The following is a 112,945-nucleotide window of genomic DNA, read 5'->3' on the forward strand; positions in this document are numbered from 1 at the left end:
CAGAAAGGGGATGTCTGCACGATGAAAGGAAAAAAAGGAATAGTGCTATTACTAACTTCATTTCTCGTTCTTTCGCTGGCTGCATGCAGCAGCGGTAATAACGGAGGCACTGCACCTGAAGAAAGCGCGACTGACAGCAACACGCCCAAGGACACCGCTTCATTAACGCCCTTGGGAAAATACGAACCTCCGATTGAAGTAACGGCCGTTCGGGGAATAACCGAGGGCACCAAGTACAGCGAAGGAGAATCCATCGACAACAACGTGTGGTCGAAGGCGTACGAGAGCGAGCTTGGCGTGAAGGTGAAGTATTTATGGACAACGCCGACCGCCCAATACGATCAGAAGCTTAATATCGCCATCGCTTCCGATGATCTGCCTGATATTACGCCTGTCAGCGCTTCCCAGCTGAAACGGCTGGTAGAGGATGGCGCTCTTGAGGATCTCACCTCTCTCTACGAGCAGTATGGGTCGGAGCTGACCAAAGGCATTATGTCGCAAGACGGCGGCAATGCCATTAAATCCGCGACCTTCGACGGCAAGCTGTACGGTCTGCCGAATATGACCTCAGGCCTTGGACAAACTCACGTCCTATGGGTACGTACGGACTGGCTCCAAAAGCTCGGGCTGCCTGAGCCCAAAACGATGGATGACGTGATTAAAACCGCTGAAGCTTTCGTGAAGCAGGACCCGGACGGCAACAATAAAGCCGACACTTACGGCCTTGGCATCAATAAGGATATTTTCGGCTTCTACGCCGGCATGCAAGGCTTCTTTAACGGGTTTCATGCTTATCCGAACACATGGGTAAAGGATGCCTCAGGAAAACTGGGCTACGGCAGTGTACAGCCGGAAACCAAAGCAGCATTGCTTAAGCTGCAGGAGCTCTATAAGCAAGGTCTGCTTGACAAGGAGTTCGGGACCAAAGATGCGTCAAAGGTAAGTGAAGCTGCCAACGGTGGCAAGCTAGGCTTGTTCTATGGTTTCTTTTGGAATGCAGGCTGGCTGCAGGACGGAAAAAATGCGGACCCTACGATGGAGTGGAAACCGATCTCGATCGTCTCCAACGACGATCAGCCAGCTAAAGCCCAAGTGCCTTTTGCAATCAACACGTATTATGTGGTCAAAAAAGGAGCGAAAAACCCGGAAGCAGCCGTTAAGGTGCTGAACTTCGATTTTGAGAAGCTTTGGGGCGAAACAGCCCAGCCGGATATTTACAGCGTAAACAACAACACCGCCATTTTCGAATACGCACTCCTCTATGGTGAAGCACCGCGCAAAAATCTCGACGCCCATCTCAATGTGGTCAAGGCATTGGAAGCGAATGACCCCTCCAGCCTGAACACTGAGGAAAAAGGCTACTATGACAATATCTTGGCCTTCCGTGCGGGAGACCTTAAGCTGTGGGGCAATGAACAGATGTACGGGCCTGCCGGCTCCTTATCGGTCATTGACAGCTATTCCAAAAACGCGCAGCTAGTCGATGACGCCTACTTCGGCGCACCTACGCAAGGGATGACCGACAATAACGCTACGCTTCAAAAGCTGCAGCTAGAGGTGTTTACGCGCATTATCATGGGCGGCTCAATTGACGAATTCGACCAATTCGTTACCCAGTGGAATGATCTTGGCGGCAATACGATTACCGGAGAAGTGAACGATTGGCAGGCTTCCCAGTAAGGGACACCACTCCGGGAAGAAAGAGGCGAATAACCAATGAAACGTAAGACCATCCGAGAGTTGCCCTTTCACCTGATGATTCTGCCGGGCTTTCTCCTGGTCTTCATCTACAGCTACGTGCCGATGGCTGGCATCATCATGGCGTTCGAGAGACTGGTTCCGTCCAAGGGGATGTTTCGGTCCCCGTGGGTTGGATGGAAAAACTTTGAGTATATGCTGCAACTGCCCGGGACGCTTAGCGTCCTCGGCAACACCTTCTTCATCGCAGGAATGAAGATGGCCGCCGGCATTGTTGTCCCCGTCCTGTTCGCGCTGCTGCTCAATGAAGCGCGCAACCGACTGTTCAAGCGCAGCATCCAGACGATTATTTATTTCCCGCATTTTTTGTCCTGGATCATACTAAGCGGCATTCTTATCGATATTCTCTCTCCGTCAACGGGTCTTGTGAATGGCTTGCTCGGCTCGCTAGGCATTCCGTCTATTTACTTTCTCGGCGATCCTGATTGGTTTCCCCTCACGCTTGTATGGACGGATACTTGGAAAGAATTCGGCTATGGAACGATCGTGTATCTTGCTGCTTTAACCAGCATCAATCCCGCTTTATACGAGGCGGCGTCCATGGACGGGGCAGGCAGAATGAGGCAGACGCTCAATGTCACGCTGCCCGCCTTGCTGCCCATGATCGTCTTGATGTCGGTACTAAGCCTTGGCAACGTGCTCAACGCCGGCTTCGAGCAGGTGTTTAACCTGTATAGCCCTCAGGTGTACAAGACCGGAGACATTATCGATACGCTGGTATTCCGCATCGGGCTTGAAAATGCCAATTATGGCGTCGCTACTGCCGTCGGTTTGTTTAAATCAGTCGTTTCCTTCGTCATGATCGGCGTTTCCTATATGCTCGCTTACCGGCTGACAAACTATCGGATTTTTTAGGAAAAGTGGGTTGACCATGAATAAACACGCTTCGATAAGCAGACGGACGTTTCTCGCGTTCAACTATTTGTTCTTAACCGCCGTAGCCATTGCCTGCCTCTTCCCCTTGCTAAATGTGCTGGCGATCTCGTTCAGCTCCAGCGCTGCCGTAAGCGCGGGGAAAGTAAGCCTTTGGCCCGTCGACTTCAATCTTAAATCCTATTCCTTCGTGCTCAGCAAGCCTGAGTTCGGGCAAGCCTTCCTGATTTCCTTAGGCAGGGTGGCCGTCGGTGTTCCGCTTAATATGCTGCTGACCATCTTGATTGCCTACCCGTTGTCCAAGCGAAGCCATGAATTCAGCTTCCGCAACGCTTACGCCTGGTATTTCGTCGTGACGATGCTGTTCAGCGGAGGCCTGATTCCCTGGTACATGACCATTAAGATGACCGGCATTATCGACACATTCTGGGCAATGATTTTGCCTGGCGCTGTACCAATCTTCAACGTCATTCTGCTGCTCAACTTCTTCAAATCGCTGCCCGATGAAATTGATCAGGCCGCCCAGATCGACGGAGCCGGCCGGTGGCAGGCTTTGTGGCAGATTGCCGTGCCCCTTTCCGCTCCAGCAGTCGCTACGCTGACATTGTTCTGCATTGTGACACACTGGAATTCGTGGTTCGATGGGTTGATTCTAATGAACAGGCCTGACAACTACCCGCTGCAAAGCTATCTTCAGACCGTGATCGTCAATCGGGATTTGTCGCTTATGGCCGCCCAGGACATATTGAAGTGGGCAGAGGTATCCGATCGTACGTCCAAAGCGGCTCAAGTGTTTGTAGCCGTGCTCCCCGTCCTGTTCGTCTATCCATTTCTGCAAAAATATTTTGCGGAAGGCATCGTAATGGGCAGCGTCAAAGGTTAACCGCGAGCTTCATCCATTTCATCCACCAACAGAGGAGTAAAGAGAAACTATGGCAAAAATCGCATTTATCGGTGCAGGTAGCACCATTTTCGTCAAAAACGTACTCGGCGATTGCATACTGACGCCAGCGCTTGCCGATGCGCACATCGCTTTGCATGATATTGATTTGGAGCGCTTGAAGGAATCGGAGAAGATGCTGGTCAACTTAAATCACAATCTTGGCGGCAAAGCAACTATCAAGGCTTATGCTGACCGCCGGGAAGCGCTTAAGGGCGCAGACTACGTCATCAATGCGATCTCCGTCGGAGCCTTCGAACCCGTCATCCGCAGCGATCATGAAATGCCGCGCAAGTACGGGTTGAAACAAACCTATGCCGATACGCTGGGCATGGGCGGCTTGTTCCGGGGTCTTCGGACGATCGACGTCATGCTGGAGTTTGCACGGGATATGGAGGAGCTTTGCCCCAATGCTTGGTTCCTGAACTATACCAACCCGATGGCTATCCTGACGGGCGCGATTTTGCGAGAAACCGGCGTCAAAGCGGTAGGCTTGTGCCACAGCGTGCAGGTTTGCGCGAAGGAGCTGTTGGAGGGCCTTGGCATGAGCGCGGAGGATGTCCGCTGGCGCATTGCCGGTATTAACCACCAAGCGTGGCTGCTTGACATTACGCGCGGCGGCGAGGATCTGTATCCGGAGATCAAACGCCGGGCAGCAGCGCGCAAAGGACCTCATGAAGATATGGTCCGGTACGAGATTATGAACACCTTTGGTTATTATGTAACCGAATCCAGCATGCACGGAGCCGAATACGTTCCTTATTTCATCAAGAACGCCTACCCGGAGCTGCTGGAGAAGTACAATATTCCGACTGAAAATTACAAGGGCTGGGGAGACAGCAATAAGCTTTATTGGGAACAGGCGATGAACGGACTCGTCAACAATGCTTCCGTGACTCACACGCGCACGCATGAATACGCCTCTTTTATTATGGAAGCCATGGAGACGAACATTCCATTCAAAATCGCAGGCAATGTGCTCAATACCGGCGGGCTTATATCGAATCTGCCGGATGAAGCTTGCGTAGAGGTATCCTGCATCGTAGACAGCGAAGGCGTTACACCTACCCGCTTCGGCGCGCTTCCGCCGCAGCTCGCGGCGCTTAACCGGACAAACATTAACATGCAGCTGCTCACGATTGAAGCGGCGGTTACACGCAAGCGCGAGCATATTTACCACGCGGCGCTGCTAGACCCGCATACAGGAGCAGAACTGCCTATCGACAATATCAAAGCGCTGGTCGACGAAATGCTAGATGCCAATCAATATTTGCTGCCGAATTACCGGTAATTTTCAGCTTTTCTAAGCAAGCGGATGTCGTGCATGTCACGATAACTGCTTGCTTATTTATATGGGGTGGTGTTCTCCATGCTCCCTGCTCTTCGCAATTCAATCAAATGCTAATATACAAGTTGAAAAAGCGAAAACGGGATGGATCAGGTGTCTTTTCTGCTCCAACCCGTTTCTATTTTAGTTCATCGCTGCTTTCTTCAGTATATTGTAGGCAAGCGAAAGCCGTCCGACCACTAAGCTCACTATTGCCAAGCCACTAAACAGGAAACGCATTAATCCCGGTTATTCTTCAGCTAAATAAAGTTCCCCCTTGACAATCAAGGGGGAACATCGTTAGATTGCTGCTACCCGAAAATTCGGGAGGCGACGAACGCCAAGTCCTCGATATCTACAATGCCGTCCTTATTAATGTCAACAGTTCGGGCAATTGCCCAATCCGGGCTTACCGTGTCTTTCCCGTAATGTGCGGCCACCAGGACGAAATCCCCTATCGTAATTCGCGGGTCGCTGTTCATATTGCCTGTTGTTGCTGTAATACGGTGGGCCTCGAATTCCGCGAGCGCTGAAGCCAGAAGATCTATCGCATCCTGAACTTGCCCCGGAGTTGCATCCGTCTGTGCCGCAGCCGTTTGTGCGGCTTGGTTCGCTGCTGAGAGCTCTTCCTTCAACCCAGACAGCACGCTGCTAAAGAATGTGCCGATCACCGTCCCTGCAACTGCCTGGTCATGAGCCGCTGTCGCCTGCGCGATGAGCGCGTTCAACGCAGCTTTATTTAGAACGTTCACCTGAACGGCAAATCCGCCAATCGCGTAATCAGTGCCTGATTGATCCGACGCCGTAACCGCCGATGCCTCGAAGTTCGTTTCCCCCGAAGGCACATTTGCCTTAACCTGAAACTTCAGCGCCAGGATTGATGCATCTGAAGATAACCTTCCGGGCCCCGTACGAGCGGCCAGCACGCGCAGCTTGCCGGTTGTATCGTCGTTCGAAACGTTGACTGCCAGCTGGGCATCATTTTTGGTATAGCCGATGTAATTGAAGCGAGCCGAATCGTACGACAGCGTAAGATCGACGCCGGCCGCAGTCGTGTCATTCTCAAGTGACACTTGCAGTTCAAACTCCTGACTCGGAATTACGCTGTCTTCGTTTGGAGTAAGCCTGATGGACGGCTCCGTGACCGTTTCTGTTTTGTTCAGGCCAACCCAGTCAACATTCGACGATCCGGTAACGTTCCACATCTTCAGTTGAACAGGTCCCGCCGGTAAGAACGTCCCGGTGTGGACCGTCACTGCTCTCCATTCCTCAGGAACAGTCCCCCATTTCAGCGTGCTCGGAATATCTGCCGAATAAAGCTCCGAGCCCAGTTGAATCAAGCGCTTCGTATCAGCACCACCCAACTCCCAGCCGCTGACGTATTTCATTGCGACATCATAGAATCCGGCTTCAGGGACATTCAACTGCCAGGTTATCATTTGACCGGGATTGTTCCAGCCGGTGACACCGACACCGCCCGAGAGAAACGCGCGCGTGCTATAGGTGGATATCCCGCTGTCCGCGCTGCCGAAGCTTTCCGCTTCCGCAAAGACGTTCAAACCTCCCTTAACGGTATCATAGTCAACCGATTGATCGACCGGAGTTGCTGCACCCGAACCCGCACTCCGCAACTTCAGCGGCGATGCGGGGCCATCCAGAATCAGCTTCGCATTCGCGCCCAGGAACATCACTGGCGTGACGCCGCCTAGCTTCTCGAATTTGAGACCTTCCGGCGCTTCCAACACCTCATACAGTCCAACCGAATTCGTTAAATCTCCCCAAGAGGAGACGCCTCCGCGTCCGTCCCCGTAAGCGGAAAGCGTGACTGTCGAAGGGATTTCGTCAATCTCGACTACCAGCGATACCGGGTCTGCAGGAGCAGGCGCCGGAATGCTGCTTAAGAGAAGCTGATGCTGGCCCGCCTCGACATTCAACGTCAGCATATTAACGGAAGCGTTCCAATGGACGCCGCGCTTATAGACGGATTCCGTTACAGTGCCACCCATCGGAATGCTGCGATACTCTTCATCGAGAACCGTCGTCACACCGCTTGCCTGAAGGCTGACTCGCGTATCCTTCGAGCTCGTGATCGACAGCTCGCTGCCCGAATGCGCAATAGTCGCTGTCTGCGTGCTATCGATCAGCGTTACCCCGTCCCGAATCAACTTCGTGCCGCCGACAAGCAGAATCGAGTCGTCTTTGACCGCAATCGCTACCCCGTCAAATTGCAGGTTATCCGCCGTCACAACGCCGCTCTGCGCGGTCCGTACATAGACATCCGTGCCGTCCTGGAAGTGCAGCTTCCGGTATGCGCCGAGATCCTGCACGTCGATAGTTTCCGGCTGCGTGCCAACTTGATAGGGAATATACGTAGAGACGATCGTCGCATAGTCCGTCTTCGGCGTCGTAAAGTTCGCATGGACTCGAGTACGGCCCTTAAAATGCGGAATCGTGTCCTTCTCCACGCTAGGCAGCCACTCGTTTCCTGCTGCATCGATATACTGTCCAGTCTTCGAGGCCGTCAAATCCGGATAATGCAGCTTTACCTTCAACGCCGCTTTATTCTGAATGATCGTAGCGCCGCTCTGATCGTCATCCAGCGTCAGGCTCTTTTCGGCATGAAGCCAGTATTCGAAGTTGGAGCCGCCCGGCTGACGCGCTTCCACATTGTCAATTACGACAAATGCGCCCGGTTTGACATAAATTATGCTCCGCTGCGCTTGATCCAGTCCAGCATTCGCCGAATCGGTATTGTAGGCGCCTGTGGCATCCCCAACGGCTGCGTCGAAATGCTTATCGGTCGCAAAGCCAGTAATTTGGCCGATTGCCGTCATATCGAATATTTTTTGCCCCTTCTTGCCGTCATAGGTGATCGCGTTTTTGGCAAAGGTTTGCTTGGCATACTTCTGAAAATGATTAGATGTGTATGAATCATAGAACCCGCCGTCAAGTGCCAGCTCCTCGCCGAACGCATTGATGACGATCCCGTTCTGATCGGCATGGTTGTGATTGAAGCTGCCGAACGGGCTTGATCTGAAGAAGAGCGAAATTCGTTTCGGATCGTACAGACTGGAGTGCATGGTGACCAAACCAATCTTATCGAAATATTTGGCTGTCGGCATCTCAACCGGAGGGCGAGCTTCCAGACTGCTGTCCCCATACAAATACGCAAAGATTTTGTCGGTGTTGTGGGGCGAATTCTGCTGCGAATACCACTGCATGACCGGATTCTGGAGCATCTGCGCATTGCGCATCGTATTGGTAGCGGAGTAGGACGGCTGCAAAATGTTGATGTCGTCGCCGAACACGCCTGACTTTTGGCCAACCGGCAGCGTGTAGAGAGGGAACCAAGACTCGTTGCGCGAGAACGCCTTCTGATACAGATCAAAGCCGGTTGCTGCCAAGAGCACATCCATAAATTGCTTATTGGCCTCGGACGACCAGTTCCAGTAGCCGCTTCCGTTGCCCCAGCCGCCATCCTCGCCGCCCCACGGCGGCAATAAATTGATGTAAGCGGGGACGATCGCTTTAAACCATTGCTGTGCTTTCTCCGAGACGGGTGCGCCATTCACTATCGTATTGTCATGCAGCAGCGCCGTCGCAATGATGCCCATAAACCCGTTAACCGTCCATCCGTGCGAATCGAAAGGGGTGGTCGAGATCGGATTGGCATCATATAACACGTCATCGGCAATCGATTGGCCGCGCGCCATTATCATCGTCAGAGCCTGTTCCTTCTCCTCGTCGTTTAGCAGATTGAATATCCAGTCATAGGCAATGGCGCTCTTATATGCGATATCCCGGTGCACCTGGTCGTTGCCGCCCGTTGACGCATGGTAGGAGGTCGGCCCATCGTCGGTTCTCCATGTGGCTAGGTTCAATAACCGAGACTTTGCATAATTGCCATATTCGGATTGTCCTGTGATCAGATAGACGAATGCTGCATTGACCATTCTCGTCGTCTCTCTCTGAGACAGGACGCTTACGACTTCATTCCTAGGGTTATTCGGATGCGGCGTCTGCCCCTCAGGAACGGGAGGCACCGGATCCGGCGGCAGCGTCGCCGACGCGTCGGCCAAATCCGCAGCAGCTATTTCGCTTATCCGCTCAAAGACAGCCTTGCCGTCGCCGTCTCTTCTTGCTCGGAATTGCTCCAGTTTATTTGGATTCGTCAAGATGCGGGGATGCGAGATCGACACCTGACTTAACAGCTGCGATATGTCCGGCACCGGGAACGGAACGGCATCCGGATCGATCCGGAATCGCTGGACATCGCTCCAATTCGATACTCCGGCTGGCTTATGGAATCGGACTCGCCAGAAGTACGACTCTCCGTCCACGAATGTATTCGGGAAATTGTAAAAGTTGATGGCGATGTCGTCTTTCTGATAGGCGATATTGTTGAAATCGCTATCAGTCGCAACCTGCAGCTCGTAACGTTCGACGCCTGGTACATGTGGCCATCCGAAATCAGGCGGGTTCTGGGTCGTAACGAGACGATCTTCCGGCTCAAAATGGCGGTATGCAGCCGGGTTCGGCTCATTCGGCCAATTCAGCGAGCCGCTCGGCGGCGTTGGTGTTGGTGTTGTCGTTGGTGTAGGAGTCGGAGTCGCATCACCCGCCGTTAACGACACTTGATCGAAGTAGACATCAGCAGTCTGGCTGCCTAACGTTGCCAGCTCGACCGACACACCGGTCGTTCCGGCAGGAGGTTCGGCCGACACCGTTAACGTCTCCCAGTTTCCGGTGCCATTGGTCTGCGCTTCCACGTATTGCTGGCCGTATGAACCGAAGAAATTCAGATACAGCTTTCCGACTCCGGACAGCGGCTTGGCTAGTACGACTGCGGTATATGATTTATCCGCAGCGATTGGAAGCTCAGCGCTCTTTAGGCTGTACGCATGCACTGCGGAATTATCAACGATACGCACCGCTCTTTTGCCGTGGGAATACACGGAGTTCGTTACCGTACTGATACTGGACGCCGTTGCGTGGTCGACAGCTGTCCAGCCGGTCGGTCTCGTTCCCGTCACGGCCTCGAAGCTTGGATTAGTCAACAGCTCCGTTGTCTTGAACGAAGCGTCATCCACATAGACGACGCCTGTGCCTGGCGTGCTGGGGACGACAATCAGCATTTCCGTGCTGACAGTGCCGTCCATAGGCGTTTCATTCACGATAGTAATCGTTTGCCAGCCTGCTGTGTTGACAAACTGTCCTTTCTGTCCAATAAACGAGCCATTGGCATTATAGTATCGGACCAAGAGCGTGCCTGTACCACTTTCCACCAGCACCTTCACGCTTGCGGTGTACGTTGTCCCTGGGGAATAGGCCATCATCTGGCTGCGCATCCCCGCCGCGGTGGCATGCGAATTGTCGGTAAGCTTGACGCTTCGCGTTCCTTCGAATGCCTGTTCGGTGGTCGACTCGACCGCGACATCGGGCTTATTGTCAAACATGGTCCAGCTTGCCGGCATCGAACCCGATACTTCCTCGAAACCGGGATTAATAACCAGCTCGGGCCCCATTACCGGGTTGCTGACCGCCGCGAAGGCCGATTGAAAAGAAAAAACGTTCAGAATCAGGCTCATTGCCATTGCCAATACAACGGTAATCGCCACATTGCGCTGCCTTGTGCGAGTCATCAATTTGTTTCGCCTCCTTCATATGATCTTGCCGCTTTGATCAACGCGTTTCACGCGTTATGTATTGTTGTATGCGCTTTCATTCCTCCTTTCTTTCGATTTCGTCCTAATAGTAGCCCTCACACTCTTAACACGTATATATACGAAACCGACAAACGTTCAACTTTTTTGAAATTTGCATAAAAAAGTACCAACTTCCATAAAGGAGACCAGTTCCCTCCATCCCCTCCTCCAGAAACTAGATCGAATGAAATGGAAAACGGAGCTCGCAAACTTGCGCGGCTCCGTTTCGATTATATCGGATTGAATTTTTGATTCCTCACTGCATTCAGCGTAATGATGTTTATCAAAGCGGAACTGAGGACTTCACCCTGTACCAGTATTCATACTGCGATATGTAACCAATCTTGTCATAGAGCCGATTAGCCGCTTCGTTATTTTTGACGACCATGAGATAGCTCTCCGTTGCGCCCTGCTCCTTGCCCCAGTGAAGCAGGTGCAGCACTAGCTGCTCGCCGTACCCTTTGCTTCGTTCGTTGACATCTGTGACAATATCGTACAACCCAACCCAGCCATCCTCTATGGCCGCATAGCCCGCCGCTACCGGTATACCGTTCACCTGAAGCGTAGCAAAACATTTGATAAGCGGAGACTGCTCGAGCATGTTTTGGGTGATAGCCCTCTGCATATCGGATAAGCCGCTAAAAACCGTTAGAGCATCCAGCCAGTTTTCCGTCGGCTCATCCTCAAGCCATACATCCACGTGCGAAGGTTTTTTAACATCAGTTAGATGCACCGTTTTGATAACCGTCTGATCCATTCGCTCATACCCCCGGGCTGCAAGCACCTCATCGAGATTGGCAGGCTGTATGAACGGAGTAACTTTAAATACCGTATTAAGATTTTGCATCGAGTATCGCCGCTCGCATTCGCTAATCTTCGTGTCCAGCATATACGTTTGCCCATACAAGGCATGAACCGAGTTGGATCTCTTCGTATATCCAGCTGCGAAACGCATGAACCAGCCGTCATATAGGACCGTTTGAAGCGCAGGCCAGCCGTTCAGGCTCATTTCTTCAATTCGTAGCTGCAAAAGCCTTTTTATCGGCTCAACATGATGGTTGTCATGCCATATAAAATCCTTCAAGTACTGTACCGTTTCAAACGGCTGCCCGTCGACATCCATATAGACGCCGCCATATTGCTCTTCCGAGAAAGCAGCAATCGTATGTATTATCCTTTGGCGGCTAGCGATGGCTTCGGATACGAGCTCGGTTACCGGCGTGCTTAATCCATACTCCTTTGCCGCATCATTGAATTGGTCATAATCCAAATGCTGGATGGCAAGCGGAATCCCCTCTTCAATCTTGGAGATTGCAGCTTTGTAAAAGTACTCATCCCATTTCAAAATATGAGCTACAACCTCACGGACTGACCATTTGCCGCTCGCCACGCTCTGGTTCCAATAGCGCTCGTCATATTTTCCCAGATCGGCAATAAAGGCATTCCACCTGCCAAACGCAGACAGCAGTTGTTCTTTTTCTGCAGACATTTCTACTCTCCTCCAACAATGCGAATGAGCATTCTTTTTTCATTCATCATAATATAAGCCAAATAGGCGCGCTAGAAAGCTAGAGAAAGTGCAGACAAAAAAAAAGCTGCTCGCTGAGCAGCCGGCCAATCCATTCACAACTAACCGTCAACCATCCCGAACCGCTCTAATTGCTCTCGTTGATTGGCGCTTCGCAATATTTCCCGCTGCTTCGCACCCATCAAATCAAAATGCGGATACTGCGCTCGAGCATGAATATACTTCGGATTCAGTCCATTGGCACGACACCAGCTTGCAAGCTTCTCCAGATCGGAGCAGCCTACCTTAGTCACCGTCTTCATCCCCGGAAATCTTGGATCTAGCCAATAATGAGTTAGAAATGCGACTTCACCTCTTGAGACGGCTGCTTTCCATGCCACCATCTCGCTTCGCTTAATGCCGAATGCCATAGCCATTCGCTCCCTGCTGGTATTCACTTGCCTTACAGCGCAGATAGCTGCCTTTAAGGCGTGATGTTTTTTACCCGGCCTACTTGGCCGTCAGCCAGTCTAACTTTAATGCCATGCGGGTGCTTTGGTGCATTTGTTAAAATATCCTTCACGATACCGCGAGTAAGCTTTCCTGTTCGCTGATCCTGCTTCAAAACAATATCGACCTGCAAGCCCGGTTTTATCGCTGCGCGTTCTGTACCATTCATCGTTACCATTCCTCTGCTGCTCTTAATGTTGGCTTATAGCATAGCATATGCAAAGTAAAGATGCACATTATATAGACAACTGTTATACTTAACATCAAACGATGTTTACGAAAAGAGGAAATGTATTAATGTCTAACGCATTTAACGCTTTGGGTATCATTCCCAAGCTGAGCGATCTGCTTCAACAAGATGGAATTACCGAGCCGACACCGGTTCAAAAGCAAGCGATTCCGCTTCTGCTCAACGGGCAGGACGTCATCGCACAAGCACAAACGGGCACTGGCAAAACAATTGCGTTTGCGTTGCCTATTTTGCAACGGATTAATATAGAAAAAGAACAAGTGCAAGCCCTCATTCTAACACCGACAAGGGAGCTTGCCATTCAAATAACGAGCGAGCTCAAAAAACTCGTGCCTGCCGTTGGCGTAAGCGTCCTCGCAGCCTATGGCGGACAGGACGTTGACGCGCAAATTCGCAAGCTTCAACGTTCGCCGCATATCGTGGTCGCGACGCCTGGTCGACTTATCGACCATATGAAACGCGAGACCGTAAGCCTCGGCAAGCTGCAAATGCTCGTATTGGATGAAGCAGACCAAATGCTCCACATGGGCTTTCTGCCAGACGTAGAAAGCATTATTACCCAAACGCCGAAAGCGCGTCAAACGATGCTCTTTTCCGCAACGATGCCGGATGCGATCCGCAAGCTGGCAGCAGACTACATGAAATCTCCCGTTGATATTCGCGTACGCAGCACGAATGTGACGCTCGACAGCATTACCCAAATCGTCTACGAGACGACGGACAGAAGCAAGCAGCAGGCACTGGTCCATTTGCTTGAGCGCCATCAGCCGTATCTTGCCGTTATTTTCTGCCGGACGAAGGTTCGCGCCAAGAAATTGAACAAAGAGCTGCAGGAGCTCGGTATTGAATCCGATGAGCTGCATGGCGATCTCACGCAGGCAAAGCGCGAGCAAGTCATGAAACGCTTTAGGGATGCCCGCTTGCAGGTACTCGTTGCAACCGATGTCGCAGCACGCGGCTTAGACGTTGAAGGCGTAACTCACGTTTACAACTATGACGTCCCTCAGGATGGTGAGCTCTACATTCACCGTATCGGCAGAACAGGCCGTGCGGGACAAGAAGGAGCAGCCATTACTTTAGCAACGCCATATGACAAGAATCATTTGCTGCTTATCGAACAGAGCATCAACGCCAAGCTTACTCGCCGCGCCATCGACGGCGAAGGCAACGAGACCTCCGTCCGCGCGCAAATCGGCGATCGCCCGGAAAGAAGCCGCAGCGCTGCTGGCAAAGGCGGCACTCGCGGAGGCGGCGCGAAGCCGTCCGAAGGCGGACGGCGCGGACGTGACCGTTCAGGCCCTTCGGATCGAGGCGCTAAGCCTGGCGGGCGCAGAGGCCAGCGCGAGACCTTCCGTCCAGCAGCGGCTTCTGGCAAACGTACGGGTAGAACGGCAGAGGTTCGTGGTGAAGCTTCAGAGCAAACCGGCGAAGCAACGGGCTGGGCAGCACGCCGAGGAGATCGTTTCGATAACACAAGCTCCGAGCGCGCAGGCGGACGCAGTGCTTCTGCACAATCCGGCAACCGCGGCGGCAGCCAACGTGCAGAGAACCGTGGAAGCTCCGCTCGCGGAGGTGCACGCAGCGGCGGTTTTGGCGCTCCACGCGGCGCCGAGCATGCTGCAGGCCGCGCAGCGGCCTCAGTAGATAGTCCGTGGGAAGCAACACGCAAGGATATGAAAGCTACCAATGAGCGCAATGCGCCTCGCGGCAAAGCACAAGCGGGCGGGCGTGGCGGAAGCCGCGGCAACGCTTCTGCTGGCGGACGAAGCAGTGCTCCTTCTGGAGGACGCAGCAGCTCGCGTGGCGGAAGCCCCGCGAATAAGCCGCGTGGCGGGCGTAGTCGCTAGTCGAATGAACATAGAAGATCGATTCCGTTTTTGGAATCGGTCTTTTTCTTTGACGGACAGCTTTTTCTATCAAGCATATTGGCAGCTGCTTTCCCCCTACAATTATCCCCAAGATACCCGTACGGAATGGCTTGGTGAACCAGCGGGGCAAATGCCCAAATGTCGGGCACCCATGACAAATGTCCAATCGTTCTGGGGTAATTTACATATGATACTGTATACCGAACGACGAGATAACTAACCAAGAAATGACTGCTCGGAGTCGGAACTACATTAATAGGAGGAATTGGCATGTCCGGTGTACATGGAGGGTTTACGTCTTTAGGCGTAATTTTGGTATTGTTCATTCTTCTGGTAATCATATCTAAATCTGTCCTCTACTAAGCCCTATCATCCGACTACAAGCGTAAACGGCTGTCGCCGTCCTCTGTGGCAAAAGCAGTTGTTTCACACAGATATATAAGCACATTTATATGTGAAAACATATAAATCCTTATATATTAATCAAAAACCGCCCGAGGCTGCAGCCTCGGGCGGTTTTTTCCAGTCAACGCCATGCATATTCACGAAGAGCCTTGGCTACTCCGTCTTCACTATTGGAGTAGGTAACCGCGTTCGCTGCGCGTTTCACCTCATCAGGGGAGTTCCCCATCGCAATGCCCATGCCTGCAAATTCAAGCATCGTAATATCATTATAATAATTGCCTATGGCGAGAATTCGGCTGCGATCGATCCCTCTCATTTCAGCAAGCTGCTGCAATGCTCGTCCTTTACTCGCTTCTGGATGATGAACGTCAATAAAGAAATCCCCGCTTCGGATAAAGTGCAGCACCTTCGGCCACTCCGCCCATTCCGTCTGAACGTCATCCATCTTCTCCTTCGAGCCGAACATCGTAAATTTGACGAGCCCGCTCGGCAAGCCAAGCCGGAAATCCTGTACGGTCGGTCTTGCTTGATAATGTCCGTACATGACCTCTGCATCGGGAGTCATGCTTTCAACCATCATTTCAAACGCTGTGTTCAAATCAAAATGTATGCCGTTATCCCTGCAATAAGCGACATAGCTGAGCAAATGCTCCGGTACCATGTCAAACTGGTGAACAATGGTGTGATCGTCGGCATTGATCGTCGCAGCCCCATTATGGGTAATAACCGTCCCGTTTAGGCCAAGCTCCTTGAGTATCGGAAGCGCGCCGGATGGTCCCCTGCCCGTACACAGCACGATCTGAGCCCCCTTGTCTGCAGCCTCCTGAACCGATTCCTTTATAACTTCCGTTAACACATGGTCATCTCTTAACAGCGTTCCATCTACATCCAAAGCGATTAAATCATAATGCAAGCTCATTCTCCCACTCCCATTCCAATCTATCTCTGATCATGCTCTCTATATTGAACGATTATTTGCTTATCCAAAAAAAATCACTGCCCCGATCGCTTATGAGACCGCAGCAAATCCACTTCCTCTTCGGTCAGCTCCCGGTAAGAGCCTTCTGGAAGAGAATCATCTAATTGAAGAGGCCCCATGGCTACTCTTTTCAAATAAACGACCTGCTTGCCAACGGCTTCAAACATTCGTTTCACTTGATGAAACTTGCCTTCCATTATCGTAAGTGAAATTTCAGAATACATGCCATCCTCCCGCTGCTCATAGCGGCCAATCTGCAGCTTGGCAGGCATTGTCTCGTAGCCGTCATCCAGCGTAACGCCTGCATTGAATGCTTGCTTGTCATCATCGCCGACTTCACCTAGCACGAGCGCCTCATACGTTTTCTCGACATGCTTGCGCGGAGACAACAGCTCATGCGCCAATTGCCCGTCATTTGTCAGCAGCAGCAAGCCAACGGTATCCTTGTCCAGTCTGCCGACAGGAAATGGATCACGCAGACGGTCCTGAGGCTCCAGCAAATCAATCACCGTGCGTTCGCGTCCATCCTCTGTAGCAGAAATAACGCCTTGCGGCTTATTAAGCATGAAATACACGACATCCCGGTATATCACAGGCGTACCGTCGTACGTTACCTCTGCAGCATCAGGATCTACTATAAGACCGCTGTCCTTGACTAATCGACCATCTACGGCCACCATGCCCATCTTTACCGCCCTTTTAATTTCGCTGCGCGTACCAAGTCCCATATGCGCAAGCAGCTTGTCTACCCGTATTCGTTTGCCCATTCTACATCCATCTCCATCCAGCCGGCAGCTCGTTTTTGATCATGCCTCCAGCATATTTGCCCCATCCGATCGGAAATCCATCTGTACAAATCAGTACATAGCCTTTGGTACCGGCACCTGCTTGCACCTTCATGTCCGCTTCGCCCACAAACAAGGTTTCTCCTTTAAGAAAACGAAGCGTCTGTTCGTCGCTAGCGCTCCAGTTAACTGAACGTGCAGCTTCCTCCCTCGTTAACCCCATGGCAAGCGGATGCGACGGCTCGAACCGGCCTCTGGCTGCTTCTCCGACATACCAGCCTGCCCTAACGACACGCAGCCCGTCCAAGGCTGGCAGCTCGGCAGGCTGCAGATAAACACGCGATCCGAAGGCAACGGGCACGCCTGGCCAGCTCAAGGCGTTAACTGCGAATTGCTCGGCAAATTGGTACCATAGCTCAACCGGACTAGCTTCTTGTATTTGTGCAGCTTCACCTTCACGCCCTTTTGCGTCGGTTCGTTTCGGCTTGTTCCGCTCTGTCCCCATGTTTAGCCAATCATTCCTCGTCTGACGCTTAGCTGCGCGCCGCTCTTCTCTAGCATCCAGCTTCTTCTCGCGGTGCTTGCCTCCAGCGCTTAATGCATCCCGTTTAACGTTTGCTGCCATTGCAGCTCCGTTTATGCGCGGTCTTGCTGCAGCTGCGATTACTCCGCCTGCTGCTTCTTCCCTTTTCCCACTGCGGCCAAGCACAGCCACGTAATGTCCTTCTCCTTCAAGGCGATGCGGCCATAGCCTTACCGTTCCTTTAATGCTTTGCAATCGCTCTTCGCTTAGAAATTCGACATCTCCAGCTAAGTCGGCTCTGCCTGCCGCCAATCCATCGCTATGGGGAACAGCAATAATTGAAAAATCGGGGTGATCAACAAGAAAACGGGCTATCTGCTGCTCGTTTTCTTCCGGAGAGAAGGTACAGGTCGAATAGACCATCCTGCCTCCAGGTGCGAGCATTGCTGCCGCATGCTTCAATATATCATGCTGCATAATCGAACATCGCTGAATCGAATGTTTCTCCCATTCACCGATCATGGACTCGTCCTTTCGAAACATGCCTTCGCCTGAGCAGGGGGCATCTACGAGAATTCGGTCAAACCATTCCGTAAAAACAGCTGCAATCGCTTCTGGCTCCTCATTCAGCACAACGGCATTCCGAACGCCTGCGAGCTCGATATTTTTCGCCAGAGCCTTCGTTCTTTCTCGGGCATTGTCATTCGTCACGAGTACCCCGGAGCCTTGCAGCTTGCCAGCGATTTGAGTCGACTTGCCTCCAGGCGCCGCGCATAAATCAAGCACGCGATGTCCCGGCTGTACATCAAGCAGCTCTACTGGCGCCATCGCGCTTGGCTCCTGGATATAATAGAGCCCTGCATGATAATGAGGATGCTTGCCGGGGCGTTCACCCTCAGCATAATAGAGGCCATCCTCAGCCCAAGGGATCTGGCGAGTACCCTCACTCATCGGAGAAAGTTCTTTCCATTGCTTCACATCGAGCTTTAGCCGATTGATTCTCAGCCCATATACTCTCGGAGCGTCGTAGGATGACATAAATTTGTCATATTCTTCGCCTAGTATTTTTTCCATCTTTTCCGTGAAATTACGCGGCAGATTGCCGATCATGCTGTATTCCCCCTGCCAATTTTCTTCGATGCCCATCCTCTTACATACTGTAGTGTCTTTGTTATATAATATATTAAAGTAAGGACATGCCCTATTCGCAGGCTCGTCCAATATAAATCCGTTTCGGAGGTAGTCGCACCCATGAAAAAGAAGCAAAAAGTCAAAATGATCTATGTGTATATCGGAATCGTCGTCCTATTATTCGGCTTTATCTTCATCCTCAATAACAGTGGCAAGGTTAACGCATTATACGACAAAAAGGTGTCTGAGCTCAACCCTGCAACACGCAAGCAGCTTGACGATCCTAACTACCAGAATATCATATTGCCGGCTGTGTTGGATAAGAAGGTTGCCGACAAGGAAGATTTCTTTGTGTACCTTTTCGCCTCCGATTGCCCACATTGCCAAAAAACAACGCCGCAGCTCATGCCGCTTGTCAACGAGCTTGGCATTGATTTACCGCAGTTCAATCTAAGAGAATTCCCTTCATACTTTAACAAGTATCAGGTTGAATATACGCCAACGCTGGCCTACTTTAAAGACGGCGTTCAAGTGGACAAGATCGAGGGCGGACTCGCTGAGGAAGGCACAACCGGCTACAGCATAGATGATTTCAGAGCCTTTTTCAATAAATATTCAGGAGCTGAAGCCAATTGATGAAGCGTCAGCGCTTAACGGATGAACAGATCGCGCAGGAGCACCAACACTCCCGCGTTCGAGGCATCTTGTATGCTTTATTGCTCGCTTTCGCATTTATAACCCTGCTCACTGCATGCGGCCTCGCGGATGACGACAAGGCAGGCGCTGAGCATCAGCATGGCTCGGAAACTTGGCAAACGACGTCATCCTATGACGAGCTGCCGGCATTTCTATCCGATTATACGCCTCATACGAGCGAGCTGTACAAGGCGGTTCATGAACATGCTCACATTATGAGCGGTATTTCCTGCTACTGCGGATGCGCGGAAGGCGTTGAGGTAGAGAATCCGCATGATTCGCTCCTGCGCTGCTATGTGGCAGAGCATCCCGCTGATGAAGGCAGCGTCACGTGGACCAACCATAGTACGAGCTGCGGCATATGCAAGAAAGAAATGGAAGAAGTTATTGCTTTAAGCAAGCAAGGCAAAACTGCCGAAGAAATTCGCGAAACGATAGATGGCTTGTACAAGCCTAAGAAATCTGTCGAGTAGTTTTGCCGATTACGATGCACGAAGGGGCTGTCCAGCAGGTTACGTTAACCCTGCCGGACAGCCCCTTTTTCTTTCAACTAGCTCTGATTGCCCTTCTTTGCTTTGCCAATCGCTGCTTGAATATCAAGAGACAGCTGGTTCAGCTCGTGGTAATCCTCTTTCTCGAACTTCTCGTTGAATTTCATCTGGAACTGCGCAGCTTCACGGACGCGGTGATAGAAGTACAAGTCCTGAATGCCGTTGAGCACTTTGGAGACGACATTGGACTGCTCCTCGAACTCCGTCTGCGCATCGAGTATTTCTTTGCGTATGCTGGTCATTTCAGTATCCAGCTGCGATGCGGCCTCCGCTGCTTTTTTAAGCCGATCCCTAACATCCTCCGGCAGGCTCTCTTTAAACTTATAATTTAAGGAGTGCTCAATGGTTGCCCAGAAGTTCATCGCAAGTGTGCGAATTTGAATCTCCGCTAAGACAATCTTATAGCCAAGCGCGGTCTGTACCGGATATTCTACGATCATATGATAGCTCCGGTAGCCGCTGTCTTTGAAGTTAGTAATGTAATCCTTCTCGTATACAAGCGTAAGATCCTTTCGCGTGCGGATCAATCCTGCAACCCGATGGATGTCGTCCACGAATTGGCACATGATGCGAATGCCGGCAATGTCTTCAATGCCTGTGTCCAGCTGGTCAGAAGGCACATTCAAGCGCTTCGCTTTCTCCAATATGCTCGAAATTCGCTTTACCCGGCCGGTGACAAATTCTATAGGCGCATATGCTTCCCTTATCTTCAATTCAACCCGCATCGTCTTAAACTTTACTTTAAGTTCTTCAACCGCTTGTTCATAAGGCTGTAAAAAAAGATTCCAGTCTCTACCGTCCATCCGGCCGCCTCCTGTTCTTAAACGTGATCTGCTCCAACTGCATCGGCAATATTGCGGTAGCCATCCTTGCGTAAACATTCCTTCAACCCGCTCGTCAATTCACGGAGAACGCCAGGCCCTTTGTAGATCAGAGCCGTATAGATCTCAACAAGCGAAGCTCCGGCGCGGATTTTATCGTATGCGTCTTGCGCTGTAAAAATGCCGCCTGAGCCGATGATCGGCAGCTGGCCGCCAGTCTGGCGGTACACGGCGCGTATCACTTCTGTTGAGCGCTCACGAAGCGGCTTCCCGCTTAGGCCGCCCGTTTCCTTCGCGGAAGGATGCTGCAGCCCTGTCCGGGATAAGGTCGTATTCGTCGCTATAATACCCGATACGCCGCTCTCCATTATGGTAGCAACGGTAAGCTCCAACTGCTCGTTCGTCATATCAGGCGCAATTTTGACAAGCACCGGCTTGGCTTTTGCTCCTATTTTCGCCGCTTGTGTGTTTATTTCCTTTTTTACGGCGGCGAGTAAATTTCTCAGCTCTTCTCCATGCTGCAAATCCCGCAAATCAGGCGTATTAGGCGAGCTGATATTCACGACGAAGAAGTCTCCATATGTATACAAGTCCCGAATGCAGGTTTGGTAATCCTCATGAGCTAGTTCATTCGGCGTCATTTTGTTTTTACCGATGTTGACCGCGATTGGAATGCGGTTTATTTTGCGTTTGGACAGCTTCTCCGCCATTGCGGCCGTACCTTCATTATTGAATCCCATTCGGTTGATAAGCGCCTCGTCTGAAGGAAGGCGGAATAATCGGGGCTGCTCGTTACCAGCTTGTCCCTTCGGCGTTACCGTTCCTACCTCTGCAAAGCCGAAGCCAACGCTCGAGAAGCCGTCAACGGCTTTGCCGTTTTTATCTAACCCGGCAGCTAGTCCCACTGGGTGTGGGAATCGAAGTCCGAATCGTTCAGTTGCAAGCTCAGGCGACTCTGCTACGCCATACATCGCATGCATAATACCATTCAAGCCAGGCACAGTTCCGCCGGCTGCCAAGCCATCGATGACGAGATGATGGGCCTTCTCCGGGTCCATTTGAAAAAAAATCGGTTTTAAAATTGAAGAATAAAGCAACTTACCCACTCCGATCTCAGTTGTATGTTCTACATGACAGTTTATCTTTTTTGCAGCAAAAAGAAAAGAGCCTGCACGCAAGGTGCAAGCGTCTGTTATATTGCGGCTTGTCTAGAAAACGATTACAATGAGAACATATTCATTATTATTCCGAAATAGAGAGGTTGATTGTCGATGAGTTCACCCAAAAGAAAACCAGCAACAATGAAAGCAAAGCCCAAGGATGAGGTAAACAAAAAAGCGCTTGTTTGGATCGGCTCAATCGTTGGCGTTGTTATCATTGCAGTAGCTCTGCTTCTAGTTTTCACTTCGTAAGCCTCTTACGTCAACCATTTATAAACTTTCGCGGGATTGGTTTCATTCTGACTTGGCTCCAGCTCGAAGCGTTCCTTTGGCTGCTGCAGCTTGTTTGGAAGCGTCCCGTTTTTTATTTGCACGATCGTTCCCAGCGGTACCATATCGAACAGCTCCTCAACATCCTCCTTGCCCATACGGACACAGCCAAGCGATTCGTCTTTCCCGATGCTGTCAGGTTCATCCGTACCGTGGATCGCATACAGCGTACCAGATAATGTCATGCCTCGACTCCCGAAATCCCCATCATCACGCCCGTTCGGATTCCGTACCTTCTCGCTAATATAGAAGCTGCCTTCCGGTGTTTCCTCGCCGCCAAGTCCTACCTTATAGCTGCGAACGATTATATCCCCCTGTACGACCGCAAGCCGATGCGTAGATTTATCCACGACGATTGAAAGCGGCGCACTCCATTGCTTATCGAGAATGCCATTGCTGCCGACAATAGACTGCGCTTTAGGCTTCTCGGGTTGAGCAGGCTCGCTGTCCGTTTCGGTAGACGCAGGCAAATTCCCGCTTCCGCCGCTTGACTTCGCGGCTTTGAGCTTCTTAAGAACGTCAGGGAACATAGCTCTCATTCCTTCTCGTTCTCCAGCGATTACGTTGTTTGGATACGGCTGTATGAGATCATCGAGCCGCTGCGGCCATTTCTTATATTTCCGCTCATAATGAAAGACTGCGCTTGCCAGGGTCCAATGCGTCTCCTGCTGCTCCTGCCACTCCAAATATTGCGCTTCGGCAGCCGAAGCATCGGTCGGCTCACATGAGCATGTGAGACTGTCCAGCATATCCACGTCGAGCTTGCCGTTCAACTCTTCCCTCTCAACAGCCATAAGCAGCCTTGTATTGCCTTTCCAATGCCGCCAGCCTGTATCTTCCTCCAACCTGGCAGCATACGTAAGCTGCGGCGCTTCCTTGCCTGCTGCAACCAAGCTGTTCCAAGCGCTGCCTATCGGATTCCTCTCTTTTCGAGGAATGAATACAACGCCAACAGGCGGCCTGCTGCTATTTACGGCAATGACAGGCTCAGATGGCTTCGGGATATATTGTGCACCGTTCGCAGGAGCCAGCACCGCTAACAGCAGGAGCAATGCTGCTAAAGCAGCCGTTTTTCGAAGGAGTCTTTTCTTTCGCTGGCGTTGGCCCCATTCCTTGACGAGCAGCAGCTGGCTTTCCGACAACGGGTGACTTTCATGCTCGAAAGCGTCATATACTTCTCCAGCTTGCAGGAAGCAGTAATTTGCCTTCCCTTCTTTGCCTGCTTGCAAATATTGCTTGCCAAGCAAATACCACCCCATCTGGTTATCGGGGTGCTGCTTTACAAATTGCTTCAAATAAAATATGTCTTCTGGAGAGTCCATCCCCCATCCTCCCAACATGTGGCATATCCACTTTATCGGCAGAATGGCTGCTTGATTGTATCCCAACCGTATGATGCATGTCGCAGAAAAGAAAAAAGCTCTCAATCGCTTATATAAAAGCGAAAAAGAGCTTCTTCGTTGAACAGTTCCTAGTAATTGAAAGGTACATCTGCGATTTTGATTGAATCCGTAGGACAGCCGTCAGCCGCATCCTGCAAATCATCAAACATATCCTCTGGAATCTCAGTGTTTCCTGTGTTACCGTCTGCTTTATAAATAACCTCTGCAAGACCTTCGTCGTCATAGTCATAAATGTCAGGTGCAGTAGCTCCGCAAGCTCCACAAGCGATGCACGTATCTTTCTCAACCCAAGTAAACTTACCCATGGAAATTCCCTCCCAAATAAATATATACGGTATAATCTCGTCTCTGATCAGTCAAGCTTCATTCATCAATATATAACAAAGTATCATCCTTTTGCAAGGATGTACCCCGAATTCGTTTATTCCTAATTAAGGTTGAAGGGTCATCTCCGAGCATCCCCGCGGTCAATACTGCGTCCTCTCCGTATTTGTCGCGCAGCGTATCCATCGCCTTCGTGAGCGCCTCTTTGCGGGGCTGCTGCTCGTAGCTGAACAAATCAAGCTGCAGTGCCGAATCATCAAGCAGCGACAGGTTCTGGAGCGTCACGCCGAGCAGGCGAATCGGTTCTCCAAGCTTCCAATGCTTGTCAAAAAGCCTGCACGCCTCCTTGTAGAAATCCTCGGATGTTTGCGATGGCGCAGCCATCGTATGGGAGCGAGCTATCGTCGTCATATCCGGCTTGCGAATCGTAAGCTGGACGGTGGTAGCGACCATCTTCTGCCTGCGCAACCTGCGCCCCGTCTGGTCTGCCAGGTTGAGCAGCACGCGGTATACGTCCTCGCGAGCAGTTAGGTCGCTCGGCAGCGTCGTAGTATGTCCGATAGATTTGTTTCGTTCCCGGTTAGGATTTACCTCAGAGTGGTCAAGCCCGTGCGCAGCTGATTTCATCCATGATCCAACGACGCCAAAATGCTTATTCAGCATCATTTCGTCGCTTGCAGCAAGCTGGCCGATCGTCCGAATGTTAAGCTTCGTGAGTTTGTCGGCTGTTTTCTTGCCAATGCCGAACAGCGTATCGCAGGATTTATCCCAAAGGACGTTTTTCACATCGCGGATCCGCAGCACGGTAAGTCCATTAGGCTTCTTCATGTCGGACGCCATCTTCGCAAGCAATTTATTCGGCGCAAGCCCAATGGAGCATGGCAGCGACCATTCCGATAGGATTCTCTTCTGGAGGGTTTCCGCAATTTCAAGCGGCGAGCCGAACATTTTGGAGCCTGTAATATCCATATAGCATTCATCGATCGATACGGCTTCCACGAGCGGCGTGAATTGCCTGGCGATGGCCATAAAGCCATGTGAATATTTTCGGTATAAGGTAAAGTCCGGTTTTATTAATATAAGCTCCGGACACAGTTGTAGTGCCTGTCTTACCGTCATTCCCGTCTTAATTCCTTTGCTTCGCGCCGTATAGGAGCATGTGACTAGAATACCCTTTCGCTGCTCAACGCTACCAGAGACCGCCGTCGGTCTGTTCGCGTATTTCTCCGGCTCCTCAGCCTCATGCACCGAGCAATAAAAAGCGTTCATATCTAAATGTATAATAACGCGGCCCTTGGCCGGATAATGCTCGTTCACATTCGTCATGGGTCTAATATTCACCGCCTATTCCTTGCAAAAAGCCTACATAAGCTTGCCCACCACAAGCATACAATTCCAGTAGGGTCAAGTCAACGACAGGGAAGTTAGCCTACAAAAATTACTTTTTCCCCTCTACTTTCGTTCGGACAAGTGTTATAATAGTAAATTATGATTTGAAAAGGCTATTAATGAAGGAGGCGTCCCGTTAATGACAACAAACATTTCCATATTTGATACGACGCTGCGTGACGGTACACAAGGTGAAGGGATTAGCCTGTCAGCGGATGACAAATTAAAAATCGCCCAGAAGCTCGACGCGCTCGGCGTTCATTATATTGAAGGCGGCAACCCAGGAAGCAACAGCAAAGACATTGAGTTTTTCCAACGGATCAAAGCATTCAACCTGAATGCCAAAATTACCGCATTCGGCAGCACCCGCCGAAAGAACAGTCTGGCTGAGCATGACGCGAGTCTGGTTCGCATCGCCGAATCCGGCGTTCCTGCCGCAACCTTGGTAGGTAAATCCTGGGATTTCCACGTACATACCGCACTGCAAACAACATTGGAGGAGAACCTATCGATGATCTACGATTCGGTAGCTTTTCTGAAGCAGAACGGCATGGAAGCTTTATTCGACTCCGAGCATTTCTTCGACGGCTATAAGAACAATCCCGAGTACGCGATTGCGGTACTGAAGAAAGCACAGGAAGCTGGCGCGAATTGGCTCGTCCTTTGCGATACGAATGGCGGCACGCTTCCAAGTGAAATCCATGAGATCGTTTCCCGCGTCAAGCAAGAACTTGTGACGCCAATCGGCATCCATACGCATAACGACTGCGAGCTCGCAGTCGCTAATTCACTGGCCGCTGTTCAAGCAGGCGCACGTCAAGTACAGGGTACGATTAACGGATACGGCGAACGCTGCGGCAACGCGAATCTTTGCTCGATTATCCCGAATTTGCAGATCAAGATGAAATACGATGTGCTGTCAGACGACCAGCTCCGGACGCTAACGAGCACGGCTCGTTATGTTAGCGAAATTGCAAATGTCCATATGCCCGTGGGTCAAGCTTATGTTGGCAATGCAGCATTCGCGCATAAAGGCGGCATACACGTATCTGCGATTATGAAGGATTCCAAAACTTACGAGCATATCCAGCCCGAGCTCGTCGGCAACAAGCAGCGCATTCTTGTGTCTGAGCTTGCGGGACAAAGCAATATTATTTCCAAAGCCCAAGAGCTAGGCCTAGACGTGAATGCTAATAATGAGAAGACTAAACAGATTATGGACCAGATCAAGGAGCTTGAGCATCAGGGCTATCAATTCGAAGGTGCGGACGCTTCACTTGAATTGCTGCTGCGCGAGGCATTCGGCGGCGAGGTTAAAGAGGTATTCAAGGTAGAATCCTTCAAAATGCTTGTAGAGAAAACAAACGGGCAGATGATTTCTGAGGCGATCGTCAAGATCAATGTCGGAGGCCAGCAGGTTTATACCGCAGCTGAAGGCAACGGACCGGTAAATGCGCTCGATAACGCTCTCCGGAAGGCGTTGGTGCAGTTTTATCCTAAGATTGAGAGTATCCACCTCTCCGATTACAAAGTGCGTGTAATCGACGAGAAGGACGCCACAGCAGCTAAAGTACGTGTGCTTATCGAGTCCACTGGACTTGATAATACGTGGAGCACGGTCGGTGTTTCCAATAACGTGATTGAAGCCAGCTGGGAGGCGCTCGTCGACAGCATCCGATATGCCCTTCTCAATATGGTCAAAATCGACAACGCGCATGTTGATCCGCTTGATCGGATTGGGCTCGTTAATCATTAATGCAAAAGGCAGTCCCGAATTCGACTTCGGAACTGCCTTTTTACTTTGTTGCCGCTTATGCTTACCATTATGCATAAACGAAATAAAAGGCGTCTCCAGCAGATCTTCTCGATCATCGGAGACGCCTTTATTCCTTACATCCACTTCTCAATCAGCCGCTGCCATTCTTCATAAGGGATAACGCCGTTAATGCGTTCCCTTATGACTCCGTCTCCGTCAATTAGAAACGTCGTTGGAAACGTGTCTACCTTATACTCCTTCGTTACATCCCCTACACGGTCCATCAGAATCGGAAACGTAAACTCATGCTCATTCACGAAATCTCTTGCAGCCCGCTCTTTATCGTATTTCGTCGCATTGACGCCATACAGCTGCATAGCATCTCCATATTCCTCATGCAATCGCTGCAGATCTGGAGCCTCCAGCTCGCAAGGGCCGCACCAAGAAGCCCAGAAGTTAACGAACGTAAGCTTGCCTTGCTTACCGCCAACCTCATAAGATTGTTCATCCAACGCCGGCAGCTTAAACGCGGTTGCCTCGAACCCCGCTTTTGGTTTGAAATCCGAGGAAGGAGCCGCAAGCGTAACCGATTCCTTATCATCCGTTCTATATTGAAACACAGCTAATCCAGCAAACAGCAGCGCAATGGTAAAAAGCGTAATGACGCGTTTCATGTTGTACCTTCCTTCTCTCGCAATTTCATACTCACTTATGGCTTCATCGTAACACGCACGTTATGGAAGCTCAAGGACCGTAGCCGATTAGCCACTAAAACGTCAATTTTTCACGGGTTGCAGGATTCTTTCTCGCACTATTATCGGTTAATTCGCAATCGTTCATACGCAGGCTCCTGCCTGATTCGCGCATTTCATCTGAATTCGCTATACTAATCACATCTATATAAAAAAGAAGGAGGCATCGATATGAATACACCCTATGCCCAAGAATTCATTACACAATTAGCTTACGAGAATCTCGTGAGCATCTGTTTGGATGCTAAGCCTCGCGAGGCTTGCGGTATTCTAGCCAGCAGCATCGCCGAAGGAGCAGCAGGCGACAAGGTCATTGTCGACACCGTCATCCCAATAACCAATATACATATTGATCCAACGCACTCCTTCACCTTTGATCCATCCGAATGGACGGCAGCTTATTACAGCATGCAAAAAAACCGACAATCGCTTGTCGGCTTGTTCCATTCCCATCCGCGTACCGATCCCATCCCGTCTTCTAGCGACTCTGAGGGCTTCCTGCCTGCGTCTGAGCTTTCTTATTGGATTGTATCTTTGCGAAACAGCGAAAAGCCTGAGATTAAGCCATACCGCCGCATAGACGGACAGTTTATTCCGCTCGAGCTAGTGCTTGCTTAAATAAGCATACAAATCTCCAAGCGTCGTAATATTCCGCTCGAGAATCCGTGCCAAATAATTTTGCCAAAGCTTTGCCGTCATAATCGAATCCTGTAGCGCGTGATGCCGTTCCGTGATCGGAATACAGCAGCTGTCTAACAAGTCATCCAGACTGTAACCGTCAAGGTTCGGCTCCAGCCACTTGGCCACCATCATCGTATCCAGAACCCTATGGTTCAAGTTCACCTTGGAGGTTCTCCAAAGTGCAGCGTTTAAAAACTGCTTATCATGTCCGGAAGCATGGGCGATAAGCAATCTTCTTCCGACAAATTCCATGAAGTCATGCAGCACTTGCATTAAGTCTGGAGCATCCTGTACCATTTCATTCGTAATGCCAGTCAATTCAATGATTGCTTTCGGAATTTTACGTTTTGGATTGACAAGGCTATAGAACGTTTCACTCTCGTCAACCTCGCCTCCACGCAGCAATACGGCACCGAATGAAATAATCTCATCCCCATTGTTCGGGTAGAAGCCCGTAGTCTCCAAATCAAATACAACGACCTCAAGCTCTTTCAGCGGCATGTCGAACATGGACTGCTTGCGCTGCTCTTTATTGACATTTCGAATAAACGCCATTTGCTGCGCATTTTGCGAGCCTAGCATAGAAGCGATGGCAGGCGTAAATCCTCCCATTTTGTATAGGTTCCACATACGACCGACGCCTTTTTGTTCTTTCATTTCTCCACCGCCTTACGTAAGCCTGCCCATTGTTTGCTTAAAAACCGCTCTTTGCAGTTTCTTGCCTAGACGCAGACTGCTCTTTAACTCATCCGTCATTTCCTTCGTCAGCTTCCGACTGGACAGCTTGCCATTATTGGCATATAAGCCATCTGAATGTTGTTCCGTTGTCATTAAGCGAAGTCGCAGTAAAATACGAAAGGCCTGCTCGTATATAGCAGCATCATTCTCTGACATTCTTCCAGCTTTTACTAGCATTTTGATTCTCTCAATTGTGGAAGTCTCGCGAATGCCTACCTGAATAGATAACAGCCTAATCGAGTTAACCATCGGAATATAGGCGCCGTACTTAATGTCCAAACTCCCTGCATCTTTGCCATACTGCTCCTTTAGCAGCTGTCCAAAGAAACCAAGAAGCACTTTATGGCGCAGTGTATTATCCAGCATTCGCTGCAAGATGATAGGATGATTCAGCATATCGCTGAAAAACAAATCCTTTAGCTCGTCTAGCAGCCTATTGTCGCCATAGACACAGCGGCCGTCCGCGATAATCAGCAAATACCGAACCGCTTCCCAAGCAGGCTCATCAAACCACTGGTCAAGCTTGGCTCCCCACTCCGACAGCGACAAGCACCATTCAGAATTGCTGCTCAGAACATTCCCCTCACAAGGCGGATATCCTGTCCGTTCAAGATTCTGAACGGCGATTTCACACAGCTCTTTAAAATACATTTTAACATTTGCTGAATCAGCTACTGGATCAACGTAGACAACACCGCTGTCTTGATCGCTTGACAAGGTTTGCTCTTTCCGACCGCCGCTGCCGAACAGTAGATATGCGTAAGGCACGGGGGGAGAACCCTTCCCCAACCGTGCCATTTCCGCTTCTGCGAGGATGACCGAGCGTTGGATTACCGCATCGTGCACCTCATTTAATTGTTCATTAAATTGTTCGACCGGACGCGTAGGGAGAAGAGCTTCCATATGCTCGTGTATCTGATCCCGCAGGTTTCGCAGCCCTTCAATATGATCGGCTGATCCGATCTGCTTGAGCAGCTGCAATCGCACTGGATCATTCATGCGACGCCCTCTCCCTTCGGTCAGTCCATCATGGTTATCATTATCCTTGAATGTTTTGACCTGATTTTTTCATTTGCTCAGGATAACCATAAGCGCCATGCTCACTAAGGTCAAGACCGATAATTTCTTGCTCTTCCGTTACACGGAAGCCCATGATCAGTTTCATTACGCCAAGCACTAGGAATGAAGCAGCAAGCACGAATGCGCCAACTACTACTACGGATTCGAATTGTACCCAAAGCTGTTTCCAGCTTCCTGTATCGATCAAACCACCTGTACCAACGCCAACTTTATCAGCAAGCGCTTGTGTTGCGAAGATACCGTTAGCAAGCGTACCCCACACCCCAGCCGCACCATGAACGGACAAAGCGTAGATCGGATCGTCAACTTTGATTTTCTCGAAAAACTTCACGCTGTAGAATACGAGCACCCCAGCTACAAGACCGATAACAACCGCTGCCCATGGATCAACGAAAGCACAAGAAGCCGTGATTGCTACTAGACCGGCAAGCGTACCGTTTAGCATTGTCGTAATATCCGCTTTGCCTGTTACTGCCCATGAAATAAGAAGTGCTGCCACGCCGCCTGCGCCTGCTCCAAGCATCGTGTTGAAAGCTACATATCCGAAGAACCCATCGCCGATAGCTACTGTGCTGCCTGCATTGAATCCAAACCAACCAACCCATAGAAGCAATACGGAAAGTGCAGTAAACACTTGGTTATGTCCCAAAATTTCGTTAGCAGAACCGTCTTTATTGAATTTGCCGATACGCGGTTTAAGTAATACCGTTGCCGCAAAGGCAGCAAGCGCACCTGTTAAGTGAACAACTGTGGAGCCCGCGAAATCTTGTGCTCCGTCTTCTGCAAGCCAGCCGCCGCCCCAGATCCAGTGAGCAACAACCGGATAAATGATTGCTATAAAGAATACGGTAAACACAATGTAAGAGGAAAGCTTTGCTCTCTCAGCGAAACCGCCCCAAGCAATGGACAGTGAAACTGCAGCAAATGCTAATTGGAATAAGAAGAATACGGTTGATGGAAGGCTGTCGCCTTCTCCTGCTGCCACTGAAGGGTTAAAGAAGAAATCTCCCCAGCCGAACAATGCGCTAACTGAGCTGTCTCCGCCAAAAGCCATACCGTAACCGAAAGCCCAATAAATAAGTGCTGCAAGACCAGTAGTGAAGATAGTTTTGCCAGCAACGTGACCAGCATTTTTCATTCGGGTAGAACCTGTCTCTAGAAGAATGAATCCGCCTTGCATAAGTAGAACGAGTATGAATGCGAGCATAACCCAAAGCGAGTTCAGACCCATGTTCAACGTTGCTGCGGAAGGATCCTCTGCGAACGCCATTACTGGAAACAATAAAGTGAAGATCCCTAAAGCTAACATCGTTTTCTTAATCATTACGACCACTCCCTAAGTGTTATGTTTCCTTACATGAGAGGAAAGACTTAATGTCATTATAGTCAGTAGTACTCAATTTGACAATACATTTTCACTAAATTTATAAAAAAAATCAAACGTTCGGGATAAAATCTAACACGAACGTTAAGTTTTTGAACAAATTGCTCTTGAAATCACCCATCAAGCCTGCTTATTCTTCGCATTTTGACATTTTCTAGGCATCGTTTCCTATATGCGCGTTCCCGCTGCTTTCATTAATATAGATTCTTGCTGATTCATAACGCATGCTAAAACGTTATATAGTAGAAACAGCACTTGATGAGCTTGCCTGTACGCTTCAAATTAACCAAATGGAATAATGATGTAACACGTTTGACTGTATGGTTACTTTCCTATTATCATTAGAGGTATAAGAATAGCGTTTATGCCAGAAGTTGTCGTTAGCGAAAGTTACTATAATAGAAGATAATTATTTTTATACATTTTCAGCGAATGGAGGAATTAACATGTATCGTATTGGAGAGCTCTCGAAGCTTGCCCAAATCAGTCCGCGAACCATCGATTATTACACTTCAATCGGGCTTATCGAGCCTGCGGAGCGTTCAGCCAAGAACTATCGCCTCTATTCTGACGAAACCTTAGTTCGTTTGGCACGTATTGAACAGATGAAAAAGGACAAATATACATTAGATGAGATCAAGGCTGCAATCGAGGGCTGGAGCAAAATCACACCGGAAGAGCAAGTGTCGCAGAAGCTAACTGATCTACAGCATCATATAAGCCAGCTGGAACGTGAAGTGAAGGAATTGGAGCCCGTGCTTAAGAAACTTAAACCAAGGCAGGCAAACCACCTTTATACGCGTCTCATGCCACAAACGGCAGCATGCATCGAAGCACTCATGCTTATTATTAATAAAAGCTCCCTCATGTAACGTCAGATCTCATCCTTGAAACGGAGGAATGACTCAATGACTTTCATCTACATTCTTATCATACTCGCTTTTGTATTAACGATTTGGGCTCAATTTCGGGTTAAAGGAACATTTAAGAAATGGACATCAGTCCAAGCAAACAGCGGATTAACAGGATATCAAGCAGCAAGGCGAATGCTCGATTCAAACGGATTGCACGATGTTCCGATCGAGCCCGTGCGCGGAACGCTTACCGATCATTACGATCCCATTCACCGGGTAGTTCGCCTCTCGGAGCCTGTATATTACGAAAATTCAATATCTGCCATTTCCGTCGCTTGCCATGAAGTAGGCCATGCCATTCAGCATGCTGAGCATTACCCCATGCTCGTACTAAGGCATCGCATTTTCCCGGTCGTGAATTTCGCTTCAGGCGTCGCGCCTTTTCTCTTTATTGCAGGAATACTGTTTTCGGCTTTGAACTTAATCGGACTTGGAATTATTTTCTTCTCCGTAGCAGTTGCTTTCCAAGTGATTACCCTGCCTGTAGAGTTTAACGCAAGCAATCGAGCCCGGGACATAATGGTTGCCGAGGGCTTCATCACGAACGACGAGGAGCGCGGCGTCGCCAAAGTGCTGAATGCTGCAGCTTTAACCTATGTAGCAGCTGCCTTACTCTCCCTTTTAGAGCTCGTAAGGTACATTTTGATTTTTGTAGGCGGCAGTCGCCAGGAATAACGTTTCGCTATACAAAGAAGAGCTTCTCCCCAGTCAGCAATGACGGGCGGAGAAGCTCTTTTTTCATCCTATATCCATTTATTCTTTCGTGTTATTGAAATAACGAAGCAGAAAGCCATGAAAAACCTTAGCGACAAGCGGCAGCTTCTCATTAGAGCGGCGAATTAGACCAATTGTTCGGGTTACCTGAGGATCAGTCACGCGAACCTTAGTTGCCTGCAGTGGTCCTGTGTAGTGCAGAGCCATCTCCGGCAAAAGACTAACTCCCATCCCTGCTGCTACCAAACCTCGAATCGTATCCGTCTCTTCGCCTTCAAAACCAATTTTTGGCGTGAATCCCGCCTCCTGACACGCATCCCACACGATCGGCCTAAGTGAGTACCCTTCGCTAAACAGCACGAACGTCTCATGCTCAAGCTCCTTTAACGCAATGGACTGCTCGCTCGACAGCCGATGCCCTGGCGGCAGAATTGCATACAGCTCCTCCGTCAGCAGCACTTCACCGCAAACGAACTCATGCTCGTTCGGAAATGGAGAGATAAATGCCAGATCAATTTCACCTTTAATCATATCGCGTATGAGCGACGGATACATCCCCTGCTTGAATCTGAACTTCACATTAGGATGGAGCTTGCGGAAGGACGCCACAACCTGCGGAATTAATGAAATGCCTAAGCTATGCGGAAATCCGAGTCTGATTTCGCCTTTTTCCGGATCTAAAAATTCATGTATTTCAATAACCGCACGCTCCAAATCCGCCAGAATAACCTCGGCCCGCTTAAGAAAAAGCTGTCCGACTGGCGTGAGCTGCAGATTTCTTCCTTTTTGAACGAATAATTTGACACCCAGCTCTTCTTCCAGCTGATGAATTTGACGGCTTACGGCCGACTGAGCAACATGCAGCTCTTCAGCCGCCTGCGTTACATGCTCTTTTTTTGCTACCTTTACGAAATAGTGAAGCTGACGAAGTTCCATACCGGTTAGTTTCTCTCCCGTACATACGTAGTTTTCATGAGTATCGATAATTCTTTCGTGTCTTTACGCGGTCAAACACATTATAAAGCAGGAAGCCCGCAAGCGCACCTCCAACATGTGCCCACAAATCAATACTTGGGACAAGGAATGAGTAAATCACTCCGAATATGAGAATGGTGTATACCGTTTTGCGCGAGCTCTCGTCAAGCTGTGATTTACGGAACAGCGATATATATAGAAACGCTCCATAAACGCCGTAAATAGCTCCAGAGGCTCCTACGCCTATATGTCCTTCGAGATCATTCTCCAGCACATTGACTAGAGCGCTCATCGCATTGCCTCCTATGCCGCAAAGCAAATAGAAAATGAGATATCTGACATGCTTCAACAGATGCTCAAGCGGCGGCGCAAACACAAGCAAGGCAAACATGTTGAAAAGCAGATGCTCTATGCCTGAATGCATAAACATCGATGTTACGTATCGCCAAGGCTCCTGCAGACCAAACGGATCAAATGAGACATCCGTCGCGAACGCTCCGAAACGATATGCATGATAAGCTGCATTCGGATTGCCATTCAAAGCAACAACGATAAAATAGACAATATTTAACGCTATAAGCGTTGAAGTAACGGGATATAGCTTCAAATACGAGCGAAAGCTCTCATACCGTAAGAAGATCATCGGATCATCCCTTTTCTATCCAACAATTGGACAAGGTCGTTTCAAAACGATTATAATGAATCAAGTATTGACCATAATTATAGAGGAGGAAATACTTCAATGACACAAGAACGCAATGGAGCTGCTACTTTCAAGGGCAATCCGATCACATTAGTAGGACCAGAACTTAAAGCGGGCGATAAAGCTCCTGATTTCAATCTAAACAAATCGCTTGTCGAGAACGTATCCCTTAACGACTACTCGGGCAAAGTGAAGCTGATCAGTGTCGTGCCTTCCATTGATACTGGCGTTTGCGATGCACAAACACGTCGTTTCAATGAAGCTGCCGGTTCGCTTGGCGATAATGTAGTCGTCTTGACCGTAAGCGTAGATCTTCCTTTCGCACAAGCACGCTGGTGCGGCGCTGCTGGAATCGATAAGGTCGTATTGCTATCCGACTACAAAGCTCATAGCTTCGGCGAAGCTTATGGCGTATACATCAAAGAGCTTGGTCTTGACCAGCGCTCAATCTTCGTTATTGATGCTAACGATACGATACAATATGTTGAATATTTGCCTGAAATGACGGAGCATCCGAATTACGAGCAAGCAATTGATGCGGTTAAAGCGCTTCTGTAGGAACCATTCAAAGGCTTCATCCTAATGATTGCAAACAAAGCGAGTGAAGGCTACCCTTCCTCGCTTTGTTTATTAATTAACTATTCACTTTAAACGCGGCTAGCTTCTTATCAAGTGTCCGATACAAATCCAGAATAACTCTGTAATTAGAACCAAGATCCCCTAACGAGCCACGGGATGCTGAATAAATATCGACAGCAGATTGCAGCGGATTCACGCTAATGACGGAAACCGTAATGTCCATCGTCCTTCCGAATGCCGTGCGCTTCTCGAGCACAATTTCCCCAACGGATTGCACTTCGTGCAGCACCTTATAGCCTTGCATCTTCTTAAGAGTCGAAATCACTTCATCCCAAGCCTTGTCCTTCGAAAGCTTGTAGAAATGAGATTTGAGCATTGGATCCTTGGCTCTGTCTCCAGTCTGTTCATGACTGCGCAGCAGCCCGATCAAGGTCCGCTTCAACAACAACGATCTCCCCCTCCGGCATCTATGTACATTACTCTATATGATACCATGATTTGTCCAATGAAAAAAGAGCTATCACCGGATTTAACCAGCGAATGCTCTTAATTTGAAGATGGAACCCGCCTATGCCGTCCGACTCACATGTTTCTGAACCCGCTTACGCAGGTGGGTGACCGCAGAACCGCTTTTGAGATCCCCTTTCGGGGGCATGTCAGCTACGCTTCGATATTGGTCTCCCGTGAAACAGCCATTGGTTCAAAACAGCGTAAAGCCGTAACGAGCATCGCAGGAGGTATTGCTATTATAGACTTATCAAACGAAAAAGTAAACTTCTTGCTGCTGTTATTTATTGGCGCCGTTTGAATCGTCCTTTACCAGGTCAATCCGGTCTAGCTCAGCAGCTTTCTCCGCTTCTTCTTCCTCTGCAAGCCTTGCTTTCTCTGCTTGATCCTGAAGCTTCTGATAAATCAAATGGAAATTCCAGAATGCCAGGTAAGCGATTATACTGCCCATAAAAAACGGAATGAGAAACGTAAATCTCGTACTGAAGTACATAACCGCACCGCTCATAATCGCGGTTGACAACGAACGGAATGGTTTGCCGATAGTGATTAGCACAGCGTTCTTCAGTAATTGAAACGTTTTCATGTGATAGTGGACAAGCATCGAGAAAAAGTTAAACAGGGATACGACTAAAAGGACTAAAAACGCGATAAAGATGTATGACAGCAAATTTAATTGTTCACGATAAACGATAAAGTCAACAATCATTATTGCGAGCAATATCGTGTAAATGATACCGCCAAGCATACTTTGTTTATAGTTCTCTTTGTATCCGCGGAAAAACGTTTTGAAGAGCCCTACGTCAGTTTCGCCCATAACCCACTTGCGTGCAACAGCGAACATCGCTGCCGTAGCCGGAAACAAAGTAAAGGGAGCAACAACCGCCATGGCAATAAGAGCAGAATACACTTGATTGACATCCTGCGACAAAACCAATCCCCATGCAAAGAACACGAATGGTATGGAGCAGGCAAGCCACAACACATTAATAACCGATAACCTCATTATCCATTCGGATATTCGGTAAAATCCACCCATTAGCCCTCTTGGTTCCATCGGATCTGCCTCCAGAAAAGTAAAATTACTCCTACAGACTACCATACACTGGCAAGCGTAAACAGCTGTCGCCGACCTCTGTGGCAAAAGCAGTCATTTCGCGGATATATATAAGCAGATTTAGATGTGAAAACATTTAAATGCTTATATATGAACAAAACCGCCCGTTTCCGGGTACTCTAGGCTAACGTCAAAACGGCACAAACCTAACCGCGCAGGATCATTGCTTATATATCCTGATATGAAGCCGATACGGAGGTCGCCAGATGAGCAGCGAAGGCCACGGCTTGTCCAAAAATAATAAAAAACCGAGGTCGAACGGATGCCCGTTAGGGATCACGGACAACCTCGGTTTTTTCAAAAATAAAGGTGACGACTGACGCCAAATTAGTTGTTCACGTAACCGTCAGAAGAACTTTTCGGGCGACGGTTCTCTGGGCGACCTTCACTTGGTCGTTTACCAGCATATCCGCCGCTGCTTCCGCCGCGCGATTCATAACCGCCACGCGAACTTCCGCCCGTGCTGCTTCCGCTGCTGCGTCTGTCATCGCGTCCACGGTATCCACCGCCGCCGCTTCCGCCAGTGCTGCTGCTGCGATTGCCGCCATATGACGACGAACCGCTGCGGTTGAATGGACGTCCATTGGAACGGATATCCGGCTTGCGTTTTTTGGCGCGAAGCGGATCTTCCGGTGTCAATTCGATTTCTACATTCTTCTTCTCGCCTGTCAGCAATTTGATTGCTGCCGAAAGCAAATGAACGGAATCATATTGCTCAAGCAATTGAATCGAAATCGCTTTGTATTCCGAGAACTCATCGTTCTGAACGACTTCAAGAAGACGCTCGGCAGTTACGCGTTGTTTGCCTTCAATCGCTTCTGCAATGCTTGGAAGCGGCTTGCGGTTCATCTTCTGGCGCGTCACTTTCTCGATGAAATGAAGGTGATCCGTTTCACGAGGTGTAACGAATGACCAAGCAGTACCCTCTTTGCCTGCGCGTCCTGTACGGCCGATACGGTGAACGTAGCTCTCCGGATCTTGCGGAAGGTCAAAGTTGATAACATGAGTAACACCGGATACATCAAGGCCGCGCGCAGCAACGTCAGTTGCTACTAGTACGTCGATGCTGCCGTCACGGAATTTACGCATAACGCTATCGCGTTGGTTCTGCGACAAATCGCCGTGCAAACCGTCAGCTGTGTAGCCGCGTTTTTGAAGCGCTTCGCTTAGCTCGTCAACCCGGCGTTTTGTACGGCCGAAGATGATCGCAAGCTCAGGGGATTCCATATCAAGCAAACGGCTAAGCGCTTCGAACTTTTGACGTTCATGCACTTCGATATACGATTGCTCGATAAGTGGAGCAGTAATTTGTTTCGGAATAACCGAAACATGCTCCGGGTTTTTCAGAAATTGCTGTGCAAGCTTCTGAATGTTAGTCGGCATTGTTGCTGAGAACAACATCGTGTGACGCTCGTCTGGCACTTGTTTCAGGATTGATTGGATATCTTCCATGAATCCCATGTCAAGCATTTCATCTGCTTCATCCAAAATAACCGTTTGAACGTCTTCAAGACGAATCGTCTTACGGTTGATATGGTCAAGCAAACGACCAGGTGTACCGATAATGATTTGTGGCTTTTTCTTCAATGCACGGATTTGACGACCAATTTCTTGACCACCGTAAATCGGCAACGAGCGAAGGCCTTTGTATCGAGTCAACTTCCCGATCTCGTCTGCCACTTGAATAGCGAGTTCACGGGTTGGCGTCATTATTAATGCGACAATGCGTTCCTCGCTTGTCGGAATTTTGTTAATGAGCGGAATTCCGAATGCCGCTGTCTTTCCTGTACCCGTTTGTGCTTGGCCAATTAGATCTTGCCCTGCCATAGCAATAGGGATCGCTTTGTCTTGAATCGGGGTAGATTCCTCGAATCCAAGTTCGGTAATTGCTTGCAACACTTTCGGTTCCAAGCCAAATTCAGCAAATGTTTTCAAACTTTTCTCAAACTCCTTTTATCTGCAGCCTACTTAAGAATATCCAAATCATTATAGCACACAATCAATCATGAATACCAGTAAAGCAAAGAAAGGCATACTAATGATGGCAATATGTTCAAAACAATATGTCGGTTGCATTGGAGCGATTGTAGTGAATCCGCACTCCCTGCGTTACCTCATCACGATACCGATTATGACACTTGGCGCCTTCTTTATCGCGCTAGGTTTCAATCTTTTCCTCATTCCTCACCAACTTCTGAGCGGCGGCATTTCCGGTATTTCCATGATGATCGGTTATTTAACCGGGGGGAACATCGGCTGGCTTTATTTTATCCTCAATTTGCCTGTGCTCCTATGGGGCTGGTTCGCCGTTGGCCGACGCTTTGTTATGTGGAGCGTCTTTACCGTTGGAGCCTCTACCCTTTTCCTGCAACTCGTTCCCGTTCTGAGAATCGTCGATGATATCGTGCTCGGAGCCGTGTTTGGCGGCGTCATCATCGGCTTCGGCAGCGGGCTTGCCTTGCGGTATGGGGGATCCTCGGGTGGCTTCGACATCATCGCTTCGATTGTGACCCGCAAACGTGACTTGCCAGTCGGCATGATCATTTTTATTCTGAACGGGACGGTTATTGCGATATTGGTCATCTTTACAAAGAATTGGGATTTAGCGTTATATTCGCTTGTTTCGATTTTTTCTGCCGGCAAGGTAGTAGATCTGATCCATGTTAGGCATATTAAATTAACAGCCTTTATCGTAACGACAAAGACCGAAGAGCTGCTTGCGAAGCTGCTCTCGCACCCTCGCGGCATCACGGTAATAAAGACGCGCGGAGCTTACTCCTCGGTTGATCGAGATATGCTGATGACTGTCAGAACGAAGTATGAATTAGCTGAGCTTAGCAAAACCATTACGACGATCGACCCGCGTGCTTTCATTAACATCGTGGAGACAGTTGGAGTCATCGGCGACTTTTCCAAGCCAAATGACTGAATCATATACGCAAGTATGGATTTTCCACTATATCCCTATGTTTTTGAAAATGATCCTGATATAATGTTTGTATCCCGTAGCTTTGGTTTCTTGCCATATGATTTCCCCTAAACATTCGATATGAAAGGGTGAGGCTCAGGTGGATATGGAAACGGTCAAATTGTCTCAAATTGTAGAGAAGCTTGCCCCAGAGCTTAGTCCTTTTCTTACGAAACGCGAATTGGACATCAGCATTGTGCTGCGTGACGGACTCTCCTTACTTGAGCCCGCAGACGCAATGGAAATTGTGCAGCACAGTATTTGTAATCAGCAGAGAGAAGCTTTGTTACAATGACAATGCGGGACACACGGATTATGTATGCGCCAGTCGAGACAACCTCGACTGGCTTTTTGTTTATTTTCATGGTGAAAAAAAGCAGTAAAATCAGAGCTTAAGACCACTGAAACGGCATAATATTTCATAAGCGTTCAAAAAGTTAATGACCGAGGCCCATTATCTGCTTTATAATTTATACAGAATAGCTAACGGGGAGAGAGCAAAATGGACATCATCATTTCAAACTTGCTGCTGCTGTACAGCTTGCTCACTGGAAGCGGAGAGCATAGCGCCGCAGCCAAGCAGCTTGCGATTGCCTACTTAAATTCCGCGGCTGGTCACACGATCATACAACCAAATCAAACAGGTACGGGAGATAACCCGGCTGGATCCGCAAATGAGAACACGGTCAAAAAAGATCCTCAGCCGGAAACGCCGCCTATCAAAGGCATATATGTGACGGCTCATAGCGCAGGCGGAGCACGTATGGAGACACTGCTTAAACTGCTTGACGATACGGAGCTAAACAGCATGGTTATCGATATTAAAGATGACAACGGGTACATTACATATCCTACTGCGACGCCGGAGCTTCAGGAGGTTGGCGCCTCTAAGAAATACATTCGAGATATTAATGAATTAATGCAGACGCTGAAGAAACATAACATTTATCCAATTGCAAGAATCGTCGTCTTTAAAGACACGGTGTTAGCCCGCAAACAGCCCGAGCTCTCCTTCCTTCACCAGGACGGAACGATATGGAAAAACGGCCGCGGAGAAAGCTTCGTTAATCCGAACCGCAAGGAAGTATGGGAATATAACATCGCGGTAGCTAAAGAAGCAGCCAAACTTGGATTCAAAGAAATTCAATTCGATTACGTGAGGTTCCCCGAAGGCTTCGAGAATAAAGAATCGTCGCTGAACTATACCAAATCTGAGCTAAGCCGTGTTGACGCGGTAGCCGGATTTGTTAAATATGCGCGCGAGCAGCTTGAGCCTCTTGGTGTACGTGTTTCGGTAGATATTTTCGGTTATGCTGCATCGGTACCTGTCGCTGAAGGAATCGGTCAAGACTTTGTGAAAATATCCAACGACGTTCATGTCATTTCGCCTATGGTCTATCCAAGCCATTACAGTACCGGATGGTTCAAGCAAAAGGATCCTGATCGCAGTCCTTATGAGACGATTAAAGGAGCAATGACGGATACACACAAAAAACTAGATCCGACAAAAGATCTGAAACCGATTATCCGCCCTTGGATTCAAGACTTCACAGCAAGCTGGTTAGGCAACGGCCATTACATGAAATATGGCAAAGCTGAGGTCGAAGCCCAGATTAAAGCGCTCAAGGATACTAACATTAACGAATACCTGCTCTGGAATGCAGGAAACAAATATACGCCTCAAGTCGATTATAAGTAATCGGCTCTGACTTATTCACCTATAAAAAAGTCCACCTCAGCCATAACGGCACGGTGGACTTTTTTGCATCTTAGAAATCTATTGGGATAAACGCAGTGCAAGCTCATACATGCTCATGTCGAACGGCTTCTTCGTATTTACGACTGTATCGATATCTGTCGTTACCAGCTCGCCGCGAATAATACCACAGGCCTTGCCTGAATCGCCAGCCATTAGCTGCCTTACCGCAAAGTCGCCTAGCTTGCTCGCCAATATACGATCAATGGCGGTCGGTGTCCCCCCGCGCTGGATGTGTCCAAGTACGGTTACGCGCGGCTCGATACCGCTGTTAGCCGTAATCTGATGCGCGACTTCCTCGCCTTTTCCTGCACCTTCTGCTACAACGATGATACTATGGCGTTTGCCTTTAGCGAAATTGTTCTTCATGCGTTCTGCTACTTCAGTAAGCTCAAACGGTACCTCTGGCACTAGAATCGTCTCTGCACCGCTGGCAAGTCCGGCATGAAGCGCAATATCGCCGCAGTGTCGACCCATAACCTCAACGATAGAAGAACGCTCGTGCGAGGACATCGTATCACGAATTTTGTTAATCGCGTCTACGACAATGCTTACCGCAGTATCGAAACCAATCGTAATATCGGTAAACGGAATATCGTTGTCGATCGTGCCCGGAATACCCATCGTTTTGATACCCAGCTTGCTTAGCTTGTTCGCTCCTTGATAGGAGCCGTCTCCGCCGATAACAACCAAGCCGTCGATTCCTCTAGCGCGAAGAACCTCCGCTCCGCGCTGCTGGCCTTCAGCTGTCATAAACTCCTTGCATCTTGCCGTTTGCAGAATCGTTCCTCCGCGCTGAATGATGTCGCCGACGCTGCGCAAATCCATTTGGCGCAAATCATCGTTAATAAGTCCTTGGTAACCGCGTTGCACACCGTATACATCTAACCCATGGAACAAAGCGCTCCTTACGACAGCCCGTACGGCTGCGTTCATTCCTTGCGAATCTCCTCCGCTTGTCAGTACTGCGATTGATTTGACTGCAGACATGGTTCATACCTCCACATTGTTAATTTATAGTTAAGCCTGTTGCTTCCGAATCCAGATGCTGTTCATTAGGAAAAACAATCGCGTTAGCGGACTATTCTTCATTAGCTTCTTCGATACATCTTTGACATCCGCCTGATGGCGAACCTTCGGGTCTGACAAATATAAGGCGAGAAGCCCTTCTATAATCAAACGATGAAAACGGGGAGCAGGTAGCTGCTTCACATCCTCACGCGCGCGGTTCACAATAGTGCCGATGCGCTCAACAAGCAGACTTTCATTCGCGTAGTAATTGCAAAAATTAAGGTCTCCGCCTGCAAGGTCCTCTTCTTGATCAATTAAGTAATCAAGCAATATATGAAGCCCGCAAACATGCGGGAAATAAATATTGCGGATAGTAGATGCATCCTGTTCGGATAATCGCTCCTCACTCGCCGCTAGAAACAGCATGAACATGCCTAGCGTAGAGCCTGTTGCCGCAGCAAATTCGTTCCATTGCAAGTCGGGATAATGCTCACGATGCAGCTCCCACCAAGCAAGCAAATGCTCTTCCCGCAAATCCTTGTGAATATGCTTGTACACCTGCAAATCAACGTACAGGGATACCAGCTCGGTTATATGCTTTTGGACACTGCTGTAAGAGGGCAGTCTATTGATCTGGGCTTGGCATAGCCGAACCAAATGATGCAGGTAGCCTGCATCGTCGTTTTCGCTGCGCAACGCGTAATAATCCTGAAGCATAGCTTCCGGATTGACAGCATCGAGCATGGATTGATGCAGCAGTCGAAAATCGTCTGGATCCAGCGAAGTGCTTCGATCGCATAAATTGTCTAAGTAGTCGCTAATGGTTTGGAGTGCGACGATCAAAGGAATAAGCACATGCCTGTGCTCCAAGTTCGCGGCTGCATAAACGCCGCCGCCCTGGCAATGGAATTTCTTGCTGTCCATACTGCTTATCGCCTGTGTGCGCAGCTCTTGATCCGGTATTCGATCAGCGAGCTCGCGGAGCTTCGTAAGCTCGATATCTACCTCGGGAAGCACATACTTGTACACGCGGTGCATGAGCTTCAGAGGACTCTGGGGCACCCGATTTCCAGATAATGTTCTCAATCTCATGATGCACCTCTTCTCTAAATCACATTCATGAATGCCGGCGCGATTCCAATTGCTGGTCGATACGATACCAAATGTGAAGATCGTTAATCCTACTTGCATAATCGGCAATTTCATAGTTTAGTATACAGGACCGCTCAAAGCTCTCTTCATTGAAGAGCTCAATCTGCTTACGATTGATGTGATGTTCGAACTCCATCACCCTGTCAGGTATCGTTCCCCGAATTAGCTCCCATTGCGAAATGATCACTCGCTGCTCATTCACTTCATACTGCTCCCATTCCATCTCCAGCACGGGAATACGGATCCGAAGCCGTTCATTCCATTCAAAACGAAAAGCGCTCATTGTGAACCTCCACCTCTAAATGTATCATCTCAGCACATAATAATCCAGCTTCAAATCACATTGGTCGGAATACTAATCCATGCTATACTGATAACCATATGTTTATGACAGGGACGGAGTGAGCTTTATTACATGGACACAACTGAGTTAGCTGGCACAGAGCGCTCCTCTACGGCACGCAAAGAAACTTTTTCATTACGGCTTTACAGCTTTTCCGCTTATTCCACGGCAGCTATGGTCGTATCCTTTATCCCATTGTACTTCTTGGATAGGGGATTCTCAGAGCAGCAGATCGGCATTATTTACTCGACGGGCCCGTTCATTTCCATATTCGCCAATATCATTCTCGGTATGGCGAGCGACAAATACAGGACTATAAAGAAGCTGCTTATGCTGCTGTTGTTCGGACAGCTTGTCATGATTTCACTTTTGTTTCCCATTGAAAATTTTGCGCTAGTTTGTTTGGTTATGATGGGATTTTACTTTTTCCAGACGCCGATTAATCCATTGAGCGACAGCTTATTGCTGCTATCCAGCCAGTATACGGGAACCCCCTACGCCTTGGTGCGAATATTCGGCTCACTCGGCTTTGCCGTAACCGCTTATACTTTCGGACTTATTCTGAAAGAAATCGGCTCAGCATGGACGCTTCCGCTCGCCCTTTGCACGATTGCAATCACGCTGGCCCTCACAACCAGAATTAGAGATTACCAGGGAAGCGCGCGAAAAATTGATTTTTCCGGTTTTTTCAAGCTGCTTCGTCAACGCGATATGCTGCTGTTCTTTCTCATTATTCTGACCATATCGATTCCCCATCGCATGTACGAAGGCTTTCTCGCCGTCACGATGCGGCATTTGGGGGCAAGCGATTCACTCGTTGGGCTAGCTTGGCTCGTATCTGCCTTGAGCGAAATTCCTATTCTATTTCTGCTCGGCAAATACGGTCATAAGTTCAAGGAGCTTCCGCTTCTCATGATCGCGTCTATCATGTATGCGGTACGTTTATGGCTGCTCAGCGATATTCAAGATCCGCGCTGGGTCATCGCTACTCAGGCCATGCACAGCATTTCGTTCGGCATCTATTTCTCGACCGCTCTCCGCTATCTTTCGAGACTTATACCCGATGAGTACCGCGCATCCGGCCAAGCGGTCTATGCCGTCGTATGGACGGGCCTTGCCGGCGTCATTAGCGGCATGTTCGGCGGTTATATCTATGAGCATTTTGGTCGGGAAACGTTTTTCAAGATGGGTGCCGGCTTCGCCATTGTTGCGGCTGCCGCTTTCCTGGCCCGCTATTACTTCAGCCGCTCCGAACGATAATTGAGTGAACCATGCAAAAAAGCTGCCAAGCACGTTGAATGACCAACGTGCTTGGCAGCCTTTTCTAATGAATGCGACAATCCTTTATTCCGCGAATTCAAAATTCGTGTAAACGTCCTGCACATCATCATTATCTTCGAAAGCGTCCATCATCTTCTGCAGCTTGTCCGCATTCTCGCCTTCTACCTTGATCATGTTCTGCGGCAGCCACCGAACACCTGCGTTCACGAAGGTAAAACCATCCTTCTCGAGCGCATTCTTCACTTGCTCGAACTCATGTGGATGCGTTAGAATCTCAAAGCTGTCTTCATTCACGACAACATCCTCCGCCCCTGCGTCCAAAGCGATCATCATCATCGAATCCTCGTCCGTATCATGCGCTTCACGGTCGACGACAAGCAGTCCTTTATGGTCGAACATATAAGCTACGCAGCCGCTCTCGCCCATATTGCCTCCGCGTTTGTTGAATGCCGAGCGAACATCGGCTGCTGTGCGATTCCGATTGTCAGTCAAGCATTTCACCATAATGGCAACGCCGCCTGGCCCGTAGCCTTCATACATAATATCGTCATATTCGACGCCATCGCCGGCGCCTGCAGCTTTTTTAATCGCGCGCTCGATATTGTCATTTGGCATTTGCTCTGCGCGCGCATTCGTGATTGCGGTTTTCAGTCCGAAGTTTGCGTCCGGATTTGGTCCGCCCCTCCGCGCCTGAACGTATATTTCACGTCCGAGCTTGACGAACTTGTTATTTTTAGCCTGGTCGGCCTTACCTTTACGGTCCTTGAACAATTTAAATTTCATTATGCTCGCTCCCCTGACAAAGTTTCCAAGCTACAGTTTATCATCGTAAGCAGCCCTTGGTCAATGAAAGCACCGCAAACAAGCCGTTTGGAACGGCGCTGCAAATAAGAAAGAGCCCTCTGTTAGCCAGAGAGCTCCTGTTCTTCGTTTATTCGCACATTGATCCTATAGTTTCGTGACGTTGGCCGCTTGCGCACCGCGGTTACCCTCAGTAATGTCGAATTCGACCGCTTGCCCTTCATCCAAAGATTTGAAACCATCGCTCTGAATGGCTGAGAAATGCACGAATACATCTTCTCCGCCCTCAGTTTGGATAAAGCCGTAGCCTTTCTCCGCATTAAACCATTTAACTGTTCCTTTCAATTAAACAACCTCCTAGATATGACCGCCGCTTGAAGCGGCGAGTAAAATTATTATAGCGATACAAAAATCAAAAAGCAATTAAAGGGAAACCTTCAAATATTGACTGGATCCAGGAATAAAAGGGAGATGAGATGGGAATAATTCAGCACTCCCCCCGTTCTCCTTTATTGAATTCATAAGTTGCTCCAGCCCAGGATACGGCTCCCAATTCAATGACAGCAGCGGATATACCCGTATCTGACCGCCTGGCTTGCAAATACGCATGAGCTCCTTCATTGCTTCTATGTGAAATTCCGTTCCGAATTGGTCTGCATACAAAAACATGAAATGGCTGCACAAAATCATTGAAAACCGATTATCTGAATACGGAAGCTCGGGAAGCTTGCCTGCAGTGTACCGGTGCTTCTCCTTGTTATCTCGAACATTTTCTTTAAATCGTTCAATTGACGATACTCTGCCCGCCTTATGCTGCTGAATAGTGCCATAATAGCTCCAGTCGAACCGATCCTTCAGCTTAGTCAGCTTTGCTGTCGAGGTTTCGATCTCTTGCTGCGCCTCCGAGATCCACTCTTCAATTCCCTTGTCGTAACGCGGATCTACCGCATATGCGTGATACCCTCTAGCATTCGCTTCCGCAGTAAAGGATGAGCCCCCTGCTGCGACATCAAGCACCTCTCCCCGCTCCAAATCAGCAGGCTGCAGATCAAACATCCGCACATACTCATCGTACCCTCGGCATGTCATAGCGACGCCGACTTGTTCATAGCCTTGTTTGCCCATTCTTGCACACTCCTCTGCTCGTCTCATCTCATCTAAAACTCAGCTCAGCCAGCCATCTTCTAATGGCACCATATTGATTACCGCCGCCATAATGGCTATGATGATAAGAATACCATAATTAACTACTAAAAGGGTGGAAACACACATGTTCAAGAAATACGAAATTTACAAAACCGACAAATACAATATGCTGACGGTTGAGGTACAAGGCAAAACGCTTATCGTTCGGGAAATTTCCGATCAATGGGGCGAAGATACGCATACGTTCATCAGTCGTCCAGAAATGATGCATTGGGCACAAAACCGCTTCCGCGCCACTGACTTTGTCGGACGGGAAGAGGAGCTTGAAGCCATTATGGTTGCGCTGAAGGAAGTTTAACATCAGCGCTTCATCAAAGGCAGCAGGATTTTTAATCCCATATGGCAAACATAACGTAACGCATTTGCGCATAGGTACCATTATTGCGCTGCCTTTTACAGCCAGACTAGTGTCAGGAGGATCTGTCCGCAAATGGATGCTACAGCTTCAATTATTTTTATTATCGCAGCCTTCTCGCTCGGAGCTATCGTGATTATGAAACGCGACTCCCTGCCCCCTGGCCTGCGCCGGGGACTTGCACTCGTTTCCATCGCATTTATTGCGTTTGCGTTTTTTCTAATCGTTTATGCATTTTTTACGATGGGCTCAGCTTAGAACGCAGGCTGCTGAATATTCAGAATCACGTACGGACATAGTAGAAACAAACTGTGTCCAGAGGTGAATAATGGATGAAATGGCTTCCCCTGCTGCTCGCTTTAAGCCTCGTACCGGGCGCTGCTGCCTCCAAGCATGCCGCTGCCCTTACCGAGAATGCCACACCAACCTTAACCATACCTAGGAGGAATTCGATGAATCACGTACCTAAACGATCTGAGTCCGCACCTGAGACCCGCTGGAAGCTTGAGGACATCTACGAAAGCCAAGCGGCATGGGATAAGGAATATGCGGAAGCGAAAGCATTAATTAAAAAAATTCCGGAATTCCAAGGCAAGCTGGCCGACGTTGCGCAGCTCAAAGCATGTTTTGAGCTGGAGGATGAGCTGTCCATGCTCGTAGAACGGCTTTATGTATACGCAAATATGAAGCATCATGAGGATACGGCTGAACCAGCCTTCCAATCCTTATCGGATAAGTCCAAAAAGATCAGCGTAGAATCAGGCGAAGCCCTTTCGTTCATTACGCCTGAGGTGCTCAGCCTATCCGACGAGAAGCTCGAAGCCATTATTTCGGATGAATCGGTAGCCAAATTCCGTCATACGCTTGAAGAGATGCGTCGCCAGAAGGCACATATCCTCTCCAAAAACGAAGAAGCGCTCCTTGCGCAGGTTGGCAATATCAGCTCTGCTCCCGGTACGGTCTTCAGCATGCTGAACAACGCCGATTTGAAATTTCCCAAGGTAAAGAATGAAGAAGGTAACGAGGTTGAGCTGACCCATGGCAGTTACATACAATTTCTCGAAAGCAAAAACCAAGACGTGCGCCGCGAAGCGTTCAAAGCGGTTTATGATACGTACGGCAAGCTGAAAAATACGTTAGCGACTACCTTGACTTCAAATGTCACCAAAAATATTTTTTACGCGAAGGCGCGTAAGTATGACTCCGTACTGGATATGTCCCTATACGGCGACAACATTCCGCAGTCCGTCTATACGAACCTAATTGATACGATCCATAAACATCTTCCGCTTATGCATCGCTATATGGAGCTTCGGAAGAAGCTGCTCGGGCTAGATGAGCTCCATATGTATGATCTGTTCGCTCCGCTTGTAGATGAGTTTAAGATGGACATCACTTTCGAGGAAGCGAAAAAAACGGTTAGCGAAAGCTTGAAACCGCTCGGAGAGGACTACTTAAATGTACTCCAAGAGGGCTTCGACAAAGGTTGGATCGACGTATATGAGAACGAAGGCAAACGCAGCGGCGCATACAGCTGGGGAGCTTTCGGCACACATCCCTATGTCTTGCTCAATCACAAGGACAACTTGAACAGCATGTTCACGCTGACACATGAAATGGGTCATGCCCTGCACTCCCATTACTCGGATACGAATCAGAATTATCGCGACGCGCAATACACCATTTTCTTAGCCGAGGTTGCTTCGACGCTCAATGAAGCGCTATTGATGGACTATCTCTTAGCCAAATCAACGGATGCGAAGGAAAAGATGTATCTGCTCACGTATTATGCCGACCAATTCCGCACAACCGTATTCCGCCAAACGATGTTTGCCGAATTCGAGAAAATCATTCACGAGCGCTCTGAACAGGGCGAATCGCTGACACCGCAGGATCTTAGCCAGATTTATTACGACCTGAACGTGCAATATTACGGTCCTGGCATGGTTATTGATAAAGATATCGAGATGGAATGGGCGCGTATTCCACATTTCTACAACAGCTTCTATGTCTACAAATACGCAACGGGCTTCTCTGCGGCAACAAGCTTCTCCAAACAAATACTGGAAGAAGGACAGCCTGCAGTCGAGCGTTACCTAGGTTTCTTGAAAAGCGGCGGCAGTGATTTCTCGATCAATATCTTGAAGAAGGCCGGCGTTGATATGTCATCCCCGGAGCCGATCGAGCAGGCCATGAGCGTATTCGAAGAGCTGATCGGACAGATGGAGCAATTAACGAAATAACGGAACATCACTGCTACAAGCAAGACCGCCAAGCACATTGGCGGTCTTTTTTACGTCTTGCAACCTTTTTGCATTCGAAACCGTCCTCTTTATTAGTAAATTCATACATAATTGTATTTCTGTGTTTCGCTAGCCTTTCATTCTATTTCTCAAGGAGGTCCGATGAAAGCTAAAAAAATAATCGCAATTCTACTTGGCTTTGCACTCGTTTTATGTGTATTGGAATACAAGGGCATCATCTGGCATAACAGCTTGTTTGCCATGAAATATGAGGTTAAGGGACTCGATGTTTCCCATTATCAAGGAGAAGTGAATTGGGCTGCGGTTGCGGATACGAATAAATATCAATTTGTCTATATGAAGGCGACGGAAGGACATGACTTTACCGACGACCATTTTGCGCAAAATTGGGAGCGTGCCAAAGAAAACGGATTTCTGACAGGCGCATATCATTTTTTCTCGACAAGAAGCAGCGGATCCGAGCAAGCATCGCACTTCATTAGCAATGTTCCTGTAGAGAAAGCCAGCATGCCTCCGGTCATCGATCTCGAAATCACATTGAACCATGATCCAGCATTATTGAACGAGAACTTAAATCGATGATCAGCATGCTCGAAGCTGTGTATCATCAAAAGCCTATTCTCTATGTTACGTATGATACCTACAACCAATATACGGCCACCGGATTCGAAAACTATGAAATCTGGATTCGAGATATTGTGAAGCCACCCGCTTTGAAAAATAAACGGGAGTGGCTGCTTTGGCAATATTGCAATCGAGGGAGAGTAGACGGAATTGACGCTTACGTCGACATTAACGTATATAACGGCAGTCAAGCGGACTTTGATTTTAAATTTCGAGGGTTAGCTATATAAGTTGAATGAATGAATGAATAAATGAATGAGCTGCGCAGGCGAGAGAACAAGGTTGTTTTGGAGAAATGAAAGGTTCGCTTTTGCAGAACAAATGGTAACTCTATATGAAGTTATCGAATCAAAACCATTTGGCTGCAACAGCGATCGGAAGAATGACTTTGCTCACGCATTGCTAACGGCATACTCATGTTTAGTTCATCTTGTATCGTTTATAAATATAAAAACCGAGGTTATGAGGAGCTGCTTGCGCAATCTCCTCTTCATTTTAAGATAAGTTTGTTTGCGTTTTGCGCAGCCAATCGGACTTGCTGTACATATAATACCGGTACAATTCGCCCTCGATCTCTATTTTGCTCGAAAAAACAAATCCGCTTTTCTGTATAACCCTGTTTGATGGCTCATTGGTCACAAGGGCTGCCGCGTGAAGCTCGTACGTATCGGTGTTCGCAGCCTGGCAGCCATTCATGAATTTCCGGCTGCCAGGTGAGCGCGTGAATCGCATCCAAATCACCCCGTTCATATTCACGCAGCAGAATGTCCGGACAATCTATCGTGAATGAATGCTCAGCGCAGTCAAAACAGAACAGGTCTCCTCCAGCTGTAACGACTCCGTTTAGGAAACCGTCCAAACAGCTTATATCCGTGCCGCACTTGCGGCAATTCCCAACATGCTCTTGCATAAGTCCCTCCTTATGATCGCTTCAGCCGCTTTCTAAAGCGCCGCATCCCAAGCCGACTTGAATGCGCGAACTGAAGCGAATCTGCATTCCCTAACGGGATTAACCGCTTGCATGGCAACGTTATAGAGCCGTTCGCCAGCCTCCCACTTCGCGAAGGATCGATCCTGCTCGGCGCCTAGCAGTGCGAAAGCAGCTGCCCCCATCGTAAATACGTTAGATATTTCATCAATCGCAGCGCCCCTCACAAACTCCTCCGGCGACATAAAGCGCGAGGAGCCCCATAATCTGCCCATCGTATTGATGAATGGCTTTTTCTGATAAAGATCAATATCGCAAATTTTTATTTCATTTCTGCTGAAGTCGTAAAGCAAACTGCCGTCGTAGAAATCAACAGCCACAAAGCCTTGCTGCTCCATATAAGCATGGAAGGCAATGATACGATCCAGTGCAAGCAGCCTTGTTGCAGTCGGCAGCTTCTTGAATCGAAAGTACGGAGAAGCTGGGTCCACATACTTCGCAGGAGGAGGAAACGACCAATGCGGATGAAGCGATTCTCCTTCAAACCATTGAAAAACAGCCGCATAACCCGCATCAAGCTCGATACGGTCTACCAACTCAACCAGGGAGGGATGCTTCAATTGCTCGTACAACGGGATGGCGTATCGCAGGCGTGCGATCGCATCTATCGTATCTCCGCCGTAGGAAGCGAGTCTTGCACCTGCGTATTTCACGAAATATTTCCTGCCTGCTTTCTCGATGCCGAAGCTGATATTGCCCGAGTCCTGCTGATCAAATACTTGGAAAACGCTGCCTAGTTTCTTTATCCAACCAAAATCATGTTTTTCCTCGAGTTGAAAGGCGACTTTATCCAGCTCGTAAACGTATGGCCGTTGCGGCATTGGCTGCCTCCTTCGTTCGTTCATGCGTGATTCCGCTAGCTTCTATAACGGTTATAGCATACGGATTTACATATTGTATCATTATCTTGATTGGATCAACTGGCTTGGCAACAAAAAACAGCTCAGGGAGTACTCCCTGAGCTGTCTGCTTTCCGGTCAAAGCAGCGCATGACCGATCAGCCATGCTAGCGCGCCTGCGAATAACGACGACAGAAGGTTCACTCTGTCGTTGTTCAGCCAGGCGAAGCCGCGCACTTTCACCGCCGCGCTGCCGCAATGCGCGGCGCGCTCGGTCTCGCTGCCGCATACCTGGCAGCGAAACATGGCCTGGCCGGTTGCGCCGAGCAGCGAGTCGGCGAAGGCACCGGCCAGGCCTGCGGCGGCCGCTGCGGCGATGTATACCGCCGCTGCGCCGCCTGGCGTACCCGCAGCAGCCTCTGCAGGCTGCGGGGCCGCCAGCAGCAGCGCGGCAACGGCGCCGATGAAGACGGCGCCTGCGAGCGCTGCTGCGCTGCCGAGCGGCGTGACACCGCCGCTCGTGCCGGCCGTTACCGGCTTGCCGCTCGTCACCGATCGCGGCGCCGTCTTGCTCAGCGCGCCGATCTCGGTGGCCCACGTATCGGCGTTCACGGCGGCCATCACGCCGATGTACGCAAACAGCCACCCTTGATCCGGCCAAATCGCGTGAGCGGCACATAGCAGCAAGCCTGCCCCGCCGTTCGCCCATACCTGACCGGCATCGCGGCGGCCGGTCTTCTCGTATTTCGCTTCAGCCAACGCCTTGGTGCGGTGCTTTCTTTTGTAACGGGACCAGGCGCTCGAAGAAATAAAAAACGCGATTAACAAGCCAAACCATACCGGCTCCCCAAGCGTGACGAAGCCCGTACCCATTACGACGGCCGACCATGCTCCCGATAAAGACAGCGACCGTACGTGGTAAGCCGCCGCAGCCGCAAAACCGCTCGCCAGCAAACCAGCAACCAGTCTAAGCCACCATTCATCAATCCATCCAACCATGTAGCGGGCAACCTCCTGATTTTCACCTCTGATACGCCATTTACGGGCTGTGCTGCTCCGATCTAACTATCGGATAAGTATAAGCAACCCTCTATACGCGAACCTCATGCCAGCGTTCCGGATAATTCGTACAGATCATGAGCTCGGGATCGAGAGCGGCAATTTTGCGCATCGCGCGCTTCTCGTTGATTGTCCATGCCATAATCTGAATGCCTGCTTCCTTTATCAGCGCTACCCGCTCCTTATTCAGCTTCGTATAGCTGATCGAAAGGAAATCTGCTCCGAGCTCCTCCAACTCCTTCGGCAGCGTATTGCGCCAACCGTCTATAATAAGACCTGTGCGGATTTTGCTCGAAAGACGTTTCATTCGGTACAGCGCACCTTCATGAAAGGAGGTGATCACGACCTCCTGCAACGCATCATAAGCCTCTATACATTCCAGCACCTTCTGTTCGATATGCGGGTAACGGATGCCATCTGTCTTCAGCTCGATATTGAGCTTGCAGCGGCCAACCGCTTCCTGCAGCACTTGGGCCAGTGTCGGAACAGGCTCCCCTTGATATTTCTGCGAGAACCAATTGCCCGCGTCCAGTGCCGTTATCTGGTCGGCAGTCAAGCTTTTCACATCGCCTTTGCCGTTCGTAGTTCTGCGCAGCGTGTAATCGTGAATGACAACCGGAACATGATCCTTTGACAAATGAACGTCAATTTCGATCCATGCCACATCTGGGTCTGCAAGCGCAAGACGGATGGCTGCCATCGTATTTTCCGGCGCGCGGCTAGACCAGCCTCGGTGCGCTACGCACGGATTGTGCATGTTGCGATCATCCTCTCTAACCAAAGCGTTATTCAGATAGAAGCTTCCCGTTTTCGGCCAATTTTACCCCAAAAGAAATCGAAGTCAGGCGGTCAAGCACCGCTTTGGCTTGTTCACCCTCCAGCGGGGTTGGCTGAGCATTCACCGTAAACATCGGATGGAAGGTCATCTCGCAATCGCCTTCCTTCGTGCACAAGGCGTCCAGAACGCCTGTCTCGCCTGCCGTTTCCTTCGGATAAGAGCTGAAAATAAAGTTTCCTAAACTGTATGCAATCCATTTTCCTTTATACCTTTCAAACCCCTGGAGCACATGCGGATGGCTGCCAATGACGAGATCCGCCCCGGCATCAATATATTGCTTGCCGAAGTCAGTTTGGTGCTTCTCCAGCTCAGTCACGCGCTCCTTGCCCCAATGGACCATGACAACGACGAGATCCGCTTCTTTTTTCGCTTTGGCAATAGCCTCAAGCGCACGGCGCGTATCATAGCTTTCCGCTACGCCCGCTACGTTTCTGTCCGCCTTCCACGAGTTGAACGGCACAACGCGGCTTAATCCGATATAAGCTACCTTGATGCCGCGGACCTCTTTGATCACCGGAGCAAAAGCCTCCGTATCATTATTGCCAGCTCCCATATGCGAAATGCCTGCTTCATCCAAATGCTTGATCGTGTCGAGCATGCCTTCCACGCCTTGATCGAGTGCGTGATTGTTGGCCAAGCTCATAATATCAAAGCCGGCGTCGCGCATCGCTGGCAGCACCTCCGGTGATCCCTTAAAAACATACGGTGTGCCCTCTACCGGCACCCCCCGTGTCGTAACCGGGAATTCCAGGTTGCCTGCCGTAATGTCGGGCTCGCTCAAATAAAGCATGGAAGGCTGATAAAGGAAGGGATAACCTTCCTTAGCCGTAATGGCGCTGACATAATCCGCAACGAGCAAATCGCCTACAAACGAAAGGCTGATTCGCTCGTCTGCAACCGTTTCGTCTTCAGGTACGGCAATGCCTTCTCCGTCTTCAGGTGCGATGGTTGCCTCACCGTCATCCGCGGCGGGCAATTCATTATTCTGTTCATTGCCGAGGTTAGAGTCAGGCGTATCAGCAATGGAGCCAGGCTCTTCTTCGCCTTCGGCAGTTCCATTCTGGTCCGCAGGAATCGTTTCCGCTTGGTTTACGGATTCGCCCTTCCCGCTGCCGAACATGTCCTTCACTTTATCGGAATTCGCTGCCGCCAGCCAAGCGCCAAGCACGACTATAATGATACCTAGCAGCGTGAAGTTAAGTATAATGATCCTTCGAAGCCGTTTCTTGCGTTTAAGCTTGTCCTGCTGGTGCGATTCGGAACGTGATATTTGCATGGAAGAAGGCTCCTCTATCATAGAATGTAGTTATGAATAGTTAGACTCTTCCATTATAGCAACGAACCGCCTGCTAGAGGGAAACAAATATTGCATTAAGGATTCAATATGGCTTGTGCCGCTTCTTTGCCCTGTCTGATGCAATCCGGAAGCCCCACACCGTCAAAAGCCGCGCCGGTTATCCATACGCCTGGCAGCTCCTTTTCGAAGCGTTCCCGAAGCCGCTTCATATTAGTTACATGTCCTACCGGATATTGCGGCATAGATTTCGGCAGTCTTGTAATTTCGACGAAAGCCGGATCCGCTTTAATGCCCATCGTTTCTTCAATATCGCGGCGCACCGCCTTGGTCAATTCGGCATCGGGCAGCTTGACGCAGTCCTCATCGCCGGAGCGGCCCACGTAGCAGCGCAGCAGCACTTTATCATTCGGGCTCGTATGCAGCCACTTGTTAGACGTCCATGTGCAAGCGGTAATCCGCAAGCCCTCGGAGCGAGGCACGACAAATCCCGATCCGTCAAAATCTAGACCGAACGTCGATTTCTCGAATGCCATGACGACGTTGGCTACGGATACGTAGTTGACTGCCCGCAGCTCGCTGCAATCCGCCAACGGTTCAAGCAAATCTGCCGCGTTATACGCCGGTGCCGTCATGACAATGCGATCCGCTTGCAGCTTCTCGCCGCTGTCGAGCACGATTTCGTATCTGGATCCTTCGGCAGTCTCGTTGTTGCTGCCTTCCGCGCTTGCATGACGCTCGACATTTCGATGAATGGCTGTAACCTTGGTCCCGAGACGTCTCTCAGCTTTGCTTAGCGCTTGATCCAGCGCTTGGACAAGCGTGGACAAGCCTCCCTTAAAGGTCAAAAAGGTTCCGCCCTTCGCAACGGCTGGCAGAGCTCCAGCAGCCGCGGTTGCTCTGCGGTTATGCTGCATGCCGCGGATCAAGCTTCCATGCTTTCGCTCGGATGCCGCAAATTGCGGAAAGGTTGCCTGAAGGCTAAGCTTCTTTAGATCTCCGGCATAAATGCCCGCTAGAAGCGGCTCGGCAATCCGGCGCATAACCTGATTGCCGACGCGTCGCTCCAGAAACCCGCCCAGCGATTCATCCGTCTCCTCCTTGCGCACCGGGATCACCAAGTCCATAAGTGCGCGAAGCTTGCCTCCCCAAGACAGCAAGCCCGTTTTTACGAATGGCGCGATTTCGGTAGGTATGCCAAGAACAAGTCCGGCAGGCATCGGAAACAGCTTCCGCTCATGCAAAATATATGTTTTTTTCGCTCCGGGATTGGTCGTTGTCAGTTCTTTCTCTAAGCCTAGCTCCGTTGCCAAATCAATGATAGCTAGTTTGCGGGCCAAAAAAGAATCCGGCCCTTTCTCGATGACGAAACCGTCACGCTGCAGCGTATTTATTTTACCGCCAAAAACGGGAGCACTGTCTACGATTGTAAGTTCAAGCTCCCTGCCCTGCCGCTCCGCTTCCCGCTGCAAATAAAAAGCGGAGCTCAGTCCGCTGATCCCCCCGCCAATAATGACAATTCGATCAGGCTTTCCGATTCTCCGCATCTCGTTCATTCCTTCCCAAGGCTAGCCAGTGCCTCGACGACCGACTCCGCCAACGTTTCCATATATAGTGGATCGCGATTGAGCATCGCGATTCGATCTAATGCAACATCCAGTTTCTTTGCAGCAGCCTGCGCTTCAATATCCAGATCGTACAAAACCTCCAAATGATCTGAAACAAAGCCAACCGGTGCTACAAGCACCGCTTTCACGCCTTCTTCCGCCAGCACGGGCAAGGTTTCCAAAATATCGGGACCAAGCCAAGGCTCGCGTGTCCGCCCCGCGCTTTGCCACGTAAACTGCCAATCCTTCACGTTCGCCGCTTGAGCAACCGCTGCAGACGTTTCAAGCAGCTGCTGCTCGTAAGGATCGCCGAGCTCGCGAATCTTGACCGGCAAGCTGTGCGCGCTGAACAGCACCTTCACATTGTCTGCTCCCCCCGCCGCAGGTGCTAGTCTTGCTACACCGTCTGATACTCTTTCGGTCAGAGCCAGAAGCAGCTTCGGATGCATATGATATTGCTTAACGAAGGTCATGGTGATGCCAAGCTCATTGGCCTTCTCTTCCGCCCGCTTGATGTAGCTTCCGACACTCATAGTGGAGAAATGCGGCGCCAAAACGATTCCGACTGCTTCAGTGATGCCGTCATTAGCCATCTGCTGAACGCCATCCTCAATGTACGGCTTCGCATGCTTCAAGCCTTGATAACAGCTGAATTGCCCAGGTGCCAATTGCTCAAGCTTGTCCTGCAGACCGGCTACCTGTCCGTTCGTGTTCTCGCGCAGCGGGAATACGCCGCCTACTATCGCTTCGTATCGTCCTTTGAGCTCGGCCAACAGCTCAGGCGTTGGCGCATTTCCTCTACGGATATGCGTATAATACGCTTCTACGTCATCCATCGACTCCGGTGTGCCATAGGACATGACTAATACGCCGATCCGTTTGCCATCATGCTTAGACATGACTTGCCTCCTTTTGACTGCGCGCCACAATCGCCTTCCTTGAATAAGCATGTACAAATGCGGTCAGCTCCGTAAGCTTCTCGATGGATGCTTCCGGGAACAGCCCATGTCCTAGATTAAAAATAAATCCAGGCTCATTTATGCCGCTGTCTATAATGTCCTTCGCATAGGATTCAATTACCCCTATAGGGGCTGTCAGAATCGTTGGATCTAAATTCCCTTGCACGGCAAAGCCGTTTTCCAGCCTGCGTCTGCCCTCTTCAATGGAAACGCGCCAGTCAAGACCGATTACATTTGTTTTAACGTTATGCAATTCAGGCAGCAGCTCGCCCGAGCTTACGCCTGGGAAATAAATTTTCGGCTGCGGCAAATCCGACAGCTCCGAGAAAATCCGCTCGATCGTTGGCAAGACGAACTTCCGGAAATCAGCTGGCGTCAATGCGCCCACCCAGCTGTCGAATATTTGAAACGCCTTGCCGCCAGCTGCCATATGCGCACGCAAATAAGTAATGACCATATCACCAAGCTTGCGCATTAGCTCATGCCAAAGCTCTGGCTCGCTATACATCATTTCTTTGGTGCGCAAATAGTTTTTGGAGGGTCTTCCTTCTATTAGATAGCTTGCAATCGTGAATGGAGCTCCCGCGAACGTAATGAGCGGAACATCAAGCTCCTTATCCAATATGCGAATCGTTTCAATGACATGGCCTAAGTCGCCCTCAACATCGATCGGCTTAAGCCTCTCGATATCAGCCGCCGAACGGATCGGATTCGCAATGACCGGTCCGATGTTCGCAACAATATCAAAATCTATGCCAATCGAAGCTACCGGGTTCATAATATCGGAATACAAAATGGCCGCATCCACACCCAGCTTGCGAACCGGCATTAACGTAACCTCTGCCGCCAGCTCCGGCTGCTTGCATATTTCGAGCAATGAATATTTTTCTTTGATTTTACGATAATCCGGATCGTATCTTCCTGCCTGACGCATGTACCATACAGGTATTTGATCGACATGTTCTCTCTGGCAAGCCCGTATGAAACGGTCGTTATAAGACATTCCCGTTCCCCATTTCTAAGTATTTTCCTATGTAACCATTATGCCCTTTTTCATCAAACCTAACAACCGCCGTCACCAAGGTTCCTATGACAATAGTATGACAATCAATCATATCGAGCATGAAGGATGGATGAAAAAAAGATGGCTTTATCTATTAGCAAGCTTGCGCCGCTAACAAAGCCATCTTATATCATATTATATTATTTGTTCTATATCGCTTTATCCGGCGCTTCCTCTAACGCGTTATCTTGATGAAAAGCGTCTGCAAATTTCGAGAAAATATAGGACTGGATGTTCATTCGCAACGAAAGAATCGGTTGGTCTTTTTTAATGAAGGGATTGGTGTAGAGATCCGGATACTCTGTCGTTATCGCTTCCTTCGTCAAATCGGTTATGCTCCATTTCTTCAAGTCGAACAGGCGCGGGAAATTGTGCAGCTGGTCAATATACGTTAGGAGATTCGGCAAGTGGCCGACGACCACAACCTCGAAGCTCGTCGTTACCGTTCCGTTGTCGCTTATAGTGCTGTCTGCTTGACCCTGTTCCCCTTCATTCCCTGTTGCTTGCTTGACGTAAGCAAGCGGCGTTTCTGATGCTGCAGCGATTTGATGGAAAAAAACAAGGTTTGCGGAGTCTACTCTCTCCAGTGGTACGCGAGTCTCTAGCTTAGCGATTTGATCATCCGGTATTTTTTCGGTTGAATACTCATTTTGCACCGTTTGAAGCGTTGCACTGAATTGTACGACGTCTTTTTTAGCCAACTTCAACGACTCCAGCTCGGGAAGTACATATAGGAACAAACCTGCTAGGTTTAAAACCGCAAACAAAGCTATTCCGATCATATATAGCAACTGGCTTTGCGTAAGAGGCTGCTTGGAAGACTTCCATTTCAGTTCCATCCTCATTCAGCTCCCTTCTCGTTCGTAATGGCAATGTCCAGCGTCAGCTTATACACTTCTTTTCTTACCGTTTTAATCATCGTGCCGCCATTTGCGCCCGATGGAACAGCAACAGATGAAGTGTCGCTGTCTACCTTTTTGTAATAAGAGGTCAAGACCACATCCTTCAGAATCTCTTGCTCTTCAAGCTTCTTCATGTAAGCGATGATTTCCTCACCCGTTTTGAAATCAAGCTCCATGTTTATTTTGGGCTGGTCCGCTACGCTGACCGTTACGATTTTGGCGGTCAAAGGCAGGTTTCCGATAATCGCCTTTAGGTACGGCTTCCATTCGGTCCGGGATTGTTCCAAGCCTGCTAATGCTTGCTCCGCCTGTTTGTAAGCGTCCACCTTAACCTTCAAGTCCCCGCTCGTTCGGATCTGGTTAATTTCCTGCTCCAGACTAAGCCTTTCCTGTTMTACGCCGCCAGCTTCCGAGTGCCATGAAGCAACATAATATACTTGAGCGCCTAGCAGCAGAATAACAAGCAATAAAAGAAGCGGAAGCAATTGCGGATTGCGCGAGCTGTTTTTTTGCTTTGCGGGCAGTAAGTTAATCGACTTCATGCTTCCTTCCCCCTTAATGCTAGGCCAAGCGGCACGGCATATGCAGGAACGCTCCAGGCTCCCGCATTGCCTGCGACGGGCAAGCTGTCCCACTTCAGCTGGGATACGGGAGGCGTCAAGCCATCATCCATTAAAGCCGTAAGCTTGTCGATATTAGGCACGTCCCCCGTTAGCCAGATTTGGCTAAAGGTTCGCTCCCCTTTATTTAGATTGTAATAATAGAAGTTCATTAGCCGCTCTAGCTCGCCTATTAGATCCTGTACAGCGTTCAAATAGGATTGCTCTGGACTTGAGAAGCTGTTCAGCCACGCATTGTTCTCCTCGGAAGTCTCGCTTATGACTGTTTTGAATGAAACCTCCACATTGCGCATGAGCTTGAACTGGCCGTCCTCTATAATCGTAATGTCAGCGCTTTGTTCATTTACGTGGACTAGAAGATGGATGCCTTCGGACTGAATACGTCCCCATTCTGCTAGCCTTAACAGCGAAAATGATTTGATTTCGATACTGCACGGTATTAATTTCAACTGTTGGAAAACATCGACGTAATCCTGCAAAATGCTTGTGGATGCGGCGACGACAAGCACATCTCGCAAGTTGTCTTCTTCAGGCGGTATCTCATTCGTCTCCGGGGCTGCTTTTGGCAGCTTGATGAAATCATAAGAGGGATCGTCGAACGCCATGCTCAGATTGTTTTTCACTTCGAACTGCACAAGCTTCTTTAGCTCCACATTGATGATATCGGGAAGCTTCAAGCTTCTGACCATTACCATCTGGCTCGGAATCGCAAAATGAGCGTATTTGGTATTAAATCTTTTGGATTCCAAAACGGATTTCAATGCTTCCTGCAGCTTCTCCTTATCGATGACCTTTCCGTCATCGACGATGCCCGCTTGCAATGGCACCGAGGCGTAATTCAACAACCGAAGCTCCTTTTTCCCCTTTTGCTGTACCTCGCATACTTTTACTTGGCTGTCTGTAATTTCTATGCCTAAGGTCTGGTGTCCGTTTGTTAGCTTTCTTAATATGGATTGATTCATCGTACATCCCCCTCGCGGCAGCTAAGCTTATTTTATTTATTTGATGCATATGCTTTCTTGTCGGCCGCCTGAGTCTAGGTCATTAACGTACCAGCTTAGCGCGTATTGTTCGTTGAACGAGGTTGTCCCACCGACATAAAAGCCCTTCATCGTGTTTTTCTTCCAGTCACTGTCCATATTGTGAAGTGTAGCATCTTTGAACACGAGCAGCATGTTGCCGATATCAAGTGCGCCTTTAAGTGTCCATGGATTGAATGTGAGATTTGTCTTGCTAATAAGGTTCTCGCCGATTTTGATCGTCACATTCGATTTAATCGTATTCTGGAAGGCAATGCTGCCTTTTGTTACTAAGGAGCCACCAATTACGAAATTTCGTTCGAGCGTACTGGCTACCGTGAAGTTTCCGTCTACGACTACATTCCCATCGACGTTGAAATCGTTAACCGTATTATTCAGCGTGATATTCCCCTTCACATAAATCGAGCCTTTAACCTTCATGTTTTTCTCAATCACGTTAAAAAACGTGAAATCCTGATTTACGATTACGTTCCCATCCACTGTGAAACCGTACACTGTATTTCTAATCTCTAATACTCCGTTGACCTGCAACGATCCACCGATTGCGAATTTACCCGTAACGCCGTCTCTGCTCTCGGAAACGGGATTGGTCAATTTCAGGTTTCCCTTAACCGTCACGCTCTTTTTCACATCAAAGCTTGTAATACCGTTGGTGGCTGTCATGTTCCCTTTGACTACCATGCCTCCGCTGACATGCCATCTCAGAACCGTGCTGTCGATATTCACGTCTCCCGCAACAATGATATCGCCTTTCACGATGAGATTTTCAAATGTATTTTTAACCGTTAGATTTCCGCCTATGATAAGATCGCCTTCGATAACTATGGTGCCAATCCTACCTCCGTCACCGATAACGATATTGCCTTTTACTAGCACATTCTTATTGAACGTAATGGTTTTGTCCTGCTTAAGCTCTCGGAAAACGAGATTGCCGCCTACGCGCGCATCGCCGTCAAATAATATGGAAGCATCAACGATATCCTTAAAATATAAATTCCCGTTTGCGACGACCGCGTTGCCGTTGCTGTCTTTATTAATGACTACCGGGCTCGTAATAACCGTACTTGTTGATCCGCTTATATTCACGTTTCCGGCGTTAATGATCGCAGGTCCCGTCTGGTACTTGGAGATTTCTGTAGAAGTCACTGTACTATTCAATGCCGCAACGTCGCTGTATCGACTGTCGGAGAATACGTTCTGGAAGGCGTTCGTAATCGCGGCAGCGGATTGGTTTAAGTAGAAATTTGCAGTATCACCGAACCAGCCTTGAAATTGTGTATCCGTAAAAGTATTCAAAATATGCGTCAATGGCAGGGCCTGACCTGTTGCCGGCAAAATGTAGCAAGCCGCAAACAGCTTATTGTTTTGGACTGTCGTGCTGTTTTTGAGAAGGACCTTATTGCCTGTTCCCGGTGCCGGGACCGTCGGCGTAGGTGTTGGGCCAGGTGTCGGCGATGGCGTCGGAACGATGACTGTCGGCGGTGTTGTCGCAACATAAACCGGCTCTAGTTTATAGTTCAGCTTGCTCGACCTTACTTGATTGCCAACACCATGCTTGGCTTCAAATGTTACGGCAATCGGTTTATCCGAGCTGTTTTTAACTATCACTGCTTGGACATCCAGTTCATCCATATCATTGACGGTTTGGACAAGCCGCTCGATATTAGAAGTTGTATTCTCTGTCTTATCTACCTTCTTCATATCCTCATACATTCTCGCGAATACGGTCATGCCGGAGTGGGCCTCTGTAAACGACTGCTCCGAGTTCGCATTCGTTTTAGCTTGAAGCAGACCGATATTCGTACTCATCGCAAGCGGAGCAACAACGAGCGAAAGCATGACGATAAATCCAAAAACAAGCATAAGTGTTCCGCCTTTTTCGGACTTCAGTGATTTTGTCATTGCCTTTTCCTCCTTAAACATATTATTCTATGAGTAAATCAATCCGACTACTTTACTATGAAGGAGCTGCCCGATGCGCAATCAGAAAGGATTAACATTGATCGAAGTGATGGGCTCGATCGTTCTGCTCGGCATTGCCGTACTGGGCATTACATACATTTTGCAGCAGTCTTCCATCGATACCAAATCAAACGAGAAAACCGATGATGCCGTTGTTGCTGCCAGGAACGTGATGGAAGAAGTCAAGAGCAAGCTGAAATCCACTACGACAAGTACGACTGTTTACGGACAAGCAATACCTCTCCAGCAGCTTCGTGACCGCTCGTCGACTATTATCTACTATCCCAATGCCAGCAATCGAAAATATGAGCTCCGAATTCAATCGCATGCAACTACGTTAGGTGCCGTTTCACTTACGAATAGCGTCGTGTCTGATCTAGACTCCATTTTCAGACGCGTAACCGTAACATGCATCGATTTATCAACACAAAAGGAATTCGAACTGGAAGCCTATGTAGAATTCAAATAAGAGGATCGCGGGTGATGATGATGCGTAAATGGCTACAAAACGAAAAAGGGCTGACGCTGGTCGAAGTAACTGGCGTGCTCGTCCTTACAGCCATTATTTTGGGATTCCTAATCTACTTGCTTAGCTATTCGAATACGAGTCTTCAACAAGTATCTAGCAGAGAGAAAACATTGCAGCAATCTCGCGATATCGTGACCCAAATAGTCAAGACCGTTCGCAATGGCTACGCTCCTGCAACGCTTGTCAGCAGCTCCAGCAGTCTTCGCTTGCTTAGCGCCGAGAATGACGAGGCTGTCGATTACAGGTATAACAGCACTGACAAGTCGCTTACCGTCACCTACACCCCAAGAGACGCGAATGGAAACGATGCAGCCTCGCCCTCCTCCAAATATACGTTTTCGGATAAGATTGAGGATATTCTCTTTGACGTGAAGGATGGCCGTATCGAAATTACGCTCACCATGCTTCTGCCCAACCATACGAGCAAAAAGACGACTACCGTCGTATATACCACGCAGAGACACAGCTAATACGACAATAAAGACAAATACCAATCGATTAAGCCGTTCCCCCAATAATATGCTGCTAATGCTCCAGCAGCGATATACGGGCCGAACGGTATTGTTTTGCCCTTTGAATGAGCCCCGGTTGCAAGTAAAGCGATTCCCCCGATTAATCCAAATAAACTGGCGAGAAACAGACTGAGCAAGGTAACCTTTACACCGAGTATTAAGCCAATAAGCACATATAGCTTAATATCCCCTCCACCCATCGTCTCCTTCTTCAAAATCCAACTGCTAATCATGCCTATGAGCAGCAAAGCCCCGCTGCCAGCAAGCGCAGCGATACCATAATTCAACAACGGAAGCGGGTGAACGAATAATCGGATTCCAATAGCTCCGATTACACCGACCGCCACCACTTTATTTGGAATAATCATATCGGTAAGATCGGTTTGTACGATGATGACGAGAATACAGATGAAAAATAATACAGCTATCAGCTCAGGTTCCCATCCAATTGTATAAGCTGCATGCGCAAACAAAACCGTAGTCATAAATTCCCCTAAGGCATAACGCCATGCCAATGAAGGTTTTATTTTTCTTTGGTTAATGCCGGACATTATTTTTTTAATTAGCGGTAATAAGCCGAAGAAACGCTGTTTGGTTTGCTTTTTCAGTGCATAAATAGGCGGGTTCAAGGATTGAAAGCGCGAGTCCCATTGTATGGCTATTGCACTAAGAAAACCGCTAACGAGCAATCCTAAAAGCGCGAATACGATTATAGCTATTGATGACAATTGATCCCGTCCTTGCTGTGAAATTTATAGAAAGGCAACCCTGGTGGGTTGCCTTTCTATCTCAATTAGGGTTGTAACTCGATTGACCAACTAGTTCCCGTTAATGTTGCTACGAATTTTGTTTGTACTGTTCCATTCCATGTAGGTGCGGCATTCAAATATCCTTCGGATGTAAGCTTTGTAATATCTTCAGTGTAAGTTGCCTTTTGATCTGTATCAATTGTATAACGCATAGCTGCTTCTTTTATCATACTCACTGTTGCTGCATCAGCCTTTGTCTTAGACTTCGCAATCGTCCCACTAATAGCCGGAATAGCAATAGCCGCAATAATCCCCACGATAACTAGTACTGCAAGCAACTCGATAAGCGTTAGACCCTTTTGATTCCGTTTCAATGCCATCAACATAAACATTCTCCTCTCAATTTGACAAACTATTTTTGGTGCGGGTAACACGAATAAAACTATATTAATAGGACAAGAAATTGCGCACTTGCCTACTAACATTTAGTACATATAATGGCTAGTTTCTTGAATGACAAGACTAGCAATTAAAGGTAAAGCTGCTCTGAGCATGGGGTACACCTATGCTCAGACCACATTGCCATCTTGCGCCTATGAAAAGCTACAAATAGCTCTGCATCATTTTGAACGTCGGCATCATTACTGCCATAACGATCACGCCGACTACGCCAGTTAGCAGAACGATCATTAACGGCTCCAGCAGGGCCTTTAAACGGTCAGCCATCTGATCGACATCCGCTTCATAGAAATCCGCTACTTTATCGAGCATGTCTTCCGTTGCTCCTGACCGTTCGCCAATCGCAATCATCTGCACGACCATCGGCGGAAACAGCTTGGATTGCTTCAGCGGCTCGGACATCGACTCCCCACTCAACACCTTCTCACGTATATCCGAGATGACCTTGCCAATCGCTTCATTGCCAACTACGTTTGATACGATTGATAAGCCTTGCATAAGTGGAATCGCTGCTGCAATCAAGGAACTAAACGTACGAGCGAACCGGGCGATAGCCTGCTTATGCCACAACGTGCCGAATACCGGGATTTTCAACAGGAAATAATCGAGCTTTTGCCTGCCTGCCGCCGTACGCCTGATAAGCTTCCATACAATTGTGGGCACAAACATCGCTGCAATCACAACGTACCAATAGCCCTGCATAAATTCACTGACTGCCATTACGATTCTAGTCGGCAGTGGAAGTTCAATACCCATACCTTCGAAGCTAACTACGTACTGCGGAATGACGAACAGCATCATAAAAATAACGACAAGCACCATCATGACGAGCATGACTGCCGGATAAACCATGGCTGATTTGACTTTCTCTCTCGTGTTGCGCTCTTTCTCGAAAAAAACGGCCAGCCTGTCCAGCATCGTGTCCAAATTACCGGCTACCTCGCCTGCTTGAACCATGCTGACGAACACCGATGTGAATACCGTCGGATATTCCGCTGCCGACTCCGAGAACTGTTTGCCGCCTCGCATCTCCTCAGCAATAATGACCAGCAGCTTGGACAATGTTTTGCTTGGCGTTTGCTCGCTAAGAATTTGCACGGATTCCACCAAGCTGACTCCCGCACGGTACATCGTAGCCAATTGCCGGCAGAACACCGTAAAATGATCCATTTTGACTCGAGGACCGCCAAGTGAAATTTCCTTGTACAGCGTCGTATCGTTCGCATCCATAATCTCTGTAACCCACAAGCCTTTTTCAACCAGCGCTTCTCGTGCCCGCTGCATCGTATTGGCTTCTTGGGTACCGAAAGACTTCTTGCCGCTGGAAGTAACCGCTTTGTACCGATATTTCGGCATCATACCAACCCCATTAAAACTCGATTGTCATTCCTATAACTCACCGAACCCGAATAGTGCCTCGCGCGCATCTTCCATTCGGATATGTCCCTGCTGGACCAGCTCGCGCAGCGCGAACTCCATCGTCTGCATGCCCTGCGCCTTGCCAGTCTGCATAACGGAGCGAATTTGATAAATTTTCTCCGTTCGAATCAAGTTGGCTACAGCCGGCGTATTGACTAACACCTCAAACGCACCAACTCGCCCGGTGCCGTTCGGCTTCGGCAGCAGCCGCTGAGAGATGACGCCAAGCAGTACGGCCGCAAGCTGAATCCGAATTTGTGATTGCATAGCAGGCGGGAAGACATCTATAATCCGGTCGATTGTTTGCGGCGCGTCGGCAGTATGTAAGGTGGCAAATACGAGATGTCCCGTCTCAGCTGCGCTAATCGCAGTGCTGATTGTCTCTAAATCTCTCATCTCGCCAACCAGCACGATGTCTGGGTCCTGCCGCAGCGCAGCCCGCAAGCCTTGGGAGAAGGAGGGTGTATCGAGTCCAATTTCTCTTTGGTTAACCATCGATTTCTTGTGGTCATAAATAAATTCAATCGGGTCCTCAAGCGTGATGATATGAGCGTTCTCCGTTTGGTTCAAATGATTGATAATCGATGCTAAAGTCGTTGACTTTCCGCTCCCCGTCGGTCCAGTCACGAGCAGCAAGCCCTGAGGCTTTTTGGCAAACTCCGCTGCTATACGGGGAAGTCTCAGCTCCTCCATCGAGGGAATTCTTCCCGGCACAATCCGAATGGCTAAGCCCACGCTTCCGCGCTGTTTATAGGCATTTATCCGGAATCTTGCTAAGCCTGCAACGCCGTATGAAAAGTCAACATCGCCGTTTAACTGCAGCGTCTCGTAGCTCTCGTCTGTCATAAATTGCTTCGCGAGCTCCAGCGTGTCCTTTGGCTTAAGAAATGTATCGTTTAAGGGCACCAGCTCACCATGTATTCGGAAAATAACAGGTGAGTTGACTGTAATATGTATATCGGATGCCTGCTTGGCATGCGCGAGATAAAGCAATTCTTCCGCTTGCATATGAACAGCAACTTCCTTCCCGAACACTGCTTTTCTACTCTCCGTGTCCAAGAACGCGGAACACCTCGGTTACTGTCGTCTGGCCTTCAACGGCCTTACTTAAGCCGTCAGCCATAATTGGGATCATCCCTTGTTTTAAGGCATGCTCGTAATACTCATTGTCGGAGCGTTTCGAGATAATTAATGCACGCATCTCATTGTCGATCAGCAAAACCTCGTGAATCGCTAATCGTCCTTTGTATCCCGTACGACCGCATTCTCCGCAGCCGGCACCTCGATAAAGAAACTCGACATGGATGCCTTGCTCAGCAATTAATTCCAGCTCTTTATCGATAGGTGTATACTTCTGTTTGCAATGCACGCAAATACGTCTCACTAGCCGCTGTGCAACGATACAATTGACCGCTGAGGATATGAGAAATGGCTCTACACCCATATCTATCAATCTCGTAATCGAATTGACCGCATTATTTGTATGCAGCGTGCTCAATACGAGATGTCCTGTCATAGCGGCTCTGACTGATATTTCCGCCGTCTCCGAGTCACGAATCTCACCAAGCATAACGATATTCGGATCCTGCCGAAGTATAGCCCTTAATCCTCTTGCGAACGTGAGGCCTGTCAGCGGATTGACCTGCACCTGGTTGACGCCTTCCAGCTGATATTCAACAGGATCCTCTACGGTGATAATATTGACATCTTCCTTGTTCAAATGCGCGAGCGCGGAATACAATGTTGTTGATTTGCCGCTGCCGGTAGGTCCCGTAATGAGGACGACGCCGTAGGCCATTTCAATGCTTTTGCGGAAAACCGCCTCATTGCGTTCAGACATGGCCAGCTTCGATATGTCAGCGAGTGAGTTGCCTAGATCCAGCACCCGAATGACGACCTTCTCCCCATGTATGGTCGGAAGCGTGGAAACCCGGACGTCAACCTTGCGGAAATCGATATCCAGCTCTACCCGGCCATCTTGCGGCAATCGGCGTTCGGCAACGTTCAAGTTAGCCATGATTTTGATGCGGGCTACGATAATGCCGTGCATATTGGGCGGCAGTGTCCGCTCCGTCCGCATTACGCCGTCCACCCGGTATCTGATTCGAAAGCTGCCATCCTGCGGGTCCATATGAATATCGCTTGCGCCAAGTTGAACCGCTTGCACGATAATTTGGTTAACAGTTTTTACGACAGGAGAATCTTCATCCTGTATCGCATGATCCTCATCTATATCCTTTAGCTGCAGGTTTTGGCTAATTTGCTCAATCGTATCCTGCAATCCGTAAAAACGATTAATAGCACGAACAAGCTCATCCTTGGAAGCAATCACCGGTTCAATTCGAAGTCCCGTTGCAATTCTGATCTCATCAATCGCAAAATAATCCAGCGGATCGGCCATTGCAAGAATCAGTCTATTGCCTTCCATGCGAAGCGGCATAACGCAATGCTGGTCTGCAAGCTTCTGGGAAATTAATTGAATAATTTTCGGATCGATCTTCTGACGATAAATTTGCACATGCGGAATGCCCAGTTGAAACTCTAGTGCTTCAATGAACTGCTGCTGCGTTATGTATCCTTTGGAAATGAGCACATCCCCGAGTCTTGTCTTTAATTCCCGCTGCTGAACCAATGCCTGCTGAAGCTGCTCTTGGGTAATTACGCCAGACTCTACTAACAAGTCTCCTATTCGCTTACGGGCTCCTGACATCATTCATCACCAACCAACTAATCATAGATTTGCAAATAAAGTAGAATGCGCCGCAAACATTGTTGAAACTTGACTTAATTAAAGCAAGGAATAGATTTCCTGTCAATGACTTTAGACCTATTTTCATCAATTTTAAATAGGCATTATTTACCACATAATTTTGTAAGCATTTCCACGTGATAGATTTGAACCACACGCTTTTTAGCGACTAAAATACCATTCGAACTTTTTGTCGAATCTTGTCCTAATTTTACTACAATTCGACAAAATATGAAGTGTCCCAGTTCCCAATTAATAGGGTCTTCATCTATGGAATTTAAGTGTATTTTTTGATATCGGGATTGATTTCGGCTTGAAGAAATGACTCACCAACCTGTGCTATACTTTGCTAATGGAACAATGGAAAAAAAATCTGGTCGTGTTGTGGTTCGGACAGTTTCTCGTTATGGCTGGAATGACGATGATCATTCCGTTCCTGTCCCTCTATTTGCAATTTGATCTAGGCTTGTCCGATACGCATGAGATCGGGATTTGGGCTGGCATTATTTTTGCCGGCAACTTCGTTACCTCCTTTATATTTCAACCGATATGGGGCAAAATGGCTGACCGCTACGGCCGCAAAATGATGCTGCTCCGCTCAGGCTTCGGCATGTCCATCGTTATGGTGCTGATGGGTTTCGCGACGAACCCTTGGCATTTGCTGCTGCTCCGCATGTTGAATGGTACGATTTCGGGCTTCAATCCAGCCTCGATCGCTCTTATCTCAGCAACAACACCCAAAGCTAAAATGAGCTTTGCGATGGGAACCATTCAATCCGGCGGCATTGCCGGCACGATTCTTGGTCCATTTATAGGCGGTTTGCTCGCTGACAGCATCGGCTTTCGTCCTATATTTTATTTGACGGGCGCTTTGTTGTTTGCTGCTTCGCTGCTCGCTTTATTCGTGGTCAAAGAACCCTTTGACCGTATGAAAGCCGCGCAGCGCGTTCAAGCCTCCGTAATCGAAGGATTTCGCAAGCTAAGCGGTATTCCTCAGCTAACTGCGCTATTTGCCGTCACCTTCCTCATCCAGTTCGCAATGATGAGCCCGATGACGCTTATCCCGCTTTATGTACAGGAGCTGCATGGAACAACCGCTAACCTTGCATTTTTTGCCGGCTTCGTCGGCTCGGTTACCGGCCTCTCCAATTTAGTTGCTTCGCCTTTGCTAGGTAAGTTAAGCGACAGGATTGGTGCAGAACGGGTGCTTGGCGTCGCGCTAGTTGGCGCATCGCTTGCTTTTATTCCGCAGGCACTAGCGGGAACCGTCTGGCAATTGCTGATTGCACGCTTCATACTGGGTATTTTTCTGGGAGGTCTTATTCCAGCCGTAAACTCCCTGATTCGAAAATATACGCCGGACGGCATGGAGAGCCGCTCCTATAGCTTCAACACCAGTACGATGAGCCTCGGCAATATGATCGGCCCGATCACGGGTGGCGCATTGTCAGGCTGGATCGGCATTCAAGGACTGTTTCTGCTCTCTGCGGTTATGCTGATGGTTAACGCGGGGTGGGTTTACCAAACGCTGCTGCGCAAACGTCCGTTTTCGCAGCAGGGCAAAGATGGCTGAATGGTTGCGATGAGCGCAGAATAGGGCATACGAGAAGTTTACTTTCCTCGCATGCCCTTTTTTTGCTGTCCGACGAACTGGAAATTCTCCGCCATCGTTAATGCCATATGTTGTCGTTTTTCGACAAATATACACGCATGCGTGCTTACACACAAAGTAACCAGTTTCTCGAGCGCTGTTAGAACACATACGTGCTTACAGCAACATTCCCGCCTCTCACCCACACCTATTTCACTCTGTAAGCACGCATACGTGCTTACAGCACAAACTAACCAGTTTCTCGGGCGCTGTTAGAACACATACGTGCTTACAGCATCATTCCCGCCTCTCTCCCACGCCGAGGTCACTCTGTAAGCACACATGCGTGCTTACAGCACAAACTAACCGGTTACTTAAACGCTGTTAGAACACATATGTGCATACAGCATCATTCACCCCTCTCGCCCACACCTATTTCACTCTGTAAGCACGCATACGTGCTTACAGCACAAACTAACCGGTTACTTAATCGCTGTTAAAACACATACGTGCTTACAGCATCATTCCCCCCTCTCACCCACACCTATTTCACTCTATAAGCACGCATGCGTGCTTACAGCACAAACTAACCAGTTTCTCGGGCGCTGTTGGAACACATACGTGCTTACAGCATCATTCCCGCCTCTCTCCCACACCTATTTCACTCTGTAAGCACGCATACGTGCTTACAACACAAACTAACCAGTTTCTCGGGCGCTGTTAGAACACATACGTGCTTACAGCATCATTCCCGCCTCTCTCCCACACCTAATTCACTCTATAAGCACGCATACGTGCTTACAGCACAAACTAACCAGTTTCTCGAGCGCTGTTTAGAACACATACGTGCCTACTGCAACATTCCCGCCTCTCTCCCACACCTATTTCACTCTGTAAGCACGCATACGTGCTTACAGCACTACTAACAAGTTTCTCGGGCGCTGTTAGAACACATACATGCTTACAGCATCATTCCCGCCTCTCTCCCACACCTATTTCACTCTGTAAGCACGCATACGTGCTTACAGCACAAACTAACCAGTTTCTCGGGCGCTGTTAGAACACATACGTGCTTACAGCATCATTCCCGCCTCTCTCCCACGCCGAGGTCACTCTGTAAGCACGCATACGTGCTTACAGCACAAACTAACCAGTTTCTCGGGCGCTGTTAGAACACATACGTGCTTACAGCATCATTCCCGCCTCTCTCCCACACCTACCTCACTCCGCAAGCACACATTTGTAGAAACTGCATCAAACCGCAATCAAAAAAACACCATGAGCTGGATCGGCTAATACCGATCCTGCTCATGGTGCCAATGAAAGTTACTTTACAATCGCGATGGCGAGTCCGTCATATCCCGGCAGCACCGTGCTCTGCAGACGTTCATCCGATGCAATGGTTTCATTAAAGAAACGCACTGCCTGTACAGACGGCCCTGCCTTCGCAGGGTTAGTCGTCCTGCCGCGCAGCAAAATATTGTCGCCCACGATCACCGCTCCGGGATTGGCTAGCGCAATCGCATGCTCCAGATAAATCGGATAACCTTCCTTATCTGCGTCGATAAAGAAGAAGTCAAACTTTCGGCCCGCTCCCTGCAGCTGTGCCAAGCTCTGCTTCGCATCTCCGACCATATACTCTACTTTCTCTCCCAATCCGGCTGCTTCCATATGCACCCGTGCCAGCTCTGCATAGCTTGGCAAAAGCTCAAGCGAGGTAAGCTTCCCGCCTTCCTTCAGCCCCCGTGCCAGACAAATGCCGCTGTAACCGCCAAGCGCGCCGATTTCAACGATAGACTTCGCTCCAGATAGCGTAACGAGCATCGTAAGCAAACGACCATAGCCGTCAGCAACCGAAATATCCGGCATTCCGTTTGCTGCAATTCCTGCTTTTACACGCTCTAGATCCGCATCCGCTCCATAAAGGGAATCCACATATTGCTCGTCTTGTAACATCATTCTATTCTCTCCAATTTTACAATTTGTAAAAACCAGCTAGTTTGCCCTATACTTGATTGTATGTTTTTGTTCACGGGGATACAAGCACAGGCTTATGAAGCAGCATCCAATATCGCAAAGTATGAATGAAAAGAGAGTGTACAATGGAAAAATTACAGCTAATCGCAACCGCGCCGATGGGGCTTGAAGCGGTTGTCGCACGTGAGCTGAGAGATTTAGGTTATACCGACTTGCAGGTTGAGAACGGACGTGTCAATTTCACAGGTGGTCCGCTCGACATTTGCCGAACCAATCTTTGGCTGCGCACAGCAGGCCGAATACTCATCAAAATGGGAGAATTCCTGGCTACGACCTTTGATGAGCTGTTCGAAGGCACGAAAGCGCTCGATTGGCCGACATGGATTCCGAACGATGGAGAATTCCCCGTTAATGGCCGTTCGCAGAAATCGCAGCTGACAAGCGTACCCGCCTGTCAAAGCATCGTTAAGAAAGCTGTCGTTGACAAAATGTCCGCACAATACGGCACCGAATGGTTCCCTGAGAACGGCGGACGCTACGTGATCGAGGTTACGCTTATGAACGACCGCGCCATGCTGACGCTTGATACGACCGGTGACGGCTTGCATAAGCGCGGATACCGCAAGGTAGCGACAGAGGCGCCGATTCGAGAAACGCTGGCCGCAGCACTTGTGCAGCTAAGCCGCTGGAATCCGGAACGTCCGTTATATGATCCCTTTTGCGGCTCAGGCACGATTCTCATTGAAGCAGCCATGATTGGTTGGAATATCGCACCAGGTCTTCGCCGCAGCTTCAACAGCGAAGGCTGGCCCTTGATCCCGAACGAGCTTTGGGATGAAGCGCGCGACGAAGCCTTTGATCTTGTAAAAGATGACGTTCCGCTTCAGATTGCCGGCTCCGATATCGATCCAGGCGCCATTGAAATCGCCGAAGCTGCCATCAAGAAAGCGGGCTTTGGCAAAGAAATCAAGCTAAGCGTCCAGCCTGTCGCTAAAGTAAAGCTGGAAGGCGACTATGGCGTCATAATTACGAATCCGCCTTATGGAGAACGTCTTGGCGATGATGTCCAAGCAGAAGCAGCCATGCGCCAATTCGGCTTAACTGCCCTTCATTATCCGACATGGTCTTACTTCTCGATCAGTCCGTCTACATCCATAGAGCATTACTTTGGCCGTCCAGCCGATAAAAAACGCAAGCTGTTCAACGGTCGCATCGAATGTAATTACTTACAATTTTTCGGCCCGCTTCCCCCGCGCGGCAGTCGCTCGCAGCCATAAGGGAGGAGCTTTACGCAAATGCTATTTAGTAATCAAAAACCATTACGCCGCAGTATGAGCATGATACTGGTCTGGCTTGAACGCTTTAAAGCGATCGACCTGCTGTTGTTCACGGCCGCGCTGCTGGCAAAAGTATATTTGTTCTCGGAAATATTGCATGTCAAAAATATGAAAATGACCAGCACGGACGCTATCATCGAGCTTGGCGCCATTATGCTGTTCAGCTTTTGGACAGTCTGGCTTCCCGCTCGGGGCAGGATTCTTTCACTCATCGGCTTGAACATGCTTGCGTCGTTTGTATTGTATGCAGATATTATTTACTATCGCTATTTCCAAGATTTAATTTCAATACCGGTGCTGTTGCAGTTCAGCCAAGTAGACTCGCTCGGAGAGAGCATCGGCACGCTGCTGCACGTCAAAGATTTCCTTCTATTTCTTGACTGGATTGTCATAGTCCCCTTTGCAATCTACATGCTTATACGCGGGAAACGTGATCTGCGCCGTGCTAATGAATATCGCCGGATTCCGCCCGTTTGGCAAATAGCGCTCGTCCGCATCGTCATGAGCGCAGCCATCTTCGGGATTGGCGCCTCGCTCGTTTTCACGAACGTCAATGAGGCGAAGCGCACGTGGGGCCAAGGCATCTTTGAAGGGAATTGGTGGAACTTATCCATCTACAACGTGACGGGAGCGCTGGGCTTTCATGGTTATGACGCTTACCGCTATGTGAAACGGAATTGGCTTGACGCGGAAACGGTCAGTGCCGAGCAAGCCTCGGAGACGAAAAACTGGATTGAAGCCCGCGGTGCACTTCGCGGGGCGCTTGAGCAGGACAAGCTCTTTGGAGCATACGCCGGCAGCAACGTGCTCATGATACAGCTCGAGGCTTTCCAAAATTTTATGATCAACAAATCGATTGGCGGTCAAGAGATTACGCCTCATCTGAATGGCCTGATCAAGCAGAGCGCTTATTTCAGCCAGTTCTATCACCAGACCGCGCAAGGCCGGACCTCCGATGCTGATTTCACGGCCAACTGCTCCATGCAGCCTGTTCCGAACGGCTCCGTATTCATTCAATATGCACCAAATGAGTTTGATTGCATGTCCAGCACCTTAAAGGCGAGTGGCTACGGAACCTCCGTCTTCCACGCTTACGAGGGCGGATTTTGGAATCGGAACACGATGTATCACAATATGCAATATGATCAGTTTTACAGCTTGAAGCATTTCACGCTCGATGAGAAAATCGGCTGGGCACTCGGAGATAAATCCTTTTTCAGACAGTCCTTGGACGTGATTTCGGACCAAAAGCAGCCTTTTTACTCTTTTTTAATTACATTGTCGAGCCATTATCCCTTCACCATGCCCAAAGCAGAGCAGCAGCTTAGCTTAGGCGAGCTGGACGGTACGATCATGGGCGACTATCTGCAGTCTATCCATTATGTTGACGCCGCGCTCGGCGAGCTCATTGAACGGATGAAAGCAGAAGGAATTTGGGACAACACCATTCTAGCCATGTATGGCGACCACGACAATTCGATAAAGGATTGGACGCTGCTTGAGACATTTCTTGGCAAGCCCCTTAATGAAATGGAGCGACAGATGATGCTGAAGCAGGTTCCTCTGCTCATACATTTGCCTGGCAACGAGCATGCCGGCACTTATACGGGAGTCGGCGGTCAGCTTGATGTAACGCCGACAATCATGCATCTGCTTGGCATGTCGACGGCTGATCAGTATTTAATCGGGACGCCTCTTCTATCCGAGCTCCCGCTCGAGGGAAAGCTTGTCGTACAGCGGAATGGTTCTTTCACTGACGGCTCTGTCTATTATTTGCCATCATCGGATGGCATAATGGACAATGGTGCCTGCTGGAGCATATCCAGCAAAGTTCAAACCGATATGAACGCCTGCGCAGCCGCAGCAGAGAACGCTCGTACCGAGCTCACCGCTTCCGATCAGATTATAATGAACAACCTGATTGAGCACTTTAAAGAGCAATCGGCTACAGAAGCGCGCGCCGACAGCCAATTGGAAACAGCAGCAAAATAATCTGCTATATACGTTGAACTAAAGTTTTAGAAACCTATGGTAAGAAAATAACAACCTGCATATCGAATAAGAAAGAAAATAATTCGAACAGGCAGAGATGAAGTTGGAAAACTAAACATCACGAGATGAAGTGACACAAGCTATGAAATAAACTAAAGAACGCCGCAGGTATGAACCATATCAAGCTATGTATATCTTATGGGAAAATCAGTAAAGGACATCGCCGAGTTCTGTGGTTCAACTTATATAGTTGGGGTAGTTTGTTTAGAAAATAGCGCTATCGGACGAGGCTACGCTGCAGTTTGTACAACGTAATCGACGTAACTTGCCTAACTCGATACATACACTGTACTTTGTGCAATAGATGGCCTATTCTAAGGCGATATTCGTTAGTTTGGAGCTCATTCTACTGCATAATTACAATGTAGCCATACGAAACAGTTCTCATGTGAGGTTTCTATTGTACAAAGTGCAGGCTAGGCTGCTTCTCATTAAACGATATACCTGGAACTTAAAAATGAAGATTTAGCGAAGCGTCCAAAACGTAAATGTTAATGTTTAGTTCAATTTATCAAGCGTCACATGAAACAAAGAAGCTCCTCAGCCAGCGGCCGGGGAGCTTCTTTGTTTCATGTGCTTTTTCAAATAGGATTTCATTTTCCATTTCACTTGCTGCTTCTATGGCTTCTATGGCTTCTATGGCTTCTATGGCTTCTATGGCTGCTTCTATTGCTTCTTCAATTGCGAGTTCTAAGCTTACATGATCAATTTCATTTGCGTCACATGTACCTTTCGCTGTTCTATTACATCTTTTGTTTCATTTTTCATTTTATCTTCAATGCCATCCTTAATTCCATCTTTTATTTCACTTTCACTTTATATATCTTCTTTTCTTTCAACTTCTATCTCAATAGCTAGTTCAAGTTCTATTTCTTATGCTGCTTCAGCCAGTCGACCACATCGTCCAGCTTCTCTACCGGCACAATATTAAGCTCAGCCGCCCCGCTGCGTGCTTCCGCTTCCTGTGCCTTAGGCACAAAGAAGACGTCCGCATCCGTTCTGCTCACCGCATATGCCTTCTGTTTAATGCCGCCGATAAGGCCTACGCTTCCATCTGCTTCAATGGTACCCGTTCCTGCGACCTGATTACCGAACGTGATCCCGCCTGGCGTCAGCTGATCCAGAATGGCAAGCGTCAGCATCGCTCCATGCGAGGGCCCGCCAATATGCGCCATAAACCGTTTGTAATCGATGCCGCGAGGAATATCGACCAGCAGCTCCGTCTGCACGGAAATACCGAATACAGGCCTCTCAGCCTGATCAGCCGAAGCTTTTGCAGCAACCTCTTCCCTCTTAACTTCTCCTGCCCTTCTAAGGGTAACCTCAACGCTATCCCCCGGCTTAACCGACTGCTCCATATAACCTGTCATATCGCTTATCGTACGTACAGCTTGTCCGTTCAGCTTGTCAATAATATCACCTGCCATCAGATGACCCTCAGCTGGACTGTCCTTCACGATAGCGACAACTCGAACGCCATCCGCCGTTAATCCTTCTCCTATGCCAGCCATTTTCATAGCAACGGCGGCTGCAACGCTGTTCGCATCCGTCTTCATCATGACGACTTGTGCATATGTTTCTGTAAGCGGCGGCTCATTTTCAGGCGTTTTTTGGAAGCTGTACAATGGCAAAATACTCGCGTACAGCCAGTCCGCAGGTACGGCAGGCCGATCAAATACAAGCACCCCGTTGACCGTTCCCCCATGCTGGCCGCCATCCACATGCGCATATCGATTCATATTCAACGTCATTCCTGGATAAGTAACCTGATAGCCGGTTGGACATAGCAGAGCGAGGAGAAGGATAAGAGACACTCCGAGTATTGCCCCGCCTCGCTTTGGCAGCCACACAGGCCATTTACCACGGCTCCCATAGCCGTTCATTCGATTTGCTGATCTTCTTCTCTCGATTCCTTCACTGATCATTAAATCAGCGTATACGAGCGGCACAGCTGCGCCAGTCACAAGCAGCAGCCGAAACAGCTCCTCCGGCAAAAATACAATGTAAAATGTACCTATTGCACTAAGGATGACTATAGCAGCCCGCAGCAGCTGCATGGCTAAAATCATCCCTTTCTCACTCCGCTGCTCCCAAATGGCAAGCAACGCACCTACAGCCCAGCTAACCGGGATGCATGCAACGAAGTAAAATAGCCAATCAATCATCTCAATCCATTGCATGCCGCTTCCTGTCTTTAGAGGTGCTGGCAGCCAAATGAGCTCCGATGCGATCAAACAAGCAAAGGCTGCTGTTAATCCAAACAAATAATAAACGGCTGGCTTACGCATTCACTTTCCTCCTACTATTCCTCTAGATCATCTCGTTTTCAGCCGCATAACAAACAAAAGACCCGACGAACAACGTCGCGGGGTCTTACTTCGTCTGCAAATATTGGCGTTCTTCCGATCCGATGCCCCGATCCCTAAGCTCGCCTTTCTCTATGCCTTGAATACGCTCCAGCCACTCCGCCGGGGAATGCCCCGACTGCCGTGCCAGGTCCAGCAGCTGTGCGTAATGCGTGCAATTCTCATAACCGCCAAGCTTGCGTACGATCTCGATATATTCCACCACCAGCGCCCTAGCTTCCGAGACAGGATAACCGTGATCCGCAGACAGCGCTTCAACGATTCCCCGCTCATACAAGCTTAACCTCACCTGTGCCTTCACTTTCATGATACGTCCACCTGCTTCCCGTATAAATATGATAGCCAACAAGCTTTACATGCGTCTCCCAACGTTCGGAGCAAAAAACAACTTGATTGCCGAGCCGAAGCGAGTCCATCTTCCTACCCTTGCGCGACACCGTTATTTGTTCATAAAACCATTGCTCATCCTTATTTAATTGTACTGCTTTATGTACGATTTTTCCAGTATCATTGTCCGCCATCGGGCCTATAATGATGTCGGGATGGATTGTACAGGGGTCTTCTCCCTTGACGTTAGCCCTCCTGTGGGCATAAATAAAGGACGCCCATGCCGGTGAATCCGATAGAAACAAAAGCGGTTCTACCTTCTCAGGCACGGAAGCCAGCTCGACAACAAGCACGCAGGGCTGACTGCCGTTCCACGACTCCTTCGCAGCCTTATGCGACCATTTCCGCGCTTGCGCGATGGAGATCGTCGTGTAGAAGCCCTCCCCGAAATCTTTGCCTGGTTTCCAATATGGCGAATTGAGCAGCTTTTGCCCGAAGGATTGAACCGTATCGCTTGTCGTCCCATGATATAGCAGCTGCGGCGTTGTAATATCCACCCTCTTGCTCCTTTCATATCCTTGTGTAGACAACAAGACCCTACGATAAATAGCTCGCAGGGTCCTGGTGTAAGTACGATTATTTCTTGATATAAGGACGAACCTTCTCGATCGCCTCATCCTCGTTAGCTGCCTTGATATACCGGCCATTAATAAAAATGAATGCGTAGCGGGCGCATGGCCCGCAATATGACTTGCAGCCCACGCGGATTTCAGCGTCAGGCGCAAGCTTTTGCAGCTTCGGTACAATTGATTTCAATTGTGTGTGCTTGCATTTGTCGCAAACACGTATGTCATTTGCCATGATATCTTCCTATTTCAACCGGATGCCGAGGGAGCTTAGTGATCGCCGTGGTTGCCCTTGGTTGGATTCGTAATGGCAAAGCCCTCTTCAGGGACATAGAAATAATCGATGCGTACGCCGTCCAGGAAAGCATTGTCTTTCTCAAGAATGACATCAATCCCTTTGTCCGTAGATACGACAACATCCTTATCAGTCGGCTCGTCAATTCCCATGCCATAATGCGCATGATCGCCATGAGAATGAGTCACGTAAACACGAAGCAGCTTGCCTTCGTTTTCAGGCTTGTCCAGCTCAAGTTGCAATACTTTAGCAGCATTTTTAGAAATTTTGCAATTCATTAATCATCCAGCTCCTCTTATCGTTAGCCTTGCGGCAATATTTATTATTTTATATTATACTTGGTCTCCATTCTACGGGCAAACCATTCCGCAATTATCATCGTAACTGCAATATCATCAATAGGCAGAAACGGCAGCGGCAGCACGTCAGGCAGCACCCAATAGAGGAAAACAGGCACGGTAAAAATCAGCTTGTCCAGCAGTGAAACGTTTTTTGACCGAAGCAGTTGGAAAATACGGACAAACGTCCGCTGCCAATGCCGCAGCGACAGCAATTTGCGCATCTGACACCCCACCTTTGCTGAGCTTTTCGAACTATTATAGCATAAATGGCCGAAGGCCGCTAAAGATGTAGCATCTCTAGCAGCAGCGGCTGCAGCTCCATGTAAATATGATCAAATTTGCTCATTGGAAGCGGATTCTCACCATACCCCGCCTCTACCGTGAATCCGGGCCTGCGATAACGCTGAATATACCAATCCTTGTAGCCTGCATCGCTGCCGGACAGCTTTACCGCCTCATATCCGCTTGCCCTCGCCAGCTTCTTCGCTAGCTGCTCCGAATCGGCAGGCTCATAATCACGATAGTTCCAATAAATTTCCCTGCCCTGCGTGTGCAGTGCCATCACGGCATGAAAGCCCATCCGATCCGTGAAGCTGGCCATTGCAGCCGCTTCCGGCTCACTGAGCGGATAAGGACCTGGGTAGTCGCGCGGGCCCGGGCTTTCAATGCCCCTGCGCTTGCATTCCTCTTCCCAAAACGCCGGGAATTGGTCATTCAAATCGACGCCCCGGATATTCGCTTTCCAGCCCTCGAAATGTGCAGAGCCTCTATTCCACTCCAATAACTGGCGATAATAGGGATGCCTCTCCGACAAGCCTTCCTGCGAGAGCTCTACACCGTCGGGATTGACCATGGGAACGACCCATAATGTCACCTCTCTGCACAGATCCGCCACTCGCTGTCCGCCGATCTCATCGCCGCTGCAATACGCTGCCGATAAATCGGCGACAAAACGCATCAACAAAGCGGATGTGATCCACTCATTCGCATGAAATGAACCATTCATATGGATGCGGCGCTGTCCCGTACCGCAGCGAAGGGCGAGCAGCGGCTTGCCCATGACGCTTTCCCCGATTACATGCGATGACAGAAAAGGGTATCTGCCCGACAGCTGCCTGACCCCTTCCAGCAAATCAGGATACTTATAGCTTTGTTCGGCGTACATGACGATCCCTCCAGCTGCCTTAGTTTACTCCATTCATCGTATGCGCTAAGCGGGCTGTCCTATGAAGCAAACGCCCAAAAGAAGCTGAACCGGCAGGTGCAGCTTCTTAGTCAAAGCGTGAATCTCACACAATAGTCGGAATTTGCCATACAACGGGCGACAGCTGAATTTGCTTGCCCAGCCATTGATGAGTAATCAATTGGAATATTCGTGTATCTCCGCTGCAAAAAAACTGATGAACAGGTATGGAATCACCCTGCGAGAGGCTTCCTTTTTTGTCGAGAATGGCGCTAATCTCGCGTGCTGTCTCGTCTGCCGAGCTGATTAGCGTGACCCCCTGCCCCATAACCTCGGAGATGGTCTCCGTCAAGAACGGGTAATGCGTACAGCCGAGAATAAGCGTATCCATCGGATAACCCTGCAGATGTACGAGGGAGCTTTGTACGGTTTCATAGGTTTCCCTTGAACGGAAGTTCCCTTTCTCCACTAGCGGTACAAAGCGCGGACATGCTTCGCTAATGACTGTAATTTCGGGAGACAGCGCTTTTAGCGCCTGATCATAAGCTTTGCTCTTAATCGTTCCCTCCGTGCCTATAACGCCGACACAGCCGGTGACCGTTAAGCGTATAGCGGCTCTTGCTCCGGGATTGATGACTCCGATTACTGGAATCTCAACGCGGGAGCGGATATCCTCAAGTCCGGCAGCCGTTGCCGTATTGCATGCTATGACAATCATTTTAGGATTAAACTGAATAAGATAATCGACGATTTCCCTCGTAAAACGAATAATCTCCTCCGAAGAGCGCGGACCGTAAGGCGTTCTGGCCGTGTCCCCGAAATATACGATTTTTTCTCGCGGCAGTTGGCGCATGACTTCCTTGGCAACGGTGAGGCCGCCAACGCCTGAATCTAATATCGCAATCGGTTGCTGCACAAACACACCGCTTTCCTAAACGAATGTAATGAATCCAGACAAAATAGCATATGAAAACAGGCACCAAAACGTACCTGTGCTATAGCCTGCTATCCATCATGAGAAGAAGAAAGAGCTCACTGACAGCCATGAGCCGCGCCGCAACTGATCCATATCTAAGGCTCTAATATTGGAATTCAGGCCTGTGCGGGCTGCGATTAGCAGCTGTACGGACTTTTTGCTCTGTCGCCCGATCCGGCTGTTTCGTTGGCGCAGTATCGGGTACATACAAGTAGAAACCACGCGCTATGCAAAAAACCGATTCGAAAAGGAGGACGATCTGATGACGGAATCTAAGCAATCATCTGGACGTTTGAGAGGAAAAACAGCATTGATTACCGGTGCCGGCTCTGGTATCGGGAGGGCTGCTGCCGTGCAATTCGCAAAGGAAGGCGCTGATTTAGTCCTTCTCGACGTGAAAGAGGAAGCGATGGAAGAGGTTTGCCGAAGCATTCAACGTTACGATGTCGAATGCCTTAGCATTGAAACCGATATTTCCAGTGAAATTCAGCTCGCCAACGCCTACCGCCAAATAAAAGAGCGGTTCGACAGCTTGGATATCGTGTATGCCAATGCCGGCATTAACGGCACTCTTGCTCCGATTGAGCTCATGGATTTCGACGATTGGAATACAACGCTCCAGGTGAACTTAAGCGGCACCTTTCTCACCGTTAAGCATGCCATTCCATTCATGAAGAACAACGGCGGCAGTATTATTATTACAAGCTCGATTAACGGAAACCGCGTTTTCTCCAATATAGGCTTTAGCGCATACAGCAGCACAAAGGCCGGACAAGTCGCATTTGCGAAGATGGCCGCTCTTGAGCTTGCGCAGTACAAAATCCGTGTTAACGTCATATGCCCTGGCGCCATTGACACGAATATTGAAGAGAATACGGAGCGAACGCCAGAGCTTGACCAGGTCATCATTCCTGTGGAATATCCCGAGGGCAGCCAGCCGCTTGAGGATGGACCGGGCAGCGCCGCGCAGGTCGCGAAGCTGGCTTTATTTCTGGCATCTGATGATTCCAATCATATTTCGGGCACGGATATTTATATCGATGGAGCCGAATCTTTGCTGCGCGGTTAATCCATGACCAATGTTTGACCACTACATACAAAGGAGCGGGAGTCAATGTTCAAAGAATGCTTGTACCACTCACCGGATTTGAAATGGGCCTATGCCTACGATTGCGATACTTTTCATCTCAGGCTCCGCACCAAACGGGACGATGTTGAGGAAGCGGTTGCCGTGACGGGAGACAAATACGACTGGGATAACCATGCGCTGGACATACAAATGGAAAAAATCGCAGCCGATCCTTTATTCGATTATTGGGAGGCTGTCATCAAACCCGAATTCCATCGCTTTTCATACGGATTCCGTGTCCGCAGTGGAGACGAAATGCTATGGCTGATTGAGACGGGCGTCTTCGAGGAGATGCCCACCCCGGCAGGCGGCTACTTCGAGGTCCCCTTCATCCACGCTATCGATCTTTTTGAGGCGCCAAAATGGGCAAAGTCGGCCGTTTTCTATCAAATTATGCCTGATCGCTTCGCCAATGGCGATTCGAGCAATGACCCGGAGGGCATTCGTCCTTGGGGAGAAGCGCCAGGCGGAGAAGATCATTTTGGCGGAGATTTGCAAGGCATCCTTGATCATTTGAGCCATTTGACTGATTTAGGTGTCACGGCCATTTATTTAACTCCCTTGTTCACAGCGCCCTCCAACCACAAATATGATACGGTCGATTATAAGCAAATCGATCCCCAGTTTGGCGATGCTGCGCTGCTTAAGCAGCTGGTGAAGGCCTGCCATGAGCTCGGGATACGCGTCGTGCTGGATGCCGTATTCAACCATACAAGCGAGCAATTCCCTCCTTTTCAGGATGTCCTGAAGCACGGCGAGAGCTCCAAATATAAAGACTGGTTTCATTTGAACGGCTTTCCCGTAGAGGTGAAGGATGGCTCTGCCAACTACGCAACTTTTGGCTTTTACGGCAATATGCCAAAGCTCAATACGGCGAATCCAGAGGTTAAGCAGTATCTGCTCGAGGTAGCTGTCCATTGGATAAGAGAGGCGGATATTGACGGCTGGCGGCTTGATGTAGCCAATGAAATCGACCACGCCTTCTGGCATGATTTCCGAACGGCAGTAAAAACCGAGAAGGCAGATGTTTTTATTATCGGGGAGGTTTGGGGCAATGCGCTCAATTGGCTTCATGGGGATGAATTCGATTCGTCCATGAACTATCCGTTTACGAATAAGGTGACGGAATTTTTCGCTGCTTCCGACTATGCTGCCTCTGATTTCGCTGACCAAATCAACAGCCTGCTTATGCGCTATCCGCAGCAAACGAACGAGGCGCTGTTCAATCTGCTCTCCAGCCATGACATTCCGCGTGCAGCGACCAGACTGGGCGGCAATAAAGACCGTCTAAAGCTGGCCGTCGTGTTCATGATGGCTTCCATGGGTATTCCCTGCATCTACTATGGCGACGAAATCGGCCTTGATGGCGGAGATGATCCCGATTGCCGCAAATGCATGGAGTGGGACACCGATAAGCAGGACCGTGAGCTGTTCGACTTTTACCAGCTGCTCATTGCCCTTCGCAAGGAGCATGCCGCGCTCCGAGACGGACGCTTCCGTTTCCTGCATGCCGACAATGCAAACGGGACGCTCCTTTTCGAGCGTTTGAACTCCCAGCAGCATTTTACAATCTGGATCAACAATACGGAGGAGAGTGTCACGCTCTCGCATCCCATGAAAGCGGATGATTGGCATGACGCACTGACCGGGGACAAGGTCGTAACGGCCGAGGATAAGCTTGAAATCGAGCTTCCGCCTCTGGATTTCAGAATCATATATCGGAATATTTAAAGGCATATGAACCCTTACTTTGTCATTTAGGCAAGGAAAGGGTTCTCTTTCCCCTTATCGCTCCCCTTCCCTGTCGAATCCGTCCTGATAAACGATCTGCTATTTCTTTTTTCCGTGCATCGGTTTCAAAAGAGCCAAGTAAGGTTAATGTTTCATTATAATGAACGCAGCCAATACCAACCACACTTATCGGACAGGGGGAAATTAAATTGAAAAGTCATAATGAATGTATTGCCATGTTGTTAGCAGGTGGCGAAGGACGACGCCTTGCACCGCTGACCAGCCAAGCCGCGAAGCCGATTGTCCCGTTCGGCGATCGTTATCGCATGATCGATTTTCCGCTGAATAACTGCGCAAATTCGAATATCCGAACGATTGGTGTTCTAACGCAGTACTGTGCCGATAGTGTTCATAGCTATGTAACAAACAACAAGGACGAGCTTCAGAAATCGCCAACGCAAAGCCGCGTCACGATGCTTCCTTCTTCACGCAAGCGGGCTGAGGGCTATGCAGGAACTGCGGATGCGATTTATCAAAACATCGATTACATTGATGAACATAACCCCGAGCACGTGCTCATCCTCTCAGGTGACCATATTTATGAAATGGACTATAAGCCCATGCTTGAATTCCATAAAAACCGCGGCTCAGACATTACGATTGCCGTTAAGAAGGTTGCTTGGCGGGAAGCAAGCCGCTTCGGCATTCTCAAAACGGACGACCGCTTCAGGGTCAGCTCCTTCCATGAGAAGCCCGCTGAGCCAAATAGCAATTTAGCATCGATGGGCATTTATTTGTTCCGCTGGTCCGAGTTGAAAAAATACTTGTTGGCTGATGCCGCCAATCCAAATTCCAGTCATGACTTCGGCAAGGACATCATTCCAGCTATCCTCGCCGCCAAAGCAAATATGGTTGCCTATCCTTACGAAGGCTACTGGCGCGATGTCGGCACAATCGACAGCCTATGGGAAGCAAATATGGATTTGCTTGACGGCGAGCTGAGGCTGAATAAGCAAGAAATGCAAGCCCAGCTATCCGCAAACGCCCGTCTGGAGGAGCCTTATATAAGCAAGGCAGCAACAATTACTGACTCTCTCCTGCATCCGGCATGCGCAATTGAAGCGGATGTAACGCGCTCTGTCATCTGCAACGGCGTTACAGTCGGGGCAAACAGCGAAATATACGAAAGCATCATTATGCCTGGCGCTAGAATCGGTCGAAATGTTACGATCCATCGCGCTATTATCGGCGAAGGCGCCATCATACATGACGGAGCCTTTGTAGGCCAGCTGAATGATGAAATATCAGTTGTCGGACCGGGCGAAGCGATTACCGCTTCATCGTCCTCATTGAAAGATTACAGCTTGGAACCGCTCACCAGCTTGCTCAGCGAGGCACCAGGACGCGTTCACAGCAATATGCTCGGATAAATGATCAGGTATAATAAATAAGGCAAACGGCAGGAGTCAGAGCTCCAAGCTGTTTGCCTTATTTACTGAAAATTCAGTTTCCATTCAAGCCAACAGGGTTTAACCCGCGTGAGGACATTATATGGACTGAAGCTCCTTGGATACCGCCGCTTCTGTTTCTCCTGCTTCAACGGCTTCTATCGCGCTTGCCGCCTCTTCATTTCCTGCTTCTGTCACACCATCAAAATCAGCAACTGCTTCCGTTTCCTCAGTGCCTTTGCTGCGTCCCCTGACACTGCTTACGACGCTGCTTGCCGCTTGCTTCGTTTTACCGGCGATTTGTACCGCTTGCCCGCCGATCTGCTTCGCAATTCTACCGGTAGTGTCTCCCACTTGACCAGCAACTTTAACGGTCGTCTCTCCAACCTTCTGAGCGCCGTCGGAAATATCCTGGCGCAGCTCCTTGCCTGGCTTCGGTGCCAATAGCAAGGCAGTAATCGAGCCAACGACACCTCCAGCTAATGCGCCCAATAAAAACCCTTTTGTTTGTTTACGTGTTGACATTGTATTCGCTCCTTTCGAGTTTAGCGTGCTCTTCGTCTATCGCACCTTGCGTTAGGATTCCGATTCGGATACGGGATCATGCGTTTCCCTTGCAGTCGGTTCACTCTTGCGGCTAGTTTGCCACAGCTGCCACGCCGTCATCCCTAGCTCTGCCCATTCAAGCGCATCGCCGACCTGCCGCTTCGTTTGATAGCGCTTCGCATGCCGCTCCGCCGATTCCGACAGCAGCGAAGTGATGTGCTCAGCCGCTGACGTCGTGTTGGCAATAGCCCCGCCAACTTGACCAGCCGACTCAAACAGCTTGCTTGCTGCCTGCAGCTGCCGATTCGCGGAACGGATCGTTTCCTCCGCCGGTTCAACCAGCCTGCTTAGCTCCGCGCTCAGCTTATGAACATCCGAACGCATCGCTGTCGCCTCCGCCTGCACATCATCCAATCTGCGCAATGCTGAACGCAAGGCTAGCAGAATGCCTCCCACCAAAATAACAAATGCCCCTGCAGCGATCGCTGCGCTCCACGCTATGACCATAGCCGTACCCCTCCTCCGCACGCAATGACTTGCCTGCCAATCCGGCATCTAGACGAATGCCCACTTGCGTAATGACAGTATAAGCAGCATGGGCTTGTTCTGACACAACCGATTGCAAAATCCCCCTCTCCTTGCATGAATCGCATGCACGCCTCACAAGCGTAAACGGCTGTCGCCTTCCTCTGTGGCAAAAGCAGTCGTTTCGCGGACATATTTAAGCACATTATTGAAAACATATACATGCTTATCTATCAAAAAAAGACCGCCTTAGGCAATCGTCTCCGATTTGCAAAAGCGGTCTATGCAGACCATTCATCTATTCTTTAACCAATGTGATAACTGCACTTGCCCCCGCCCTTAGCCAAACATTCCGTGCGTTCGACGGGCGCATCAAGCAGGTTTCTAAACAATGAAAGCTCGCAAGTACATGCTTGAACATATTTGCCGGCTACCTGGGCTATGGGGCAATTATATTCATAAAGCTTGAAGCTGCCATCACTTTGCGGTTCTACTTCCGCCATATACCCGCCAGCATTTTGAATGATGGCGAGCTCATTAACCTTGTCCTTCAGGCTCTTTCCTGCCATCCGAGCTTCATAACGGTCCTGAAGCTTCTTCTTGCGTCCTTCGAACATCCGGTCAATTAGCACTGCGGTATCCGGGTCATCTGCGAGCTCATCAAGCAAGTCCAGCGCAAGCAAATGATAATTTTTAGGAAAAAGCTCATCCGCTTCCGCCGTAAGCTCATAGGCATGGAGCGGCCTGCCCATCGCTTGACGCACCGAAACGATATGGACGCTGCCTTCGCTCTCCAGCCCGTACATATGCCGTCGTATCGCCATTTCCGTCAGCTCGAGCTTGCTTGACAGATCACCGGCATACATTCTGCCTTCCGTTTTCAGCAGCAGCAAAATCCGCTCGCGTGTGGACTGTTCTCCCTGCACTGTTTTTTTCACACCTGCAGCACCTGATGTTTTCATCCGCTTCAACCCTTCACCACCTTTGCAGGCTTGTTAGCGTCATTGTAACGTATTTTGACTTTTTCGTAAATCAATCAAGCGTAAACGGCTGTCACCGTCCTCTGTGGCAAAAGCAGTCGTTTCGCGGAGAAATATAAGCACATTTATAGGTGAAAACTTATAAATTCTTTTATATCAAAAAGGCTGCAGCCTTTGCTTGCGGCTGCAGCTCGCTCGTATCTAATCCCGCTGATCTCTTACAATTCACGATCCAAATAGTCTTCGACCGATTGCTTATATTCCGGCAATAATGTGGACAACGTTCTCGTAAGCGGATGAAGAGTAGCTCTCTCCCAGACATAGTAGTCCTGAACGAGCGGCTTGCGAAGCTGCACCAGCTCAATTAACTTGCCCTGCATGCCCGCCGGAAAAGCACCGGCTTCACCCGAAATTTCAATGATGTCCTCATAGCTGCTCGCATCGCGCAGAATAAATCCGTCAATGAGAAAGCTTCCAACATCCGTCACCGTTTCGATGGCCAGATGGAGCGCCCGCTCCTGCGCTAAGCCTTCAAGCAGCGTTCCCTGCCATTGATTGGCAAGCATGTCCAGCGCGGCTGCAATCTCGGCTATTGCATCCAATCGTACAGCAATTTGTTCCCGATTCACATAATACATCAATCAGTCGCCCGCTTTCAGCCTTGTTTCTTTTTTTTTGACTTGCGTTTCAGCCATACCACCATAATAATGCTGCTAAAAATAATAACCAGCAAATAGGTCATAATTTCATATACGTCTCTCATGTCGCTCATTCGTCTTTACCCTCAGCTTTCAAAATCGACGCTGGCGGAAGCTTCGCGAACTTGCGTCATATACTCGATAACCTTTTTATGAATAGGGTGTACTTGGTAAACTTCCAACGCTTCCAAGGATTCAAATGTCGTAATGAGCGCAATATCGTACGAACGCTCGGAGTGCAGCACGTCAATGCCCACCTTAATGGATTTCAATACTTCAATTTTGCCTTCCATATCTCTAAGTACCTGCGCGGCACGTGCTACGCTCTCTTCGCTGCTGTCCTTTAGTTTAAAGAAAACAATATGTGTTAGCATTTGTTGTTCCTCCTATAGCTTCATTGTATATTTTGCATCCGATTGTCACATAATAACCTATGCAGTCGCATTACGGCAATCTTTAACACGAAGGAGATCGGTACGTTATGCGCTATCCGGTTACGATTGTTGCTACTTTGATTGGTCTCGCCATCAGCTTGTTCAATTCCACCGGCTACGACCCTCACAACATGGTTTTCTTTATGTTCAGCATCCCGTCCTGGATCGTGGATTTGTTTGTGGACGTGCATGAGGTAAATGTCTTGCTCATGTATGCTTTAACCGTGATAACATGGGCTTTGCTCGGGTTTGTAGCCGATATTCTCATTGCAAGGGGACGAGAAAGCGAGCGTCATCCCCGTTCAGCGAAGTAACATCAAATCAACAAAAAGGAGCCTTTCGGCTCCTTTCGCATTTTCACAGCGCTTTAGTGATTGGCATGTTAGGCCGCTTCTACAATCAGCTTAGCTTCCATCGTTGTATGTCCTTGGCCGCATGGAATAGAGCAATAGATGCGATACGTACCCGGCTCTGTGAATTCCAAATCAGTCTCAGGATGATCATTGTCCAAAGCCACTTTTAGCTCATCAATATGCATACCATGAATACCGCTCTTATTGGATAGCTTAAGTCTAACTTTGTCTCCAACCTTAACTTTGTACTCTTCTTGGTCAAATACGAAATCGTTGGATGCTACAACCTTGAGTAAACTCATGCCCTCTGGCAGCGAGGCAGACTCGTCAACCGGTTTAGCAGGCAGGGCGAAAGTGAGCAAATATAAGCCCAGCAATGATGCCGCTGCAAATAAAGTAAACATAATCCACTTGTGCATTGCTACGTGCTCCCCTTTGCGTTCATAATGTCTACCTCTTATATTACATAAGATTGTCCGAAGTTCTCAACCTTAAACTAAAGAAAGAGGAAAAGTTTTTTTGTTATTTTGACAAAACAATGAACAAATTCAAAATTAACTGGACAAATACTGTTTTAACACTCGTTCGGACTCCGCTTTGACAAACCCCCACAGCATAAAAAAACGATGATGGTAGCCTCTGCACACATATTCGGCATGCAAGCCGTCCTTCTGGCGCCTTTCCTCGTAAACCTTAATGCCCGTTTGGCGAAATTCCCTCTTAATTACAGCAAGATCAAGCAAAACCCGATCCTGCATGCCCCGCATCATCGATTCGTAGAACCGCGGAAGCTTAATGGCGGATGTGCCGATCACTCGTATATCATGATCCAAAATGCGCATCACAATTCCAAGCAGTACAAAACGCTTCACAAGCTCAAGCTCTTCCTCTGTCTGAATAGGCGGGTGCGCTGCTGTTTTGGCTTTGCCGCGGCTTACTTCCTCATATGCGGCCATTACAACCCCTCCAAATAAGAACATTTGTTCTTATTATAGCGATCTGCAGCAATTTTATGCAAGTCCATTTCGATATAGTAAAAAATTACCGTTTAAGCATGTTTAGCTCTACTATTAGGGTGAAAATTTCTTTTCAAAAAGCTGCGCCGCAGCTCATTTCCATCACTGTCGTTATATTTATGCCCATCCATATCGTTTTCATATTGGAAAGCATCCGAAAAGGTAGTATGGTGGTTAAAGCCATATTTCGAATGAGGGTGACAGGATGCAGCTTTTTTTGAAACTTACGGTTAAGCTTCTTCGTTTGAATCATTACTTTATCGTCTTTATTACGTTGCTGCTTGTAATCTTAAGCTCCGCAGCCGCCTACCTGCTGGAGCCGGACACGTTCGGGCACTGGTTCAATGCGTTATGGTGGGTGATGACGACCGTAGCTACGGTTGGTTATGGCGATTATTTCCCGAAAACCGTACCGGGCAAAATATTGGCTATGCTCCTGTATGTATTCGGAATCGGCCTGCTGAGTTTACTAATCGGAAAAATTATTGATTCCTTAGCTGAGCTTCAGCGAAGAAGAGAAGGTGGAAAGTTGAAATATCAAGGGCAAAGCCACATTATCGTCATCAATTGGAGCAAAAAGGCGCAGCTGGCCGTCGAGGATTTGCTCGATTCGGAAGCGGATTTAGCCGTTATCATTATCGATAACAGCGATAAGCATCCTTTTGACCGACCGCGCGTGCATTTTGTAAGCGGTGATCCTACCTCGGCTGAAGTGCTTGAACAAGCCGGCATCCACAGCGCTCGCTCCGCGATCATATTTGCTGACCCGCGAATTGACGACAGCTCGCTCATTGATGGCAAATCTCTGCTGGTAGCCTCCAGTATCGAGCAGATCGCCCCGGCGGTTCATACGACGGTTGAAATCGTGCTTGAGAAGCATATTCTCAATTTCCGCCACGTACAAGTAAATGATTTTATTTTGTCGCATGATGCAGTCTCCAGGCTTGCAGTCCGATCGGCTTTAAAGGAAGGCAACGTCGACATATTCATGCAGCTGCTCAGCAGAAAGTACGGCGAGGACGTCTTCGAGCTTCCCGCCGATCCGAGCTGGAGTACGTACGGAGATGCCTTTCAAGCACTTCTGCGCAAAGGCGCTACCCTTATTGCCGACCGTACTGACATGGCGATCAACCGCCGGCTTGACGAGCCGATCCCATCCGCTGCACGTTTGTTCGTCATCTGCAATGAAGAGACAATCAACAAGATTAGAAAAGAAAGGCGGCAATCCAAATGAACAACACGCTGACGTACCTGGAATGGTCGGAGCATGAGCAGCGCGTAATAAAAAACATTACGGATGCAGCTGTCACGCGCGATGATATTTTTGTGCGCAAGCTCGTGAATGCAACCGTTTTCCGGAATGCGCTGTATGAGCACACGGCCAATGAATGCGAGGATGGCATGCGACATTCCATTTATGCCAAGCCGTACAGCGAGCATGATGATGCCTTATACGGGCAAGCCATCCGAAACGCTCTGCATGAGTACGTTGCCGTATCCCCTTATATGGAAGCTGAATATTTGCTTTGGAACGGTTACCGATTTAATCCGTGCGCTTTGGCGCTTCCCACTCCGTCGGTCCCGCTCGAATTTGCCAAGCTGCTTCTCGATCATTATATCGTGAGCGAGCAGCGAACCTATGAAACCATTTATACGATTTACGATATGGATCGGAGTAAAATCGTCATTTTTTTGAAAGGAGTGAACCTGTAAATGTCCGTGGAGAATACGTCTGCAGCCAGCGTGCGCGCAATGGGTGAGCAACCATCCTCTTCGTTGAAAGCAAGAAGCCAGAAGGCCATTGCCTTCGCTTTGATGCTCACCGTCCCCCTAGCTCTGAGCGGCTGCAATTCATCGAGCTCGCGCGTGTGCGTGGATAACGACAACGACGGCTACTGCGATGATGATGGCTCTAGCCGCGGCGGTACCTATATCGTCAACGGCAAAACCTATAAAAAGTCGTCCAGCTTCAAATCCAGCTCCTCAAAGGGCTTTGGCAGCTCAGGCATCAAGAGCGGCAGCGGAGGCTGATCCATGCAGCGAATCCTACCTTTAGCCTTAACTCATGATGAGCTGTTTCAAGGCGAGCTTGCACAGCGAATACCTTATCACCGCATGTACGGCAAGCAATATTGCCTGCCATCGGTCACCTGCTATACGCAAAGCGAATACAAGGAGCTTCAAGCTGCATCGGAGCAAATCGACCAGATCTACTGGAAAGCGCTGCGATTCGTGCAGCAGCATTTGCCGGATGATTTTGTCACCCAGCAATTAGGCATTCATCCCTCTCTTATCTCGGCAGCACGCAAGGAAACACCTACGCATGGCGTATCGAGGCAGGACTGGATCGTCACGAAACAGGGCATGAAATGCATTGAGAATAACACCGATACACCGACAGGCATACCGGAAACGGCTTACCTCGCCAAAGCCATTATCAGCCGTTACACGCCCCATCAAGCCGCTGCGGAAGGCATGAATGATGCTCTGGCTGCCGCCTTTGACAAGCTGATCGCCCATTACCGCAGCGAAGGCTTGAGCGGAACGATTGCCTGCACCTGCTACGACTGGCATGTGGAGGACAAATGCAATACGGAATATGTCATGCAGGCGATTCGCCAGCTTGGTTATCCCGTTATATTTGTTCCGCTTGATGAGCTTACAATCATTGAAGGCGACGGCTTGTTCGGCAATGGCGAGCGCATCGACATCCTCTACCGCTTGTATCCGCTTGAGTATTTGATTCATGATACCGAGGAGGAGACGGGGCTGCCTGTTGGGAAAGCGCTCATGAAGCTTGTGGAGCAAGGACGGCTGGCGCTTATCAACCCGCCCCAAAGCATCATTACGCAAAGCAAAGGCTTTATGGCGCTCATTTGGGCGCTGTATGAGAGAAACGAGCAATCCACAGCTGTGYTTGGATATCCGCTATTTGAAGAAGCTGAAGTTTCAGCCATTCAAACGTACCTTCTCCCCACCTATTTCGAGGAAACTGTGTTTGTGCAGGAGCAGATCCCGTATGTCTCCAAAAGCTACTGGGGGCGCGAAGGCAAAGGAACGGCGCTCTATGCGGGAGATGGCACGCTCGAAACCGAGGAATGGGGCATGCAAGAGGATGAGGAGGAATCCGAGGAAATTAAGCACTATTACCGTTCGCAGCAAAAAATTTACCAGCAGCGTTTCACGATGGAAGAAACGCTTGTACATACGGAAGCCGGTCTATTTCATGGCTTCCTTTTAACCGGCGCCTATGTCATTGGCGGGAAGTTTGCCGGCCTACTTCCCCGTGTCGGCTCCAAAATTACGGGCGATATGGCCTATTACTGCCCCGCCGCCGTAATCGATTGACAGCTTCACAAAACTTAAGCGTATGCTTCCGTAGCCAGTTTTGCTTCACAAAACTTTGAGGAGGATCAAAAAATGAATGAATTTTTGCAAAATGCCGGCAATGTCGGAATCGGCCTCGTTCTCCTGCTTGTCATTTTGAGCGTTGGCGCGTTCGTGTTCAGTAAATTGACCCGCTATAACGATAGCGAGGAAATCAAAAAGGGCAATCAGGCCGCGGGCATGTATATGGGGAGCAAGCTGCTAGGATTGTGCATTATTGTTGCCATGGTTTCCTACAGCTCGGATTCCTGGGTGACCATGCTCATTTGGTCTGCAATCGGCATCGCTATTTTATGCCTCGTGTATATCATTTTCGATCTTCTTACGCCGCGTTTTAAAGTATGCGAGCAGATCGAGCAAGGCAATCTAGCGGTTGCCCAGCTACTGCGTTCCATCATCATCGGCGTTTCCATTGTCATCGGCACATTCTTGATGTAACCTAACGGATTAAAAAAGGGCAGCCCTCCAACAGCTTGACTGTAGAAGGCTGCCCTTCTTTAGGTATAGCGACTGTGCAGCTTTACTAAGCCTGCTCCCCTCAACCGTTCCAGCTCCTATGTATTCATGATTACCTCGAAAGTTAACCAGCCGATCCAGCTCCTATGTATTTCAGTATCACTTCGAAGGCTAAGCAGCCTCGCCCCGCCGCGGCTGCCTCTTATAAATGCAAAAGGAACCATCGCTGTAACTCGCGTGATTCCTTCGATGCTTCTTATTTAGTTTGGTTTGCTTCTCCTGCAGCGTAGGGGTGCGTCTTCCAGCGGGATTGATCCCCTGCCAGCTGCCTCGCAGAGCATCAGGCGTCATGCGCCCTTGCTGCGCCAGCTTCTGCCTTGCTTTTTTGGCCTTGCTCATGGACATTATGGTCATCCTCCTAAAGGTTGGTTTGAATACGTGGTATTCGTTAGATAGGAACTGATAAGCTTCGTTCCTTCCCTCCATTATACGCGGCAAGCTTCATTTGCGAAAGGGATTATAAAAAACGCAGCTGCCTATATTCCTTGCGAAGCATTGAAAAGTGAAGCAGCTCTATGTATTGCCCCTTCTCGAACTCATATTCCTTCAGCTCGCTGCCCGGTTTAAAGCCGAGCTTCGCAAGCAAGCCGATGGAAGCTGTATTAGCCGCATCCACCTTCGCCTCTATGCAGTGCAGATGCATGCTGTTGAAGCCAAATGCGATAATCGGCGCTGCTACTTCACTCATAATGCCGCAGCGCCAGTAAGCTGGAGCGAGATCATAGCCGAGCTCGGTTCGCGCGTATTCCTTCACATAATGGAGAAAGCCGCATGTCCCGATTATTTTCCCCGAAGCCTTGACTTCGATCAGCCAACGGATGCCCACCTGCTGCTCAAAAATTTCGACATGCCAATTCAACTCTTGCCTCGCCTCCTTGAGATCGATTAGCGGGTGCAGCGGCGTATATTTCACCACCTCAGCATCCGAATACAGCTCATAAAGGTCGGCAATATCCCTTTCCTCCGTCTTGCGCAATATGAATCGATCCGTTTCCAATCGAGGAAAGGCATCAAAAGAAAACATCACTGCCATAAGGCGCCTCCTCTCCTATCAACCGTATTCACCGTCTTTGCTTGATTCACAAACATACCATTAAACAATTCAGAAAGATACTGAATCCGCCTACTCGGTCATAAGCTACTTTGATGAGCAGCGATCATAATAGCCAATCGCAATGCCCCCTTGGAAGGAGAAACGCTATGTCTGCCACTGACGAAAGCCTGTTGAAGGAAGCCCGTTTCTTCAGCGTAAACGATCCGACATCGAATCCGTTTATTTACCCGCTGCCGCCAACCTGGTGGAGCCGTCCGTACGAATACGAATGGTGCAGAGCCCTCGCTTCGCCGGGAGCGACCGTGCTCGATGCAGCCTGCGGAATCTCTCACCCGCTTAAATTTTATCTAGGCGGCCATTGCAAAGAAACCTATGCCTGCGATTACGATGCCCGGATTACTTCCTGGAATACCATATCAGAGGAGATCATCCAGGATGTTGGAGCTGATGCGCTAAGGCTGATTCACGAGCACCAAGGCTGGTCTAAGGTCCGCTATTCGCAAGCGAGCATTACCGCACTGCCTTTTGGCAGCCATTTTTTTGACATCATATTCTGCATATCCGTGCTTGAGCATTTAAGCCCCGCCGATCAGGAGCTCAGCTTGAAGGAATTCGCAAGAACGGTGAAGCCGGGCGGCAAAGTGGCATTGACATTCGATTATCCCACCGTAGACTTGGCACATTTGAAGCATGCAGTAGCTGCAGCCGGACTATCGTTTGCGAATGAATTCGAACCAACGCCGCAAGCGGATGCCCTTCACTCCGAAATATGGGGGAAATTATATTGCTTCAGGGCTCTTCTTACCAAGCCGTAGCTCTCTGCAATAAAGCAAAAACAAAAGCAGGACAGCCATGTTGCTTCACTGTCCTGCTTGTTTATGCTCGTAAACCGTCGTACGGTTTCTTCCCGTTTCTTTGGACAAATAAAGCGCCTTATCCGCCATTTCAATAATGGCTTTGGCTTCCGCTGCTTGCCCATCCGAGTGCGAAATACCGATCGACACAAAGACGGGGCTTCCTGTCGGGCTTGCCTCGGCACCGATTCCCTCCCGCAGGCGTTCCGCCATTTGCGTCGCAATCGCAACCGTCCCGCCTCTCACCAATATGCCGAACTCCTCGCCGCCGTAGCGAAAGCATAAATCATGACTGCGCGAGAAACGCTTTATCAGGGACGCCGTATAGGTTAGAACTTCATCGCCGATAAGATGCCCATATCGGTCATTGATCGCTTTGAAGTGATCGATATCGAGCAGAATGAGCGCAAACGGAACGCCTTCAGCAAGCCATTCAGCTATGGTCAAATCGAATGTTTTCCTATTCGCAAGACCCGTAAGCCCATCCAAGCGAATTTCTTTATTCAGCAGGTTGAAATGATTGTTGATGCTTCGGTTGAGCTGCCTTACCTCGTAGATATAAGAGTTAATTCGCGGCATGCGCTGACTGCTTGCTTTCGGCGATAGAATCGCTTCCTCCGAGAATGCTGCCAAATCAAACAGCGGCTTGGACAACAAATAAGAGACATACCACGCAATCAATAAAATCACAATAAAAACGGGCAGTGATTGAAAAACAAGTCTCCCTATCAAACGTTTGAGCGGCTCTTCGATGATCGAAGCAGGCGTTTGCGCAATAATGGCCCATCCCGTCAAAGGCTCGTAAGCATATCCGGCAAAATAGCTGTTGTTCTGGGAATTCACGATTTGCTGCGCACCGCTTCTTCCCGTTATCGCTTTATTAATCACATCATTTGTTAAGACCGTTTCATTCATTCTTGATTGATCCGGATGGAATATGAGATGGCCATTCTTATCAGCCACATACACATACGAACCATTACCATAAAAATGCTCGCTAAGCAATTTATTAAGCGCATTATTGTCATTCAAAAACACCGTTCCAGCCACAAAGCCTACATATTCGTCCCGTTCATTAAAAATTGGAGATGAAATCATGACAAGCAGCCGATTGGATGCCGATCCTAAGTAAGGCTGGGAAATAAGCGGAGCCTGCTGCTGAACGGCTTCAAACGATGCCAACGAGGTTAGCTCCGTGCCGACCATATTCCCTCCGTTTTGAGAATTGGCAGCTGTGACTACCCGATCATTGTTCACGATAAGAATGGCATTGAAATAATGCTCGCTCGCTTCGTACCAAATATCCAACTCCTTCTGCGATAAGGAGAGCTTCGTTGCGATTTGAGAAATACCGTCTATATTCGTTCGCATAATTCGCAATAATTCATTCGTATTAGAAGACAGTTTTTTGGCATACTGATAATTGCTCTCCAAATAACCATTTGTCAAAGAAGTCTTGTTCATTTTCCATGCAAAATAACCGCCGAATGCGGCGGTTAAAAGAGTCGAGCCAATGACTAGCAGCATTAGTACAGATCGTAACTTTAAGCCCTTGCGCGTACCCAATGTTGTTCCTTCTCTCGTTGCAATAGTACTGCCTTATTCTATCGCAAATGGCGGAGAAAATAAACAGAAATTATGCGCTTACAGCTCTCCGGCATGAAGGATTGTCTCTAGCAGACCGGGAAACCGCATGCGTAAGTCGTCTGCGCGCAGCGTCAGGAAATGCTGCGTTCCCTGTTTGCGTACATGCAGCACGCCTGCCTCCCGCAAGGTGCGAATATGGTGAGTCATCGTCGATTTGACGACTGGAAAGTCAAAATGGCCGCATGGCTGCTCACCGTTTTTATTAATGGATAAGACAAGCTGAAGCCGAATGGGATCGCTTAGCGCATATAATACGGAAGTCAGCTCGATATCCTCTCGATTCGGATGAAATAAGATTTTCATGCTTCCTCACTCCTGTCCCCTTATTCATTGATTGCATTATAACACAACTCATGCTATATTTTCATCGTACGATAATTATCGTACAATAAAAATTCAAATCGAGAGATCGCTCATCTTGGAGGTCATATGAGAAACACAGCTGCAGTTGCCGCTTCACCTATACCAGCCGGCGAAGAACGCCCCCTATTCAAAGACCGTTTCGTTATACCGTTGCTCGGCTTAACGGTTATCATCGTCATCATGAACACGATGATGTTCAATTTGGCGCTGCCCCAGGTTACTGCTGAATTCATGCTTTCGTCTTCTGCCGCTTCATGGATTATTACGGGTTATTCCATCATATTCGCCATCTCTTCCATTACATTCAGCAGGCTGTCCGACTTTGTCCCGATACGTCTGCTGCTTACGATCGGGCTGCTCGCAATGGGCGGTGCATCCGTGCTCGGCTTTTTCAGCCATCATTATGTACTGCTGCTCGTTGCAAGGCTGCTGCAGGCTTCAGGTGCCGGCTCTGTGCTCAGCTTAACCATTGTGCTTATTACAAGATTCATACCGCTTGCAAGACGCGGGAAATCAATGGCGCTTATTACCTCGGCCGCTTCGCTAGGTTTCGGACTTGGTCCCGTCATAGGCGGTGCCATCACGCAATATTTAGGCTGGAATGACTTGTTCATCGTTACCGGAATATCACTGCTGCTAATACCGGTATTTCTTCGGCTGCTTCCAGAAGAGGCTTCCGTTAAAGGCTCCTTTGACGTATGGGGCGCGGTATTCGTAGGCACCGGCTCAACAGGCGTGCTGCTGTACATTACCAACCATTTTCTCATCGCATTAATTGGCGGTGTTGCCGCGCTCATTTTGTTCTGGATAAGGATCAACAGAGCTGGGAATCCATTTGTACAGCCTGCTCTATTCCGCAACAAAAAGTATATCCGTCTCATTTCGCTTGGCATCATCTCTTATATTAACAACTTTGCAACGCTCTTTTTGCTGCCGCAAGTGCTTATCCATCTGTTCAAGCTCACGCCCGGCCAAGCTGGACTTATCATATTCCCCGGCGCACTCTTCGCGATGCTCTCGTCTGGTCGCGTCGGCAAGCTCATCGACCGTTACGGGAACAGCGTTCTGCTGCGTATCGCTCCACTGCTCTTATTGGTAGCAGCCGTATCCTTTGCCTTGTTCGCGGATTATTCTATTTACGCCATTATGGTGATTTACATGATCATGAGTGTTGGCTTCTCCGCCTTAAACGCCGGTGTTTCGAATGAATTGTCCCGAATACTGCCAGGTGAGTATGTCGGCGCTGGCATGGGATTGTTTCAGCTTACTCAATTTATTAGCGGTGCTTTTAGCGTAGCGATAAGCGGAATCGTCTTGTCAGCCCAGAGCGAGCTGCCGCTGCATCAGGCCTTCTCCAACATTTTCTGGGGAATGGGCATCATAGCCGTTCTGGCCATCGGAGCATCCTGGCTGTACTATTTCTCAGCCAAACAGCAGGCTCAGCCCAAACGTCTATAAGCCGCGCCATTGTTGAAATCGAACGATTGCGATGGGGTAAAAAAGGGAACCTTCGACTCCACTTTTAAAGTGGTGCTTAGGTTCCCTTTTGCTTTTTAAAATAGATGGCTCCTACCCTGGTTTACCATTATGGGGCAGCTTTTTTTTAACGGCTATTATGTTATGAGGACTCGCCGTTCAAATATCTGAAGAATGGTTTGTCTACCCAGAACTGCGTCGGAGTAATAACGACCTTCGGATCAATCGCTTTGAAGCCTGCAACTACCGCTGCAGAATTCTCATTCAACGAGAATGGGTTAACCGTATACGGGCTATCCGGATCGGTAATAAAGTTATTCGTAATGATTTCATAATCCTTCAGCTCGGTTTGCGAGTAATACAGCGGCTGCCACCAAGAAGAGGCAATCAGGCCTTCTTGGCCGTCTTTGTCTTTTTTAGCATATTTCAGAATCACGTCGTTGAATTTAKCCTTGTCTGCCGCGGAAGCAAATTCGAATGCAAGATCGTATTCTTTGTCATAGTTAATGTAATTGCCGTTCTCGATTTGCACCACATTCGGTCCAGGCGTGCCCCATTCTGCCAAGAAGATAAATGCAGATGTCTTAGGCTCGAATTGCACCTTCGCGTTCAGCCCTTCGCTGCGCAGCAGCCCAATCAGCTGGATGGCGTGGTTGAAATCAGAATGTCCGTAAATCAGCGATAACGAATCAATGAAATTTGCATCGAAACGGGAGTCCTTAATATTGTAGCCCGTAATCAGATCCTGCTTCAAAGCTGTGTTTACTACATTTTGCAGCTTCGGTGCGTTAATGATGTCGGAAGTATTGTACGCGTCGCTTAGCTTTGCATAAATATCGCCGTCATTCACGTAACCGAGATATTTCTTGTAAAGGCCTTTCGTAATGAGGACTTTTCCAAGAAGCGTATTGATGAGCTGCTCGCTTGCCGCGCTTTTTGGCTTAAAGCCCGCGAACAAATCGGATGTCAGCAATCCTGTATCAATCGCTGCCGCTAATTCTTGAGCTCCTATGGTGCCTAATGCGCTGCTTTTTACGTTTAGCTTCGCGAGCGCTTTATCCACTTTTGCAGCCGGATACGTATAAGCAAGCTCCTTCAAGCCCGCAGCTCTTACCGCAATCGCAACTGCGACAGAATTTGTAAGCACCTGCTCGCCTTGGATGGCCGGTCCGGATAAAATACCCTTCTCAAAAAGTGCCGCTGCAGGCGCATAAAGCTCGCTGTCAGACTTTACGTCCGAGAACACGGCTTCCTTGCCGGATGGCTCATAGCCAAGAATGCTAGCAACCGCTGTGATGAACTCGCCTTTTGTAACCGTTCCGCTCAGGCTCACATCGAATTTCTCATTCAAAAATTGCTTATACTGTGCGGCTCCATCCGCTTGCGCTTGCGCTGCGACAGAAGCCGTTGTTGATACGGCTACCGCTGGAGATGCCGCGAATGCGGTCGCTTGCGTGAACAGCAGTGAAGAGGATAAAAGGAATGCTGCCAGCAGCTTCGTGTACTTCGGTTGTGCAATTTTCATGAATATGACCTCCACGTGGTTGTAATTCCGATCAAATTAATCGGGAATATGTAATGTCACATAGTATACCAACAGAAAAACGAGAGTGTCAACATATATTTACGTATGGTTAATAATCCGAATAAAGGTTGTTGTCATCTGCAATGCTCTGAATATCCTCCGAGCTTATGCTGATGTACCCATAGCCCTCTGCTTGCTGCTTTTTCAACGCTCTCTGTTTGAAAAACTTCGGGCTTCCTTCGCCGGCATCCTCATCGTACACAAGCAGAATGCCATCCGTCTTGCGAAAGAGCAGCTCGTCTCTTGCCGTGAACTGCCATATGCCATTATAGGACTGGTTGCTGACGGAAGCGTAGTAATCAACACCTTTCAATACCTCATGGTAAAACTCTTTTTTATCGTCCTTCCACTTTTCTTCTGGATTGCTATAGGCCGAAATAATAGACAGGCGCAAATTCGGATAGAGCTCCTTTAACGTGATCACGACCTCGCATGCCCACAAGTCCACGCCGTACTGTCCCGGCGTGATGACCCATTCCAGACCATCCTCTATAAGCGGCACGAGCTTGCCCATCAACGCTTTCTTGATAAAAACGATGCCCTCGTGCTTTTGGTTGAAAATGTTGAGCTCATGGGCGCGATAGCCTGTAACAAGTAAATTTTTCATCGATTCAACGCCTTTTCGGATAATTATGGTTTACATCTCTCAAGTGTATGCTATAGTAGAAAAAAAACAAACCGAATATCGACCTGAATCTTTCACTAGGGGAGCCTTATGGCTGAGATGGAGCATCTGCTTCGGACCCTCGGAACCTGATCTGGATTATTCCAGCGGAGGGAAGTGGAGCAGACGCATTCATGCATGTGCGAGAAGCCATGTTGAACGTTAGACCCGCTCATTTCCTTTTGGGAATCGGCGGGTCTTTATTGTTTTATGAAGCCGGGAATGCTTTGGCTAATTGAGATACATGGGAGATGAGTTCATGACGCGGTACAAAGCATTGACGATCGCCGGTTCAGACAGCGGCGGCGGTGCGGGCATTCAAGCCGATCTAAAAACCTTTCAAGAGCTCGGCGCCTATGGGATGTCTGTCATTACCGCCATTACGGCCCAGAATACGCTTGGCGTGCAAGGCGTATTCCCACTAGAAGCCGCAGCCATTGAGAAGCAGCTCGATTCCATTGGCGAGGATTTAACGCCTGCCGCCCTCAAAACAGGCATGCTGTTCAGCAGTGAGATCATTGAGATCGTTGCCGCCAAGATCAAGCAATATGACTGGCATAATCTCATTATCGATCCCGTGATGATAGCTAAAGGCGGGTCCGCTCTGCTCCGGCAAGATGCCGTGCGAACACTTATCAAACAGCTAGTTCCGCTTGCGCTCGTGACGACGCCAAATATTCCTGAAGCGGAGCTGCTCGCCAAAATGCCGATTCGAACGCTTAACGACCGCGAAGAGGCTGCTCGAATTATTCACCAAATGGGCTCCCGTTGCGTCGTCATCAAGGGCGGACATGCGGCCCCGGATGAGCGGATTGTCGATCTTCTATATGACGGCGAACGTTATATGTATCTGGAAAGCAAACGTATTGACACCCGCCATACGCATGGCACGGGCTGCACCTTCTCCGCGGCAATAACGGCTGAGCTAGCGCAAGGCAGATCGGTACCAGAGGCAATCCGAACCGCCAAAGCGTTCATTCAAGCAGCCATTGAGGATCAACTTGGGTTCGGCGGCGGACACGGCCCGACGAACCACTTTGCTTTTCGGCGCAAACAAGATGAAACAGATTATATGACGAAATAGCTGCATGAAAAACGGGTGTCTCGATGAGACACCCGTTGGCTTAATCAAATACAAAGCTGCTTGGCCTGCTAAGCGGTTCATGACCAGCCTCTAATCGATTCGCAGAAGCAGCAGGCTGCTTGCAGTCGTCTGCTGCGCTGCCAATTGCGATGCTAGGATCATTAAGCTGAACGATTACAGATTCCATTGTGCCTTCCAGCTGCTTATTCGTTGCCCGCTCAGCCTCTTCTGACGCATGAACGCGCTCAGGCACCACGCCATAGCTTGATAAGGCAGCTGCAATAGTAAAAATCAGTACTGACATGCATATCGCGTTCCGTATAACGGATTGTCCACTCATTTCCTCACCCATTCTTTTTCATTCCTAGAACTAAGTATAGGGGAATAGAAAATAAATGGAATGGACTTCAGGCATGACTGCATACTAGACTTTAGGCGGGCTATCTTTCTAAGCAGCTTATCGTCTCTAAGTCGCTTATCGCCTCTAACACCGCTTATCGATTATCTACCTTCTCTGGATATAAGTCATGATTCATAAGCCTATGCTCCGCCATCTGCTCGAATTTGGTACCCGGCTGACCCCAATTGCAATAAGGATCGATAGAAATGCCGCCGCGCGGCGTGAATTTGCCCCAAACCTCGATATAGCGCGGGTTCATCAGTGCGATTAAATCATTCATGATGATATTCATGCAATCCTCGTGAAAATCACCGTGGTTGCGGAAGCTGAACAGGTACAGCTTCAGCGATTTGCTCTCTACCATTCTCACATCTGGAATATAGGATATATATATCGTTGCAAAATCGGGCTGCCCTGTCATCGGACAAAGGCTCGTGAATTCCGGACAGTTGAACTTCACGAAATAATCGCGATTGGGATGCTTGTTGTCGAATGCCTCCAATATATCAGGCTTATACTCAAATACGTACTGTGTTCCTTGATTCCCAAGCAGCGTCACGCCGCTGAGCTCTTCCTTGCTTCTTCCATCCATGCTCGTTTCCGCCTCGCTTTGTATCGTTTTATACACCCTTCTTGTTTCCCCAAACCCATGTATGCAGCTGCGGGAGCACATGAACCCGCTTTAGCTCCGGATTCGGCATTACCTGCCCGATCAGCCATTCGTAACGCTCTACCAAATAAGGGAGCATGCGCTCCGTCTCCGTTTCCTTGAGCTGCCCATTGCCCGCCTGCAAATAAAACGGAACATTCGGATAGCGCATATGGACAAATGTAGCATATTCGAGATCCGCTTGGTCAAAGATGACCGTTTTCAAGCAAAAGCTTGTTTTACCTGCAATCAGCTTTGCCACGATATCGTCTAGCACCGTCCAATTCGTGCTCATGCCTGAGCTTGGCGGCTTCGGAGACAGCGTCAGCTCGTCAACCGACCAGAACCAATTCTGCCAGCGGCTTCCCTGCGTTTCGAGGGCTACGCTAATCTCCTGGCTGTGAAGCGAATCAATTAATTCACCCAGCTGCGGGAGCAGCGCGGGATTCCCTCCCGATATCGTGACATGCTCAAAAGCATTCCCGCCATGCTCTTTCAATTGCTCTATAATTTCATCAGCCGTCAGCATTCGGATATCCGCTTTCGCGCTTCCGTCCCAAGTAAAGGCAGAGTCGCACCATGAGCAGCTATAATCACAGCCTGCCGTACGTACGAACATTGTTTTACGGCCAATTACCATGCCTTCCCCTTGTACCGTCGGCCCGAATACTTCCAGAACCGGAATACGCTTAGCTTTCTGCATCATGAACCGCCTTTCTCTTGGGACGGTATATGCAATAGCTCGTCGGTGTTTCCCGGAGATAAACCTGAACGCATTGTGGTTTGTTCGCCGTACCATCCAGATGCCGCTGCACGATTTCATGTATCGTTCGCGCTACAACCTCCGTCGTCGGAAAATAGTCAGCTGCCGCATCGTTGAAGCTTTCTTTATCATCGTTGAGCAGCGTATGATCGAACCGATTATGGATAAGATGCTTAATCATCGCAAAATTAACTAAAAAACCGGCCGAGTCGAGCTCATCGCCCGCAACCGTTACATTCGCATAATAGGTATGTCCGTGCAGCTGCTGGCATTTGCCTGCCTCCTCCGCCGGTACATAATGAGCAGCCGCAAAATGAAAATCCTTGTTCAGCTCATAGCAATAGTCGTGACGGGCTGCTGGATATACCTGCTGCATCATCATCGCTTCGCTCCTTGTATGCGCATGACCAAATAATCGTCGAGCCCTTTCCTGCGAAGCTCGCATGCCGGGCAATGACCGCAGCCATCGGCAATGATGCCGTTATAGCAGGTCAACGTCCGTTTGCGTACGAACTCAAACGCTCCGAGTCTGTCTGCCAGCTCCCATGTCTGCGCCTTGTTAAGCCACATCAGCGGCGTATCGATGACGAACGGAAAGTCCATCGACAGGTTCAGCGTCACATTGAGCGATTTTACGAATATATCCCGGCAATCCGGGTACCCGCTGAAATCCGTTTCACAAACGCCTGTTACGATATGCTTGGCGCCAAGCTGCTTGGCAAGCACTGCCGCAAAGGTCAGGAACAGCATATTGCGCCCGTCGACAAAGGTGGTCGGGAGCTCCCCTTCCTTTTGCTCAATGGCGATATCCTCCCTAGTCAAGGCGTTTGGAGCTAATTGGTTAAGCAGGGACATATCGAGAATATGATGCTTAATATGGAGCTCCTTGGCAATATCCGCCGCGCAATCCAGCTCTAGTTTATGCCGCTGCCCGTAATTGAACGTGACAGCCTCTACTTCAGAGAAACGCTCCATTGCCCAGTACAAGCAAGTGGTGCTGTCTTGGCCGCCGCTGAACACGACAACCGCCTTTTCTTTTTTCATGCTGTATCTCCCTCTCTGGTTTGAGAAGATCCGAGATCGCCTGAATTCCTTCATTGCTTGCTAAAAAACCAAAGAAACGGCGCGAAGCGGTAGAAACCCGCTTTGCGCCGAACGCAAAAACGACGATGTCACCTGACGGGACAATCGTTCTGCATAGTTTTTTATAGAGGGAGTTCGCGAACCTCTCCCGGCAGCCCATATTTCGTAGGGCATAGCTCCGGCGTTTCTTCTTCAGTTCATTATTCTCCTGTACTATAGCACAGCTGCCGCGCTCTGAATACAGTCATTATTTTACTGGGAAAAACAAGTAAAAGCTCGATTGGTTTAGGCCTGCTTATGAGGATAGCTCCTCCAGCTTCGCTAACGTTTGAAGCATATGCTTAATCAGCCCTTCAATATCGTCCATTTGCTCCTCATTGATTCGGCGGCTGAATGCGAGCTCGATCATATTGCTATATATCGGATTGGGTTCGCCATATATATAGCTGATCGTTTGCTTAGCAGGCGTGTCCGGCTCCCAAATGCGCTGCATAATCTGCTCGATCTGTTTACATTGCTCGTCAACATGATGAAGCTTCATAGCAAACCGCAAACGCAGCGAGCAGGAAGGCGTCTCCCCCTTCCACTCCAAAATTTCGGCTGCCAGGTCTTTCAGCGACGCAATGAGCTGCACCTCAGCTGTAACAGCAGAGCGGCCGGCCAGTCTGAATTGAAGCGCGAACTCCCGCGACATGACCGCCATCTCCATGCGATCAACCCGGTTTATGATATCAATCTTACGATCCAGCGTATCCAGATCATAGAGCTGGTTCTCAAAGGCTACCTTCAGGTTTTCGAATACGGTTGGATCAAACATCTTCATTCCTCTTTTCGAAAGCAATAGATTCTTTGCTATTGTAGTTCATTTCATTGGCAGAATCGAGCCCGCAGCCTTTTATTTCACAAGGCGGCCTTTGCCTCGGCGAGCATTTGGAATATAATGACAGAATGAGAGGATAGGGTGCTTCCACTATGAAAATAGCATTTATTTTATTTAACGGCGTCACCTTACGATATCGTTTTCATTCCGGGAGGCTTTGGAACAAGGGCACTGCGCTACGATGACGTCTTTGTCAGCTGGATCAAGGATGCTAATAACGCGAAATATCTCATATCCGTTTGTACCGGATCTTTGCTGCTTGGAGCAGCTGGTTTTCTCAACAATAAAAAAGCGACCACGCATCCTTACGCTTATGAGCTGCTAGAGCCTTGCCTTATTGCGAAGAGGTCGTCCGTACACGAATTGTAAGAGACGGACACGTGATCACGGGAGGCGGAGTTGCAACCTCCATCGATCTTGGATTGTATGTGCTGCGTTTATTTCTGAGTGACAATGATTTGGACAATATAAGAAAACAAATGGACTACCCCTATGAGATGGAGAGCATCTCAGAATGTTAATATAATCTTTTAAGATAGCCGTAAAAAAAAGGGTACATTCCAATCGAATGTCCCCTCTTTGTACCGATATGCGAATCATAGCCCGTTTACTTTTGTTATTTTAAATACAACTGAAGCGGCGACAAACCAAGCTCGCGAACACCTTCCGCCACCAATCCGGCAATTAGGATAGCGCCAAGCTCCTGGAAATGGGTATCATCCTGCGTTCCATCCGGGAAATCGATAAATTCGCCGGGATACGCCCACATAAACAACGCCTTCGACGGCTCATCGCCGAGCAGCTCATACAAAGCCTTGCTCTTCTCAGCCAGATCAATGAGCGGTACATCCAGCTCGGCGGCAAGCTCTTTCATGCCAAGCAAATAATCGCCATGTGTATCGATAATGCGGCCTTGTTCGTCGAACTTGCGGCGATGCATGGGCGTAATGAGTACGGGAATAGCATCTTTTGCCCGCGACTCCTCCACGTATACGGCGAGCATTTCCTTATAGCTTCCGAAAGGCTCCGTTGCCCGCTCCTCATCCGACTTCTCGTCATTGTGGCCGAATTGAATCCACAAATAATCGCCAGCCTTCAGCTGTTCCAGAATCGCTGCCAGGCGCCCCTCGTTAATAAAGCTTTTTGAGCTGCGTCCTGACATGGCATGGTTGTCAATCGCGACTTCTGTTTTGAAATAAAGCGGCAGCATCTGTCCCCAGCCAGCGTAAGGAAAAATATCCTGATCGGTCACCGTCGAGTCCCCCGCCAAATAAATCGTCGTCGCCTGACGCGCTTCTTGAATCTGCAATGCATTAATGCGCGGCGCAATTCCTGAAAACGCGAGACGAAGAGAACCGTCTATTACTTTTACGGTAAAGCTATGGACTGCATAGGCGCCCGCTGTAGTAACCGCCTTGTTTAGAACCATGCGGCTTGTTCCATATTTCAGCGTAGTAGTGGTCGGAGCAATCGCATCGCCGATCGTTGCAGTTACGGTATATAAGCCATGCGGCAAATCAACCCGGAACACGGCCTCCAGGGGGATGCAAAAAGCTCCCCGCAGACGGTTCTGCTCATCGCGGTTTCGCGAGCTCACGCGCTCGCATGATTCGAAGCCGTAGCCTGGAACCTCGCTGTATACCGTCGTTGGCCATATTTGTATGTGAGGGGAAGCTGGCGCACTGCCGATCCCAAAATCAAATGAATACAAAACAGTCATGCATACACCATCCTAATCGATTATTCTAGTATAAGAATATCAAAACCAGCACGGACAGCATACAAACAAAACCGTTATTTTGTTCAAAATTCAGATAAGATTTGACCGGATCATCAGCTGCAGCGTGACATGCTTAACATCCATCGCTCTGCGGCCGCAAATAGCAGCGAAAATGCCACGGATGACAAATGATCGTCTATATCCGTCAAAATTTGCGTTAACCGCGGAATTCCGTATACTAATAGATAGGAATCATATAGGAGCTACTTACTAATTGAGGTGACACAGGTGGACGAGTTGAAACAAGCCTACGAAACAATGGGGCTGCCAGAGCTTGCGGCCAAGGAGGAAGTGGAGAAGCGTTATACGACGCTTATGCGCCAAGCAAGGTCCAGGACGCAGCAGCACAAGGACAACGCAGAAGGCACGGAAGATTCTTTTGCAAAGATTACGCAGGCTTATCGGCTTATTCTGGAGTATGAAGACCGGAAGCTGACAGACGCTTTCAACGAGCAAGAGTATGGAAAATACAAGAAGATGGCCGGACAGGCTCAGAAGATGGATCATTTTTGGCGTTATTACAAATTCCATACGTTCGGTGCCATCGCAGCAATCGCACTTATTATTTACGGGGTCATCAGCTTTATGAACTACCGCGAAGAGCAAGAGCGGCTCGCCAACTTGCCGCCGATCGATTTATCTGTTTCATTCATGGGCAATTACATGCTGAAAGAGGATGCCCCGAAGGAAGAACCGATTGAGAACGCACTTTTGACAGCGTTTCCCGAATGGAAAAGATTCGTATCCACCGTTACTCTCGTACCATCGGACGAACAAGCGCAATACGCTTACATGCAGAAAGCCGTGCTTGTGCTAGCTACTGAGCATCCGGATGTTTACATTATGGATAAAGGCATATTCGAGTGGGTAGGCACGCAAGGCGTGCTCATGAGCCTCGATGACGATGTGAACGGCGACTTTAAACCGTTGATGAGAGACGGAATTGCCAAAAAGCTGAAGACCGAAGAGGATACCGAAGAGCATGTTTACGGTATTGACCTGAGCAGCAGCGCGCTGGTAGACCAAGTTCCGCTGTACAAAGAGAGCATGATTATCGGCATACGCCCTGATAGTAAAAACCCGGACAAAGCGAAAGCGTTTATTAAAAAATATTTGGCTACGATTAAATAGCTGCGGTTAACGACAGTTCGAATGCTGCAACCATTGAGATGATGGGGAATGCATCGGACTGTTTTTATTTCACTGGAGCAGAACAGACGAACGAGTGAATCATGTGCGCAGCAAAGCCGTAAGCGTGAATCATGTGGGCTGCTACGTCAGTGGAAGCTTTGATTAGAAGAGAAGAGGAGCATGTCTAAATGGAAACGAATGATAAGCGGTTGAAGCTGAATATGGCTGATATCTCCGGCTCCAGCTTTCATCAGGTTAACGCGGAAGCATCGGTCTGGGATGATGTGAATTTGTCCAAAGCAAACATTACGAACGCCAACATAAGCGAGCTGCGCGTGGACGATGCCAACCTGTCCCATTCCAGCTTGTCCAATGTCAATTTGTCAGAGCTTGAGATTCGCAATGCCAATTTGAGTCATGCCATCATCGATCATATCCAGCTTTTTGGCACCGAATTCAACCGTGTCGTGCTGCCGAATCAAGCGGATGATAATTATAAGCCCAATGGCGACTATAAGCCAATCGTATTTCAACACTCTGACCTTAGCCGCACTGAGTTCAAGAACTGTAATTTATCCAACGTGGATTTGCAGGATTGCGATATTTCCGGACTGCGGATCAACGGGGTACTCATTGAAGAGCTTTTGAAGTCGCAATCTTAAATACCTTTTTATACTTCTGCATGCAAAAAGGCTGAATCCAAAGGCATACTGCCTACGATTCAGCCTTTTTTTCATTTGTATGGACAGGTGCTGCTGCTCATTCAGGTTCTCCTAGATGCTTGCGTACGATATGCTCCACATGCTGCAAATGCTGTTTCATCCGATTCGCTGCCAGCTCGGCATCTCTCATTCCGATGGCCTCGACGATCGCGGAATGCTGCTGATATAGGCGCTCCGCGACTGCCGTGCTGGCATAGAGCTCTACACGCCTGATATCATGAATGGCGGTTTCGATATGATTCATAATAGACTCGAATAAACGGACCATAATCGAGTTATGGGTTGCTCTCGCAAGCGTAAGATGAAACTGCAGGTCCAGACGTTCCCCTTCCGTTTCGTCCCCCACCGTCTGCGCCATTTGCTCGATCAGCTGCCTAAGCGCGACCAAATCTTCATCCGTGTGCTTAATTGCCGCAATAGACGCATTCGAAACCTCCAAGGACTCCCTCGCTTCAAGCAGCTCGAGCACCGTCTCCCGGTTCATACGTAGGG

Annotated in this window: 116 protein-coding genes, 1 other RNA gene, 1 pseudogene and 2 riboswitches (1 of these 120 running past the window's edge); of the genes and pseudogenes, 42 read left to right on the top strand and 76 right to left on the bottom strand. The window is 49.0% G+C overall.

Annotated features, from left to right (window positions below; genetic code table 11):
- The first annotated feature begins 21 nt into the window (after positions 1-21).
- From AB4Z29_RS06550 to AB4Z29_RS06565, 4 genes are read left to right on the top strand one after another with little or no spacing between them, the layout of a single operon-like run.
- Positions 22-1,680 (top strand): extracellular solute-binding protein, encoded by a 1,659-nt coding sequence (locus tag AB4Z29_RS06550; RefSeq protein WP_441942260.1) that lies wholly within the window; start codon positions 22-24, stop codon positions 1,678-1,680.
- 36 nt (positions 1,681-1,716) lie between these two features.
- Positions 1,717-2,613 carry an ABC transporter permease gene (locus tag AB4Z29_RS06555; protein ID WP_441942261.1) on the top strand — a complete coding sequence of 299 codons (897 nt, stop codon included), beginning with the start codon at positions 1,717-1,719 and terminating at the stop codon, positions 2,611-2,613.
- Between the two features lie 16 nt (positions 2,614-2,629).
- Entirely contained in the window at positions 2,630-3,514 is an 885-nt protein-coding gene (locus AB4Z29_RS06560; protein WP_441942262.1) for a carbohydrate ABC transporter permease, read from the top strand.
- A gap of 49 nt (positions 3,515-3,563) precedes the next feature.
- Positions 3,564-4,862 carry an alpha-glucosidase/alpha-galactosidase gene (locus AB4Z29_RS06565; protein WP_441942263.1) on the top strand — a complete coding sequence of 433 codons (1,299 nt, stop codon included), beginning with the start codon at positions 3,564-3,566 and terminating at the stop codon, positions 4,860-4,862.
- A gap of 347 nt (positions 4,863-5,209) precedes the next feature.
- Here AB4Z29_RS06565 and AB4Z29_RS06570 read toward each other — a convergent pair whose 3' ends face one another.
- From AB4Z29_RS06570 to AB4Z29_RS06585, 4 genes are all read right to left on the bottom strand, one after another.
- Positions 5,210-10,540: a DUF4962 domain-containing protein gene (locus tag AB4Z29_RS06570; RefSeq protein WP_441942412.1), complete on the bottom strand. Its 5,331-nt coding sequence runs from the start codon at positions 10,538-10,540 to the stop codon at positions 5,210-5,212.
- Between the two features lie 346 nt (positions 10,541-10,886).
- Positions 10,887-12,092, bottom strand: a complete 1,206-nt coding sequence (locus AB4Z29_RS06575; protein WP_441942264.1) for a GNAT family N-acetyltransferase — start codon at positions 12,090-12,092, stop codon at positions 10,887-10,889.
- Positions 12,093-12,232: 140 nt separating this feature from the next.
- Entirely contained in the window at positions 12,233-12,541 is a 309-nt protein-coding gene (locus AB4Z29_RS06580) for a hypothetical protein (protein ID WP_441942265.1), read from the bottom strand.
- 53 nt (positions 12,542-12,594) lie between these two features.
- Positions 12,595-12,789 (bottom strand): YwbE family protein, encoded by a 195-nt coding sequence (locus tag AB4Z29_RS06585; RefSeq protein WP_441942413.1) that lies wholly within the window; start codon positions 12,787-12,789, stop codon positions 12,595-12,597.
- Positions 12,790-12,917: 128 nt separating this feature from the next.
- Between AB4Z29_RS06585 and AB4Z29_RS06590 the strand changes: the two genes are divergently transcribed.
- Positions 12,918-14,717, top strand: coding sequence for a DEAD/DEAH box helicase (locus tag AB4Z29_RS06590; RefSeq protein ID WP_441942266.1), 1,800 nt, complete (start codon positions 12,918-12,920; stop codon positions 14,715-14,717).
- Between the two features lie 547 nt (positions 14,718-15,264).
- On the opposite strand, the gene AB4Z29_RS06595 is transcribed toward AB4Z29_RS06590, so the two are convergent.
- From AB4Z29_RS06595 to AB4Z29_RS06605, 3 genes are all read right to left on the bottom strand, one after another.
- Positions 15,265-16,062: a Cof-type HAD-IIB family hydrolase gene (locus AB4Z29_RS06595; RefSeq protein ID WP_441942267.1), complete on the bottom strand. Its 798-nt coding sequence runs from the start codon at positions 16,060-16,062 to the stop codon at positions 15,265-15,267.
- Positions 16,063-16,136: 74 nt separating this feature from the next.
- Complete coding sequence (locus AB4Z29_RS06600; RefSeq protein ID WP_441942268.1) at positions 16,137-16,889, bottom strand: pseudouridine synthase; 753 nt, start codon at positions 16,887-16,889, stop codon at positions 16,137-16,139.
- A gap of 1 nt (position 16,890) precedes the next feature.
- Complete coding sequence (locus AB4Z29_RS06605) at positions 16,891-18,576, bottom strand: RsmB/NOP family class I SAM-dependent RNA methyltransferase (protein WP_441942269.1); 1,686 nt, start codon at positions 18,574-18,576, stop codon at positions 16,891-16,893.
- Positions 18,577-18,681: 105 nt separating this feature from the next.
- On the opposite strand from AB4Z29_RS06605, the gene AB4Z29_RS06610 reads away from it, so the two are divergent.
- Together AB4Z29_RS06610 and AB4Z29_RS06615 are read left to right on the top strand one after the other, a co-directional pair.
- Positions 18,682-19,197: a thioredoxin family protein gene (locus AB4Z29_RS06610; protein WP_441942270.1), complete on the top strand. Its 516-nt coding sequence runs from the start codon at positions 18,682-18,684 to the stop codon at positions 19,195-19,197.
- Complete coding sequence (locus tag AB4Z29_RS06615) at positions 19,197-19,730, top strand: PCYCGC motif-containing (lipo)protein (RefSeq protein WP_441942414.1); 534 nt, start codon at positions 19,197-19,199, stop codon at positions 19,728-19,730. Before AB4Z29_RS06610 ends, AB4Z29_RS06615 begins: the two co-directional genes overlap by 1 nt.
- Before the next feature lie 77 nt (positions 19,731-19,807).
- Here AB4Z29_RS06615 and AB4Z29_RS06620 read toward each other — a convergent pair whose 3' ends face one another.
- Together AB4Z29_RS06620 and AB4Z29_RS06625 are read right to left on the bottom strand one after the other, a co-directional pair.
- The gene (locus tag AB4Z29_RS06620) at positions 19,808-20,611 is read right to left on the bottom strand and encodes a GTP pyrophosphokinase (protein WP_441942271.1); all 804 of its coding nucleotides are present in this window, start codon (positions 20,609-20,611) and stop codon (positions 19,808-19,810) included.
- Positions 20,612-20,628: 17 nt separating this feature from the next.
- Positions 20,629-21,726 (bottom strand): quinone-dependent dihydroorotate dehydrogenase, encoded by a 1,098-nt coding sequence (locus AB4Z29_RS06625; protein WP_441942272.1) that lies wholly within the window; start codon positions 21,724-21,726, stop codon positions 20,629-20,631.
- A 174-nt stretch (positions 21,727-21,900) separates the two neighbouring features.
- Here AB4Z29_RS06625 and AB4Z29_RS06630 point away from each other — a divergent pair, with 174 nt between their 5' ends.
- Positions 21,901-22,041, top strand: a complete 141-nt coding sequence (locus AB4Z29_RS06630; protein WP_183559925.1) for a hypothetical protein — start codon at positions 21,901-21,903, stop codon at positions 22,039-22,041.
- Between the two features lie 5 nt (positions 22,042-22,046).
- Here the strand turns inward: AB4Z29_RS06630 and AB4Z29_RS06635 are convergent, their stop codons facing one another.
- From AB4Z29_RS06635 to AB4Z29_RS06645, 3 genes are all read right to left on the bottom strand, one after another.
- On the bottom strand, positions 22,047-23,441 hold the full coding sequence (locus AB4Z29_RS06635; protein WP_441942273.1) for a L,D-transpeptidase: 1,395 nt from the start codon (positions 23,439-23,441) through the stop codon (positions 22,047-22,049).
- Between the two features lie 149 nt (positions 23,442-23,590).
- Positions 23,591-23,827 carry a ferredoxin gene (locus tag AB4Z29_RS06640; protein WP_183559929.1) on the bottom strand — a complete coding sequence of 79 codons (237 nt, stop codon included), beginning with the start codon at positions 23,825-23,827 and terminating at the stop codon, positions 23,591-23,593.
- Positions 23,828-23,885: 58 nt separating this feature from the next.
- Positions 23,886-25,172 (bottom strand): DNA polymerase IV, encoded by a 1,287-nt coding sequence (locus AB4Z29_RS06645; RefSeq protein ID WP_441942415.1) that lies wholly within the window; start codon positions 25,170-25,172, stop codon positions 23,886-23,888.
- A 202-nt stretch (positions 25,173-25,374) separates the two neighbouring features.
- Here AB4Z29_RS06645 and cimA point away from each other — a divergent pair, with 202 nt between their 5' ends.
- Complete coding sequence (cimA, locus tag AB4Z29_RS06650) at positions 25,375-26,991, top strand: citramalate synthase (protein WP_441942274.1); 1,617 nt, start codon at positions 25,375-25,377, stop codon at positions 26,989-26,991.
- Between the two features lie 134 nt (positions 26,992-27,125).
- Here the strand turns inward: cimA and AB4Z29_RS06655 are convergent, their stop codons facing one another.
- Complete coding sequence (locus AB4Z29_RS06655; RefSeq protein WP_441942275.1) at positions 27,126-27,665, bottom strand: TlpA family protein disulfide reductase; 540 nt, start codon at positions 27,663-27,665, stop codon at positions 27,126-27,128.
- 249 nt (positions 27,666-27,914) lie between these two features.
- Between AB4Z29_RS06655 and AB4Z29_RS06660 the strand changes: the two genes are divergently transcribed.
- Positions 27,915-28,361, top strand: coding sequence for a Mov34/MPN/PAD-1 family protein (locus AB4Z29_RS06660; RefSeq protein WP_441942276.1), 447 nt, complete (start codon positions 27,915-27,917; stop codon positions 28,359-28,361).
- Here the strand turns inward: AB4Z29_RS06660 and AB4Z29_RS06665 are convergent.
- Genes AB4Z29_RS06665 through AB4Z29_RS06675 form a run of 3 tightly spaced genes read right to left on the bottom strand, consistent with a single transcriptional unit; the run spans position 28,347 to position 31,566 of the window.
- Positions 28,347-29,081 (bottom strand): 3'-5' exonuclease, encoded by a 735-nt coding sequence (locus tag AB4Z29_RS06665; RefSeq protein ID WP_441942277.1) that lies wholly within the window; start codon positions 29,079-29,081, stop codon positions 28,347-28,349. The two genes, AB4Z29_RS06660 and AB4Z29_RS06665, sit on opposite strands and share 15 nt — an antisense overlap.
- A gap of 12 nt (positions 29,082-29,093) precedes the next feature.
- A complete protein-coding gene (locus AB4Z29_RS06670; protein ID WP_441942278.1) occupies positions 29,094-30,161 on the bottom strand; it encodes a DUF294 nucleotidyltransferase-like domain-containing protein in 1,068 nt (355 codons plus the stop codon).
- Positions 30,162-30,201: 40 nt separating this feature from the next.
- Positions 30,202-31,566: an ammonium transporter gene (locus tag AB4Z29_RS06675; RefSeq protein ID WP_183559942.1), complete on the bottom strand. Its 1,365-nt coding sequence runs from the start codon at positions 31,564-31,566 to the stop codon at positions 30,202-30,204.
- A gap of 506 nt (positions 31,567-32,072) precedes the next feature.
- Between AB4Z29_RS06675 and AB4Z29_RS06680 the strand changes: the two genes are divergently transcribed.
- Positions 32,073-32,498 (top strand): MerR family transcriptional regulator, encoded by a 426-nt coding sequence (locus tag AB4Z29_RS06680; RefSeq protein WP_183559944.1) that lies wholly within the window; start codon positions 32,073-32,075, stop codon positions 32,496-32,498.
- A gap of 36 nt (positions 32,499-32,534) precedes the next feature.
- On the top strand, positions 32,535-33,215 hold the full coding sequence (locus AB4Z29_RS06685) for a zinc metallopeptidase (RefSeq protein WP_441942279.1): 681 nt from the start codon (positions 32,535-32,537) through the stop codon (positions 33,213-33,215).
- 78 nt (positions 33,216-33,293) lie between these two features.
- On the opposite strand, the gene AB4Z29_RS06690 is transcribed toward AB4Z29_RS06685, so the two are convergent.
- Both AB4Z29_RS06690 and AB4Z29_RS06695 read right to left on the bottom strand, forming a co-directional pair.
- On the bottom strand, positions 33,294-34,190 hold the full coding sequence (locus AB4Z29_RS06690; RefSeq protein WP_441942280.1) for a LysR family transcriptional regulator: 897 nt from the start codon (positions 34,188-34,190) through the stop codon (positions 33,294-33,296).
- Positions 34,191-34,224: 34 nt separating this feature from the next.
- Positions 34,225-34,872: a rhomboid family intramembrane serine protease gene (locus AB4Z29_RS06695; protein WP_441942281.1), complete on the bottom strand. Its 648-nt coding sequence runs from the start codon at positions 34,870-34,872 to the stop codon at positions 34,225-34,227.
- A 99-nt stretch (positions 34,873-34,971) separates the two neighbouring features.
- Between AB4Z29_RS06695 and tpx the strand changes: the two genes are divergently transcribed.
- Entirely contained in the window at positions 34,972-35,490 is a 519-nt protein-coding gene (gene tpx, locus AB4Z29_RS06700) for a thiol peroxidase (protein WP_441942282.1), read from the top strand.
- A 76-nt stretch (positions 35,491-35,566) separates the two neighbouring features.
- Here the strand turns inward: tpx and AB4Z29_RS06705 are convergent, their stop codons facing one another.
- The 4 genes from AB4Z29_RS06705 to AB4Z29_RS06720 form a co-directional block, all read right to left on the bottom strand.
- On the bottom strand, positions 35,567-35,959 hold the full coding sequence (locus AB4Z29_RS06705; RefSeq protein ID WP_376769655.1) for a DUF1499 domain-containing protein: 393 nt from the start codon (positions 35,957-35,959) through the stop codon (positions 35,567-35,569).
- A gap of 109 nt (positions 35,960-36,068) precedes the next feature.
- A non-coding RNA gene (gene ssrS / locus AB4Z29_RS06710) (6S RNA) lies at positions 36,069-36,251 on the bottom strand.
- A gap of 47 nt (positions 36,252-36,298) precedes the next feature.
- Positions 36,299-37,075, bottom strand: a complete 777-nt coding sequence (locus tag AB4Z29_RS06715) for a YesL family protein (RefSeq protein WP_183559954.1) — start codon at positions 37,073-37,075, stop codon at positions 36,299-36,301.
- A 387-nt stretch (positions 37,076-37,462) separates the two neighbouring features.
- A complete protein-coding gene (locus AB4Z29_RS06720) occupies positions 37,463-39,070 on the bottom strand; it encodes a DEAD/DEAH box helicase (RefSeq protein ID WP_441942283.1) in 1,608 nt (535 codons plus the stop codon).
- 196 nt (positions 39,071-39,266) lie between these two features.
- Between AB4Z29_RS06720 and AB4Z29_RS06725 the strand changes: the two genes are divergently transcribed.
- From AB4Z29_RS06725 to AB4Z29_RS06735, 3 genes are all read left to right on the top strand, one after another.
- Positions 39,267-40,064, top strand: a complete 798-nt coding sequence (locus tag AB4Z29_RS06725) for a YitT family protein (RefSeq protein WP_441942416.1) — start codon at positions 39,267-39,269, stop codon at positions 40,062-40,064.
- A gap of 145 nt (positions 40,065-40,209) precedes the next feature.
- Complete coding sequence (locus AB4Z29_RS06730) at positions 40,210-40,398, top strand: hypothetical protein (RefSeq protein ID WP_183559958.1); 189 nt, start codon at positions 40,210-40,212, stop codon at positions 40,396-40,398.
- Positions 40,399-40,605: 207 nt separating this feature from the next.
- The gene (locus AB4Z29_RS06735; protein ID WP_441942284.1) at positions 40,606-41,802 is read left to right on the top strand and encodes a putative glycoside hydrolase; all 1,197 of its coding nucleotides are present in this window, start codon (positions 40,606-40,608) and stop codon (positions 41,800-41,802) included.
- Positions 41,803-41,880: 78 nt separating this feature from the next.
- On the opposite strand, the gene pfkA is transcribed toward AB4Z29_RS06735, so the two are convergent.
- From pfkA to AB4Z29_RS06750, 3 genes are read right to left on the bottom strand one after another with little or no spacing between them, the layout of a single operon-like run.
- The gene (gene pfkA, locus AB4Z29_RS06740; protein WP_441942285.1) at positions 41,881-42,849 is read right to left on the bottom strand and encodes a 6-phosphofructokinase; all 969 of its coding nucleotides are present in this window, start codon (positions 42,847-42,849) and stop codon (positions 41,881-41,883) included.
- A 30-nt stretch (positions 42,850-42,879) separates the two neighbouring features.
- Positions 42,880-43,962, bottom strand: coding sequence for a tetraprenyl-beta-curcumene synthase family protein (locus AB4Z29_RS06745; protein ID WP_441942286.1), 1,083 nt, complete (start codon positions 43,960-43,962; stop codon positions 42,880-42,882).
- A gap of 25 nt (positions 43,963-43,987) precedes the next feature.
- Positions 43,988-44,305, bottom strand: a complete 318-nt coding sequence (locus AB4Z29_RS06750) for a hypothetical protein (protein ID WP_441942287.1) — start codon at positions 44,303-44,305, stop codon at positions 43,988-43,990.
- 132 nt (positions 44,306-44,437) lie between these two features.
- On the opposite strand from AB4Z29_RS06750, the gene AB4Z29_RS06755 reads away from it, so the two are divergent.
- A complete protein-coding gene (locus tag AB4Z29_RS06755) occupies positions 44,438-45,625 on the top strand; it encodes an MFS transporter (protein ID WP_441942288.1) in 1,188 nt (395 codons plus the stop codon).
- A gap of 84 nt (positions 45,626-45,709) precedes the next feature.
- On the opposite strand, the gene AB4Z29_RS06760 is transcribed toward AB4Z29_RS06755, so the two are convergent.
- The 3 genes from AB4Z29_RS06760 to AB4Z29_RS06770 form a co-directional block, all read right to left on the bottom strand.
- Positions 45,710-46,429 (bottom strand): YebC/PmpR family DNA-binding transcriptional regulator, encoded by a 720-nt coding sequence (locus tag AB4Z29_RS06760; protein ID WP_441942289.1) that lies wholly within the window; start codon positions 46,427-46,429, stop codon positions 45,710-45,712.
- A gap of 165 nt (positions 46,430-46,594) precedes the next feature.
- On the bottom strand, positions 46,595-46,792 hold the full coding sequence (locus AB4Z29_RS06765; RefSeq protein ID WP_053376915.1) for a cold shock domain-containing protein: 198 nt from the start codon (positions 46,790-46,792) through the stop codon (positions 46,595-46,597).
- A gap of 78 nt (positions 46,793-46,870) precedes the next feature.
- Positions 46,871-47,572, bottom strand: coding sequence for a class I SAM-dependent methyltransferase (locus AB4Z29_RS06770; RefSeq protein WP_441942290.1), 702 nt, complete (start codon positions 47,570-47,572; stop codon positions 46,871-46,873).
- A gap of 145 nt (positions 47,573-47,717) precedes the next feature.
- Here AB4Z29_RS06770 and AB4Z29_RS06775 point away from each other — a divergent pair, with 145 nt between their 5' ends.
- The 4 genes and pseudogenes from AB4Z29_RS06775 (at position 47,718) to AB4Z29_RS06790 (ending at position 51,126) form a co-directional block, all read left to right on the top strand.
- Complete coding sequence (locus AB4Z29_RS06775) at positions 47,718-47,951, top strand: hypothetical protein (protein WP_441942291.1); 234 nt, start codon at positions 47,718-47,720, stop codon at positions 47,949-47,951.
- A gap of 132 nt (positions 47,952-48,083) precedes the next feature.
- A complete protein-coding gene (locus tag AB4Z29_RS06780; RefSeq protein ID WP_138753269.1) occupies positions 48,084-48,266 on the top strand; it encodes a hypothetical protein in 183 nt (60 codons plus the stop codon).
- Positions 48,267-48,460: 194 nt separating this feature from the next.
- A complete protein-coding gene (gene pepF, locus AB4Z29_RS06785) occupies positions 48,461-50,251 on the top strand; it encodes an oligoendopeptidase F (RefSeq protein WP_441942417.1) in 1,791 nt (596 codons plus the stop codon).
- A 261-nt stretch (positions 50,252-50,512) separates the two neighbouring features.
- Positions 50,513-51,126, top strand: a pseudogene (locus AB4Z29_RS06790) (GH25 family lysozyme).
- A gap of 398 nt (positions 51,127-51,524) precedes the next feature.
- On the opposite strand, the gene AB4Z29_RS06795 reads toward AB4Z29_RS06790, so the two are convergent.
- The 13 genes from AB4Z29_RS06795 to AB4Z29_RS06855 form a co-directional block, all read right to left on the bottom strand.
- Positions 51,525-51,806 (bottom strand): hypothetical protein, encoded by a 282-nt coding sequence (locus AB4Z29_RS06795; protein WP_441942292.1) that lies wholly within the window; start codon positions 51,804-51,806, stop codon positions 51,525-51,527.
- A 32-nt stretch (positions 51,807-51,838) separates the two neighbouring features.
- Positions 51,839-52,705, bottom strand: a complete 867-nt coding sequence (locus AB4Z29_RS06800) for a serine/threonine protein kinase (RefSeq protein ID WP_441942293.1) — start codon at positions 52,703-52,705, stop codon at positions 51,839-51,841.
- Positions 52,671-52,889, bottom strand: coding sequence for a hypothetical protein (locus AB4Z29_RS06805; RefSeq protein WP_441942294.1), 219 nt, complete (start codon positions 52,887-52,889; stop codon positions 52,671-52,673). The genes AB4Z29_RS06800 and AB4Z29_RS06805 overlap by 35 nt, the downstream gene beginning before the upstream one ends.
- Positions 52,862-53,722, bottom strand: a complete 861-nt coding sequence (locus tag AB4Z29_RS06810) for a DUF92 domain-containing protein (protein WP_441942295.1) — start codon at positions 53,720-53,722, stop codon at positions 52,862-52,864. Before AB4Z29_RS06810 ends, AB4Z29_RS06805 begins: the two co-directional genes overlap by 28 nt.
- Positions 53,723-53,813: 91 nt before the next feature.
- Positions 53,814-54,539 carry a glycerophosphodiester phosphodiesterase gene (locus AB4Z29_RS06815; protein ID WP_441942296.1) on the bottom strand — a complete coding sequence of 242 codons (726 nt, stop codon included), beginning with the start codon at positions 54,537-54,539 and terminating at the stop codon, positions 53,814-53,816.
- Between the two features lie 28 nt (positions 54,540-54,567).
- A complete protein-coding gene (locus AB4Z29_RS06820; protein ID WP_441942297.1) occupies positions 54,568-55,896 on the bottom strand; it encodes a CapA family protein in 1,329 nt (442 codons plus the stop codon).
- Positions 55,897-55,991: 95 nt separating this feature from the next.
- Positions 55,992-57,461: a protoporphyrinogen oxidase gene (gene hemG / locus AB4Z29_RS06825; protein WP_441942298.1), complete on the bottom strand. Its 1,470-nt coding sequence runs from the start codon at positions 57,459-57,461 to the stop codon at positions 55,992-55,994.
- A 5-nt stretch (positions 57,462-57,466) separates the two neighbouring features.
- Entirely contained in the window at positions 57,467-58,420 is a 954-nt protein-coding gene (gene hemH, locus AB4Z29_RS06830) for a ferrochelatase (RefSeq protein WP_441942299.1), read from the bottom strand.
- Complete coding sequence (hemE, locus tag AB4Z29_RS06835) at positions 58,413-59,483, bottom strand: uroporphyrinogen decarboxylase (protein ID WP_441942300.1); 1,071 nt, start codon at positions 59,481-59,483, stop codon at positions 58,413-58,415. Before hemE ends, hemH begins: the two co-directional genes overlap by 8 nt.
- Positions 59,484-59,692: 209 nt before the next feature.
- Positions 59,693-60,382: a hypothetical protein gene (locus AB4Z29_RS06840; protein ID WP_441942301.1), complete on the bottom strand. Its 690-nt coding sequence runs from the start codon at positions 60,380-60,382 to the stop codon at positions 59,693-59,695.
- A gap of 2 nt (positions 60,383-60,384) precedes the next feature.
- Positions 60,385-60,987 (bottom strand): hypothetical protein, encoded by a 603-nt coding sequence (locus AB4Z29_RS06845; protein WP_441942302.1) that lies wholly within the window; start codon positions 60,985-60,987, stop codon positions 60,385-60,387.
- Positions 60,984-62,027: a type IV pilus biogenesis protein PilM gene (gene pilM / locus AB4Z29_RS06850; protein ID WP_441942303.1), complete on the bottom strand. Its 1,044-nt coding sequence runs from the start codon at positions 62,025-62,027 to the stop codon at positions 60,984-60,986. The genes AB4Z29_RS06845 and pilM overlap by 4 nt, the downstream gene beginning before the upstream one ends.
- Positions 62,028-62,063: 36 nt before the next feature.
- A complete protein-coding gene (locus AB4Z29_RS06855) occupies positions 62,064-64,007 on the bottom strand; it encodes a hypothetical protein (protein ID WP_441942304.1) in 1,944 nt (647 codons plus the stop codon).
- A gap of 73 nt (positions 64,008-64,080) precedes the next feature.
- Between AB4Z29_RS06855 and AB4Z29_RS06860 the strand changes: the two genes are divergently transcribed.
- Both AB4Z29_RS06860 and AB4Z29_RS06865 read left to right on the top strand, forming a co-directional pair.
- A complete protein-coding gene (locus tag AB4Z29_RS06860; protein WP_441942305.1) occupies positions 64,081-64,536 on the top strand; it encodes a type IV pilus modification PilV family protein in 456 nt (151 codons plus the stop codon).
- 14 nt (positions 64,537-64,550) lie between these two features.
- Positions 64,551-65,066, top strand: a complete 516-nt coding sequence (locus AB4Z29_RS06865; protein WP_441942306.1) for a PulJ/GspJ family protein — start codon at positions 64,551-64,553, stop codon at positions 65,064-65,066.
- On the opposite strand, the gene AB4Z29_RS06870 is transcribed toward AB4Z29_RS06865, so the two are convergent.
- The 5 genes from AB4Z29_RS06870 to AB4Z29_RS06890 all read right to left on the bottom strand — a co-directional run bounded on the left by AB4Z29_RS06870 (position 65,063) and on the right by AB4Z29_RS06890 (position 70,445).
- Positions 65,063-65,836: a prepilin peptidase gene (locus AB4Z29_RS06870; RefSeq protein WP_441942307.1), complete on the bottom strand. Its 774-nt coding sequence runs from the start codon at positions 65,834-65,836 to the stop codon at positions 65,063-65,065. The two genes, AB4Z29_RS06865 and AB4Z29_RS06870, sit on opposite strands and share 4 nt — an antisense overlap.
- Before the next feature lie 65 nt (positions 65,837-65,901).
- Positions 65,902-66,243 carry a prepilin-type N-terminal cleavage/methylation domain-containing protein gene (locus AB4Z29_RS06875; RefSeq protein ID WP_441942308.1) on the bottom strand — a complete coding sequence of 114 codons (342 nt, stop codon included), beginning with the start codon at positions 66,241-66,243 and terminating at the stop codon, positions 65,902-65,904.
- Positions 66,244-66,460: 217 nt separating this feature from the next.
- Positions 66,461-67,675, bottom strand: coding sequence for a type II secretion system F family protein (locus AB4Z29_RS06880; RefSeq protein ID WP_441942309.1), 1,215 nt, complete (start codon positions 67,673-67,675; stop codon positions 66,461-66,463).
- A 30-nt stretch (positions 67,676-67,705) separates the two neighbouring features.
- On the bottom strand, positions 67,706-68,743 hold the full coding sequence (locus AB4Z29_RS06885) for a type IV pilus twitching motility protein PilT (RefSeq protein ID WP_441942418.1): 1,038 nt from the start codon (positions 68,741-68,743) through the stop codon (positions 67,706-67,708).
- Between the two features lie 34 nt (positions 68,744-68,777).
- Complete coding sequence (locus AB4Z29_RS06890; RefSeq protein ID WP_441942419.1) at positions 68,778-70,445, bottom strand: GspE/PulE family protein; 1,668 nt, start codon at positions 70,443-70,445, stop codon at positions 68,778-68,780.
- 391 nt (positions 70,446-70,836) lie between these two features.
- Here AB4Z29_RS06890 and AB4Z29_RS06895 point away from each other — a divergent pair, with 391 nt between their 5' ends.
- Positions 70,837-72,057: an MFS transporter gene (locus tag AB4Z29_RS06895; protein ID WP_441942310.1), complete on the top strand. Its 1,221-nt coding sequence runs from the start codon at positions 70,837-70,839 to the stop codon at positions 72,055-72,057.
- 1,344 nt (positions 72,058-73,401) lie between these two features.
- Here AB4Z29_RS06895 and AB4Z29_RS06900 read toward each other — a convergent pair.
- On the bottom strand, positions 73,402-74,034 hold the full coding sequence (locus AB4Z29_RS06900) for an O-methyltransferase (protein WP_441942311.1): 633 nt from the start codon (positions 74,032-74,034) through the stop codon (positions 73,402-73,404).
- Between the two features lie 143 nt (positions 74,035-74,177).
- Between AB4Z29_RS06900 and AB4Z29_RS06905 the strand changes: the two genes are divergently transcribed.
- Both AB4Z29_RS06905 and AB4Z29_RS06910 read left to right on the top strand, forming a co-directional pair.
- Positions 74,178-75,329 carry a THUMP domain-containing class I SAM-dependent RNA methyltransferase gene (locus AB4Z29_RS06905; RefSeq protein WP_441942312.1) on the top strand — a complete coding sequence of 384 codons (1,152 nt, stop codon included), beginning with the start codon at positions 74,178-74,180 and terminating at the stop codon, positions 75,327-75,329.
- An 18-nt stretch (positions 75,330-75,347) separates the two neighbouring features.
- Positions 75,348-77,381, top strand: a complete 2,034-nt coding sequence (locus tag AB4Z29_RS06910; RefSeq protein WP_441942313.1) for an LTA synthase family protein — start codon at positions 75,348-75,350, stop codon at positions 77,379-77,381.
- Positions 77,382-78,307: 926 nt separating this feature from the next.
- Here the strand turns inward: AB4Z29_RS06910 and AB4Z29_RS06915 are convergent.
- The 8 genes from AB4Z29_RS06915 to racE all read right to left on the bottom strand — a co-directional run bounded on the left by AB4Z29_RS06915 (position 78,308) and on the right by racE (position 83,495).
- Complete coding sequence (locus AB4Z29_RS06915) at positions 78,308-79,729, bottom strand: S16 family serine protease (RefSeq protein WP_441942314.1); 1,422 nt, start codon at positions 79,727-79,729, stop codon at positions 78,308-78,310.
- 85 nt (positions 79,730-79,814) lie between these two features.
- Complete coding sequence (locus AB4Z29_RS06920) at positions 79,815-80,114, bottom strand: hypothetical protein (protein WP_441942315.1); 300 nt, start codon at positions 80,112-80,114, stop codon at positions 79,815-79,817.
- Positions 80,077-80,691, bottom strand: coding sequence for a DUF3990 domain-containing protein (locus AB4Z29_RS06925; RefSeq protein ID WP_441942316.1), 615 nt, complete (start codon positions 80,689-80,691; stop codon positions 80,077-80,079). The genes AB4Z29_RS06920 and AB4Z29_RS06925 overlap by 38 nt, the downstream gene beginning before the upstream one ends.
- 79 nt (positions 80,692-80,770) lie before the next feature.
- Complete coding sequence (locus tag AB4Z29_RS06930) at positions 80,771-80,995, bottom strand: DUF1450 domain-containing protein (RefSeq protein WP_183560030.1); 225 nt, start codon at positions 80,993-80,995, stop codon at positions 80,771-80,773.
- 35 nt (positions 80,996-81,030) lie between these two features.
- Positions 81,031-81,333 carry an iron-sulfur cluster assembly accessory protein gene (locus AB4Z29_RS06935; RefSeq protein ID WP_441942317.1) on the bottom strand — a complete coding sequence of 101 codons (303 nt, stop codon included), beginning with the start codon at positions 81,331-81,333 and terminating at the stop codon, positions 81,031-81,033.
- Positions 81,334-81,377: 44 nt separating this feature from the next.
- Positions 81,378-81,617: a hypothetical protein gene (locus AB4Z29_RS06940; protein WP_441942318.1), complete on the bottom strand. Its 240-nt coding sequence runs from the start codon at positions 81,615-81,617 to the stop codon at positions 81,378-81,380.
- A gap of 59 nt (positions 81,618-81,676) precedes the next feature.
- Positions 81,677-82,561 carry a M14 family metallopeptidase gene (locus tag AB4Z29_RS06945; protein WP_441942319.1) on the bottom strand — a complete coding sequence of 295 codons (885 nt, stop codon included), beginning with the start codon at positions 82,559-82,561 and terminating at the stop codon, positions 81,677-81,679.
- Between the two features lie 124 nt (positions 82,562-82,685).
- The gene (gene racE / locus AB4Z29_RS06950; protein WP_441942320.1) at positions 82,686-83,495 is read right to left on the bottom strand and encodes a glutamate racemase; all 810 of its coding nucleotides are present in this window, start codon (positions 83,493-83,495) and stop codon (positions 82,686-82,688) included.
- Between the two features lie 322 nt (positions 83,496-83,817).
- Here racE and AB4Z29_RS06955 point away from each other — a divergent pair, with 322 nt between their 5' ends.
- From AB4Z29_RS06955 to AB4Z29_RS06965, 3 genes are all read left to right on the top strand, one after another.
- Positions 83,818-84,624: an SDR family oxidoreductase gene (locus AB4Z29_RS06955; protein WP_441942321.1), complete on the top strand. Its 807-nt coding sequence runs from the start codon at positions 83,818-83,820 to the stop codon at positions 84,622-84,624.
- A gap of 45 nt (positions 84,625-84,669) precedes the next feature.
- On the top strand, positions 84,670-86,415 hold the full coding sequence (locus tag AB4Z29_RS06960; protein ID WP_441942322.1) for an alpha-glycosidase: 1,746 nt from the start codon (positions 84,670-84,672) through the stop codon (positions 86,413-86,415).
- Positions 86,416-86,624: 209 nt separating this feature from the next.
- On the top strand, positions 86,625-87,845 hold the full coding sequence (locus tag AB4Z29_RS06965; RefSeq protein ID WP_441942323.1) for a sugar phosphate nucleotidyltransferase: 1,221 nt from the start codon (positions 86,625-86,627) through the stop codon (positions 87,843-87,845).
- Positions 87,846-87,962: 117 nt separating this feature from the next.
- Here the strand turns inward: AB4Z29_RS06965 and AB4Z29_RS06970 are convergent, their stop codons facing one another.
- The 5 genes from AB4Z29_RS06970 to AB4Z29_RS06990 form a co-directional block, all read right to left on the bottom strand.
- Positions 87,963-88,388, bottom strand: coding sequence for a YtxH domain-containing protein (locus AB4Z29_RS06970; protein WP_441942324.1), 426 nt, complete (start codon positions 88,386-88,388; stop codon positions 87,963-87,965).
- Positions 88,389-88,439: 51 nt separating this feature from the next.
- Positions 88,440-88,916 (bottom strand): DUF948 domain-containing protein, encoded by a 477-nt coding sequence (locus AB4Z29_RS06975; protein ID WP_441942325.1) that lies wholly within the window; start codon positions 88,914-88,916, stop codon positions 88,440-88,442.
- Between the two features lie 323 nt (positions 88,917-89,239).
- Positions 89,240-89,896: a helix-turn-helix transcriptional regulator gene (locus AB4Z29_RS06980; RefSeq protein ID WP_441942420.1), complete on the bottom strand. Its 657-nt coding sequence runs from the start codon at positions 89,894-89,896 to the stop codon at positions 89,240-89,242.
- A gap of 236 nt (positions 89,897-90,132) precedes the next feature.
- Entirely contained in the window at positions 90,133-90,552 is a 420-nt protein-coding gene (locus tag AB4Z29_RS06985; protein WP_441942326.1) for a DUF86 domain-containing protein, read from the bottom strand.
- Positions 90,553-90,698: 146 nt separating this feature from the next.
- Positions 90,699-90,986, bottom strand: coding sequence for a Dabb family protein (locus AB4Z29_RS06990; protein WP_441942327.1), 288 nt, complete (start codon positions 90,984-90,986; stop codon positions 90,699-90,701).
- Between the two features lie 107 nt (positions 90,987-91,093).
- Between AB4Z29_RS06990 and AB4Z29_RS06995 the strand changes: the two genes are divergently transcribed.
- The gene (locus tag AB4Z29_RS06995; RefSeq protein ID WP_441942328.1) at positions 91,094-91,360 is read left to right on the top strand and encodes a hypothetical protein; all 267 of its coding nucleotides are present in this window, start codon (positions 91,094-91,096) and stop codon (positions 91,358-91,360) included.
- A 68-nt stretch (positions 91,361-91,428) separates the two neighbouring features.
- Here the strand turns inward: AB4Z29_RS06995 and AB4Z29_RS07000 are convergent, their stop codons facing one another.
- Both AB4Z29_RS07000 and AB4Z29_RS07005 read right to left on the bottom strand, forming a co-directional pair.
- A complete protein-coding gene (locus tag AB4Z29_RS07000; RefSeq protein WP_441942329.1) occupies positions 91,429-91,818 on the bottom strand; it encodes a cytochrome C oxidase subunit II in 390 nt (129 codons plus the stop codon).
- 135 nt (positions 91,819-91,953) lie between these two features.
- Entirely contained in the window at positions 91,954-92,355 is a 402-nt protein-coding gene (locus AB4Z29_RS07005) for a hypothetical protein (RefSeq protein WP_441942330.1), read from the bottom strand.
- 265 nt (positions 92,356-92,620) lie between these two features.
- On the opposite strand from AB4Z29_RS07005, the gene AB4Z29_RS07010 reads away from it, so the two are divergent.
- From AB4Z29_RS07010 to AB4Z29_RS07030, 5 genes are all read left to right on the top strand, one after another.
- Complete coding sequence (locus tag AB4Z29_RS07010) at positions 92,621-93,649, top strand: potassium channel family protein (RefSeq protein WP_441942331.1); 1,029 nt, start codon at positions 92,621-92,623, stop codon at positions 93,647-93,649.
- Positions 93,646-94,128 carry a hypothetical protein gene (locus AB4Z29_RS07015; protein WP_441942332.1) on the top strand — a complete coding sequence of 161 codons (483 nt, stop codon included), beginning with the start codon at positions 93,646-93,648 and terminating at the stop codon, positions 94,126-94,128. Before AB4Z29_RS07010 ends, AB4Z29_RS07015 begins: the two co-directional genes overlap by 4 nt.
- On the top strand, positions 94,129-94,446 hold the full coding sequence (locus tag AB4Z29_RS07020) for a hypothetical protein (protein ID WP_441942333.1): 318 nt from the start codon (positions 94,129-94,131) through the stop codon (positions 94,444-94,446). It abuts the gene before it with no gap.
- A 3-nt stretch (positions 94,447-94,449) separates the two neighbouring features.
- Positions 94,450-95,763 (top strand): glutathionylspermidine synthase family protein, encoded by a 1,314-nt coding sequence (locus AB4Z29_RS07025; RefSeq protein ID WP_441942334.1) that lies wholly within the window; start codon positions 94,450-94,452, stop codon positions 95,761-95,763.
- Between the two features lie 72 nt (positions 95,764-95,835).
- Entirely contained in the window at positions 95,836-96,240 is a 405-nt protein-coding gene (locus AB4Z29_RS07030; protein ID WP_441942335.1) for a DUF350 domain-containing protein, read from the top strand.
- 189 nt (positions 96,241-96,429) lie between these two features.
- Here the strand turns inward: AB4Z29_RS07030 and AB4Z29_RS07035 are convergent, their stop codons facing one another.
- Both AB4Z29_RS07035 and AB4Z29_RS07040 read right to left on the bottom strand, forming a co-directional pair.
- Positions 96,430-96,663, bottom strand: coding sequence for a hypothetical protein (locus AB4Z29_RS07035; RefSeq protein ID WP_441942336.1), 234 nt, complete (start codon positions 96,661-96,663; stop codon positions 96,430-96,432).
- A 112-nt stretch (positions 96,664-96,775) separates the two neighbouring features.
- A complete protein-coding gene (locus AB4Z29_RS07040) occupies positions 96,776-97,351 on the bottom strand; it encodes a GNAT family N-acetyltransferase (RefSeq protein ID WP_441942337.1) in 576 nt (191 codons plus the stop codon).
- 167 nt (positions 97,352-97,518) lie between these two features.
- On the opposite strand from AB4Z29_RS07040, the gene AB4Z29_RS07045 reads away from it, so the two are divergent.
- Complete coding sequence (locus AB4Z29_RS07045; RefSeq protein WP_441942338.1) at positions 97,519-98,187, top strand: class I SAM-dependent methyltransferase; 669 nt, start codon at positions 97,519-97,521, stop codon at positions 98,185-98,187.
- A 45-nt stretch (positions 98,188-98,232) separates the two neighbouring features.
- On the opposite strand, the gene AB4Z29_RS07050 is transcribed toward AB4Z29_RS07045, so the two are convergent.
- Entirely contained in the window at positions 98,233-99,792 is a 1,560-nt protein-coding gene (locus AB4Z29_RS07050) for a sensor domain-containing diguanylate cyclase (RefSeq protein WP_441942339.1), read from the bottom strand.
- A gap of 78 nt (positions 99,793-99,870) precedes the next feature.
- Positions 99,871-100,176, bottom strand: coding sequence for an ArsR/SmtB family transcription factor (locus AB4Z29_RS07055; RefSeq protein ID WP_441942340.1), 306 nt, complete (start codon positions 100,174-100,176; stop codon positions 99,871-99,873).
- 126 nt (positions 100,177-100,302) lie between these two features.
- On the opposite strand from AB4Z29_RS07055, the gene AB4Z29_RS07060 reads away from it, so the two are divergent.
- Positions 100,303-101,694 (top strand): MFS transporter, encoded by a 1,392-nt coding sequence (locus AB4Z29_RS07060; protein WP_441942341.1) that lies wholly within the window; start codon positions 100,303-100,305, stop codon positions 101,692-101,694.
- A 160-nt stretch (positions 101,695-101,854) separates the two neighbouring features.
- Here AB4Z29_RS07060 and AB4Z29_RS07065 read toward each other — a convergent pair whose 3' ends face one another.
- A complete protein-coding gene (locus AB4Z29_RS07065) occupies positions 101,855-103,237 on the bottom strand; it encodes a hypothetical protein (RefSeq protein WP_441942342.1) in 1,383 nt (460 codons plus the stop codon).
- Between the two features lie 109 nt (positions 103,238-103,346).
- Positions 103,347-103,904, bottom strand: coding sequence for a DUF1273 domain-containing protein (locus AB4Z29_RS07070; protein ID WP_441942343.1), 558 nt, complete (start codon positions 103,902-103,904; stop codon positions 103,347-103,349).
- 87 nt (positions 103,905-103,991) lie between these two features.
- Positions 103,992-104,094: riboswitch (TPP riboswitch) on the top strand.
- 126 nt (positions 104,095-104,220) lie between these two features.
- Between AB4Z29_RS07070 and thiD the strand changes: the two genes are divergently transcribed.
- Positions 104,221-105,045, top strand: a complete 825-nt coding sequence (thiD, locus tag AB4Z29_RS07075; protein WP_441942344.1) for a bifunctional hydroxymethylpyrimidine kinase/phosphomethylpyrimidine kinase — start codon at positions 104,221-104,223, stop codon at positions 105,043-105,045.
- Positions 105,046-105,085: 40 nt separating this feature from the next.
- On the opposite strand, the gene AB4Z29_RS07080 is transcribed toward thiD, so the two are convergent.
- The 6 genes from AB4Z29_RS07080 to AB4Z29_RS07105 all read right to left on the bottom strand — a co-directional run bounded on the left by AB4Z29_RS07080 (position 105,086) and on the right by AB4Z29_RS07105 (position 108,757).
- A complete protein-coding gene (locus tag AB4Z29_RS07080) occupies positions 105,086-105,397 on the bottom strand; it encodes a hypothetical protein (protein WP_441942345.1) in 312 nt (103 codons plus the stop codon).
- 142 nt (positions 105,398-105,539) lie between these two features.
- A complete protein-coding gene (gene queF / locus AB4Z29_RS07085) occupies positions 105,540-106,037 on the bottom strand; it encodes a preQ(1) synthase (RefSeq protein WP_183560516.1) in 498 nt (165 codons plus the stop codon).
- Positions 106,038-106,065: 28 nt separating this feature from the next.
- Positions 106,066-106,800 (bottom strand): 7-carboxy-7-deazaguanine synthase QueE, encoded by a 735-nt coding sequence (gene queE, locus AB4Z29_RS07090; RefSeq protein WP_441942346.1) that lies wholly within the window; start codon positions 106,798-106,800, stop codon positions 106,066-106,068.
- Positions 106,784-107,236 carry a 6-pyruvoyl trahydropterin synthase family protein gene (locus tag AB4Z29_RS07095; protein WP_441942421.1) on the bottom strand — a complete coding sequence of 151 codons (453 nt, stop codon included), beginning with the start codon at positions 107,234-107,236 and terminating at the stop codon, positions 106,784-106,786. Before AB4Z29_RS07095 ends, queE begins: the two co-directional genes overlap by 17 nt.
- On the bottom strand, positions 107,236-107,901 hold the full coding sequence (gene queC / locus AB4Z29_RS07100) for a 7-cyano-7-deazaguanine synthase QueC (RefSeq protein WP_441942347.1): 666 nt from the start codon (positions 107,899-107,901) through the stop codon (positions 107,236-107,238). Before queC ends, AB4Z29_RS07095 begins: the two co-directional genes overlap by 1 nt.
- Positions 107,902-108,048: 147 nt before the next feature.
- A riboswitch (PreQ1 riboswitch) is annotated at positions 108,049-108,092 on the bottom strand.
- A 143-nt stretch (positions 108,093-108,235) separates the two neighbouring features.
- The gene (locus AB4Z29_RS07105) at positions 108,236-108,757 is read right to left on the bottom strand and encodes a hypothetical protein (RefSeq protein WP_441942348.1); all 522 of its coding nucleotides are present in this window, start codon (positions 108,755-108,757) and stop codon (positions 108,236-108,238) included.
- A 234-nt stretch (positions 108,758-108,991) separates the two neighbouring features.
- On the opposite strand from AB4Z29_RS07105, the gene AB4Z29_RS07110 reads away from it, so the two are divergent.
- Positions 108,992-109,189, top strand: a complete 198-nt coding sequence (locus tag AB4Z29_RS07110; RefSeq protein ID WP_441942422.1) for a hypothetical protein — start codon at positions 108,992-108,994, stop codon at positions 109,187-109,189.
- A gap of 11 nt (positions 109,190-109,200) precedes the next feature.
- Positions 109,201-109,341, top strand: a complete 141-nt coding sequence (locus tag AB4Z29_RS07115; protein ID WP_441942349.1) for a hypothetical protein — start codon at positions 109,201-109,203, stop codon at positions 109,339-109,341.
- Between the two features lie 95 nt (positions 109,342-109,436).
- Here AB4Z29_RS07115 and AB4Z29_RS07120 read toward each other — a convergent pair whose 3' ends face one another.
- Positions 109,437-110,540: a rhamnogalacturonan acetylesterase gene (locus AB4Z29_RS07120; protein ID WP_441942350.1), complete on the bottom strand. Its 1,104-nt coding sequence runs from the start codon at positions 110,538-110,540 to the stop codon at positions 109,437-109,439.
- Between the two features lie 288 nt (positions 110,541-110,828).
- On the opposite strand from AB4Z29_RS07120, the gene AB4Z29_RS07125 reads away from it, so the two are divergent.
- Positions 110,829-111,731, top strand: a complete 903-nt coding sequence (locus AB4Z29_RS07125; protein ID WP_441942351.1) for a J domain-containing protein — start codon at positions 110,829-110,831, stop codon at positions 111,729-111,731.
- 188 nt (positions 111,732-111,919) lie between these two features.
- Entirely contained in the window at positions 111,920-112,393 is a 474-nt protein-coding gene (locus AB4Z29_RS07130) for a pentapeptide repeat-containing protein (RefSeq protein WP_441942352.1), read from the top strand.
- A 97-nt stretch (positions 112,394-112,490) separates the two neighbouring features.
- Here the strand turns inward: AB4Z29_RS07130 and AB4Z29_RS07135 are convergent, their stop codons facing one another.
- A protein-coding gene (locus tag AB4Z29_RS07135; protein WP_441942353.1) for a FadR/GntR family transcriptional regulator crosses the window boundary here: on the bottom strand, positions 112,491-112,945 show its 3' portion. The gene runs 274 nt beyond the window's last position; the window shows 455 of its 729 coding nt (coding positions 275-729); its start codon lies off the right edge, out of view — the gene reads right to left on this strand; the stop codon is at positions 112,491-112,493.

Source organism: Paenibacillus sp. 2TAB23 (assembly GCF_052115165.1).
Lineage (GTDB): Bacteria > Bacillota > Bacilli > Paenibacillales > Paenibacillaceae > Pristimantibacillus.

Excerpts from the sequence above, each read along its gene's own strand:
- AB4Z29_RS06550 (WP_441942260.1), top strand. The coding sequence starts at position 22 with ATGAAAGGAAAAAAAGGAATAGTGCTATTACTAACTTCATTTCTCGTT.
- AB4Z29_RS06555 (WP_441942261.1), top strand. The coding sequence starts at position 1,717 with ATGAAACGTAAGACCATCCGAGAGTTGCCCTTTCACCTGATGATTCTG.
- AB4Z29_RS06560 (WP_441942262.1), top strand. The coding sequence starts at position 2,630 with ATGAATAAACACGCTTCGATAAGCAGACGGACGTTTCTCGCGTTCAAC.
- AB4Z29_RS06565 (WP_441942263.1), top strand. The coding sequence starts at position 3,564 with ATGGCAAAAATCGCATTTATCGGTGCAGGTAGCACCATTTTCGTCAAA.
- AB4Z29_RS06570 (WP_441942412.1), bottom strand. The coding sequence starts at position 10,540 with ATGACTCGCACAAGGCAGCGCAATGTGGCGATTACCGTTGTATTGGCA.
- AB4Z29_RS06575 (WP_441942264.1), bottom strand. The coding sequence starts at position 12,092 with ATGTCTGCAGAAAAAGAACAACTGCTGTCTGCGTTTGGCAGGTGGAAT.
- AB4Z29_RS06580 (WP_441942265.1), bottom strand. The coding sequence starts at position 12,541 with ATGGCATTCGGCATTAAGCGAAGCGAGATGGTGGCATGGAAAGCAGCC.
- AB4Z29_RS06585 (WP_441942413.1), bottom strand. The coding sequence starts at position 12,789 with ATGAATGGTACAGAACGCGCAGCGATAAAACCGGGCTTGCAGGTCGAT.
- AB4Z29_RS06590 (WP_441942266.1), top strand. The coding sequence starts at position 12,918 with ATGTCTAACGCATTTAACGCTTTGGGTATCATTCCCAAGCTGAGCGAT.
- AB4Z29_RS06595 (WP_441942267.1), bottom strand. The coding sequence starts at position 16,062 with ATGAGCTTGCATTATGATTTAATCGCTTTGGATGTAGATGGAACGCTG.
- AB4Z29_RS06600 (WP_441942268.1), bottom strand. The coding sequence starts at position 16,889 with ATGGGCAAACGAATACGGGTAGACAAGCTGCTTGCGCATATGGGACTT.
- AB4Z29_RS06605 (WP_441942269.1), bottom strand. The coding sequence starts at position 18,576 with ATGGGCATCGAAGAAAATTGGCAGGGGGAATACAGCATGATCGGCAAT.
- AB4Z29_RS06610 (WP_441942270.1), top strand. The coding sequence starts at position 18,682 with ATGAAAAAGAAGCAAAAAGTCAAAATGATCTATGTGTATATCGGAATC.
- AB4Z29_RS06615 (WP_441942414.1), top strand. The coding sequence starts at position 19,197 with ATGAAGCGTCAGCGCTTAACGGATGAACAGATCGCGCAGGAGCACCAA.
- AB4Z29_RS06620 (WP_441942271.1), bottom strand. The coding sequence starts at position 20,611 with ATGGACGGTAGAGACTGGAATCTTTTTTTACAGCCTTATGAACAAGCG.
- AB4Z29_RS06630 (WP_183559925.1), top strand. The coding sequence starts at position 21,901 with ATGAGTTCACCCAAAAGAAAACCAGCAACAATGAAAGCAAAGCCCAAG.
- AB4Z29_RS06635 (WP_441942273.1), bottom strand. The coding sequence starts at position 23,441 with ATGGACTCTCCAGAAGACATATTTTATTTGAAGCAATTTGTAAAGCAG.
- AB4Z29_RS06640 (WP_183559929.1), bottom strand. The coding sequence starts at position 23,827 with ATGGGTAAGTTTACTTGGGTTGAGAAAGATACGTGCATCGCTTGTGGA.
- AB4Z29_RS06645 (WP_441942415.1), bottom strand. The coding sequence starts at position 25,172 with ATGACGAATGTGAACGAGCATTATCCGGCCAAGGGCCGCGTTATTATA.
- cimA (WP_441942274.1), top strand. The coding sequence starts at position 25,375 with ATGACAACAAACATTTCCATATTTGATACGACGCTGCGTGACGGTACA.
- AB4Z29_RS06655 (WP_441942275.1), bottom strand. The coding sequence starts at position 27,665 with ATGAAACGCGTCATTACGCTTTTTACCATTGCGCTGCTGTTTGCTGGA.
- AB4Z29_RS06660 (WP_441942276.1), top strand. The coding sequence starts at position 27,915 with ATGAATACACCCTATGCCCAAGAATTCATTACACAATTAGCTTACGAG.
- AB4Z29_RS06665 (WP_441942277.1), bottom strand. The coding sequence starts at position 29,081 with ATGAAAGAACAAAAAGGCGTCGGTCGTATGTGGAACCTATACAAAATG.
- AB4Z29_RS06670 (WP_441942278.1), bottom strand. The coding sequence starts at position 30,161 with ATGAATGATCCAGTGCGATTGCAGCTGCTCAAGCAGATCGGATCAGCC.
- AB4Z29_RS06675 (WP_183559942.1), bottom strand. The coding sequence starts at position 31,566 with ATGATTAAGAAAACGATGTTAGCTTTAGGGATCTTCACTTTATTGTTT.
- AB4Z29_RS06680 (WP_183559944.1), top strand. The coding sequence starts at position 32,073 with ATGTATCGTATTGGAGAGCTCTCGAAGCTTGCCCAAATCAGTCCGCGA.
- AB4Z29_RS06685 (WP_441942279.1), top strand. The coding sequence starts at position 32,535 with ATGACTTTCATCTACATTCTTATCATACTCGCTTTTGTATTAACGATT.
- AB4Z29_RS06690 (WP_441942280.1), bottom strand. The coding sequence starts at position 34,190 with ATGGAACTTCGTCAGCTTCACTATTTCGTAAAGGTAGCAAAAAAAGAG.
- AB4Z29_RS06695 (WP_441942281.1), bottom strand. The coding sequence starts at position 34,872 with ATGATCTTCTTACGGTATGAGAGCTTTCGCTCGTATTTGAAGCTATAT.
- tpx (WP_441942282.1), top strand. The coding sequence starts at position 34,972 with ATGACACAAGAACGCAATGGAGCTGCTACTTTCAAGGGCAATCCGATC.
- AB4Z29_RS06715 (WP_183559954.1), bottom strand. The coding sequence starts at position 37,075 with ATGGAACCAAGAGGGCTAATGGGTGGATTTTACCGAATATCCGAATGG.
- AB4Z29_RS06725 (WP_441942416.1), top strand. The coding sequence starts at position 39,267 with ATGACACTTGGCGCCTTCTTTATCGCGCTAGGTTTCAATCTTTTCCTC.
- AB4Z29_RS06730 (WP_183559958.1), top strand. The coding sequence starts at position 40,210 with ATGGAAACGGTCAAATTGTCTCAAATTGTAGAGAAGCTTGCCCCAGAG.
- AB4Z29_RS06735 (WP_441942284.1), top strand. The coding sequence starts at position 40,606 with ATGGACATCATCATTTCAAACTTGCTGCTGCTGTACAGCTTGCTCACT.
- pfkA (WP_441942285.1), bottom strand. The coding sequence starts at position 42,849 with ATGTCTGCAGTCAAATCAATCGCAGTACTGACAAGCGGAGGAGATTCG.
- AB4Z29_RS06745 (WP_441942286.1), bottom strand. The coding sequence starts at position 43,962 with ATGAGATTGAGAACATTATCTGGAAATCGGGTGCCCCAGAGTCCTCTG.
- AB4Z29_RS06750 (WP_441942287.1), bottom strand. The coding sequence starts at position 44,305 with ATGAGCGCTTTTCGTTTTGAATGGAATGAACGGCTTCGGATCCGTATT.
- AB4Z29_RS06755 (WP_441942288.1), top strand. The coding sequence starts at position 44,438 with ATGGACACAACTGAGTTAGCTGGCACAGAGCGCTCCTCTACGGCACGC.
- AB4Z29_RS06760 (WP_441942289.1), bottom strand. The coding sequence starts at position 46,429 with ATGAAATTTAAATTGTTCAAGGACCGTAAAGGTAAGGCCGACCAGGCT.
- AB4Z29_RS06770 (WP_441942290.1), bottom strand. The coding sequence starts at position 47,572 with ATGGGCAAACAAGGCTATGAACAAGTCGGCGTCGCTATGACATGCCGA.
- AB4Z29_RS06775 (WP_441942291.1), top strand. The coding sequence starts at position 47,718 with ATGTTCAAGAAATACGAAATTTACAAAACCGACAAATACAATATGCTG.
- AB4Z29_RS06780 (WP_138753269.1), top strand. The coding sequence starts at position 48,084 with ATGGATGCTACAGCTTCAATTATTTTTATTATCGCAGCCTTCTCGCTC.
- pepF (WP_441942417.1), top strand. The coding sequence starts at position 48,461 with ATGAATCACGTACCTAAACGATCTGAGTCCGCACCTGAGACCCGCTGG.
- AB4Z29_RS06795 (WP_441942292.1), bottom strand. The coding sequence starts at position 51,806 with ATGCAAGAGCATGTTGGGAATTGCCGCAAGTGCGGCACGGATATAAGC.
- AB4Z29_RS06800 (WP_441942293.1), bottom strand. The coding sequence starts at position 52,705 with ATGCCGCAACGGCCATACGTTTACGAGCTGGATAAAGTCGCCTTTCAA.
- AB4Z29_RS06805 (WP_441942294.1), bottom strand. The coding sequence starts at position 52,889 with ATGGCTGATCGGTCATGCGCTGCTTTGACCGGAAAGCAGACAGCTCAG.
- AB4Z29_RS06810 (WP_441942295.1), bottom strand. The coding sequence starts at position 53,722 with ATGGTTGGATGGATTGATGAATGGTGGCTTAGACTGGTTGCTGGTTTG.
- AB4Z29_RS06815 (WP_441942296.1), bottom strand. The coding sequence starts at position 54,539 with ATGCACAATCCGTGCGTAGCGCACCGAGGCTGGTCTAGCCGCGCGCCG.
- AB4Z29_RS06820 (WP_441942297.1), bottom strand. The coding sequence starts at position 55,896 with ATGCAAATATCACGTTCCGAATCGCACCAGCAGGACAAGCTTAAACGC.
- hemG (WP_441942298.1), bottom strand. The coding sequence starts at position 57,461 with ATGCGGAGAATCGGAAAGCCTGATCGAATTGTCATTATTGGCGGGGGG.
- hemH (WP_441942299.1), bottom strand. The coding sequence starts at position 58,420 with ATGTCTAAGCATGATGGCAAACGGATCGGCGTATTAGTCATGTCCTAT.
- hemE (WP_441942300.1), bottom strand. The coding sequence starts at position 59,483 with ATGTCTTATAACGACCGTTTCATACGGGCTTGCCAGAGAGAACATGTC.
- AB4Z29_RS06840 (WP_441942301.1), bottom strand. The coding sequence starts at position 60,382 with ATGGAACTGAAATGGAAGTCTTCCAAGCAGCCTCTTACGCAAAGCCAG.
- pilM (WP_441942303.1), bottom strand. The coding sequence starts at position 62,027 with ATGAATCAATCCATATTAAGAAAGCTAACAAACGGACACCAGACCTTA.
- AB4Z29_RS06855 (WP_441942304.1), bottom strand. The coding sequence starts at position 64,007 with ATGACAAAATCACTGAAGTCCGAAAAAGGCGGAACACTTATGCTTGTT.
- AB4Z29_RS06860 (WP_441942305.1), top strand. The coding sequence starts at position 64,081 with ATGCGCAATCAGAAAGGATTAACATTGATCGAAGTGATGGGCTCGATC.
- AB4Z29_RS06865 (WP_441942306.1), top strand. The coding sequence starts at position 64,551 with ATGATGATGCGTAAATGGCTACAAAACGAAAAAGGGCTGACGCTGGTC.
- AB4Z29_RS06875 (WP_441942308.1), bottom strand. The coding sequence starts at position 66,243 with ATGTTGATGGCATTGAAACGGAATCAAAAGGGTCTAACGCTTATCGAG.
- AB4Z29_RS06880 (WP_441942309.1), bottom strand. The coding sequence starts at position 67,675 with ATGATGCCGAAATATCGGTACAAAGCGGTTACTTCCAGCGGCAAGAAG.
- AB4Z29_RS06885 (WP_441942418.1), bottom strand. The coding sequence starts at position 68,743 with ATGCAAGCGGAAGAATTGCTTTATCTCGCGCATGCCAAGCAGGCATCC.
- AB4Z29_RS06890 (WP_441942419.1), bottom strand. The coding sequence starts at position 70,445 with ATGTCAGGAGCCCGTAAGCGAATAGGAGACTTGTTAGTAGAGTCTGGC.
- AB4Z29_RS06895 (WP_441942310.1), top strand. The coding sequence starts at position 70,837 with ATGGAACAATGGAAAAAAAATCTGGTCGTGTTGTGGTTCGGACAGTTT.
- AB4Z29_RS06900 (WP_441942311.1), bottom strand. The coding sequence starts at position 74,034 with ATGATGTTACAAGACGAGCAATATGTGGATTCCCTTTATGGAGCGGAT.
- AB4Z29_RS06905 (WP_441942312.1), top strand. The coding sequence starts at position 74,178 with ATGGAAAAATTACAGCTAATCGCAACCGCGCCGATGGGGCTTGAAGCG.
- AB4Z29_RS06910 (WP_441942313.1), top strand. The coding sequence starts at position 75,348 with ATGCTATTTAGTAATCAAAAACCATTACGCCGCAGTATGAGCATGATA.
- AB4Z29_RS06915 (WP_441942314.1), bottom strand. The coding sequence starts at position 79,729 with ATGCGTAAGCCAGCCGTTTATTATTTGTTTGGATTAACAGCAGCCTTT.
- AB4Z29_RS06920 (WP_441942315.1), bottom strand. The coding sequence starts at position 80,114 with ATGAAAGTGAAGGCACAGGTGAGGTTAAGCTTGTATGAGCGGGGAATC.
- AB4Z29_RS06930 (WP_183560030.1), bottom strand. The coding sequence starts at position 80,995 with ATGGCAAATGACATACGTGTTTGCGACAAATGCAAGCACACACAATTG.
- AB4Z29_RS06935 (WP_441942317.1), bottom strand. The coding sequence starts at position 81,333 with ATGAATTGCAAAATTTCTAAAAATGCTGCTAAAGTATTGCAACTTGAG.
- AB4Z29_RS06940 (WP_441942318.1), bottom strand. The coding sequence starts at position 81,617 with ATGCGCAAATTGCTGTCGCTGCGGCATTGGCAGCGGACGTTTGTCCGT.
- AB4Z29_RS06945 (WP_441942319.1), bottom strand. The coding sequence starts at position 82,561 with ATGTACGCCGAACAAAGCTATAAGTATCCTGATTTGCTGGAAGGGGTC.
- AB4Z29_RS06955 (WP_441942321.1), top strand. The coding sequence starts at position 83,818 with ATGACGGAATCTAAGCAATCATCTGGACGTTTGAGAGGAAAAACAGCA.
- AB4Z29_RS06960 (WP_441942322.1), top strand. The coding sequence starts at position 84,670 with ATGTTCAAAGAATGCTTGTACCACTCACCGGATTTGAAATGGGCCTAT.
- AB4Z29_RS06970 (WP_441942324.1), bottom strand. The coding sequence starts at position 88,388 with ATGTCAACACGTAAACAAACAAAAGGGTTTTTATTGGGCGCATTAGCT.
- AB4Z29_RS06975 (WP_441942325.1), bottom strand. The coding sequence starts at position 88,916 with ATGGTCATAGCGTGGAGCGCAGCGATCGCTGCAGGGGCATTTGTTATT.
- AB4Z29_RS06980 (WP_441942420.1), bottom strand. The coding sequence starts at position 89,896 with ATGAAAACATCAGGTGCTGCAGGTGTGAAAAAAACAGTGCAGGGAGAA.
- AB4Z29_RS06985 (WP_441942326.1), bottom strand. The coding sequence starts at position 90,552 with ATGTATTATGTGAATCGGGAACAAATTGCTGTACGATTGGATGCAATA.
- AB4Z29_RS06990 (WP_441942327.1), bottom strand. The coding sequence starts at position 90,986 with ATGCTAACACATATTGTTTTCTTTAAACTAAAGGACAGCAGCGAAGAG.
- AB4Z29_RS06995 (WP_441942328.1), top strand. The coding sequence starts at position 91,094 with ATGCGCTATCCGGTTACGATTGTTGCTACTTTGATTGGTCTCGCCATC.
- AB4Z29_RS07000 (WP_441942329.1), bottom strand. The coding sequence starts at position 91,818 with ATGCACAAGTGGATTATGTTTACTTTATTTGCAGCGGCATCATTGCTG.
- AB4Z29_RS07005 (WP_441942330.1), bottom strand. The coding sequence starts at position 92,355 with ATGGCCGCATATGAGGAAGTAAGCCGCGGCAAAGCCAAAACAGCAGCG.
- AB4Z29_RS07010 (WP_441942331.1), top strand. The coding sequence starts at position 92,621 with ATGCAGCTTTTTTTGAAACTTACGGTTAAGCTTCTTCGTTTGAATCAT.
- AB4Z29_RS07015 (WP_441942332.1), top strand. The coding sequence starts at position 93,646 with ATGAACAACACGCTGACGTACCTGGAATGGTCGGAGCATGAGCAGCGC.
- AB4Z29_RS07020 (WP_441942333.1), top strand. The coding sequence starts at position 94,129 with ATGTCCGTGGAGAATACGTCTGCAGCCAGCGTGCGCGCAATGGGTGAG.
- AB4Z29_RS07030 (WP_441942335.1), top strand. The coding sequence starts at position 95,836 with ATGAATGAATTTTTGCAAAATGCCGGCAATGTCGGAATCGGCCTCGTT.
- AB4Z29_RS07035 (WP_441942336.1), bottom strand. The coding sequence starts at position 96,663 with ATGTCCATGAGCAAGGCCAAAAAAGCAAGGCAGAAGCTGGCGCAGCAA.
- AB4Z29_RS07040 (WP_441942337.1), bottom strand. The coding sequence starts at position 97,351 with ATGGCAGTGATGTTTTCTTTTGATGCCTTTCCTCGATTGGAAACGGAT.
- AB4Z29_RS07045 (WP_441942338.1), top strand. The coding sequence starts at position 97,519 with ATGTCTGCCACTGACGAAAGCCTGTTGAAGGAAGCCCGTTTCTTCAGC.
- AB4Z29_RS07055 (WP_441942340.1), bottom strand. The coding sequence starts at position 100,176 with ATGAAAATCTTATTTCATCCGAATCGAGAGGATATCGAGCTGACTTCC.
- AB4Z29_RS07060 (WP_441942341.1), top strand. The coding sequence starts at position 100,303 with ATGAGAAACACAGCTGCAGTTGCCGCTTCACCTATACCAGCCGGCGAA.
- AB4Z29_RS07070 (WP_441942343.1), bottom strand. The coding sequence starts at position 103,904 with ATGAAAAATTTACTTGTTACAGGCTATCGCGCCCATGAGCTCAACATT.
- thiD (WP_441942344.1), top strand. The coding sequence starts at position 104,221 with ATGACGCGGTACAAAGCATTGACGATCGCCGGTTCAGACAGCGGCGGC.
- AB4Z29_RS07080 (WP_441942345.1), bottom strand. The coding sequence starts at position 105,397 with ATGGGTGAGGAAATGAGTGGACAATCCGTTATACGGAACGCGATATGC.
- queF (WP_183560516.1), bottom strand. The coding sequence starts at position 106,037 with ATGGATGGAAGAAGCAAGGAAGAGCTCAGCGGCGTGACGCTGCTTGGG.
- queE (WP_441942346.1), bottom strand. The coding sequence starts at position 106,800 with ATGATGCAGAAAGCTAAGCGTATTCCGGTTCTGGAAGTATTCGGGCCG.
- AB4Z29_RS07095 (WP_441942421.1), bottom strand. The coding sequence starts at position 107,236 with ATGATGCAGCAGGTATATCCAGCAGCCCGTCACGACTATTGCTATGAG.
- queC (WP_441942347.1), bottom strand. The coding sequence starts at position 107,901 with ATGAAAAAAGAAAAGGCGGTTGTCGTGTTCAGCGGCGGCCAAGACAGC.
- AB4Z29_RS07105 (WP_441942348.1), bottom strand. The coding sequence starts at position 108,757 with ATGTTTGATCCAACCGTATTCGAAAACCTGAAGGTAGCCTTTGAGAAC.
- AB4Z29_RS07120 (WP_441942350.1), bottom strand. The coding sequence starts at position 110,540 with ATGACTGTTTTGTATTCATTTGATTTTGGGATCGGCAGTGCGCCAGCT.
- AB4Z29_RS07130 (WP_441942352.1), top strand. The coding sequence starts at position 111,920 with ATGGAAACGAATGATAAGCGGTTGAAGCTGAATATGGCTGATATCTCC.